A 111843-nucleotide genomic window follows, 5' to 3' on the forward strand; every position below is an offset into this window, starting at 1 on the left:
CGTGCGGCGGTGGCGTCCGGCCGCCGGGCGCGAGGTGCCCAGGCCGACGAGCGCCGAGGCGAGCAGTGCCCACGTGAGGATGTTGCCGGAGGCGATGACGTCGAAGCCCACATCTTCGAGCACAGCCATGACGAGCGGGGCGAGGTTGGCGAGCATGAGTCCGGCGAGGGCGACGAGGAAGACCGCCGCGCCGTTGCGCAGTCCGAGCGGGACGCGGGGATCGTCAGCGGGTGCGGGTGCAGTGCTCATGTGGTGGCCCCTTTGCCGGAGTCGGAGTGCGGGGAACGGCACTCATTGACTAAACGAAAAGTTTTCGGTTACCTAGAATGGTGCCTGCCGGTTCGAGAGCTTGTCAATCGCATCGCGGCAGGACATAGAAGTCCCCGAGGTGAGAAGTCGCAGAGTCGCGAGAAGGAGGAGCGTGCGTCATGGCCCGACCGACGTCCCCGCTGCTGAGCCGGGAGAAGATCGCGCTCGCCGCCATCGAGATGCTCGATGCCGGTGAGGAGCTGAGGATCCAGCCGCTCGCGAAGCGCCTCGGCGTCTCCCTCTCCTCGCTCTACCACCACGTCGACGGACGCGACGGGATCGTCCATGCGATGCGCGAGGTCCTCAACGGCGACTACGACCTCGTCACCCTCGCCGATGCGGGGTGGCAGGACTCGCTGCGAGCCGGCGTCGGATCCCTCTGGCGCCTCTACGCCGACCATCCGCGCGTGATGATCCATCTCCTCGGCGTGACGATCGACGAACCCGAGACCCTGCGACTCTATGAGGCGCTCCTTGAGATCCTCCGCCGCGCCGGCCTGCCCGAGGACGAGCTGCTCACCACGCTCGAAGTCCTCGATGCGTTCGCGTTCGGGGTCGCCCTCGACGCCCTGTCCCCGAATCAGATCTTCGCGCCCGGAGACCCGGATTCCCCGCTCGCCGCACTCGCCGCCCGCCATCCGACCGGCACGGAGCGCAACCGACTCGTCTACGATCGCGGGCTCGATCTCCTCATCGCGGGCATCGAGGCGCGGGTGAGCTGAACAGGTTCAGCGGATGCGGATGCCGGACCCGGCGACGGTCTCCCCGATCACCGGGTGACCCGGCAGCTCCCCGACGACGAGGAGGCCGCCGGAGGTCTGCGCATCCGCGAGCAGGAGGAGGTCCGCCTCGGTGACGGTGTCATCAGTGGTCAGGTGCGGCCGCACCCAGTCGAGGTTGCGCCGGGTGCCGCCGGAGACGAATCCTGCGGCGATCGACTCGTCGACCCCGCCGAGGCGGGGCACCGCAGCCGCGTCGATGACCGCACCGACCCCGGAGGCCCGGCCCATCTTGAACAGGTGGCCGAGCAGTCCGAAGCCGGTGACGTCGGTGGCCGCACGGATGCCGGCGGCCACGGCCGCCCGCGAGGCGTCCGCATTGAGCTGCGTCATCGTCGCGATCGCCTCGTCGAAGACCTCCCCGGTCTGCTTGTGACGATTGTTGAGAACCCCCACCCCGATCGGCTTGGTCAGAGTGATCGGCAGTCCCGCCTCGGCGGCGTCGTTGCGCATGATCGCATCGGGATGGGCGATGCCGGTCACGGCCATCCCGTACTTCGGTTCGGGATCGTCGATCGAATGACCGCCGGCGACGGGGCAGTTCGCCTGCCCGGCGACGTCGAGACCGCCGCGCAGCACCTCGGTGAGCAGCTCCATGGGCAGCGTCTCCCGCGGCCACCCGACGAGGTTGATCGCCGTGACCGGGGTCCCGCCCATCGCGTAGATGTCGGAGAGCGCGTTGGCCGCCGCGATCCGCCCCCAGTCGTAGGCGTCGTCGACGACGGGGGTGAAGAAGTCCGCGGTGGAGAGGACCGCGAGATCCTCGCGGATGCGCACCGCCGAGGCGTCGTCGCCGTCATCGAGACCGACGATGACCTCGGGGTGCGTCTGCCCGGTCAGTCCGCGGACCGCGTCCTCGAGCTCACCGGGCGGGATCTTGCACGCACAGCCGCCGCCGTGGGCGAACCCGGTGAGGCGGTACTGTGCGGTCTCGAGCGTCTCCGAGGTGTCCATGTGCGCGAGCCTAGCACTGGCCTCACGGCGTCGGATCGGTGCTCCGGTCACGCTGGACAGCGGGAACCGCGCCGTCATCCACCGGGGACGAAACACCGGCCGGGGACTCGACGTCCGCCTCGGCGACGATCTTGCCGGGGTTGAGATTCCGACCGGGATCGGTCGCGCGGAAGAGGGAGTCGACGATGAACGCCCCGGCGGGGGTGATGTCGTCGACGATCCACGGCCGGTGCTCGGTGCCGACCCCGTGATGGTGGGAGAGCCCGCCGCCGGAGTCGATGAACTCCTGCTGCACGGCGTCCTTGACGAACTGGTACTCCGTCAGCGCGGTGTCCTCGCGGGTGTAGGGGACGGCGAACGTGAAGTAGAGGCACGCCCCGCCGTGGTAGCTGTGGGACATGTGGCAGAACATGAAGCCCGGCCCGCCCTGCGCCCGGCGCACCTGTTCGAAGCGCTCGTGGACGCGGGCGTGCATCGTCTTGAGGTTCGCCCAGCTCACCCCGGTCTCGCAGACATCGCCGAAGACCCTGTAGTTGAGGAGGAAATCGCGCAGGTAGGGGGTGTCGAACTTCTTCTGGTCGTAGATCGCTCCCGGTCCGGTGCCGAGGCTGATCCCGCCGCGACCCGAGACGATCCGCTTGACCTCGGCCCGCTCACGCGCGACGTGCTCCTTCGACCCCTCGAAGCAGACGTAGGACAGGCACATCCCCTCCGTCGTGTCCCAGCCGCGGGCGCGCAGATACGCGAACAGGGCATCCTGACCACGGGCGCTGACCTTGGACTTCACCGAGGTCGGCTGCGAGACCATGGCGAGGCTGAAGCGCGTCTCGGGCCCGTCGGAGAGCCGGGTGAAAGTGGGGCTGACCTCGGAGCGCGCGATGTCGTGCATCGCCTCGACGCCTGACGCCCAATCCGGGTAGAGGTACGCGACGACCTCCCTGACCTCGGGCCGGCGGTGGATCTGGACCGTGCATTCGGTGATGACGCCGAGGCGGCCCTCACTGCCGAGGATCATCTCGTGGACCGACGGGCCGGAGTCCCGACCGGGGATCGGCTTGCTCACGACGACTCCGCGGGGATGGACGACGCGCATCCCCCGCACGATGTCCTCGATGTCGCCGTACCTGTCCGACTGCATCCCCGACGACCGGGTCGCCGCCCAGCCGCCGAGGGTCGAATAGCTGAACGAGTCGGGGAAGTGCCCCATCGTCCAACCGCGGAGGTTGAGCTGCTCTTCGAGGTCGGGACCGTAGGCGCCGGCCTCGACCCGGGCCAGCCCCGAGTACTCGTCGACGTCGAGGACCCGGCGCATCCGTCCGAGGTTGAGCGAGACGATGGGGCGGGTCTCCGCCGGATCCGGGGTGACCGATCCGGAGATGCACGACCCGCCGCCGTAGGGGATGAGGACGAGGTCGTGAGCGAGGACGATGTCGAGGACGGCTGTGACCTCGTCCTCGCTGCCGGGGTGGACGACGACATCGGTGAGCCGCGGCATGATCCCGTTCCGCACCCGGTAGAGGTCGGGCAGGGAGCGACCGAACGAGTGGACGATGCGCAGCCCGTCATCGGTGCTGACGTTGTCGGCTCCGACCGCCTTGGCGAGGGAGGCGAGGAGGTCAGCGGGCATCCGGGACGCGGGCGCGTCGACGTCGGCGAGGTCCGGAGTGCGCGGGCGCGGGGCGTTCCACAGGTCGAGCCCGACCTTCTCCTTCGCGATCGCCGCGAACGCCGGCTTCGTCTCCCAGCGGAACTCGACGCCGTCGGCGCCCCAGCCCCACCAGCGATGCCGCCTGACGTCCTCCGCTCTGACCGGTGTGCTCAATTCCTCATCCTCTCATCCGTGCTTTCGCCGAGGCGGCCCCGAGCCTGTGGCCGATGACGGCGGGGGCTCGGGGCGGTCGTCCAATGGTGCTGCGTGGTCTGCTTGTCCGGCTCCGGGGCATGGGTGGGAGTGCGCGGCTCCTCACCGGGGGCGAGCTTCTCATGCCGGTGCGCGAGGCGGGGCACCCCGATCGCGTCGGCTCCGGAGTCGAAGAGCTCCTCGACGAGGCTCTGGACGCGGGCGGTGAGCGCCGGCAGGGATTCCCCGGGCCGGGGGATGACGGGCTCGCCGAAGACGATGCGCACCGGCGGCCTGCCCGGCACCGGCCAGTTCGCTCCCTTGGGCATCGCCTCGAACCCGCCGACGACGGCGGCCGGAACGATCGGGACACCGGCATCGACGGCGAGCTTGACGGCACCGACCTTGAAATCGGCGATGACGCGGCCCTGCTGCCGACCGCCCTCGGGGAAGAGGAGGACGGGGACGCCGGCGCGCAGCAGCGCCCGCGGCACCTCGGAGCTGCCGCGCGAGCCCTCCCGGTAGACCGGGAAGGCGTTGAAGAGGCTGCGGACGAAGAGCCGCTTGTGCCAGGCGGTGAAGAAGTAGTCGTAGGCGACGCCGGTGGAGAGGAAGCGCGCCTGCCGGTGGGGCAGGCTCTGGGCGATGAGCGGAGCGTCGAGATGCGAGGTGTGGTTCGCGATGACGAGGAAGCCCTCGGTCAGCCCCCGGACCCGCGGCTCGATCCGCACCGTCGGAGAGATCGTCGAGACGACGAGGGCGCGGAAGAGGACGCGCTGGAGGAGAGCGCGCAGCAGCGCACGGAGTCGGGAGCGGTGCTTCGCCGTCGACACCGGCGTGCGAGGTGGTGACGTTTCGGAGGTCATCACCCGCTGTTCGGAGCCGACCGCGGTTCTGGATGCCGCCTCGGCGGGAGAATTCCTCCGGTCCCCCGACGGCGGCCCCGGCGACTGCGGTCCCGGACCCGACTGCGGCTCCTGACCCGACGGATCCCGCCGGCTCATGCCCTCATTCCTCCTCATTCCGCCGCGAGGTGAGCAGGGCGGAGAGCCGGTGGATGACGGGACGAGGAGCCGCGCGCAGCGCTGCGACGATGACCTTCCACCGCAGCTGGGGGACGCTCACGGTGCGGCCGCGGGCGACATCGCGCAGACACTCCTCGACGAGGTCGTCGGCATCGAGCCAGAGGAGATCGGGGATCGAGGTGCCGGCGATGCCGGCGCGCGCATGGAATTCGGTGCGCACCCATCCGGGCACGAGAGCGGTGACGGTCACTCCCGTCCCGGCCGTCTGCACCGACAGCGACTCGGAGTAGTTCTGCGTCCACGCCTTGATCGCGGTGTAGTTGTTCTGGGTGAGCCCGGCGCTCACCGAGCACACGTTGATGATCCAGCCGCGCCCGCGCAGCGCCATCGCCCGGGCGGCCGCACCGCCGAGGACGAGCACCGCCCGCTGCATGACCTCGAAGCCCCGATCATGCTGCCGCAGGTCGGGGTCGAGCAGGCTCGAGCGGACGGAGAACCCGGCATTGCTGACGAGGATGTCGATCGGCGGCCGCGACCCCGGGGCCTCGATGCGCGCGGCGACCTCGGCCTGCGCCTCCCGGTCGGAGAGGTCGGCGACGATGGTCTCGACGGCGACCCCGGTGCCGGCGCGCAGATCCGCGGCGAACTCCTCGAGCCGGTCGCGATTCCGGGCGACGAGCACGAGGTCGACCCCGCGAGCGGCGAATGCGCGCGCGAACGCGGCGCCGATGCCGGCGGTGCCTCCGGTGATGAGAGCAACATGCATACTTGTCACGATACAGTGACGCGGGTCATACTCGCTGGTGACTGCGCGATGACTTCGCCCGTGGTCCCATCCGATTCGGCCGCGACTCCGAATCAGACTCCGATACCGTTTCCTCACACCCCGATAGGCAGCACATGACACCGAGCCGCATTCTCCTCACCGGTGCGACCGGATTCCTCGGTCAGGCGGTCCTCCAGGCTCTCCTCGAGAGCCGACCGGAGGACACCGTCACCGTCCTCGTCCGTCCCCGCGGGACGCAGACGGGCCGGGACCGGGTGGAGAGGCTGCTGACCAAGCCCGTCTTCGCCGAGTGGAGCGCCAGGGTCGGGGACGATGTCGTCGCCGAGGCGGTGCGGACGAGAGTCGAGGTCCTCGAGGGTGACCTCACCGACCTGCCGTCGCTGCCGGAGCCGATCGACATCGTCATCCACTCCGCCTCGAGCGTGTCCTTCGACGCGCCCATCGACGAGGCGTTCCGGACGAACGTCGGCGGGGTCGAGAACCTCTACCGGGCGCTGCTCGACTCCGGTCAGGACCCGCACGTCATCCACGTCTCCACCGCGTACGTCGGCGGGATCTCGAAGGGCGTGGCCCAGGAGCGCCGACTCAGCCACGCCGTCGACCACCGCGCCGAGTCCGCGGCCGCCGAGCTCGCGCGCGAGCGCGTCGATGCCGAATCGCGGACCCCGGAGAGCCTGCGCGGATTCCTCCGGCAGGCCCGCGCACAGAGCTCGCGGATGGGACCGAAGGCCGTCGCCGCCGCCGCGGAGGCCGCGCGCGAGGCCCACGTCGCCAGCCGCCTCGTCGACTTCGGCCGCACCCGCGCCGAGTCGCTGGGGTGGACCGACGTCTACACGTTCACGAAGGCGATGGCCGAACGGGTCGCCGAGGAGGAGTGGGCCGACACCGGCCATCGCGTCTCCTTCGTCCGACCCTCGATCATCGAATCGGCGCTGCGGCACCCGCATCCCGGGTGGATCGACGGCTTCAAGGTCGCCGACCCGCTCATCATGGCCTACGCGAACGGCAGTCTCTCCGAGTTCCCCGGTCACGCGGACTCCGTGCTCGACATCATCCCCGTCGACTTCGTCGTCAACGTCATCCTCGCTCTCGTCGACCGGGATGGTGACCCCGGTGACGCGGATGCCGCTCACGGTGACGGACTCGCACGGGAACCGGAGTACTTCCACGTCGTGTCCGGGACGAGCAATCCGCTCCCGTTCCACCAGATGGTGCGCACGGTGCGCGAGTACTTCCTCGACCGTCCGCTGCCCGATCCCGACGGCGAGCCCACCCCGGTGCCGGAGTGGAGCTTCCCGAACTCCGAGCTCATCGAGCAGCGGATCCGCCTGAAGGAACTGAGCTCCCGGGCGGGTCGCAGCATCGTCGACCGCCTCCCGTCATCCCGCCGGACCCGGCAGTGGGCGGCGCGACTGAGCCGCATCGACTCCGGGCTGCGCTCGCTGCGCCAGTTCGCCGACCTCTACCGCCAGTACACGAAGACGGAGATGGTCTTCGACGACGCCGCGACCCGTGCCCTGCAGGCGGCGCTGCCGCCCGGTCACGCCAGGAGCTTCGACGTCACCGAGATCGACTGGGACCGGTACTTCAAGGACATCCACCTGCCCGCGGTCACGGAGCTCACCCGCAGCTATGCCCGCAAGCGCGGGCGCACCACCGCCCGGCAGGCGAGTCCGGCCCCGATCGCCCCGGCCTCGGACGCCCTCGCCGTCTTCGACCTCGACGGCACGGTGATCTCGACGAACATCGTCCGGCAGTACGCGGCCGTGGTCCGCGCGACCCAGCCGCCCCACCGCTGGCCGGCCGCGCTCGCCGGCATCGCGGGGATCGTTCCGGGCCTGCTGCGGGCGGAGTCCCGCGACCGCTCGGAGCTCATCCGCATGGTCAACCGCCGCTACAAGGGGTTCCGCATCGAGCAGCTGCGCGAGGTCATCGCCGGCGGTCTCGGGGAGCGCATCCGCAGCTCGATCCGTCCGCAGGCGCGCACCCTCATCGATGAGCATCGCGCGGCCGGGCACCGCACCGTGCTCGTCACCGGGGCCCTCGAGGTCCTCGTCGAACCGCTGGCCGATCTCTTCGACGAGGTCGTCGCCACCCGCATGGACGTCACCGACGCCGGGGTCCTCTCCGGCTACCTCGCGACGCCGCCGCTCGTCGACGAGGCCCGCGCGAACTGGCTGCGCAAGTACGCGAGCGGGATCGGCGCCGACCTCGGGAAGTCGACCGGCTACGGGGACTCGCTCGCCGATGCGGCGTGGCTCGAACTCGTCGGCGAACCGATCGCCGTCACCCCTGACCTGGGCCTCTACGGACTGGCCCTGAAGAAGCGATGGAAGGTGCTCGAATGGTGACCAGCGACCATCCGCCGGGCCACGTCAACGGTCGGCTGTTCTCCGACGCCGCGCATCCGACGGTCCTCGTCACCGACTTCGACGTCCCGGGCTACCTCGCGGCGGCTCGTGGTCGGATCGCGGTCGATGCCGCGCATCTCGACCTGCCCGCCGAGGCGGCCCGTGACCTCGGGTTCCTCTGGCGCCTGGAGAACTCCGCGCTGGCCGAGACGCGGGCGATGCTCGCCTCGTGGACGGCCAACGAGGCGCGGATCACCGCCTTCGTCACCGCGTGGGGCTACGAGCGGTACTGGCTGGCCCGGGCGCTGCGCGAGATCCTCGACGCCGCAGACGCTCGCCGTTCGCCGCGCACCCCGCGCTCCCTGTCGTCGACGCTGCGCGGCATCTGGGTCGAACGTGCCCTGCCGATCGTCGCGCCCGTCCTCGGCGGAGCCGTCAAGGAGCCCATCACCGCCGGTCACATGGCCCGGCTGGCCATCCAGGAGGGTGCGCTGCAGGCCGCGGAGCGGGCACTGCTGCCGCGCCTGACGGGGGAGGCCGCCCGGGTCCTCGCCGAGGTGGTCGACCGGCGGGATGAGATCGTGCGGTTCTTCCGCACCGAGGCGATCGCCCGCATCACCCGGTCCCGTGCCGAAGCGCTCACCGCGCGTCTCCACGTCGCCAGGCCGTGGGCGCCGCTGCGGATCGTCGGCGTGCCCGACCCCGACGAGGCGGTCGCCCTGTCGAGTCTGTTCACCGGCAGCTTAGCCCGGCAGGAGCTCAGCGATTCCGATGCCGTCATCGGCCGGCTGCTGCCCGGGGACCCGCAGCCGTCGGTGACCCAGGTGCGGGCGGCCCTGCGCACCGCGCGGCGAGCGGACGGTCCGAGCGCCTCGGCGCCGATATCTCGAGTGAGGAGTGAGCATGGCGTTTGACTTCGACAACTACGCCGAGACGTCCGAGGCGGTCAAGTGGTCCGACCTCGATCTCGATGTGTTCGACGAGATGCCGCTGGACCGCGACACGCTGCGGTCGGTGCGCTACATGTGCGATGTCGAGTACCACACGACGTGCTTCGTCCGGGAGCTGCTCGTCACTCCCTCCCATCGGGAGGACGCACCGGCGGCGTTCATGACGATGTGGAACCGGGAGGAGTTCTGGCACGGTGAGGCGCTCGCCGCCGTGCTCGAGAAGCACGGCATCCACGTCGACTACGACGAGATCAAGGCCAAGCGCGCAGGACTCGGCTGGAAGCTCGCGCTCGGCCCGGCGAAGCAGTCGCTGCTGGCGAACATGGTCGGCTCCGACTTCATCGCCGTCCACATGGCGTGGGGCGCGGCCAATGAGCTGTCGGCGACAGCCGGCTACCGGCGGATGGCGGCGATGCAGGACCACCCCGTGCTCTCACCGCTGCTCGAGCGCATCGCCAAGCAGGAGACGCGGCACGTCGCCTTCTACTCGACCCAGGCCCGGGAGCGCCTCGAGGACAACCCGCGGGCGCAGCGGATCGTGCAGCTTGCGCTGGGGAAGCTGTGGAAGCCGGTGGGCTCGGGCATGATGGACGACGCCGAGGTCAAGCACGTGATGTCCTATCTCTTCCGCGGCCAGAGCGAAGAGGTCGACAAGCTCGACAAGCGCGTGCAGAAGCTGCCGGGCCTCGGCGATCTCACGATCTTCCGCAACGCCTTCGCCCGCCTCGGCATCGAATAGGGGCTGCCTCGGCATCGAGTGAGGGCCACCCCGGCCTCGCAACGGGGACTCACCCGTCCGTGACTGCCGGACCCGGCGGGGACCAGGCCCCGCCTCGGCGAGGTCACAGCAGTTTCGTCGGGTCTCCCGGAGCCCCGGCCTCGGGGTGGGAGTCGGTGCGCCCGAGCCCCCGCGTCAGCCGGTCGACGAGGGGTTCGTTGACGTGGGCGGAGAAGAACGCGATGAGCGGGCCGACGAAGAACGCCGTCATGATCGTCCCCACGCCCACGGGCCCGGAGACGAGAAGGGCACCGACGAGGACGATGAGGTCCTGGGGGACGCGCACGCGCTGGTACTTCCAGCCGGTGCGGTCGACGATGATCGGCGCTATCGCATCGTAGGGTGCGGTGCCGACCCCTGCGGAGATGTACCCGCTGGCCCCGAACGCGAAGACGATGATCCCGATCGCGAAGAACAGGGCGGCCATCGCGTGATCGTCGGGGGCGACGGCGAGCGGGTCGAGCAGGCTCGCGAACACCTGGATGAAGAACCCGGTGAGCGTCATGTTGATGAGCGTGCCGACGCCGATGTACCTGCGCGCGAAGATGAGGACGGGGATGAAGAGGATCGCGTTGCTCAGCAGCTGGTACGCCCCGAGGCTCCACCCGATCCTCTCGCTGATCCCGATGTTGAGGGCGGTGTAGGGGTCGACGCCGACCCCGCCGGTCTGCAGGATCGCGGCCCCGAGACCGATGAGGACGACGCCGATGAGCGCGTAGAGCGCCCGGATGACTCGACAGCGCAGCGACCAGTTCTTCGTCGCATCCGACGACGCCGAGGTGTTCATGGGTTGATCTCCCAAGGTGCGGGTGAGGGGATGGCTGCTGGTGCGCCGGTGGTAAGGCGGTGCGCCGGTGGGGTGGGGCGCGTTCGGTTCAGCTCTGCAGGTCGATGACGACCTTGATGTCCCCGGGTTCGTGGTCGAAGGCGTCGAGGGCGCGGGTCAGCGGCACGGTCCGGGTGATGAGCGCGGACAGCCACTGCGGATCGGCCGCCGCCAGCGCCTCGGCGGCCTGCCGCCAGTGCTCGACGTTGGCGTTGACGGACCCGACGATCGCGACATTGTCGAGGACGATCTGCTTGCCGATCGTCGCGAGGTCGAGCTCGGTCGCGCCCTGCGGATCGTGCATCCCGAGCAGGCAGATGACCTGGTAGGGGGTGACGGCATCGAGGATGTCGGCGAGCGTCCGGGAGTCGCCCGTGGTGTCGAGGACGATGTCGGGCTGCACCTCGGCGAGGATCTGCGGCAAGTCGCCGACGTGGAAGTGCCCGCCGAGCTCCCGCACGAGCTTCTCCTTGTTCGGCTTCTGCGAGGAGTTGACGACATGGACCTCGAGCCCGCGCTGACGCCCGAGGAGGGCGGTCAGGAGACCGATCGTGCCCCCGCCGATGATGACCGCGGTCTGCGGATCGAAGAACGCGCGCCCGCCGACCTCGTAGACCTCGTCCCAGGCCTTCGCGACGACCGAGGTCGGCTCCATGAGGACACCGGTCTGTCCGAGCGCGGGGTCGAGGCGGATCGCGAAGTCCTCTTTGACGACCCACTGCTCGGACCCGAAGCCGTTGAGCTCCTTGATGCCGCGTTCGGTGTACTCGCCGTTGCGGCACATGTCGAACTCGCCGTGCGCGCACGCCGGGCACGGCACCGGATCGGGACGGCGGACGACCCCGGCGATGAGGTCGCCGACGGCGAAGTCGGAGCCGTCGGGCACGGCCTCGACCCGGCCGAGGGACTCATGGCCGATGATGAGCCGCTCCTGACCGGGCGGCGCCCACCCGTACTGCCCGCCGTTGAGCTCCCGGTCGGTGCCGCAGACCCCGATCGCCAGGCCGGTGACGAGGAGTTCGTCGGCCGCAGGCTCCGGAAGAGCCGCCTCGGTGACGGCGAGGGAATCGGCCGTGCCCGGTTCGACGCTCAGTGCTCTCATCATGGTCCTCTCAGGTGGGTGTCCGTGCTGGTCAGTTCGGTGGGATGGGGGCGCCGAGGTGGTGGGGTGCTGTTCCCGTCCGTGGGCTCGCGCCGGGGGCGGTGGGCTCAGCCGTCGAAGGGTGCCACCGGCACTCCCGTGGCCCCGGGGGTCGCGGCGAAGACGGCTCCGGCCTCGGGCTGGGCGCCCGGGGTCAGCCCCTCCTGGCTCGTCGTGATGAAGAGGGTGCGCAGGTCGGGACCGCCGAAGGTGCACGCCGTGACGTTGGTGACGGGCAGCTCGATGACCTCGAGGAGTGTGCCGGTCGCGTCGCGGCATTCGACGCGGGAACCGCCGTAGATCGCCGTCCACACATTGTCCTCGGCGTCGAGGCAGAGTCCGTCGGGACCGCCCGCCGGGTCGTCGGAGTCGAGGGTGAAGAGGCGGCGGGGGTTCGTCAGCCCCGACTCCTCATCCCAGTCGAGGACCCACGTGCTGCGGGTGGGGGTGTCGTTGTAGTAGGCGCGGTCACCGGATGAGGCCCAGGCGATGCCGTTGGAGATCGTCACGTCGTCGAAGACGGTGGACACGGCGCCGTCGCCGCTGATCTGGAAGAGGGTCGCCCCGCCGTCTCCTTGGTCGTAGCGCATCGTGCCGGCGAGGAACCGTCCCGTCGGGTCGCAGCCGCCTTCGTTGAGGCGGACCTCGGGGTCGGAGACGAGTTCGGCGACCGTCGTCCAGTCGCCGCCGGTCGGGTCGTCGGAGACGCTGAGTCCGTGCTCGGTGAGCACCGCGATGCCGCCGGACATTCGGGGGCGCAGGCATGCGGCGACGGGTCCGGGCACATCGAGGACGGTCACCTCGTCACTCGTCGTCCCGCCGTTCGGGGCGCCGGCGGACGCGCTGCTGCCCGCGGTACCGCTCGGGCTGCCGCTGCCGGTCTGGCTGCGGGTGCCGGGTGCGCCGTGCGCGGTGAGGACCCGCCCGGCGAGCATATCGACGTAGCGCAGGGAATTCGCCGCCTGGGACCCGTCGTCGGGCCACCACACGGGTCCCTCGGCATGAAAGGCGATGGGCGGGACGAACAGTTCGGCGCGCATGGGACCTGCCTTCAGCAGCGGTTGTCGGTTCCGGGACACCGCCGCGTCAGCGGCGTCATCCGTGGTGACCACGCTATGCGGGGTCGTCCCGTGCGTCAACGGCAAGGCACGTGGTAGTCCGACCGCCGTGCGGGGTGCCTCCGAGGTCACCGCCGCAGGGGTGCGAGGGCGCGGTCAGCGGTGTCCGGAGCACAGGGTAGAGTTCGATCCGGAGGCGTCTGGCGTCCTGGTGGGCCCCCCGGTCTTCAAAACCGGTGAGACCGAGCATCTCGGTCTGGCGGGTTCGATTCCCGTCCGCCTCCGCCACACGCCCGCACCGGCCCGAGCACGGTCGTGCACGCACCGAGGAGGAGGCAGCCATGGTCGAGCCCGACCCCCGCCGGAGCATTCCGCGCACCGACCGTCTCCTCGCCCTTCCCGAGGTCGAGGCCGCCCGCGACCGCCTCGGCGAATCGGTCATCCGCGCGGTCATCGCCGATGCCCAGTCCCGCGCGCGCAGCGGGGAGCTCCCCGTCGCCGAGGTGACCCCCACCGTCATCGCGGCCGTGACCGACCAGGGTGCCTCCTCGCTCACCCCGGTGCTCAACGCCACGGGCATCATCGTCCACACGAACCTCGGCCGCGCACCGCTCTCACCAGGAGCGCAACAGGCGATCGCCGATGCCGCAGGCTATGTCGACGTCGAACTCGACCTCGAGTCCGGCAAGCGGAGCAAACGCGGCGTCGGCGCGAAGCAGGCCCTGCTGCGGGCCTGCCCGGCCGCCGAGGACGCCCTCGTCGTCAACAACGGCGCCGCCGCCCTCCTCCTCGCCGTCACGGCCCTGCGGGGAAGCGACTCGGCCGAACCGGGAAGCCATTCGACTGAACGGCGGAGCGGCACGGCCGCGGCCGCCCGACCCGTCACGCCTGATGAGATCGTCGTCAGCCGCGGCGAGCTCGTCGAGATCGGTGCCGGCTTCCGCCTCCCCGACCTCATGGTCACCACCGGCATGCGGCTGCGCGAGGTCGGCACGACGAACCGCACCCACCTCGCCGACTACGCTGCCGCGCTCACCCCGGCGACGGCGAGCCTGCTCAAGGTCCATACGAGCAACTTCCGTCTCACCGGATTCACCGCCGAGGCGACCCTGCCGCAGCTGCGCACGCTCGCCGACGAGCACGACCTCCCGCTCATCGCTGACCTCGGCAGCGGGCTGCTCACCCCCGATCCGGCACTGCCCGACGAACCCGACATCGACACGGCCCTGCGCGCCGGCGCCGACGTCGTCATCGTCTCCGGCGACAAGCTCCTCGGCGGGCCGCAGGCCGGGATCCTCCTCGGGTCCACCGCGGCCATCGAGCGCATCGCCACCCACCCGCTGGCCCGCGCGATGCGCACCGACAAGCTCACGCTCGCCGCGCTCGAGGCGACGATCGCCGGGCGCGGCAACCCCGTCCACGATGCCCTCCACATCGACCTCGACCGGCTGCGGGAGCGCACGGAGACCCTCGCCGAGGCGGTCGGCGGATCCGTCGTCGCCCACGACGGTCGCGTCGGCGGCGGGGGAGCCCCCGGGGTGCCCCTGCCCGGATGGGCGCTCGAGATGCCCGAGGCACTCGCCGCCCCCCTGCGCGCAGGCGATCCCGCCGTCGTCGCCCGGGTCCACCAGGGCGTGTGCCTCATCGACCTGCGGTGCGTGCCGGAAGCCGCCGACGACGCAGTCGCCGCGGCGATCAGGACTGCGTCGGACCGCCTCGGCGAGGGTTCCTGATGTTCGTCGTCGCCACCGCCGGGCACGTCGATCACGGAAAGTCGACCCTGGTCAAAGCGCTGACCGGGATGGAACCGGACCGGTGGGAAGAAGAGCGCAGGCGCGGGCTGACGATCGATCTCGGGTTCGCGTGGACGACGCTGCCCTCGGGCCGGGAGGTCGCGTTCGTCGACGTTCCCGGGCATGAGCGGTTCCTGTCCAACATGCTCGCCGGGGTCGGGCCCGCGCCGATCGTCTGCTTCGTCATCGCCGCGGACAAGGGGTGGCAGGCCCAGTCGAGCGATCACCGGGATGCGATCACGGCGCTCGGGATCGACCGCGGCCTCGTCGTCATCACCCGCGCGGACCTCGCGCCTGACACCATAGCTGCGACGGAAGCCCAGGTGAGGACCCAGCTGCAGGGCACACCGCTCGCCGAGGCGCCGATCGTCACGGTCTCGGCGACGACGGGGGAGGGGATGGACGACCTCGTCGCCCGCCTCGACGAGGTGACCGCAGCGGCCCCGGCCCCCGACCCCGCTGCGCGCGTGCGGCTGTGGCTCGACCGCGCGTTCTCGATCACCGGGGCGGGCACCGTCGTCACCGGCACGCTGACCGCGGGAACCCTGCGGGTGGGGCAGCGCATGGAGCTCGTCGGGGCGTCGACGTCGGCCCGCACGGGGATCCGCGGGATGCAGAGCCGGGAGTCCTCCGCCGAGGTCGTCACCCCGGCCGCCCGCGTCGCCGTCAACCTCCGAGACGTCTCCGCCGACGACATCCACCGCGGTGACGCCCTCATCACGCCCGATGCGTGGCCGATCGTCACGGTCGTCGACGTCCGCCGCACGATGGGTGAGCCCCTCGACGACGGCGTCCATGAGCTCATGCTCCACATCGGCACCGCGGCCGTGCCCGTGCGCCTGCGGCCCTTCGACGCCGACCACGCCCGGCTCACCCTCGACCGGCCCCTGCCGCTCGAGCTCGGCGACCGGGTCGTGCTGCGCAATCCCGGCAGCCGCAACGTCTTCGCCGGCGTCGTCGTCCTCGACGTCGATCCGCCTGAGCTGGGACGACGCGGCGACGGGGTGCGTCGGGCCGCTGAGCTCGCCGACCGGCCGGTGACCGGGGATGTCCTCGCCGAGGTGGCCCGCCGGGGAGCCGTCGAGCGCGCGGTGCTCGCACGGTTCGGGGTGGTGGGTGCGGGGTCGGCCTCGTCCATCGATGCGAGCGGTGTGGCCGGTGCGGCCGACGCGGGCGGTGGCGCCGGTGCGACCCTGCCGGCCGGTGTCGAGGCCCTGGACGGGTGGCTCGTCCACACTCCAACACTCGAGGCGTGGGTGACGGCGGCACGCGAGACTGTGTCGAGACAGCTGGCCGCGCAGCCGATGGCGGCGGGCGTGCCGGTCAAGGTCGTCATCGAGGCGCTGCGACGCACGGATCCGCCGCTGCCGGACGGCGGTGGAGCGCTCGTGGCGACGACCATCGGGCGGGCCGGTCTCGAGACCGCTGACGGTATGGTGCGCCCACCGGGTCACACAGCCGATCTCGGTCCCGCCGAGGCCGGGGTCGCCGCACTCGAACGTCGCCTCGCGGCCGATCCGTTCGATGCGCCGGAGGCGGACGATCTGCGGGCGCTGCGCCTGGGAGCGCGGGAGCTCGCGGTCGCAGAGAAGGCGGGGAGGGTGCTCCGCCTCGGCGATGGTGTCGTCGTCTCACCGCGCACCCCGGCGCAGGCGATGCGTCTGCTCGCCGGTCTCGCTCAGCCGTTCACGACGAGTCAGGCTAGGCAGGCGCTCGGCACGACGCGGCGGGTCGTCATCCCGCTCCTCGAGCACCTCGATGGCCGCGGCTGGACGAGGCGCCTCGACGGCTCGCATCGTGAGGTCGTGCGGTAGGGAAGGCCCCTGCGGCCGCTCACACTCCTGCGCCCCCGTCTCGGTAGCGCGCGCCGGCGGCGGTGAGCCCGTCGAGGATGGTGAGGTCCCCCGGTGGGAGATCGAGCGCGAACGCTCCGAGGTTCTCATCGAGTCGATGCGGCTTGCTCGTTCCCGGGATCGGCACGACGTCGTCGCCGCGGCGCAGGAGCCAGGCGAGTGCGACCTGGGCCGGGGTCGCGCGGTTGCGGGCGGCGATTCCCCGGATCGTGTCGACGAGCTGCGCGTTGTGCTCGCGGTTCCTTCGCGACCACCGCGGCAGGAAGCGGCGGAAGTCGAGCAGCCCCGGTTTGAGCGCGGCCGCGTCGCCGGAGAGCATGCCCCGGCTGATCGGCGAGTACGCGACGATCCCGATGCCGAGCTCCCTCGCCACCGGCACGACATCGTCCTCGAGTTCGCGGGAGACGATCGACCACTCCATCTCGATCGCGGCGATCGGATGCGTGGCATGCGCTGTGCGCAGATCGGCCGCCCCGACCTCCGAGAGCCCGATCTCGCGCACGAGACCGCGGTCGACGAGCTCGGCCATCGCCCCCACCGACTCCGCGATGGGGACGGTCGGATCGATGCGGTGGAGATAGTAGAGGTCGATGACGTCGGTGCCGAGACGACGCAGAGACGCCTCGGCGCTGGTGCGGATGTAGGCCGGGTCGCCCTTGACCCCGCGAGGCAGGCCGACGACCGGCAGCGTCGTGATCCCGCACTTCGTCGCGATGATCGCCTCATCGCGACGCCCGGCGATCGCGCGGGCCACGAGCTCTTCGTTCGCGCCGTTCGCGTACATGTCGGCGGTGTCGAGCAGGGTGACGCCCCGGTCGAGGGCATGCCGGATCGTCGCGACCCCGCCGGCGGGATCGCCGCGGCCGTAGACCATCGTCATGCCCATGCAGCCGAGCCCCATCCGAGGGACGTCGAGCGCGCCGAGGCGGGTGTGCGGAAGGCCGGTCTGCGGGCGGTCGGTCATGGCCTCAGGCTAATCGGTCGAGTGAACCGGAAGCTGAGGGGAAGATGAACGCTCGGCGAGGCGACACGCGCCGTCGTGTCTGCCGAAAGTCGACATGCGCTCAACTAGTCGAGGACATATCGACTTTTTGCAGACGAATGCACGGCCCCTTACCCCGCGAGCGCCCCCGACGCCAACCGCCGGACCACCTCGGTGAGGTGATGGAGGCCGGAGAGAAGGTCCTCGTCCTTCGTGAATTCCTCGAGGCTGTGGGAGACCCCGCCGACGCTGGGGACGAAGAGCATGACGGTGGGCACGGTGTCTTTCATATTCGTCGAGTCGTGGCCGGCCACCGTCATCACCGGCGCCGAGGTGAGCCCGAGGTCATCGGCGACCGCGCGGGCGAGCTCGACGCCCTCGGCCGGGTACGGGTTCTGATCCCAGCTGTGCTCCGCGGTGATCTCGATGTCGACGCCGACCTCCTCGGCGACCGTCGCGACAGTGGACATGAGCGAGGCATGGGCGGCGGCGATCACCTCGGCGCTGGGGGAGCGCAGGTCGATGAGCAGCTCGACGTCGCTCGCGACGACGACCGGGGAGTTCGGGTAGACGGTGAGCTCGCCGCACGCGGTGTGCAGCGCACCGGGCTCGAACTCGTCGACGAGGTCGCGGGCGGCGACGACGAGCCGGGCCGCACCGAGCAGGGCATCCCGGCGATCGGCCATGAGCGTCGAGCCGCTGTGCGCCTGCGCGCCGTGGACCCGGAATTCGAACTTGTGGGCGGCCCACGTCGCGCCCACGAGCCCGATCGTCACGCCGTCCTCCTCCATGCTGCGGCCCTGTTGGACGTGGATCTCGGCATAGGACGCGATCGGCGGGGCCGTGAAGCCGCCGCGTTCGCCGAGGGCATCGAGCGCCTCGGCGACGGTGATGCCCTGCGGGTCGGTCGTCGTCAGCGCCGCCTCGAGGTCGGCCTTGCCGGTGAAGACGTTGCTGCCCATCATCGACGGTTTGAAGCGGGAGCCCTCCTCGTTGAACCAGTTGACGACGGCGAGGTTGAACCGCGCCCGGCTCGGGTCGGCGCGCAGCTCCTCGGCGACGGCGAAGGCGGCGTGCGCGCTCGCCATCACCCCGTACGCCCCGTCGAAGCGCCCGGCTGTCGGCTGCGAATCGAGGTGGGAGCCGGTGAGGACGTAGGGGGCGCCGGGCACGAGTTCGAGCAGCCCGAACTGATTGCCGATCGCGTCCCGCTCGACGACGAACCCGTGTTCCTGAAGCAGCCGCGCGAACCATGCGCGCTGCTCGCCGTCGGCGGGGCTCGCCGCCTGCCGGTCGACACCGTTCGTGCCTGGCACGGCTCCGAAGCGGGAGTGGACGGCCCAGTCGGCGAGGAAGTCGGCGTCGCGGTCGGCCCGGTCAGGCAGGTTCTCCGGCGCCGAGGTGGTCGTGTCGTTCATCGAGGGGTCCTTCTGTGCGCGTGGGGTGTGGTCAGTGCTTGAAGCCGGGGAGGGCGACGCTCAGCCGCGGCGCGATGGCTCCGGCGAACGCGGTGAAGAGGGAGAGGAAGACGAGCATCGCCGCCGCCGGCCACCAGTGGTCGCCGGCCGAGGCGACGAAGCCGGTGGCGAGCAGCGGGATGAAGCCCGAGAGCATGCCCGCCGCATTCTGCGCCATGCCCACTCCCGTGTAGCGGGTGGTCGCGGGGAAGAGGCCGGTGAGCACGGTGCCCGAGGCGGCGTAAGGGAACGAGAGCGCGCCGACGGCGACGGTCATCGCGATGACGATGAGCACCGGCTGGCCGGAGGAGAACATGAGGAACGCGGGCACCGCGACGACCGCGGAGAGGATGCCGCCCCAGAGGATGACGCGGCTGGCGCCGAACTTCGCCCCGAGCATTCCGCCCCAGATGAGGATGAAGATCTCGACGAACGCGGCGACCATGCTGCCGAGCAGGAGAAGCGAATCGTCGTAGCCGAGGATGGTGACGCCGTAGTACACGCAGAACGCGGTGACGAGGTAGAACCCGCCGACGCCGAGGAGCGCGGCGGCCATGCCGACGATGATCTGCTTCCAGCTGTTCTTCAGCGTCGTGCTGATCGGGCTCTTCTCGACCTCACCGGTCTCCTCGAGCTGGCGGAAGACCGGGGACTCCTCGAGGCGGCTGCGGATGTAGACGGCGACGAGGAGGAGCGGGATCGCGACGAGGAACGGGATGCGCCAGCCCCACGAGTTGAAGTTCTCCTGCGAGAGCAGCAGCGTCATGACGAAGAACCCGCCGGAGGAGAGGATCGTGCCGATCGGCGAACCGATCTGCGGGATCGCGGCGTAGCGGGCGCGCAGGTGGAGCGGGGCGTTCTCGACGACGAGCGTCATCGCCCCCGACCATTCACCGCCGACGAAGAGACCCTGGGCGATGCGCAGGAGGACGAGGAGGACCGGGGCGGCGAACCCGATCGCCGCGTAGGTCGGCAGCATGCCGATGAGTCCGGTGACGATGCCGATGCCGACGATCGTGATCATCAGCACCCGCCGCCGCCCGATCCTGTCGCCCATCCGACCGAAGATGATTCCGCCGATCGGACGCGCGGCAAGGCCCACACCGAAGGTGGCGAACGACGCGAGCGCGGCGGCCGTGGCGTTCTCGGAGGTGAAGTACTGGACGTTGAAGATCAGCGCGGCGGCGGCGCTGAAGAGGAAGAAGTCATACCATTCGAGCGCCGTGCCGATGAGCGCGCCGACGGCGACCTTGTTGGCGTCCTTGACGCTGAGTTCCTGGGTCGCGTCGTATTCGATCGCCGAGGTGGTGGGCTTGCTGCTCATGCGTGATCTCCGTCGGGTGCGCCGGTCGGGTGCGACCGGTGGGTCGCGGCTATCGCGGGTGGCGCCGCGATGACGTTCCTGTGACTCACGACACTACCGAGGGAGAACGCTGAGTTTCCACGAGGAAATGCCGCCGTTTCACCGCCGCGGATTGTGCATCTGCACAGTCTCGCGTGTCTAAACTGGGGCGATGAGTGCGACGCACACCCTTCACGATCGCCCGCTGCCCGGGGATGAGGCCCGGTGGGGCGAACTTCTCGACGCCCTCGACCTCGACGAGCTCACCGAATCCTTCGTCGCCAGGGTCGCCGCCGTGCCGGGCTACGATCCGGCTCCGCTGCCGCTGTCCGAGCTGCGGCGGACCGGGCGGAATTCGTTCGCCACGCTCATCGACGGACTGCGCGCCGGCGGATTCACCGGTGCCGTGGCCGTCTCGACCGATGTCGGCGTCTCCCGCGCCCGGGCCGGGATCCCGCTCGAAGCGCTGATGACCGCGATCCGACTCGACTTCACCGTGCTCTGGGAGGCTCTCACCAGGGTCGCCGCACCGAGTGACGCCGAACTCGTCATCCGCCACACCGGGGACGTCCTCAGCACCGTCGATGACTACATCGTCCAAGTCCAGCAGGCGTACACGGCGGAGCAGGCGCGGATGCGCGCCGAGGAGTCCTCGGTCCGCCAGGGCGTCATCGCGGGACTCTTCCAGGACGCCGACCCGACCGCCGAACGGCTCGCAACGATCGCCTCGGCGCTGGGCCTCGAGGTCGACGACGCGCTCATCGTCGCTGCCGCCGGTGCCGAGGACACCCCCGCCCTGCGCGTCATCGTCTCCGCGCACGAACGCGCCGGGGGGACGATGTTCACCCACCACCTCGGCGATGTGCTCATCGCGTTCACCCGGGCCCAGGGAGTGCGACCCGGCGGGGCGGCCGGGCGGGGCGAGAGCCGGGTGGAGAGCGGTCGGGCTGAGAGCGGTCGGACCGGTGGCGGCGATGAGTCGCGGACGGGTGGGAGCGGCCTGCGGGCGGACGAGATCGAGGACCGCCTCGCCGAGGCGCGCGTCGGGGTGGTCGCGGCAGCGGGACTCGGGTCGCTGCGCCGGTCGGCGCTGACCGCGCGTGACCTCGCCCAGGTCTTCGAGCCGGGCGAGACCGGGGCGATGACCTGGAGCAGAGGCTGGGCCCGGCTGGCCGGCCGGGCCCTCAACGCCACCGGCAAGTCGGTCGTCGCCGACGTCGACGACGCGCTCGCCGGGTGCGGCATCGCCGAACGCGAACGTCTCGTCGAGGCCGTGCGCGCCTACCTGGACTCCGGAAGCATCGGTCGGACCGCAGACGTCCTCTACTGTCACCGCAACACCGTGGCCAACCGTCTGCGCCGCTTCGCCGAGGTGACCGGCGTCGACCCGACGATCCCGGTGCAGGCGGCGCGCCTCGTCGTCGCGTGGGCGTGAGGGGTCGAGGGTGCCGGGTTCGGTGTGCCGGGTCGGCGGTGCCGGGTTCGGTGCGCCGGGTCGCGCGCATCGAGTGACTGTGTCAGTGGTCGAGCGCATACTGGAGGCATCGCGCAGGGCAGTGTCGCCCACGCGGTGGCACGGCAGGTTCGATCACTCATCATGCGAGGTGGATAGCAATGCCAGTCATTCCCCATGTCTTCATCAGCGGCGGTCAGTGCGCTGCCGCGTTCGAGCGGTACCGCGACATCTTCGGCGGTGAGCTGACGCTCACACGGTCGAAGGATGCGCCGCCGGAGGCGCGCATGCCCGGCGCGAGCGAGGATTCGGTCATGCACGCCGAACTGTCCTTCGGCGACTCGCGCATCATGGGCGCCGACGATCCGACCGGTGACGGCGGCGCGATGACCGGAGTCGCGCTCAATTTCGTCGCGCCCGATGTCGACGCGGCGACGGAGGTCTTCGAGGCGCTCTCGGCGGGCGGGCAGGTGCAGATGCCGCTCGGGCCGACGTTCTGGTCCCCGGGTTTCGGCGCCTGCGTCGACCAGTTCGGTGTCCCGTGGATGGTCGACACGAGTCAGGGAGACGGCAGCGCCTCGTAGCTCTGACCGTGAGGGCCGGTGAGGGCTGTGGCGACGCCGTCGACGGCGAGGACGAAGCGTCCGTCCGCACCGTCGACGCCGTGGTCGGCCAGCTGTGCGCCGATGTCCGGCAGCACGTGCTCGCCCTCGTTGCTCAGCCACACGACGTCGGGGTGGGCCCGCATGATCGCGACGAACTCGTCCCGGCTCTCCGGGTCGACGTAGGCGAGGACTGCGCTGTGGAACACGACGACCTGTGATTCCGCGGGTGCCTCGGCGATGAGTCCCGCGACGGTCGTCGTGAGGTCGCCGGTGACGAGTCTCGGCGGGTCCGCGGCGGCGATGGCCGCAGCGGCCTCGAGCCGGTCGCGCCGCACGGTGTGCTCGGGCCAGATGAGGGAACGCAGCCAGGCCCGCTCATCGAGGTCGGTGATGTCGAGCGGATTGAGATCGATGCCCGCGCGCCAGATGACCTCGGGAAGCCGGGTCGGCGGCAGAACCCCCGCGATGTCACAGGTCAGGTCGACGGTGCTCGGCCCGTCGACGGGATCGAGGTGGGTGACAGCGGGTTCCGCGGCCGTGGATTCCCCAGCGGCGACTGTCCGGGCCTCGCCGTCCCTGGGATCGTCCTGCGCGGCGCCAGAAGGCTCGCGCGCGTTCTGCGCGGCGTCGGAGTCGGCGCCGGAGGGTTCGCGCTCGTCCGGGCGCGGACTGGCACCCGTGCGGTAGGTGTAGCTGTAGCGGTCCGGGTAGAGGCACAGCCCGGCCGAAGCACCGACTTCGATGAGCGAGAGCGGGCCGCTGATCTGCGCGAGCGCCGGCAGCAGCACGGCACAGCGCCCGGCCTCGTTCGTCTGGGTCGAGCGGGCGAGCATGAGCGCGCGGGTCTCGTCCCAGTGGTCGAGCAGCCACCGCCGCAGCTCGGCATAGTCGCCCTCGCCGGAGCCGAGATGCCTGGCCGCGCCGAAGAGCAGATTCGCCTGACGTTTCGGCCGCGGGAGATCAAGGAGGAGGGCGAGAATCCGGTCATCGTCGGCGACCCCTGCCGCCCACGCCGTGTAGATCGGTGAGGTCCCGGCCGCCTCGATGCGGGAGAAGTTGCGGTAGTACTCGCGCAATGTCTCGGTGTCGAGGTCAGTCATCGGTCGCATGCCATCTCACCTGCTTCTTCTCCGGCGGTGGTCGTTGGGTTCATCGTAGGCGGCGGCGACTTGGAATCGGGCAGCAGGGTGGGATTCACCGTCGGGCAGTCGGGTGACGACTCACCTCCGGGTGGCGGTGTGAGGACTCACGGCCGCCTGCCCTCTGTAGCCGGCCGTGTCCCGGTAATCGGCACCACATCGGCGAAACCCTAGGCGCGAGACCGGTCCGGGCGTAATGTGATCCCACATTCCGGAGTGCGTCACGGATCGATGTCTCCAATGTGGGTGTCGCCGGCGACGATGACGTGCGCAACCGCGCGGGCGATGGGACTCTCCGGCTCGTGAACACCGCGCACCAGCCGGCAACGCCTGATCAGAGGAGATCACATGGCAACCGATGCGAACCAGCCCGGAACCGGGGACGGTGCGGCCGCGCACCCGGGCCCCACCTCGGCGAACGATCCTGGTCACCGGAGAAACCCGGGCCCCACCTCGGCGAACGCTTCCCCCACCACCGCCGAGGCCGCGCTGGAGAAGCGGACGATGCGCAAGGTCATCGTCCGACTCATCCCGTTCATCATCGCGATGTACTTCATCAACTACCTCGACCGTACGAACATCGGCATCGCCGGCCCCGGCGGCATGACCGAGGACCTCGCCCTCAGCGCCACGCAGTTCGGATTCGCCGCGGGCATCTTCTTCTTCGGCTACCTCCTGCTCGAGGTGCCCTCGAATCTCGCGCTCCACCGCTTCGGGGCCCGGCGATGGCTCGCGCGCATCCTCATCAGCTGGGGTCTCGTCGCCGCGCTCATGGCGTTCGTACCCAATGCGTTCTGGCTCTACGCGCTGCGGTTCCTCCTCGGCGTCGCCGAGGCGGGATTCTTCCCCGGCATCATCCTCTACCTCACGTACTGGTTCCCGACGACGATGCGGGCGCGGGCGACGGCACTGTTCATGCTCGCGATCCCGCTCTCCTCGGTCGTCGGCTCCCCGCTCTCGTCGTGGCTGATCTCGAGCGGCAATGCGCTGTTCGAGGACTTCGCCGGGTGGCGGTTCATGTTCATCATCGAGGGGGTGCCCGCGATCATCCTCGGCATCGTGTGCCTCTTCTACCTCACCGACCGACCGCGGGATGCGCAGTGGCTCGAACCGGAGGAGCGGGAATGGCTGCAGGCGCGGATGGACTCCGAGGAGAACAGCAAGGCCGAGACCTTCCACTACCCGGTCCGCCGCTCGCTGCTCCAGCCGCGCGTGTGGGCGCTGTCATTCGTCTACTTCGGCATGGTCTACGGTCTCTACGCGCTCAGCTTCTTCCTTCCGACGATCATCGCCGGCTTCCAGGAGACCTTCGGCACCGAGTACTCGATCGTCGAGATCGGCTTCATCACCGCCATCCCCTACGTCTTCGGGGCGCTGTCGATGTTCTTCTGGTCCCGGCACGGCGATCGCACGGGCGAGCGGGTGTGGCACGTCGCGATCCCGCTCTTCATCGGCGGCATCTCGATCCCCATCGCCCTCTACCTCAGCTCCCCGTTCACGACGATGATCGCGGTCACCGTCACGGCGATGTCGATCTGCGCGGCGCTGCCGACGTTCTGGCCGCTGCCGCAGACGTTCCTCGCGGGCGCGGGAGCGGCCGCCGGGCTCGCGCTCATCAATTCGCTCGGCAATTCGGCCGGATTCTTCGCCCCGTACATCACCGGCTGGCTCGCCGAGCTCACCGGCGCCCAGAACGCCGGAATGTGGGTCGTCGGCGCGGCGATGGTCGCCGCCGGAATCGTCACCCTCGTCCTCAGGGCAGCACCGGTGCCCGATAGGGTGAGCGGACCATAGCTCGCCGAGGCGGCTCCTCAGAACCCCGGTGACTTCCGGTGGCGACGGAGGCGACCTGTGGTGGTGGCGGGGTAGCCTCTGTGACGACGAGGTCTGCCTGCGGTGACGACGCGATGCCCTCCGGTGACGAGGTGGGTGGGACGGGGTCGCCTCTGACAATGGAATGGCTCGTGGTTATGGCGCGATGCCCTCCGGTGACGACAGAGCCGTACTTGCCGTCGGACCACCTCGGCGAGATGACGGCCGATGATGCGACGATGACGGGGAAGACGGGCGGCGCCGGCCGCCATCCGCGTGAAGGGACCGAGACGATGACCGAGCAGAATTCAGCGACGCCAGTGGCCGGAAGCACGGGTGCGGGGGAGCCCACGATGGGAACGGCAGGCGCTGCGGTCGGGGATGCCGACGGGAATGCCTCGGCGGGTGATTCCCGCAGGGTCGCTGTCCCGCCCCTGGCCGAGCTCGCGTCCCGCCTCGGCGAAGGGGTGCTCACGACGGACCCCGACATCATCGCCGCCCACGCCCGGGACGAAGCCCTGTTCTGCCCGGCCGAGGGCGCGATCGCCCTGGTCAGGGCCACCTCGGCGAGCGACGTCCAAGAGGTCATGCGGTTCGCCACCGAACATCGGATTCCGGTCGTCCCGCAGGGGGCGCGCTCGGGGATCTCGGGCGGCGCGAACGCCTCACCGGGGGCGATCCTGCTCAGCGTGGCGCGGATGAATGACGTCGTCGCCGTCAGCGAGGCGGAGCGGACGGTCACCGTGCAGCCGGGGATCATCAACCAGGACCTCAAGGACCACCTCGCGCCGTTCGGGCTGTCGTACCCGCCGGATCCGGGGTCGGTGGGGATCTCGTCGATCGGCGGGAACATCGCGACGAACGCGGGTGGCCTGTGCTGCGTGAAGTACGGCGTGACCAGGGATTATGTCCGCAGTCTCACGGTGGTCCTCGCCGATGGGACGCTGAGCGTGCTCGGTCCGCAGACCGCGAAGGGCGTCGCGGGGCTCGATATGCGGCAGCTCTTCATCGGGTCCGAGGGCACGCTCGGCGTCATCGTCGAGGCGACCCTGCGGCTCGTGCCCGCCCTGCCCGACCCGTTCACCGCGGTCGCGACGTTCCCCGATGAGCGCAGCGGCCTGCAGACGGTCGCCGACTTCATGGCCGGCGGCGGAGTGCCGAGCCTGTTCGAGTTCCTCGACGGTTCGAGCCTGACCATGCTCAATGCATACGGCGACTTCGGCCTCGACGGGGAGGCCGGGTCGATGCTCATCATGCAGGTCGATCTCGCGGCGGCTGAGTCGGAGGCGATGATGGCGAATTTCGCCGAGGTGGCCCACGCGTGCGGTGCCCTCGACGTTGCGTACTCCGATGATCCCGCCGATTCCGCCGACCTCATCGCCGCACGGCGGATGATCCAGCCGGCGTACGAGAAGTTCGCCGGTGCGCATGGCGGGGGCCAGCTGCTCGACGACGTGTGTCTGCCGCGGGCGGCGATGCCGGAGTTCTGCGACCGACTCGACGCGCTGCGGGAGTCGTCGGGGCTGACGATCTCGCTCGTCGCGCATGCGGGAGACGGGAACACGCACCCGTCGGTGTTCTTCGATGCCGCCGACGAGGCGGAGACCGCGAAGGCGCTCGAGGTCTTCGGGGAGATCATGCGCATCGGCCTCGAGCTCGGTGGGACGATCACCGGCGAGCACGGCGTCGGATACCTGAAGAGGGACTGGCTGGGCGAGGAGCTCGACGCTGGGGCGCAGAGGATGCAGCTCGCGGTGAAGAACGCGCTCGATCCGCTCGGGATCCTCAATCCGGGGAAGATGCTCGGCGGTCTCTGAGCGGAGGCGGGGGACTGGTGGGTTGGGTGCCCGCGTGGAGGTCTGCGTGCCGGATGCAGAAGATGAGCCTGTGATGCACACGTACTTCGGCTTTGGGCACTGCAGGGTCGTCTACGGTATGTGCGCGAGTACTCGGGTCGTGTCAGCAGCGGCCTGTAGCGTTGACCCACCCTGGAACACATACGAACCCAACCCGACACCGATGTCGGGACACGCATCGGCACGTAGACAACACAACTTGCGCTATGAATCGAAGAACCTAGAACACTTGGAAAATAGTCGAACAAAAAACAAAGAAACATCTTGACACGCACCGCAACGGTGTATAATAGGTCACACGACATGGACAATGGCGAATGGACCCCTGGACACCATGACTCTCACCCCGAACCGCAAGCACCCCACCCCCGGCAACGACGCCGCAGGTGCGCACACGGGCGAGTCCTCGACGCCGGAATCCTCCCCATCCACTGGTGACACCCCGGATACCGAATCCCTGTTCGATCAGCTCACCAACGCCGGCATCGACCTCACCGGAAACCCCCTCGCCGACACCTTCACCGCCCTCACCCCCACCCCACCCGCCGAAGACCACAGCCCCGAGCCGGAGAGCACCTACTTCGACACCGTCGACGACGATGCCGCACACGAGTCAGCCAGCCCCCACACCACTGATGCCGCCAGTGATCCATCGACACCCTCGGGTGAGGAACACGATTCCGTCGACGACGAGATCGCTGAGATCGCTGCGGCCGCTGCCGCGTTGGACGGGGACACCGACGTGCCCGCCTGGGTGAGCAGGCACCCTCTCTTCACCGGCACCGCGTGGGCGGACCTGTCCGCGTTCGCCCCGGAAGTCACCACCGGCATCACCACGCTCATGGCTCTCGATGCCCAACTGCGGTCCTTCGACAAACCCATGGGCCCCGACGAGGCACTCCTCCTCGTCGACGGTGCCGAAGCCCTTTCTCGGGTCTCGGAAGCTCTGTCGATTCTCGCCCTGTCCGTCTATGACCGGGTGGGGACACCGGCGGAGACGGGGGCGAAGGACACGAAGTCCCTCATCCAGGACCGACTCAACCTCACCCGGACAGAAGCCCATCGGCGGGCCGAGATGGCCAAGAACCTCGGTGGGCGGGTGGATCTGGCCGGGCAGGCGCTGAAACCCTTGTGTCCCGAAGTCTCCGAAGCCCTCCACGCGGGTGCGTTGTCGGCAGGGCAGGCGAAGACCATTGATGACTGCCTGGCCGCCCTCCCCGACTGGGTGAGCCCGGAGCAGCGGGCGGATGTGGAAAAACGTCTCGTCGGCTATGCTCCGACGGTTCGAGTCACTGATATTCGTGCGATCTTTAACCGGATGCTGGGGTATATCGACCCGGATGGGAAGAAACCGGTCGAGGAGACACCGCGCAGTGACTATGCGGTGACGATGCGACCCAAACGCAATGGTGACTGGGTGCTCAATGGTCTCCTCGACCCCGTGGCGGGGGCGGCGTTGAACGGGTTGCTGACCTCACGGATCAAATCCGCGACCGAATCCACCCCAGACCAGGACACCAGCCCCACCGTCAGTGACAGTAATGCCTTCGGAGTACCCACCGGCGCCGACGCCGATGGTTCGGATGCCTGCGGGAATCCTGGTGATGGTGTCTTCGATGCGGCCGCCGATGGCGGTGGAGTTCACGCTGGGAATGACACCGTGATTGACGGTCAGGAGTCTCTGTTCGACGTTGTCGATTCCGTGTTGCGTGGTGACCGGTTCGACGCACCGCTACCGACGGTTGGCCAGGTAGCCGCCGGGCACGGTTCGGGCCCCAACGGCACTGCCGACCCCAACGGTTCGCGCGTCAACGGAATGACGAACCCTGACGGCTCATCTGATGCCAACGGCGCTGGCGGTCCGCAGAACACTAACTTCGACGGCAGCACCACCACTTCTACCGGCGCAGCCGGCACTAGCAACACTAGTCCCGGTGAGATTCCGGGTACGCCGGAGGACAGTGAGTTCCTTGTGGGTGTCGGGGTGCGTGCTGACGGGTCCCGGGTCGATCTGACTGCTGAGCAGCCCACGGCGAGGGCGTGGATCTATGAACGGTTCGCGACTCTGGTCTCGCGGATCAGCATGGACCAGGCCGGGGCCGGGACCCCCTACGCGCTCGTCGTAACTGCGACGGCTGAGGACCTGGCCCACGGCACCGGGGAGGGCACCACCGGTGTTGAGACGCCGATCCCGATCAGTGAACTGCAGACCCGCGGGTTGAACGGGCAGGTGTTCTTCCATCTGGTGTCACAGAAGGCGAAGACGGTGCAGGTACTCACGGAGAAGAGGTTTGCCAACAAGCAGCAGATCGCAGTGGTCACGGCCCGTGACAAGGGGTGTACGTTCCCGGGCTGTGATGCCCCTCCGGGGTGGTGTGATGCCAATCATGTGATCCCGCATGCCCGGGGAGGGCGCACGGAGATCAATAATCTGGCACTGGCGTGCAGTGCTCATCATCATCTGATGGACCGGTCGGAGTGGGAGATGCGGATGATGACCAATGGGCGCCCGGCGTGGGTGCCACCGGCATCGGTCGATCCTGCCCGGGAACCGATCTTCCATCCCCGGTTCCTTGCCGAGGACATCATGAGCACTCTCTTCGACGACCTCGCCGACACGGGCGGCCTTGATGATGCCGGTGGGGGCGGGTCGGGTGCGAACGGGTCGAGTCGACCACCGTGCTGACCGGGCCAGGGGACCACTCTGCCTTCACACAGTCGATTGCGGTGGAATCGCAACTCGAGGGGCCGAGCGACTCAGATCAGTCCGGGTACCGGCGTTTCGGATGATTGAACCGGCCTCGATCAGACCATTCATCTGTGAACATTCATTCATCTGTGACTATTCATCTGCGGCTTTCCGGCACCAGTTCTGCGTCGTCGCTGGCCAGATCGCGCAGAGCCGCGATGGCATCGGCGAGAAGGGCCTGCTGAGGATGCCCGGGATCGCTGATGGCATGGATATAACGAGTCGGAACGGGATCGGCCAAGGGAACGACCGCCACCCCGGCGGGCAGCGGATCAATTCCGAGGCGGGGAAGAACCGTCACACCCAGTCCGCGGCTGACCATATGCAGAGCCGTGGGGAAACTGTGGGCCTCGTGCTTGAAGTGGACCGGGACCCCTGCTCGCGCGCATGCGTCGAAGAGGATCGTCCGGCATGGGCCGCCCCCGGTGTCGTTGTCGATCCATGGCAGCTGGGCGAGGTCGCTGAGGGAAATCGAGTCTGCTGCGGCCATTGGGTGGTCTTCGGGTACTGCTGCAACGTACGGATCTTCGATGAGGAAGCTGCTGTCGACCCCGGAGGGAAGGCTGAGCTCCGGGGATTCGGCGATCATGACCTGGATGTCGGATTCGAGTTCGGTCCATGGTCCTTCGGCGAGGTTGAGCTGAACGGCAGTATGGGGATAACGGTGCTCGAGGTAGGCGACAAGCTCGGGAAGCCAACGAGTGCCTGCCGAAGCGAAGTATGCGATCGAGAGCCGATCGACGCGGCTCTCCTGCAGCTCAGAGATTCGCTGCTGCAAACGGCTCGTCGATTCGAGCACGGCGTCAATGTCAGCGAGGATGGCCGAACCGGTATCCGTCAAGCCCAGTCTGCGCCCACGTCTCGTGAAGAGAGTGAGGCCGGTCTGCTTCTCGAGAAGCTTGAGATGATGGCTGACGGCAGACGGCGACAGGCCGAGGTGCTGAGCGGCCGACCGCACTGAACCCGTGACCGCGACGGACTTGAATGACTGGAGATGCGACACCGAGTGCATTCTCGGATCGTATTGAGAGCGCGCACAGTTGTGCAATAGTGTGCGCTTTTCATGGACAGTCGCAGACGGAATGATCGAGGTTATGAGACACAATCCTGACGCCGACCGTCCAACAGAGCGAATGAATCGAATTGAACGGCGACCGTCCCTGAGTGACAGGATTCCTGCGTTGCCGTGGATCGCCGCATTGCTCACCATGGTGTTCTGGGCGTCGTCATTCGTCGTCATCCGCGATGCCGCTGCTCATTTCAGCCCGGGCGCGATGGCGCTGCTGCGCTGCATCGCGGCAGCCGTGGTCCTCTCACTCTGGATGGTCTTCCGCAGGCCCCGCATCCCCTCGTCGCCGAGAGTATGGTTCATCGTCGCACTCTGGGGAGTGGCGTGGTTCGCCGCCTACGTCGTCGTCCTCAATGCCGCTGAGCATTCGATCGATGCTGGGACCGCCTCGATGATCGTCAACATCGCCCCGCTCATCATCGAGGTTTTCGCCGGCATCGTCCTCGGTGAGGGGCTGCCGTGGCGTCTGCTCGTCGGCATCTTCGTCTCCCTGGCGGGAATCGTGCTCATCACGGTCGCGAGCTTCACCGGAGTCTTCACCATCGGCGGTCTTGTGCTGAGCCTTTCAGCGGCGCTCCTCTACGCCGCGTGCGTGCTCCTGCAGAAGCACTTCCTCTCCGGCGAGGATTCGGTGACCGTGACGTGGTTGGGCATTCTCGCCGGCACCCTCGCCTGCCTGATCTTCACCCCGAGCCTCCTCACCGAGGTCGCCGCAGCCCCCATCGACATCACTCTCCAAGTGATCTACCTGGGCATTGTGCCCACGGCCATCGCGTTCAACCTGTGGGGTTATGCGATCCGCGTGCTCCCTGCCGGCCTGCTGAGTTCGTCGAGTCTGCTCGTGCCGGCGATCGTCGTCGTCCTTGCCTGGATTGTTCTCGCCGAGGTTCCGCCGCCCCTGGCAGCAGTCGGCGGCGTCCTCTGCCTGGTCGGCGCCGGCTGCGCTATCGGTCCGCAGATTCTCAGATCGGTGCAGTCGGTCCGGTCGCCGGGTGCTCAGCCCTCGGCCTTGCCCTGTCGCCAGTAGCCCATGAACGCGACCTGTTTGCGGTCGACGCCGACCTCCTGCACAAGGTAGCGGCGCAGTCGTTTGACCGGTCCGGCCTCGCCGGCGATCCACGCATAGAACGGGCGGGAGCCGCGCTCGGTGTCACTCGAACTGCTCTGCGCAGCCTGTGTGAGCCGGGTAGGCGTGTCCCAGAGGATCTCCTCGTCGATGTCGACATCCTCGAGTTCGACTCCGCCTCCTGCGGACACCGACGCCCCCACCTCGGCGAGGGCCTTGTTCTCTGCACGCACGGCCTCCCGCACTGCCGGCTCGAGAAGCGCGCCGAAGTCCGCGTCGCCGCGCGGCAGCCATTCGACCTCGAAGCCCTCGGGCGCCGTGAGATCGAGAATGTCGTCAGCGCTCGGAACCTCGATGACAGCCCTGCCGCTGACGGTCGCGTCCTTGAGGGAATCGAGGATCGAGGCGATGGCCGGGACAGCGGTCTCGTCACCGGCGAGCAGGATCTGATCGGCGTCGCCGCAGTCGAACTCGATGCCGCCGTACGCGCCCTGGTGGTGACGGGACGGCCCGATGATGTGCAGTCGGTGGCCGATCTCAGCGTTCTTGGCCCAGGTCGCCGCCGGACCCGAATGGCCGTCGTCATCGATGTGGAGCACCATGTCGACGACGAGTTCTCGGGCATCGCTGCGCCACTCGCGGACGGTGTACGTGCGCATCGCTCCGCGGACATCCTCATCGACCTGCAGCCACGCCTGGTACCACGGGTTCCCGGCCTCGACCTGCTCGGCGAAGAAACCGAGGAGGTCGAACTCCGGAGCGCTCAGTCCGCCCGGCGGGATGATGAGCTTGAACCGCAGATCACGCGGGTGCCCGTCGGTGCCGAAATCCGCCAAGTCGTCGCCGCCGAAGGTGATGCGGCGGAATGAGGGGCTCAGGTCCTCGATGCCGATGACGGTGGCCTCGAAAGCGCCGATGGATGCTCGTGACACGTGTTCTCCTCTGCCTCCTGCACAGGCAGGAGCGATCCGGCTGGTACTCGACGAGCATAACATCTTTGTTAGGTTAGCCTCTCCACAATGATGCTACGGTGATCTCGTTCCCGTTCCCTCTCGAAAGGTCGTCATGCGCCGACGTCAGCTCCTGGCTCTCACCGCTCTCGCTCCGCTCGCCCTCGTCGCCTGCTCCACCGAGGCATCCGAGTCCGGGACCGCTCAATCGTCCGCCAAGAACTTCTCGTACTCGCCCGCCGGCTACGACGGCGTCACCGTCTCACTCGACAGACCAGCTGAGCGCATCGCGATGGACTTCTACTCCGCGGCCGCGCTCGCGCCGTACGGCATCACACCCGTCGCGGTCTTCGGATTCGGGCAGAACGAGTCCCCGGGGAAGTCGTTCGACACCACAGGCGTCGAGATCGTCGGCACCGACATGGAGCTCGACACCGAGGCGCTGGCCGCGACAAGGCCCGACATCGTCGTCGCCTACGGCAACGAGACCGGCGACGGCTGGACCTGGTGGGATGACAAGCTCAGGGAGCAGGTCACCTCGCTCGTCCCATTCGTCCCGATCAAGCTCCAGGACCAGACGCCCGACGACATGTTCGGCCAGTACGCCGCCGTCGCCCAGGCGATCGGTGCAGACACCGACTCCGCGGAGATCACCGCACAGCGCCGCGACTTCGATGCGGCACGGCAGCGCATCCGCGACGTCACCGCCGACAAGGACTGGCTCACGGTGCTCCTCGCGAACTTCAATGCCGACATCATCTACACCGCGAAGGACCTCGGCATCGCCCGGATGCTCGCCGACGACGGCGTGACCCTCGTGGGACCCGACCCCGGCGCCGACAGCTCGTGGGCCGAGGTCTCGTGGGAGAAGATCAGCGATTACTCCGCCGATGTCCTCCTCGTCCACGACGCCTCGGCCGACTTCGAGACGAATCCGATCTACCTCAGCCTGCCGACGGTCAAGGCCGGGCAGACCGGCACCTGGGATGACAAGCGCGCCTTCACCTACGACGGGTATGCGGCATGGCTCAACGATCTCGCCGAGGTGCTCGACCGAGCCGAGGACATCGACAAGAACTGATCCGGCTGAGCTCAGGACCGGAGCTGGCCGGGGCCGAGAACGATGAGAATCGGATGTGATCCCGACCGGAAGCGATCCCGACCGGTGTCATCGATGCGCTCCCTCCCGCAGCGACCGACCATGATGAGTGTCGAGCATTCCGGCAGCAACGAGTCGTCCTAGAAGTCGTAGCCGTCGCTGATGGTGATGACGACCTTTCCGTCGACGATCTCAGCGACGCCGTCGACGGAGAAGATCACCGTGTCATCGAATGCCCCGCCGTCGTCGAAGAACGAGTCGTAGCTGCCCGTCACCAGCGCCTCACCCTCGGAGACCGTCGTGATCGCCCACGACGGGCCGCCGTTGGGTCCGGCCCCCATTCCGCCGTCGTAGTAGTACGGATCGGACGACGGGTCGGACACCGTGACGGTCGGATACGACGAGATCGACCACTTGAGATCCGTGGCATCGAAGCTCTCGGCGCTGTACGAGCCGAACGGGCAGCCGTCGGGCTGAGCCACGGTCTTCTTCGCGCAGCTGTCGACGAGCGTCTTGACCTGCTTGTCGACCTCGCTGCGGAACGCGTCCGTCGGCTCCGGTGCGAGCAGCGCGGGATCGCCCCCATCGAGGTCCTGGTCCTCGACGCTGCCGCCGAAGAAGGTGCGGGCCTCGATCGGATCCGCAGAGACGAGATCGCTCTTCTCCGCCAACCCGACGGTGTAGAGGGCGGGGAACGCCGGCAGGGAGAGCGCCGAGTCGGTCGTGTCGACGTCGATCCCGTTGACCTTGACCGTGCTCAGCCCCGGCGTGTCCACCGTCAGGGGCGCGAGCTCCGGCGACTGCAGCGTCCACTCGTCGAAGAAGACCGCGGTCTTGCCCGACTTCACCAGCGAGAACTCGGTCGTGCTCTTGCTCCCGCCGAGGTCGAACGTCGCCGACACGAGCGCCTGATCATCGGCGACATCGGCATCGGCGACCGAGATGTCGGTCGGCAGTGCCTTGGCGCCGCCGAGGATGTCGTTCGTCAGCAGCTGCCGCTGCTCGGCGGGCACGTCGACATCGGCGATCTCGAGAGCACCTTCAGCGTCACCGTCGGCGAGGCGCTGCAGATACTTCTCGACGGTGGCCTCCGGGCCGAACATTCCGCCGTTGACCTGCGTGACGACGATCAGACCCGCCACGAGGACGAGGACCGCCGCGCCGCTGATCACTCCGACGAGCGTCGCCTTCCTGCGGTTGAAGGGCTTGGCCGGCGGGGCCGCGGGATATCCGGCCGGAGGAACGGACGGCGGGGCCGCACTGCTGTTCCACTGCTGGGCGGTCGGCTGCTGACTCGATGCCGACGCAGCGTTCCCTGTCGTATAGGGGCCCGCCGCTGCCGTGTAGGGCGCAGACGAGTAGGGCGCAGACGCGTCCTGTCCCACGGTGGGACGGCCGGGGGAGGACCCTGCGATGGGGTGGGCAGGGGACTCCCCTGCCGGTTGTGATCCCGACGCCGAGGTGGTCGGCGCGGCGGACTGCGCATCTCCGGGATTGCTGCCACCGGACCCCGGGCCGCCCGCGGATCCGACGTATCCAGCCGATGCGACCGGGCCAGCAGATCCGGCGGAATCGGACGGGGCGACAGAACCGGAATGACCGGCTGGGCTGGACGTGCCGGCAGTTCCCGGGGAAGCCGCGCCCGACTGTCCGGGCGCACCCGCGTCACCGCCCGGCGCCGCGTACCCGGGTGCCACCGGTGGCGGCGGGGGCGGAGTCGATCCGCCGGCGACGGCATCGGGGTGGATGAGCGGATAGCGCGGTTCGCTCATCCCGAGGGCGTGTCCCCAGTGCGGATGAATCGCGCGCCCGGCGAGGAACTTCGCGACTCCGGGCATCGTCAGCGCCAGCCTCGGCCCGAGGGTGCGCGAGACCACCTCGATGAGACCGCCCCAGAGAGCGAAGATGAGGAACGACCAGGCCAGCACGCCGATGCCGGCCTCAGCCGCGCCCATGCCGCCGAACACCTCCGTCGCCTGTGCCGAGCCCTGCACAGCCGCGCGCAGAGGCAGCGCGAGAACCGAGAGCAGCCCCCACACCACGGCGAATGCGAGGGGGATCCGCCATGCGGTGCTCCACTGCCGGGGATCGGGGCCCTGCGCGGTCCAGTACGGACGCCGCGTGACCGTGGCGACGAGGGAGGCCGCGAGCACCGCGAGGACGACCGCGATCAGCCCCAGCCACAGCTGCCCCGGCACATCGTCGCTGAAGATCGTCAGCGTCTCCGAGAAGCCTCCGGACTCCATGCCGAACACGCCGGTCATCGAGGCGGTGAGGCCGCCGAGGTGGACGAGCAGTGTGAGGACGAGGCCCATGTTGACGAAGGTCAGGGGGACGAGCTGCCCGGGAAGGTCGAGCCCGAGAGGCAGGACGAAGAGGGCGACGACGGACATGATCGCGACCATGACGATGAGGTGGATCCAGGCGACGAGCGCGGCGGGGACGACCCAGCGGAGGAATCGCGCTCCGACCGCCTCGGTGCCCTTGAAATGACCGGCGATGCGACCCCACATGCTCACGGCGATGACGACGAGGAGTGGAAGGAAGAACGATCGCGGGGTGACCGCGGAGAACTCGAGGGTGGCGCCCTGACTGCCTTCCATGAGCGAGTAGCGGGCGGCGAAGATGAGCTGGAGGACGAAGAGCACGGCGGTGAAGGCGAGGGCCGAGATGCCGATGCGGATCCAGGTCGACCCCCGATTGGGGGAGGGGGAACGCAGCTCGCTCCACCGGGTGAACCACCACAGCGTGCCGAGGACGACTGCGGTGATGATGAGCGGGGCGCCGGAGAGGATGATGTCTCCACTGGCCGCGGCGAATCCGTCGGATTGGAACTCGAACCGCACGGCCGCCGAGCCGAACAGTGCCAGGGCGAGGAGGACGAAGGGGAGCGCGTAGCCGATCTTGTCGGTGCTCATGCCCGTGTACTCGGTGAATGAGTCGAGGTCGGACATCGAACCGGCGATCGCGGCAAGGATGATCGCAACGACGATGCCCGCGGCGAGGGCGATTCCCGGCGGGAGGAGGATCGCCCGCCACGTCGCACCCTGGGAGAGCGGAGCGGTGTAGCGCGATGACGGTCTCGGAGCACCGAGGTGGCTCTGACCGGGATAGGGCGAGCCCTGCTGGGCGTACGGCAGGCCCGGCTGCGGAGAGGGCTGGCCCGGGTAGGGCGAGCCCTGGTTTGGGTACGGCGAGCCCTGCTGGGCAGCGGGCTGGTTCTGCTGGGCGTACGGCTGGCCCGGTTGCGGAGAGGGCTGGCCCGGGTAGGGCGATCCAGCCGGTGAGCTTGCTGAGTCCGCCGCAGTTGAGGCGCCGTCGGCTGCACCCGACACCGGAGGCTGTGTTCCGGGTCGCTGAGGCTGTGTGCCCGGTGTGGGAGCTTGCACTCCTGGCGTCGTCGACGGCGTGTCCGGTGACGCATAGGGATCGGCGGCCTGCTTCGTTGCAGCGCCGGAATCGGCTCCGGCTGCGGAGGCCGCCGCTGCGGCCTCCGGAGAGAAGCGCGGATACTGCGCCGTCGCCTCGGTGGAGTCAGGAGCGGAATTGGTCGGTGGAGCTCCCGGCTTCACAGGGACGTCCGCCTCGCCGCCGAGGTCATCGGTTCCGGAGGCCGTGTCAGTGTCCGCGGCATTCGGCGAGTCAGCGGCAGGCCTGGCAGTTGCATCAGGCGTGGCAGAGGCGCTCGCCCTGCCGCCCTCTGGTGACTGGGCGGCCGGGGCTTCGTTGGTCGACTTCGCTGTGCCCGTGCCATTGACCTGGCTGGCCGCCGTCGTGTCAGCAGTGCCCTTGACCCCGTCGGTCGGCTTCGCTGCCCTGTCGGCACTGACCTTGTCGGCCCATTTTGCCGCGCCGGTTCCCTTGGCACCTTTGGTCGACTTCGCCGGTTCTGTGTCCTTGGTGCCGTCGGCAGTCTTCTTCTCCCCGGTGCCCTTGACCTCGCCGGTTCCCTTGGCCCTCCCGGTGCCCTTGGCGGCAGAGGCGGAGCCGGGCTTGCTGTTCGAGTCCTCGGGGGTCGGGCGACGGTCGGACTCGTCGTCGTGCCCGGATGGGGGAGATGTGGGCGTTCTGCTCATGGGGAGTCCTCCGACTGCTCTCGCACACCGGTCGCTGCAGTGCGCTTGACGTGGCCGCTGGTCTGACTGCGGTTTCCCTGCAGATCGATGTTTCCACCGATCCATTCAGTTGTAGTGATGCCCTTATATTAGGCTGAGAATGGCGATTGAAGTTTCCGAGAAGAGAACTTTTCGACCGACAAGTGATCTGGAGCTGCCGATGAGCACGAAACCGCCCCAGGGCAACGGCGACGAATGGCCGCGCGATGATTCGGCGGGCAGCGCTCGAGCGGAGAATCCTCGTGCCGACAATGCGTGGAACCAGAACGGCGACTCGGGATGGGGTCGGCAGTCCGACACCGGCTGGGGTCACGGCGCCAACACCGGAAGCGCTGACGCCGGACGCACCGACATCGGTTGGGGCCAGAGCGCCGATACGGGCTGGGGCCGCGGCGGCGGGGAACCGAACACGCCCTACATCGCCGAGCAGAACCCCGCGCGGCCCCCGCGCTCGCAGTCCGCGGCGACCGGAACACCAGGAGCCCCGCCCGCGAACGCGGCAACGCCGCCGTCCAACGCTGCGGCCTGGCCCGGAACTCCACCCGGCGCAACATTCCCGCAGCCACCGCCGAGTCCACCGGGCCCGAACCAGCCGCCGCCCGGAAACATCCCCGCCGGCGCCGCACCCGCCGGTCAGCCGCCTCGGCGCAGCAAGGGACTCATCGCCGCCGTCGTCGTGCTCGCGGTCATCGCCGCGGCCGCGATCGGATTCGGCGCCATGATGTTCCTCAACCGGGACGGTGACGAGGACTCCACTGTCGCAGCGACGACGGCACCGGCCGGCGAGGACGCCTCGACGGCTCCGAGCGCCGGGCCGAGCGAGGACGCTGCACCGAGCGACGATCCGGAGTCGTCCCCCACGCTTCCCGCCGACCCGAAGCAGGCGCTCGACCAGATCGTCACCACGGATCGGAAGACCGTCATCGCCGACCTCGACGGCAAATGGGTGCCCCAGCTGAGCTCGAAGAAAGTCGGACTCGAAGCGGAGGGGAAGACGTGGGAGCCGAAGGACATTCTCGCCGAACACGAGCAGATGCGAAAGGAATATCCGCGCGTACAACTGGTGTGGTCGGGGGATTTCGCGAGTTTCAAAGAAGATGATTTCTGGGTGACGATCGTCGGCATCGGCTATGACGATCCCGAGGACGCGCTGTCGTGGTGTTCGTCCAACGGTCTCGGTCCCGACAACTGCTACGCGAAGCAGCTGAATACCTCAGGAGGGTATGAGGGCACGACGCGTCTGCAGGACTGAGGAACCACCTCGGCCGAGGCCCCGCCGGTCCGACGCGGAACCCGGACTAAGATCGGACCATGACTTTCTGGTGGCAAGAGCTGAGAACCAACCTTGCCCGATCCTTCGATGACCGCTCTGACCAGCGGTGGAACCATGCGATCGCGACGATGCCGGTGTCCGATCGGGCCGCTGAGATGTTCCGCGAGGTCGAGGACGAATTCCTCATCACCGGAGCCGACACGCCGAGGTGGGACGACCCTCACCGCAATCCCGACTTCGAATGGGGCAGGGTCAACGGCCCCGACGATCAGGCCGACGTCACCGACCACGCGAAGTTCGACATCGTCCACGCCCGGGCCCGCGCATGGATCAACGTCCTGCGCCGGCGGGGAGGCAGCGCACGGGAGACCGCCGACGTCGACTGGGCGACCGATGATCCGTTCCTCGCATCCGCCGATCACGCCGAGGTGCTCACCAGCGGAGTCCCCGACAACCCCGAACTCGTCATCGGCTTCAACGACTACGTCCCCGATGACCACGGCGTCGACCTCGTCGCGAACGTCGTCATCGCCCTCGGCGATCCCGCGGTGTCCCTGGCCCGCGTGCCCGACTGCGGCTGCGACTTCTGCGACTACGGCTCCGACGTCCTCCTCCAGCAGCTCGACAGCCTCATCTTCTCGATCGTCGACGGCTCCGTCGAGGCGCAGTCCGGCGGACAGTACTCCGGCTACCGCACCTCGTTCGACGCGGCCGGAGAGCTCTCCGGCGACGCCGCGCACAAACCCGCGAAGCACCGGGCGCGCCCGTGGTTCGACGACTGGTCACCGCGTCCCATGCAGGACTGGGCCTGAGTTCGGGCTCACCCCGCCGAGGCGGTTCACCCCGCCGAGGCGGTTCACCCCGCCGAGGCGGCTGATGCCTCCTCGGTGAGCCTCGCGGCCACCGCGAGATCCTCCCACGACATCCCCGACCCCTTGAAGATCAGCGTCCGATCGTCGTCGACGACGACCTCGCCGGTGCTCAGCTGCTTCATCGTGATGAGAGTCTCCGCGTCGAGTGCGCCGTCGGTGATCGCGAGCACGACGTCCCCGCATTCGCGCAGCGCGGTGCCGACATCCTCGACGACGACCGCCGAGCGGGAGAACAGCGACGCCGGCAGCTCCCTGGCGTGCGGGTCGTGCGAACCGCACGCCATGACGATCGCACCCTCACGGACGAGGTCACCGTCGAAGAGCGGGCTGCTCGCCGTCGTCGCCGTGACGACGATGTCGGCCTCCCGCAGGGCGGCGTTCGCCTCGGCGGTGGTCGCTGCGATGACACGCCCGCGCTCACGGACCCCGGCGGTGACACGGTCGGGATGCCGGACGACGAACGCGACATCGGCGAGATCGACGTCGAGGACCTCGCGCAGGGTGTCGACGTGTCCGACGCCCTGCGGGCCCGCCCCGAAGACGACGACGCGCACGGGACCGGTGAACCGGGACAGCGCCGGTTCGACCGCCGCCACCGACACCGCCGGCGTGCGCAGGGTCGTCAGCGCCGCACCGTCGATGACCGTGCGCAGCTGCAGCGTTTCGGCCGCATACATGAGGTACTGCCCCTGGATGCGCGGCAGGCCGTGGTCGGGATTGTCGACCGAGACGCCGACGAGCTTGACCCCGACCCATGCGCCGAGCTCGGAGGGCATGAAGATCATGTTGCCGGCGCTGATGTCGGCGATCGTGCGCGGAATGTCATCGGCCGGATCGAAATCCCCGGCCAGTGCCTCGCGGAGGGCGGCGACCGCCTCGGCGGGGGTGAGGGCCGCGACCACCGCGTCGGCGTCGAGGTAGGTCACATCGTTCATCGTCACGTCCTTCCTCACTGCGGACCCCTCGCGCTGCGACGGTGCTGCGGGCCATCGGGTGTGCGGACATCCGACGGAGCGGAGCACCGGGTGGCAGGGGCGGTCACCACCAGGCTAGGTGATGCCGACCACAGGGCGAAGCACTGTCCGTGAGTCGGGCCGCACTGTCGTGCCGGCCGCCATCGCAGAGTCGCACCCCGGGTGCCACGCGTGAGCATTGAGCGATGGATCCTCACGTCGTGCGTCGGGCGACGGCGTCAGCCGCCTCGGTGAGGACAGTGAGCGCTGCGGCGATGAGCGGCTGCCCCGCCGACCCGCTGCGGATCCCGGTGAGGATCTTCCGGGCCGGGACGGGATCCCCGCGCAGCGGCACGCGCACGGCGTCATAGCCCTCGGGCAGGTGAGCGAGGCGGGGGACGAGCGCGACGCCGAGCGAGGCCGAGACGAGCGCGGCGCCCGTCTCCCATTCATGGGACTCATGGGCGACCTCGGGGACGAAGCCCGCGGCGGCGCAGGCGGTGCGCACGAGGCGGTGGTAGGGCGTGCCGGGCCGATCGAGGATCCACTTCTCCTCGGCCGCCTCGCCGAGAGCCACCGACTCGCGTCCGGCGAGGCGATGATGGCCGGGGACGAGGAGATCGAGACGGTCGGTGAAGAGCGCGGACTGCTCGAACCGGGCATCGCTGCGCGGCGGCAGCGGATCGGTCGCGACGACGACGGCGATGTCGGCCTGGTCGGCGAGGAGCAGGTCGAAGCACTCCTGCGGATCGGCTTCGATGATCCGCGCCCCGGCACCGGGATGCGACGCCATGATGCGCTCGGCGGTGAGCGGCAGCAGGCTCGCCGCGGCCGTCGAGAAGCCGCACAGCCGCAGGACCCGCTGGCTGACGGCGTGCCCTGCCTCAGAGAGCTCCCCGCGGATCTCCTCCCACCGGGTGAACAGCTCCTGCGTGCGCTCGAGGAGCAGGTGACCGGCCGGCGTGAGCACGAGGGTGCGGCCGTGCTGTTCGAGCACGGTGACTCCGAGGTCCTTCGACAGGGTTCTCAGCTGGTGCGAGATCGCCGAGGGAGTGAAGCCGAGGCGCTCGGCGGCAGCCGTGACGGTGCCGACCTCGGCGAGGACGCGGAGGACGTGGAGGCGACGATCGATCATGCAATATTCTTTCACGACCATCCGCGAAATGATTCGCTTTTCTTCGTCTTCTGCCGCCTCGACACTGGAGTCACAGCGAGATGTCGGATGCTCGGCAGACGCCTCACCGCCAGCCGCAGGGGGCCGCCGGCCGCATCCCCGGCGGTACAGGGGACGCCGACCGCTGAGGCGGCCGATCCCCGGTGTGGTGGAGCGTCGGCGGAGGCGATCACCCGACTGGCCGAGGCGAGCACGATGCGGCAGAAGGTGAAAGGCAGGTGCAGAGATGACGATGGCTCCGCGGACCCGGTCCGCAACGGCTGCCCCGACCGACCACGTCGCCGCGCCCGCCCACCCCGGTGGGCCAGGCCCCCACCCCGGAGGGCCGGCTGCCCAATTCAGCAGTTCGGTCTCCGACCTCAGCGCACCGCCCGCCGACCTCAGCGCACCGGGCGCGCTCGACCGGCTCATCGACGAGCGTCGCCCCGGCTGGTCCCTCGAGGCCCCGTTCTACACCAGCCCCGAGTTCTTCGCCCGCGACGTCGAAGCGATCTTCGCCTCGACGTGGATCTTCGTCGGCACCGTCGCCGAGGTGCCCGAACCCGGCGACTACGTGACGATCGACGTGGGCACGTACTCGGTCATCATCATCCGCGACGACGATGACGCGATCCGGGCCCACCACAATGTCTGCCGCCACCGCGGCACCCGGCTGCTCAACGACCTGTCCGGGTCGGTGGGCAACATCGTCTGCAGCTACCACCAGTGGACCTACACCCCCGGCGGCGAGCTCATCTCCGCCGGTGTGCAGGCACCGGGCTTCGACCCCGCGTGCTTCTCCCTGCGTCCGGTCAATGTCCGAATCATCGCGGGACTGATCTTCATCTGCCTCGGACCGCCCCCGGACGACATCGCCGAGGTCGCCGACGTCATCGCCCCCTACATCGCACCCCACGACATCGCCGGGGCGAAGGTCGCAGCCCAGGTCGACCTCATCGAGGACTCGAACTGGAAGCTCGTCATGGAGAACAACCGCGAGTGCTACCACTGCGAAGCCGGCCACCCGGAGCTCACCTGCACCTTCTTCCCCACCTACGGATACGCCGCCGACGAGATCCCGGCCCGGCTGCAACCCGCCTACCAGCGCTTCCTCGATGCCGAGCGCCGACTCCACGACAACTGCGACCGCAACGGCGTGCCTTACGCCCTCGTCGAAGACCTCAGCGGACGCCCCACCGGATTCCGCATCGAACGGGCAGCCCTCGACGGGAAGGGTGAGTCGTACACGATGGACGGATCGGCCGCCTCGGCGAAGCTGCTCGGCGACCTCGACACCTTCACCCTCGGACGCGCCTCCCTCCACATCCAGCCGAACATGTGGTTCCACGCGATGGGCGATCACATCGTCACCTTCAGCCTCGTCCCCCTCGCCGCGGATCGGACGCTCGTGCGCACGACGTGGCTCGTCGACGCCGAGGCGGTCGAGGGCGTCGACTACGACCTGGAGAACCTCACGACGGTGTGGATGAAGACGAACGAACAGGACGCGACGTTCTGCGAGCGCGGGCAGCTCGGGGTGTCGTCCCCGGCGTACCTGCCGGGACCCTACGCCCCCACCGAGGCGCACCTCGACGAGTTCTGCACGTGGTACATCGAGAGGCTCACGGCACACCGGGAGAGGATGGACGGGCGATGAGATACATCCGGTCACCGTTTCCCATCGAGGCAGGCCCGCGGCCAGGGGCGGCGGCGAGCAAGGCGACGTTCCGCGTGCCGGCGCGGGGTGCGGGTGCGGCGGTCCCCGCATCCTCGGCCGCCACGGCAGCCACAGCTGCCGTCGCAGTGAGCGGCGTGCTGACGGCAACGGTGCCGTCCGCGACGATGGCCGGTGAGGCCGAGGGGATCACCGGTCTCGCCGAATGCGTCGGGATCACCCGGGTCACCCACGACATCATCACGATCGAACTCCGCGCACCGTGGCTGGCCTCCGCAGACTTCGAACCCGGGCAGTACCTCACGGTGCGCGTGCCCGAGCTCGGTCTCGAGCGCTGCTACTCGATCTCCTCGGCGCCGTTCGGCACGAACACGTTCACCCTCACCGTCAAGCGCGTGCCCGGCGGTGCGGTCTCGACGCATCTCCACGACGTTCTCCGCATCGGCGACACCCTCCACGTCGACGGCCCCTACGGCCTCTTCAGCACCAGCTTCCACCCTGCTGACAAGCACCTCTTCGTCTGTGCGGGCTCGGGGACCACCCCGATCATGTCGATGATCCGCGCACTCCTGGCCAACCAGTTGCCGGATCCCGTCGACATCGTCCTCATCCACAGCGCCTCGACGCCTGAGGACATCGTCTTCCGGACCGAGCTCGACCAGCTCGCCACCGTCCCCGGAGTCCGCGTCGTCGCGCACTGCTCCCGGGACGCGGCCGAGGAGAGATGGACGGGCCCGCGCGGGCGGATCGGCCGGGAGATCCTCGCCGAGGCGGCCCCCGATGCCTGCGATCGCGAGACCTTCGTGTGCGGCCCGGCTCCGTACATGGACACCGTTCGCCCGCTTCTCGCCGCGGTGGGTGCCCGGAGAGTGCACGAGGAGTCGTTCGTCTTCGGCACCGCGCCCGCAGACCGGGTGGCCAGGCACCGGGCCGAGCAGTCGGTCGTCCCGGTGCCTGGCGCGACGTTCGCGATCGACTTCGCGTCGAACGGCACGCGGGTCGCCTGCGATGCCGCCACCACCGTCCTCGAGGCCGCTGCCGCCGCCGGCCTGCCCGTCCCTTCGTCGTGCGGAGCGGGAATGTGCGGGACGTGCAAGTCGACACTCGTCAGCGGCGAGGTCGACATGCGCCACTCCGGGGGGATCCGTCCGAAGGAGATCGCCGCCGGCAGGTTCCTGCCGTGCTGCTCGACGCCGCTCAGCGACCTCGTCATCGAGCGGTGATCAGCGCAGCACGAATCCCGGTACGAGATCGTCCCGCGGGTCGACCTCGAAGGTGCACGTCGCGACCCGGTGTGCGGTGCCCGTGACGAGCGGGACGACACTGTCGGCAGAGGCCCAGCCGTTTCCACTGTCCCCGAGACCGTCAGCGCCCCCAGTGCCCACTCTGTCCCCGTGGTCGTCACTGCCCTCGAGTTCGGCGAGGACCCTGGCCCGGAACCGCGTGCCGACGATCGATTCGTGGAGCAGCGTCTGCCCCGAGTCGAGTTCGCCCGTCGCGCTCAGCGCCGCGATGCGCGCGGCCGTGCCCGACCCGCAGGGCGAGCGGTCGACCTGACCGTCGGCGAAGACCGTGACATTGCGCTGCCAGACCTCACCATCGACGCTGGTGCCGAGCCGGTTGACGATGATCGTCCCGTAGACACCGCTGAGGCGGTCATCGCTCGGGTGCGCGGTGGCCGGATGCCCGGCGAGAGCGGCCTTGACCTCCCTCCCGAGGGCGATGAGCTCGCCGAGGCGGTCCGGCTCGACCGCGATCCCCAACGCGTCCCCGTCGACGAGTGCGTAGAGCGCCCCGCCCCATGCGAGATCGACGGCGGCCTCTCCCCGTGCTGTCGTCACCGGGAGGCCGGTGGCGACGAGGCGGCTCGGCACATTGACGAAGTCGACCGAGGTGACCCCGCCCGTCTCGTCCGTGTGCACCGCCGCCCGGACCCTGCCCGAGGGGACGTCGATGACGACCTCGGTGATCCCGGAATCGTCGGCCTGAATGAGTCCCGACTCGACCGCCCAGACGCCCAGAGCCATCGTGCCGTGCCCGCACGCGGTGGAGAATCCGTCCTTGTGCCAGAAGAGCACGCCGAAGTCGGCGCCGTCGTCTTCGGGTGGGACGAGGAAGCCGCCGTACATATCGGCGTGCCCGCGCGGTTCGAAGCAGAGGAGCTGCCGCAGCCCGTCGACCTCGGCCGAGCGGGTCGCGAATGCCCGCCGGTCGGCGACGGTGGTCCCGGGGATGTCGACCGGGGGCTCCGGGACGATCCGGAACGGCTCACCGGCCGTGTGATAGTCGACCGTCGTCACGGTGCCCATGTCGCGCGGCCCTCCCCGGTGGTCGTCCGTCCTGCTCATCGACCCACCCCCATCCCGACCCGCAGGCCCTCGAGCACGGCGGCATGGACGTTGCGGGAGGCGACCGCGTCACCGATCCGGTAGAGCGCGAACGAGCCGGTCGCCTCGGCGGATGGATCCGGCTGCGGCTGCCCGCGCACCCACGCATCGAGGTCGATCTCCCCGCGATTGGACGCCCGGTCGCGCAGCTCGAGGTAGATCTCATCGTTGGGCAGCGTCCCGTGATCGACGACGACGGCATCCGTCTCGATCTCCGTTTCGAGGTCCGAGTATTCGCTGGTGAGGACCGCTCGCACCCCGGTGCCGTGCGGCTGCGTCGTCGTCAGGCGCTCGCCGAGGCGGACCTCGACCCCGCATTCGGAGAACGTCCGCAGGTAGGCCGGGGAGTTCATCGACCCGACGTCGATGCCGATCGTCCGCTCCGGGCTGACATAGGTGACGTGCTGGCCGGCGCGGGCGAGCCGTTCGACGGCGTCGAGGGCCGGGTACGCCCCGTGGTCGTCGAAGACGATGACGCGCTGTCGACCGCGGAGGTGATCGTCCATGACGTCCCACACGTCGAACGCGGCGAGGTCACCGGAGTCGGGGATGCCGCCGGTCGCGACGATGACGACGTCGGGGGCGAGCGCCAGTACCGCCTCGGCGTCGGCATAGGTGTTGAGGCGCAGATCGACGCCGTGCTTGCGGCACTGCTCGACCCGCCAGTCGACGATCCCGATGAGGTCGCGACGACGCTCGGACCGGGCGGCGATGCGGACCTGACCGCCGGGCGCGGAATCGGCTTCGAGCAGGGTGACCCGATGCCCGCGGACCGCGGCGACGCGGGCGGCCTCGAGGCCGGCGGGACCGGCGCCGACGATGACGACGTGCTTCGCCTCGGCGACGGAATCCGCGGGCACCTCCTGCGGCAGATCCGCCTCGCGGCCGGTCGCGGGATTGTGGATGCACGTCGCCGATCCGGACGTGTAGATGCTGTCGAGGCACATGTTCGCGCCCACGCACGGGCGGATGTCGTCCTCGCGGTGCTCGGTGATCTTGGCGACGAGGTAGGGGTCGGCCAGCTGTGCCCGGGTCATCCCGACGAGGTCGAGGCAGCCGTCCTCGATCGCGTAGCGCGCGGTCGGGACGTCGGCAATGCGGGCGGCGTGGAGGACGGGGATGTCGATGGCCTTGCGGATCCGGCGGCACGTCTCGAGCCACGGTGCCGAGGGCGTGCCCATCCCGGGGATCGCCTCGGCGAGGACCCGATCGGAGGAGATCGTGCCGACGTTGAGATTGAGGAATCCGAGGCCGTGGGCGGCGTAGGTCTCGAGCACATCGGTCGCCCGGTCCTCGCGCATGCCGTCGTCGCGGAGTTCGTCGACGGCCATCCGGATGCCCACGAGGAAGCCCGCGGGCACGGCGGCGGTGACGGCGTCGATGACGCGCAGCGGGAAGCGCATGAGCGCGTCGAGGTCGCCGCCCCACTCGTCGCTGCGCTCGTTGAGCCAGGACGCGAGGAAGGAGTCGAGGAGGTGACCGGCGTGCATGATCTCGAGGCCGTCGAACCCGGCAGCGGCGACCCGGGCGGCCGCGGCCGCGAAGTCGGCGACGATGCGGTCCATGTCGAAGTCCTCGAGGGCCTTCGTGAACGACCGGTGCGCGGCCTCCCTGGTCCGTGACGGCGAGACGAGCGGCAGCCAGTCCCCGGCGAAGTTCGACGAGCGCATCCCCAGATGCGTCGCCTGGATCATCACCGCGGCACCCTCGGCGTGGCAGTCCTCGGCGATCGCGCGCAGCCAGGGGATCACCTCGTCGGTCGTCAGGTCGATGTTGCCGAACGCGGCCGGCGAGTCCTTCGACACGATCGCGGACCCGCCGATCATCGTCAGCCCGACACCGCCGCGCGCCTTCTCCCGGTGGTAGAGGCGGTAGCGGTCCGTCGGCATGCCGTTCTCGGTGTAGGCGGGCTCGTGCGAGGTCGAGACGATGCGGTTGCGCAGGGTGAGTCCGCCGAGGTCGTACGGCTGGAGCAGCGGGTCGTCCATTCCTCCTCCATCGCAGGAACGGGTTCCGGAGCCGGAGCGGGGTTACCGGGCTGGAACGGATTGTCGGGCTGGTATGGGTTGTCGGGGTCGTGGTTCGCGGTGCTGGAGCGGATTGCGGTGCGGGACTGGTTGCGGTGCCGGTACGGCTTGTCGGGCCGGTACTGATTGTCAGGTAATCGATTACCGACTACCTGTCTTCCATCGTGGATTCTCCGGGCTATGCTGTCAATAGTTCTGGCAGGGGAGGTCGAGAGTTCCGGCAGGGGGAGATGGCATGGACCGAGCGAAGCAGCCCTCGCTGCGCGAGCATGCGCTCTCGATCATCCGCGACGCGATCGCCACGGGTGAGCTCGCCGAGGATCGGATCTATTCGGCCGCCGGGCTCGCGAAGCAGCTCGGCATCTCGCTCAGTCCGGTGCGTGAGGCGATGATGGCGCTCGTCACCGAAGGCACCGTCGAGGCGGTGCCCAACCGCGGCTTCCGCCTCGTCCCGATCACCGAGGCCGACCTCGAGGAGATCATCCGCATCCGCGTCCTCCTCGCCGTGCCGGCGGTGCGGCAGCTGTGCGATCGGCTCGCCGAGGCGGGGCCCGGGTCTGCTGTGGGCGCTGGCGAATTGGATGACGACGTCCCCACGGGGACGGGCGGTGCGGGGTCGGCTGCCGGTGCTGGCGGTTCTGCGGCCGTCGACCTCGAGGGCGCCGACAGGAGAAGCGGTGGCGGTGCGGGTGACACCGTTCCCACGGGGATGAGAGACGGAGTCCCCACGGGGACGGGCGATGCGATCCGCGACGAGCTGCGCCGACTGCGCACCCATGCCGAGGCGACGGTGGCCGCGGCCGTTGCCGGCGACCTCGTCGCGTTCTATACCCATGACCGCCGGTTCCACGAGTCGCTCCTCGCGTTCGGCCTCGGACGCCGTGCCGCGGAGATCAGCCTGCGGCTGCGCGACCAGTCCCGGATCGGCCATCTCTCGACCGTCGACGCAGGACCCAGTGATGCGGAAACCGGCAGCGCGGAATCCAGCGGTGCGGGTGGCGGAGCCGAAGCCCAAGCGACTTCGGGAGCGGGATCCACCGGTGCAGGGGCTAAAGCCGACGCCGCGGCGGACAGTACGAGCGCCTCGGTGACCGGATCCGGCAGCTCACGGTCTGTCGGGAACGTCGCGGTCACCTCGGCGAAGGAGCTCATCGACATCGTCGACCTCATCGAAGCGAACCGGCCCGACGCGGTCGCCGACCTCGTCACCCGCAACCTCTACTTCTTCAGACGCACCGAGGCCTCCGTCTCGGATGCCTCGGAGTGAACGGCACCGCTGGACCTCTCAGCAGACGACATCGCCCCTCCCGCGCTCACTGCGCGGAAGGGGCGATGCTCGATGCCGGTTCGTCGTGACTGGTCAGGGCGGCGAAGTCGGTTCAGACGCAGCCGCGTCGCCTCAGGTCAGATCACTTGCTCGGACTGTGTCACTTCCCGGCGCCGATCGGCATGGTCTCGGGGTCGATGTCGGGATTCTCGTCCTGACCCTTGGCGAGCTCGACGGCCTCTTCATGCGAGGACACCGTCGGGAACGACCCGAGCAGCGGCCGGTGCGCGGATTCGCGCATGAAGAACACGGCGACGAGCGCGATGACCGAGAAGAACATGATGTAGAAGGCCGGCATGTACGAGTTCCCGGTGAGGTCGATGAGTGCCTGGCTGAACAGCGGCGTCGTGCCGCCGAACAGCGAGACGCCGAGGTTGAACGTCAGGCCCATCGCGCCGTAGCGCGACGCCGTCGGGAACAGCGCCGGCAGGGTCGAGGCGAGGCACGCGATGTAGAACGCCGCGGGCAGCGCGACCATGAACAGTGCGATCGTCACCGCCCACATCTCGCCGATCTGCATGACGGCGAAGGCGGGAACGATGAGGACGATCGTCATGCCTGCGGCCAGCCCGAAGACGAACCGGCGGCCGAGCTTGTCGGAGAGCCGACCGATGAGCGGCAGGCAGATCGACATGATGACGAGCACCGGGATGGTGACGACGGCGGCCTGGATGTTCGAGACCTTGACCGTCTCCTCGAGGTAGGTCGGCATGAAGCTCGTCAGCGCGTAGCCCACCGTCTGCGAACCCGCGACGATGGCGATGCCGATGAGGATCTCCTTCCAGAAGTGGCGGATGACGCCGATGAGGCCGTGGCGGGCGAACGGGTCGTCCGCGCTCTTCGTCACCAGGCCCTCCTCCTGGGCGGCCTCGAAGCCGGGAGTCTCCGGGATCTTCAAGCGGAACCAGATGGCGACGACGCCGAGCGGGATGGCGACGAGGAACGGGATCCTCCAACCGCCGTCGACCATCGCGGTCTCGCCCCAGATGCTCGTGGTCACCACGCTCGTGATGGCCACCGTGCCGGCACCGGCGGCGAAGCCGAGGTAGGAGCCGACGTCGAGCCAGGCGGCCCAGTAGCCGCGGGACTTGTCGGGGGCGAACTCGGAGACGTAGGTGGTGGCACCGGCGTACTCGCCGCCGGTGGAGAAGCCCTGGATCATCTTGAGGATGTAGAGGGGGATGATCACCCACAGGCCGACCTGTGCGGCTGTGGGCAGCACGCCGATGAGTGCGGTGGCCGTCGCCATCGTCGCCATGGTGAAGAAGAGGACCTTCTGGCGCCCGATCTTGTCACCGAGCGGTCCGAGCACCATGCCGCCGAGCGGGCGGACGAGGAAGGACACGGCGAATCCGAGCAGCGTGACGAGCAGTCCCATCTGCGGATCCATGCCCTCGGTGAAGACGGCGGTCATCGTCACGGCGAGGTAGCCGTAGACGCCGAAGTCGAACCATTCCATGAAGTTGCCGACGGTCGTGCCGCCGATCGCGGTGCGGATGGACTTCGGCTCGACGACGATGCAGTCGTCGGCTTCCAAGCGCTTCTTCTTCGTCGACCGCCGCTTGATGCGGAAGGGCTTTCTGCTCTCCGCGCTCGGTTCGGTGTGGCCGGATGTCATTGCTGATTCCTCACGTTGACTGAGATGAAAACGCCGCGGCAGCGGCCGGCGGCGTCAAGGCAATGGAGTTCATCTTTGCGCTGGGCGCAAGCACTGTCAACAGCAATTGTGAACCAGATCACGCACAGCACCGGCCGCCCGATGCGGATTTCGCACCCGCGCTTCGGTGCTCTCATGCGGCAAGCGGCGCTGTGGCGCCGCGGAGATCGCCGTGATCCTATTCACGTGCGAATCGTGACGGGGGTCACATCGCGAAACGGATGATTCCGTCAGGGAATCCTGCCGCGGTTCCGGCTCCCGAAGAGTGGGAAGGCTCTTCCGCCGAGGTGGTCGCGCGGTCGACGACGACGGCGCGCACTCAGGGACTCCCGCCCCGGCGTGCGCGCCGTCAATGTGGTGGATGCTGTCGGCGTCAGACCTCGTGAATCTGTGGTTGCCGTCAGTTCTCGTGAGTGTGCGAGGGAACGACGACCCGGAAGTTCGCGAGCTCGGGGTCGACGCTGCCGCGCACGTGTCCCGAAGGGCTGGCTGCGACCGCCTGCAGGAAGTCGATCGTCTCCTGGGTGATCTCCTCGCCGGGCAGGACGTTGGGAATGCCGGGAGGATACGCGGCCAGCGAGCTCACGCTGATCCGGCCGGCCGCCTCGGCGGCGGAGACGACCTCGGACTCAGCGAAGAACGCGTCGCGCGGAAGCATGACGAGGTCGCCTGCCGTCGGCAGCGGCGGGATCTCGACCGGAGCGTCGTCGGCGGACGCGGGTGCCGCACCCTGCTCGATCGTCCCGACGACCTCAGCGTCCGCCTCGGCGAGGACGTCTGCCTCGGCGTTCTCCAGGCGCAGCTGCTCGAGGGCGTCGAGGAGACGGCTGATGTCCGGGGACTTGCCGAGTCCGATGAGCGCGACGAGGGTCGTGGCCGTGGCCATCTCGGCGAAGATCCCGAAGTCCTCGGCCAGGCGCTTGCGGACGGTGTGCCCGTCGAAGCCGGTCGCGGTGATGTCGATGGGCAGGCGGAACGGGTCGATGTCGACGACGTCCGGGGAGCTGAGGAAGTCGGCCGAGAGCAGCCGGTAGTGCCCCGACCCCTCGATCTGGGCGCGGGCGTGCCGGATGTTCGTGAGCGACTCCGCGATCGCGTCCTGGGAGTTGACGAGATCGCGGCGGGCGATGTCGATCGAGGCCATGAGGTGCGCGTTCTCGCTCGTCGAGGCCGTCATCATGAACGCGCGGGCGAGTGCCGGTTCGAGGCGGTCGGCGAACTCGGTGTCGCCGAGGTGGAGGAGCGCGGACTGCGTGAACGAGCCGGCGAGCTTGTGGGTGCTCATGATGACGACGTCGGCGCCGAGCGTGACCGGGGAGGCAGGAAGGTCGGGGTGGAAGCCGAAGTGCGCACCCCAGGCCGCGTCGACGATGAGGATCGCGCCGGCCTCGTGGGCCACCTCGGCGAGGGCTGCGACGTCCGCGACCGCACCGAAGTAGCTCGGGGTGACGAGGTAGACGGCCGTGACCGTCTCCGGGTGGCTGCGGATCGCGTGGCGCAGCGAATCGGGGGTGACGCCGTGGGCGATGCCGTTGACCTCATCGACGTTGGGCGAGACGAAGCGCGGATTGATTCCGGCGAGGACGATGCCGTCGATGAAGCTCGAATGGGCGCTGCGCTGCGTGACGACGCCCGAGCCGAGGGTGCCGATGGCCAGCGCCGCCATCCGGTTGCCCTGTGAGGAGCCGTTGGTGAGGAACCACGTGCGGCGGGCTCCCCATGCCTCGGCGGCGAGCTCGAGGGCCTCGTCCTTCGGGGTGTCGACGCCGAGGTCGATGCCATCGAAGAGCGGCGGGATGTCGAGGGCGAGCACGTTCTCGCCGAAGAAGTCGGCCTGACCTGCGGAGATGCCGTCACCGTTGCCGCCGTGACCGGGAGTCTGGAGAAGCAGGGGATTGCGGGCGGCGGCCTTCGCGAGAGCGTCGGCGTACGGGGCGTGAGTGCGCGCGCGACCATCCTCGTGGGGGGTCGCGGGCACGGCGGAGTCCTGGTGCACGGTCATGCCTTCAGGGTAGGGAATGAGGGCCTTGGGGAGAATAGCAAGTTTCCTCGCCTACTCTATAGACAGTATTGAACTCATCGAGGGAGAGCTATGGAAGTTCTGGACACTCGCGGGCTCGTCGCGCTCCGCGCCGTCGCCGATGCCGGATCGGTCGCGGCAGCGGCGACGCGGCTCGACTGGAGCCAGCCGACCGTCAACCATCACCTCGCGAATCTCGAACGCACGCTCGGGGCGACCCTCATCGAGCGCACCCCCCGCGGTTCGCATCCGACGACCGTCGGCAGCCTCGTCGTCACTCGGGCGGTGGAGATCCTCGGTCTCGCCGACCGCCTCGTCGACGAGGTGGCGCTGTGGCGGGATTCGCAGGCGGTGCCGGTGAAGATCGGGGCCGTGCCCACGGTCGGCGCGCGTGTCATCCCGCTGCTTCACCACGAGCTGCAGAAGCGGCCGCGGTGGCTGGTCGCCGATGATGCGTCGGCCACGGTGCTCGGGGCTGCGCTCGACGTCACGATGGACGAGCATGCGAAGCTCGTCTCCCGGCTCGAGGCCGGCGACCTCGACCTCGCGCTCCTCGTCTCCACCGACGTCGACAAGGTGTGGATCCCGCCGAGCCTCACGGCGAAGAAGCTCTACTCCGAGCAGCTCTTCCTCTGCGTGCCCAAGGCCGTGGGACCGGTGCCGATCGATCCGCACGGGCTGCCCGACTTCGCGGCGCTCGTCACGCAGTCGTGGGCGTTCAGCATCGACCCCGGTGACGCCATCGACGAGGTGATCCGAGCGTTCTGCCTGGCCGCGGGCTTCGAACCCCGGGTGGGGATGCGGATGGACGACTACGCGGCGATCAACAGGATGATCGCCGCGGGCCTGGCGATCGCGATGATCCCCGAGTCGTCACTGCCCACCGACCCCGAGATCGAGGTCGTGCCGATGCCCCTGTCGGCCGCCCGCCGGGACGTCCTCCTCGTCTCCCGGGCACCGCAGCTCGGCCCGCGGCAGAAGTCCGCGCGGCACGATCCGATCGTCGCCGCCCATTCGGCTGCCGTCGCCGAGGTGGTCGCCGACGTCCGCACCGTCACCGCGGTCTGGCGGTAGGCAGGCAGGCTGTGTGGAGTGCAGCCTGCGGTCTCCAGCGCTGCCCGGTCGGACCGCCTCGGCGAGGTGGATCTCAGTGCGGCTGCCAGGCGTCTTCGATCGCGACTCTGTCCGTGATCTCCGGGGGCAGGGTCTTGACCGCGAGGTCGGCCATCGTCACCTTCTCGAGGACATCGCGCAGGGCGAAGCGGGCGGCGACCCACACCTGTTGGAGGCATTCGGCGGCGTCGTCGTATTCGACGGCCTCGGGCCGCTGGCCGTAGATGGAGACGAGAGGGCCGTCGACGGCGCGGATGACATCGGCGGCGGTCACCTCGGCGGCTGGGCGGGAGAACCGCCACCCTCCGGACTTCCCGCGGACGGAGACGAGGATCCCCGCGCGACGCAGGTCGGCGAGGATCGACTGGAGGAAGCCTTTGGGTATGTCCTGCCGGCGTCCGAGCTCGTCGGCGCTGATGGGATCGCCGTCAACAGCGCCCGCGATCTCGATGAGCGCGCGCAGGGCGTAGTCGGATTTCGTCGTGACCCGCATCCCGATATGCTACCGCGCACCGCGGTTCGGTAGCACCCCGTCGTGCCGTCTGAGGGTGTGGAGAATGACGGGCGCAGTGCGCTGGTGTCGGGCTGTTTCAGGTTGGCGCGGACACTGCAGCCTCGCGGGTCGTGCTGACCCGCGAGGCTGTCCGTGACCCGTGGCTGGCTGGCCCGTGCCTGGCTGGCCCGTGCCTGGCTAGTCCGAGGCTGGTTGGCCCGTGCCTGGCTAGTCCGAGGCTGGTTGGCCCGTGCCTGGCTGAACTGAGCCTGGCTGAACTGAGCCTGACTGATCCGCGCCCGGCTGATCCGCGCCCGGCCGACCTCGGGGTGGGGTCGGCGGGTGTGGTCTCAGGCCTCGGCGCCGACGGGTTCGGCAGCGGCCTCTGCGCGTCGGGTCCTGCGCTCGAGCCGGACGACGTGGATGAGCAGGGAGATCCACCCGAGTGCGAGCGCAGCGAGGATCGTCGAGACCACGGGGGTCGACGCACCGAGGGCCAGGGAGATCGTCCGAGCATTCGTGAGGATGATGATGCCGCCTGCGGCGATCGCGAGGACCTTGGCCGGGAGGATCTTCACGAGCCACGCCGCGAAGGGTGCGGCGATGATGCCGCCGACGAGCAGAGCGCCCGCGATCGACCACTCGATGCCCTGGGAGCCGAGGGCGAAGAGGAAGCCGAGCGACCCGCCGACGGCGACGACGAATTCGCTCGTGTCGATCGAGCCGACGACCTTGCGGGGCTCGAGGCGTCCCGAGGACAGGAGAGTCGTCGTGCCGACCGGGCCCCAGCCTCCGCCGCCGATCGCGTCGAGTGCGCCGCCGACGAGCCCGATGGGAACGAGCAGACCCTTGCCGGGGCGGCCCTTGAACGTCGGGCGGGCGCCGCCGAGGGCGAGGAAGCGCCAGATGACGTAGACGCCGAGAGCGAGCAGCAGACCGGAGATCCACGGGGTGGCGGCGTCGCCGTTGAGTCCGGCGAGGAACGTCGCGCCGGCGAAGGCGCCGACGAAGCCGGGGACGGCGAGGATGAGGACGGTGCGCCAGTCGACGTTGCCGAACTTGTGGTGGGAGATGCCGGAGACGAGCGAGGTGCCGATCTCGGAGAAGTGCACGGCCGCCGAGGCGGTCGCCGGGGCGATGCCGGTGGCCAGCAGCAGGGTCGTCGACGTCACGCCGTACGCCATGCCGAGGGATCCGTCGATGAGCTGGGCGATGAGCCCGACGATGCCTAAGACGATGAGCTGCCTCATGGTGGCCGCCTTTCCGTTGTGCGAAGCTGAGTGAGATTGTTGAGCAGTTTCACGTGCCTCCCACACAATACTCATTAAGTTGAGTGAATTACTACACTATGAACTTCTGTGACGGGGTGAGGCGGCAGACGAAGCGGGTGAGTGAGTCGCAGATGCGTGTGACGGGGCGAACTGCGGTGCGCACCGCGGGGCGAGCTGCAGTGCGCACCGCGAGGCTAACAGCGCTGCGCACCGCGCGTGCTCGCGGCGCGGTGTGGGGCGGGTGACGGCAAGGCGCCGGTTCTGCGCCGCATCCATGGCGATCCCCGTGTTCTGCGCCAGGTCCATGGTGAAATTCGCGTCCAGATCACCATGAATCCGGCGCGCAGTCGCCATGAACGCGGCGCACATTGCTCAACTATCGACGCGCCCCGCGACTCGGCGATGCGACGCAGACGACTCTCCGCGCCGCGTGCGACCTGAAGTCGGTGCCAGTCCCGGTGCCACCCAAGGCGCAGAGACTTCCGGACGCAGAGTGTCGATTTCGGACTCGATCATCGACACTCTGCGTCCGGAGAACGACGACGCGGGCACTGGAGGCGTCGGGTCGGGGCGTAACTGTCGGTTCACCGTGTATGTGCCGTGCCACTGCGTCGGTGGTTGGGGTGGTTGGGGGTGCAGCGCCGTGCTGCGACAGGATTCTCCCCGCTCAGCACGCTGTCCCACCCGCGCAACTGGAGGATCAAGCCCCTCAGCCGGAGAATCGACCCGCGCAGCCGGAGGATCGAGCCCCTCAGCCGGAGAATCGACCCGCGCAGCGGAGGCCCGCGCGGATCCCTCAGCCCGAGGCCCGCGCGGATCCCTCAGCCCGAGGCCTGCGAGGCCTGCGAGGACTGCGGGGCGTGGGCCTGCTCGGTCACTCGGAGGACGTCGAGGTCGACCTGCCCGTCGATGCCCGCGACGTTCGCGAAGTAGTGGACCTGCCACATCGTCCACTCGCCGCCGGGCCGGACGAAGAAGTTCGTCACCCACTGCGGGCGGTCGGCCAGCGTCCCGATCGAGTAGTCGGAGGTGAAGGAGCCGCGCGCATAGACGAGGAGCTCCCGGCCCCACGCGTCCTCGACGATCCGCCGAAAGTCCTCGAGTTCGGCGTCGACCTCGTGCTGCGGGGGCCGCTCCTCACAGGCGCCGATGAGTTCGAGGTCGATCGCCGGCGCCAGCGCCTCGGGTTCGGGTGGGGCGGCGGCGAGGAAGTTCTCGGCCTGCTCGGCACCGGGGGAGCAGAGGGTGAAGAAGTGATAGGCGCCGCGGCGCACGCCGGCGGTCGCGGAATCCGTCCAGTTCGCTGTGAATCGGGGGTCGACGTAGTCGTTGCCCTCCGTGGCCTTGATCATCGCCGCGGCGATGTCGTCGGAGGCGACTGCCCTCCAGTCGATGACGCCCTGGTGGTTGGAGACGTCGATCGCGTGGACCTCCCCGGGCTCGAGCGCGGGCCGGGTGTTCGGCACCCACGCGAACCACCAGACGGCCACCGCGAGGACAGCGACGACGACGGCGATCGCCGTGAGAGGAAGCGGTCGGCGCCAGCGCGGGGCGCGGTCTCGGCGGGGTGCGGTCACACGACCAAATCTACCCGGCGGCCCCCTCCACCTCGCGGACGATCGGCAGCTCGCACGTCGTCGGCGCGTGCTGCCGGTACCCGGAGAGGAATTCGCCGAGGCGGTCGATCGACTCGGTGAGGACGTCGACCGACGGCAGCGTGACGAGACGGAAGTGATCGGGCCGCGACCAGTTGAAAGCGGTGCCGTGCGAGACGAGGATCTTCTGCTCGCGCAGCAGGTCGAGAGCGAATTGCTCGTCGTCGGTGATCCCGAACCTCTCGGTGTCGAGCTTCGCGAAGAGATAGAGCGCCCCGTCGGCGCGTTCGGCGCTGACACCGTCGATCGAGTTGAGGCCCTCATGGGCGACGGTCATCTGCTCGCCGAGGCGGCCGGTCGGCAGGACGAGATCCTCGATCGACTGCTTGCCGCCGAGTGCCGCCTGAATCGCGTGCTGGGCGGGCACGTTCGCGCACATCCGCATGTTCGCGAGCAGGGTGATGCCCTCGATGTAGCTCTTCGCCTCGGACAGCGGTCCGGTGATCGCGAGCCACCCCGCCCGGTAGCCGGCGATCCGGTAGGCCTTCGACAGCCCCGAGTAGGTCAGGCACAGCACATCGTCGCCGGTCAGGGTCGCCATGTTGACCATCTCGACGCCGTTGTAGGTGATCTTCTCGTAGATCTCGTCGGCGAAGACGATGAGGTGGTGACGGCGGGCGATGTCGGCGATCGCGGCCAGCGTCTCCCGCGGGTAGACCGCACCGGTGGGGTTGTTCGGGTTGATGACGACGATGCCGCGGGTGCGCTCGGTGATCTTCGACTCGAGATCCTCGAGGTCGGGCAGCCAGCCGTTCTCGTCGTCGCACAGGTAGTGCTTCGGGGTGCCGCCGGACAGCGCCACCGAGGCGGTCCACAGCGGGTAGTCGGGACTGGGCACGAGGATCTCGTCGCCGGGATTGCACAGGGCCTGCAGAGAGAGCGTGATGAGCTCGCTCACCCCGTTGCCGAGGAAGACCTCCCGCGTGCCGAGGTTCGTGATCCCCTTCGACTCGTAGTGCTGGACGACGGCTCGCCGCCCGGAGAGGATGCCCCGCGACTCCGAGTACCCCTGCGCGACGGGCAGGTGGCCGACGATGTCCTGGACGATCGTCTCAGGCGCTTCGAAGCCGAACGGTGCAGGGTTGCCGATGTTGAGCTTGAGGATCGTGTGTCCCGCGGCCTCCATCGCCTCTGCCTCTTCGAGGACAGGACCCCGAATGTCATAGAGGACATTGGCCAGCTTCGACGACTGCCTGAACATGTGTGCCTTTCTCCAGCGACTTCTGCCACTTCCACGCTAGGGCCCGGACCTGAGTGCTCCCGACCAGACAGAGGCGCGTTTCGAACACCTTTGTCCGCGCCGACGGACCGAAGTGCAGACCTTTGGGCAGCCGCTCGCGCTGTCTGAGCCGACCCCGCGTCCCGGCTCCCGGCAGGCGACTAAGCTGAGTATCGTGTCCGATCCTGCACCGCGCCGCCGCGGCCGTCCGCCGAAGTCCTCGCGCGGCGACGCTCGCCAGGCGATCGCGAAGGCCGCGGCCGACGAGTTCTCCGACCGCGGGTACGATGCGACGTCGATGCGCGGCATCGCCCGCCGTGCCGGAGTCGATCCGGCGCTCGTCCACCACTACTTCGAGTCGAAGGCGGCCCTCTTCGCCGAGGCGGTGCGACTGCCCGTGCGCCTCGACCGGATCGTCCGGCGCGCGCTCGACGCCCCGCTCGACCGCCTCGGCGAATCGATCGCCAGCACGGTGCTCACCGCCTGGGAGGACCCGAGGATCAGGCCGATCGGCATCACCCTGCTCAAATCCGTCATCGGCGGGTCCGCGGCCGGCAGCCTGCTGCGGCAGTTCATGGTCCGGGAGCTCGGGTCGGCGATCACCGGCAAGCTCACCGCGGAGGGCATCGAATCCGCCGAGGCGGAGCTGCGGTCCTCGCTCGTGCTCAGTCAGATGGCCGGCGTGCTCATCATCCGCCACGTCGTCGCCCTCGAACCGCTCGCCTCGGCGCCGCTGCCGGAGGTCATCGCCCGGACCTCGCTGTCCGTGCAGCGGCACATCGACGGGAACACGCAGGTCAGCGACCCGGACCCGGGCGACGACCGTCCCCGCGACTGACCCTCCCCCGGCCGTCCGGCAAGCAGGGCGCCGTCGCGGAAGGCATCTCGCGCTCGCCCGATCCCGTCGATTCCGGAGAGATTCCCCTTGACGCCTCCGTCGAAGAGGCGTCTAATTCATCGTATGATGAATAATGTCATCGAGACCCGCGGCCTCACGGTCCGGCGCGGACGCACCACGGTCCTCGACCGGCTCGATCTCGACGTGCCGAGCGGCGCGATCGTCGGACTGCTCGGGCCCAGCGGCAGCGGCAAGACGACGCTCATGCGCGCGATCGTCGGCATGCAGATCACCCGCGGCGGCACCGTCACCGTGCTCGGTCGGCCCGCCGGGACGCGGGCGCTGCGCCACCGGGTGGGCTACATGACCCAGCAGGCGAGCATCTACGACGACCTCACCGTCGAGCAGAACCTCCGCTACTTCGCGCGGATCGTCGGCGCTCCGGCCGCGGATGCCGCCCGCGTCATCGAGCGCACGGGCCTGACCGGGCAGACGCGTCAGCTGGCGCGCACGCTCTCGGGCGGGCAGGCCAACCGCGTCTCCCTCGCCGCGGCGATGCTCGGCACCCCCGACCTCCTCATCCTCGACGAACCGACCGTCGGCCTCGACCCCGTCCTCCGCGCCGACCTCTGGGACATCTTCCGCCGGCTCGTCGACGACGGGGCGACGATCCTCGTCTCGAGCCACGTCATGGACGAGGCGACCCGGTGCGATCGGCTCCTCCTCATGCGCGACGGCCGCATCATCGCCGACACCACCCCACCCGAGCTCCTCGACGCGACGGGAGCGGAGACCGCCGAGGACGCCTTCCTCACGATCATCGAACGCGATCGCACGGGAGGCCACCGCCTCCTCGGCGCAGGTCCGGACGGAGGCACGCGATGACTGCCCGGCGCACGCTCGCCACCGCCGGTCGCGTCCTCCTCCAGATCGGCCACGACCCGCGCACGATCGCGCTCCTCCTCGTCGTGCCGAGCCTCCTCATCGGCCTCGTCGCGTGGATCTTCGACGAGACCGAGGTCTTCGCCGACATCGGCCCGGCGATGCTCGCGCTCTTCCCGTTCATCGTCATGTTCCTCGTCACGAGCATCTCCACCCTGCGCGAGCGTCGCAGCGGGACGCTGGAACGGCTGCTGTCGATGCCGCTCGGCAAAGGCGACTTCATCCTCGGCTACACACTCGCGTTCGGACTGCTCGCGATCGTGCAGACGGCGATCGCCGGAACCTACGCGATCTGGGTGTGCGGACTCGAGATCGAGGGGTCGATGGTCCTGCTCTTCGTCGTCGCGATCGCCGATGCCCTCCTCGGCACCGCGCTCGGCCTGCTGGCCAGTGCCTTCGCGCGCACCGAGTTCCAGGTCGTCCAGTTCATGCCCGTGCTCGTCTTCCCGCAGATCCTCCTCGGCGGGATCTTCCTCGCCCGGGATCGGCTGCCCGAGGTGCTCGAGACGATCGGCGACTGGCTGCCGCTGTCGCACGCGATCGACGCGCTCACCGCCGTCGCCACGGGTTCCGAGGACGCCGACTGGGTGTGGCTGCGGATCCTCTTCATCGGCTGCTGGATCGTCGGTGCGATCATCGTCGGCTCGCTCACGCTGCGCCGCCGGACCCCGTAAGCGCACAACTCCGCAGCGGTGTGCTCAGCAGGCGCTGACTCCGCAGCTGCGCGCTCAGGCCCGTTTGCGGTCGGAGGCGAGCATCCCGAAGACGAGAGTGTCCGTCCATTCGCCCTTCGACCACCAGTCGCTGCGCAGGTGGGCTTCGCGTGTCATGCCGATGCGCTCGGCCAGCTTCGCCGAGGCGGTGTTCCGGGCATCCATCTGCGCAACGACCCGGCGCAGCTGCGCGTCGTCGAAGGCATGGTTGAGCACGGCGAGCGCCGCCTCGGAGGCGAAGCCGTGGCCGCCGGCGGCAGGGTTGAGCACCCAGCCGATCTCCGCCTTCGTCTCGTCCGCGGAGTCGAGCCAGATCGCGATGTCGCCGATGACGGTCGAGCCCGCGAAATCCTCATGATCGTCGTCGGTCTCGATGACGAGGGCGAGTGCCTTCGCCTCCCCGCCCAGCCCCGTGCGGGGGATCCGCTTGCCGATCTCGGTCCGCGCCACCTCGGCGGTCCAGGGGTCGCAGAGAAGGAACCGCGAGACGTCCTCGCGCGCGTAGATCGGCAGCAGCGCCTCGGCGTCGGAGGGCCGGTAGGTGCGCAGGCGCAGCCGTGCGGTGCGGACGGTGAGCGCAGGGTCGGTCATGTCGTCTACCGAACCACGCCGCCACCCCCGGGTCAAGGTGCGCACTGGGGGCGCCGCGGGGCGGGAACGCGAACGGCACGGTCGTCGACCCTCAGCACGGTGGGGAACCCGTGCCGCTGGCCGATGACCGTGCCGCCTGCAGAGGCGTGAGCCGAATCAGCTCAGGCCGGACTCGGCGCCAGTGCTGCTCGCGTCAGCGCGGCCCGCTGCTCAGATGTTGATGAGCTTGCGGCGCTGGGCGTAGCGGACGAGGGCGGTGCCGCCGATGATCGCCGCGACGCCGAAGAAGATCGCCGCACCGATCTCGACACCGGTGCGCGGGAGGGTGCCTCCGCCCTTGCCGGCGAGTCCGGGGCCCTGGTCGCCGCCGGAGGAGCCGTTGCCCTCACCGCCGCCCGAGCCGCTGTTGCCACCACCGGCGCCACCGGCGCCGTTCTCATCGGAGTTCCCGTTCGACTCATCGCCACCGGCGTCCGCACCGCCGGCATCGGCCGAGCCGTTCGACTCGTCCCCACCGGCGTCCGCGGATCCCTCGGAGGTGCCGCTCGAGTCATCGGAACCGGCGGGGTCGTCACCCGGGTCGCCGGGCACCTCGGCGTCGGGGTCGAGGCCGAGCCCGTCGAGGATCGTGAAGTGCGTGTCCGTCTGGTCGGTGAGTCCGACGACGTTCGCGGCACCGGGGCCGAAGGCGGCGATGCGCACCTGCGAGCCGGTGTGGCTCTGCGAGTTGCCCTCTTCGGCGGTGCCGTACGCGACGGTCATCGGGCTGCCGTCCTTCGTCTCCAGCGTGCGGCTCAGGCCCGGCGTCGTCGATCCCGTCTCGACGATCTGGCTCGTGTGAGCGTGGTCGGCGGTCGTGATGACGAGCGTCTCACCGTCCTGCTTCGCGAAGTCGAGGGCCGCGGTGACGGCCTCGTTGAGGTCGACGGTCTCACCGATCTGACCGCACGGGTTCGCCGCGTGGTTCTGCTTGTCGATGCTCGCGCCCTCGACCTGGAGGAAGAAGCCCTTGTCGTTGTCGAGGAGGTCGACGGCCTTCGTCGTCAGCGCCTCGAGGCTGGGCACGGCGGAGGTGCGCTCGGGGTTGTCGGTGCACTGCGCGGCCGGTTCGCTGCCGCCGGTGCGGGTGGCCAGCGGGCCTTCCCAGCGGACGGGGAAGTTGCCCTCGGAGAAGAGGCCGAGGACGGGGGCGTCCTGGTTCGCCTCGGTCACCGAATCGAGTGAGGATGCGTCGTCGACGAGCTGGTAGCCTCGCTCCTCGGCCTGCTGACGCAGGGTCTTGCCCTCCCAGTCGCCGGCCTTCGCGGTCTGCTCGAAGGAGGCCGAGCCGCCGCCGAGGGTGACATCGGCGCGCGTGTCGAGGATCTGCTCGCTGATCGACCCGAGCCCGCCGTTCTCGAGGGCGGCCTCGGAGCAGTCCTGGCTCGTCTCCTCGGGGCCGTAGCAGCCGCGGGCGGAGATGTGGGAGGCCTGCGCGGCCGGAGTCGCATCCTGGATCTCAGAGGTCGAGACGTTTCCGGTCTTCAGGCCGTTCGCCCGGGCGATCTCGACGAGGGTCTTCTCCGGGGTGCCGTTGCGGTCGATGCCGAGCGCGCCGTTGTACGTCTTCACGCCCGAGGCCCAGCCGGTGGCGCTCGCCGCGGAGTCGGTGACGTAGTTGGGCTTGCCGGTCTCCTGGTCGACCGCGTACGTCGTGTAGCTGCCGGTCAGCGGCAGTTCGTCGATGCCGGAGAAGCGGCCGTTCGCGCCCTCGGCATAGTTGCGGGCGACGGTGATCTCCGAATCGCCCATGCCGTCTCCGATGAGGAGGATCACGTTCTTCGCCCCGGCGTCCTCGATCGATTTCCGGATCGAGTCGGTCATGTCGCCGTCGAGCTGGCGGGCACCGCCGGGTTCGTCGATGCCGGCCGCCGAGGCGGGGGCGGCGACGCCGAAGAGTGCGAGGCTGAGCGCGCCGGTTGCTGCTGCGAGACGCAGAGTTCTCCTGGCCATGGTGTCCTTTCGGATCGTGGTGCGCGATTGCGCGGATCTGCCATTCCAACCTACTCAGGGAACTCGCAGACTGGATTGATCCGGGATGAAGGGCGCGTGAATTGCCCTGTCACATGACCACCATGCGGACGACCGGTCGCACGGTCATGACCGGCCGGACCCATGTGGGGTCCAGTCCGTCACTCGGCCCGATCCGCTCACGCCCGGCCGAGCGCCTGCTTCCACGACACCTTCGGTCCCGACTTCAGGATCGACTGCTCGAAGATCCGGGTGGCCAGCAGCAGGGCGAGCACCGTCGTCAGGGAGAGAATCGCCAGGGACACGAGCGGCTCCCACCAGGCGGTCGTGCCCATGAACACCCGCATCGGGACCGCGACGGCCGCGGAGAACGGAATGTAGCTGAGCACCGCCATGATCGCCTCGTTGTCGGAGAAGAGGACGACGCCCATGTAGGGCAGGAGGATGAGCATCATGATCGGCGTGCTCGTCGACCCGAGGTCCTCCGACCGCGAGACCATCGACGCGGCGGCCGCGTAGAGCGCGGCGATCATGACGAAGCCGACGACGAAGAGGGGGATGAACCACGCGATCGGGTCGGCGAGACGACCGAGGACGAGGTCGTTGCCGCTGATCGCGGCGCCGACGAGCACCGCGACCGCGGTGAGCGCGACCTGCGCGAACGCGAGCACCGAGCACGCGATGACCTTGCCGAACATGATCGCCCGCGCCGAGGTGGAGGCGAGCAGGATCTCGACGATCCGCGACTGCTTCTCCTCGACGACCGATGAGGCGATCGTCATCCCGAACGTCATCGCCGAGGAGAGGAAGATCAGCCCGAGGCCGAGCCCGATGAAGCGCGTGAGCGCCGGATCCGGGGCATTCGGGTCGAGGATGTCGACGGTCGGGGTGAGGCTGAGCGCACCGCTCAGCGACTCGGGCGCCGCCCGCAGGGCGATGATCGTCGTCCCGGTCGGCGAGTCGGCGGAGTCGACGACGGCCGCGGAGACCTCTTCGCTGCGCACGAGCTCCTCGGCCTCCTCGGTGCTGCCGACGACGACCGGTTCGATGCCGTCGATGCCGGCCACGGAATCCGCCGAGGTGACCGCCACCTTGTCCGTCGAGGCGAACAGCGAGGGCAGCGACCCGGAGACGGCGACGACCGTGCCGAAGAGGATGACGCCGAGCAGAGTGGAGACGACGAAGGCCTTCGACCTCAGCCGGACCATGATCTCGCGTTCGATGACGAGGCCGATCGCCGTGGCGAAGCTCGCCCGGGTCGTCGTCACCGGTGTCGAGAGATGAGTTCCGGGAATGGGCTGGTGTGCGCTCATGCCTGCGTGACCTCCTGGAAGAGACGGTTGAGGGGAACGGAATGGGGGGCGAACGCGCGCACGGACGACAGGGCCATCGCCTGCCGGAGGACCGCCTCGGCGGCATCCCCGTCAGGGGCGGAGAACCGCACCCACGTGCCGTCGAACTCGGCGACGGCGATGTCGGGAAGGTCCCGGACCCATGCGAGATCCGCATCGGCCTCGAGGATCCACTCCGGACGGCTGCGCTGACGGCGCAGCTCGTCGGCGGTGCCGGTCGCGACGAGGCGGCCCTGGTTGATGATGACGAGATCGTCGACGAGGCGTTCGACGAGGTCGAGCTGATGACTCGAGAAGAGGACGGGGGCGCCGGTGTCGGCGAAGTCGGTGAGCACGTCGAGGGTGCGTTCGACGGCGATCGGATCGAGACCGGAGAACGGCTCGTCGAGGACGAGCGCGCGGGGGCGGTGGATGAGGGCTGCGGCGATCTGCACCTTCTGCTGGTTGCCGAGGCTGACGGATTCGAGCGTGTCCGTCGGCTTGCCGCCCAGGTCGAGCCGCTCGAGGAGTTCGAGGCCGCGGCGCTTCGCCGAATGCCGGCTGAGGCCGTGGAAGCGGGCGAGGTAGACGAGCTGATCGATGATCGGCATCTTCGGGTAGAGCCCGCGCTCCTCGGGCATGTACCCGATGGTGCTGCGGTCGGCGGCGGTGATCGGCCGGCCGTCGACGGTGATGCGACCGGCATCGGCGGCGAGGACGCCGAGGAGGATCCGCATCGTCGTCGTCTTGCCCGAGCCGTTCGCACCGACGAAACCGGTCATCCGACCGTCGCCGATGGTGAACGAGAGGTCGTGGAGGACCTGCTTGTCGCCGAAGCTGCGTGCGATGTTCTCTAGCGTGATCATGTCTCCACGCTATGCGGGGACACGGTGCCCGCGGCTCAGCCGAACGGGCGAGATCCGCCTCCTGCTGCCGGGGGAACAGTCGCCCTGCGGTGCGGCGAACCGGTCAGTCCCGCGGCTCAGGCGGTTCGGGTTGGGCCTGCTCGATGAGGAGGCAGGCGAGGTTGACGGAGCGGTCGATGTCGACGTCGTCCAACGGCGGGGAGTGGGGGATGAGCGAGCGCATGAGGAACGCGCCGACGAAGGTCTCCATGAGGGCATCGAGGTCGACGGCATCGACGACGATCGCGTCGCGCACGGCCGCGCGGTCGAGGATCTCGGTGAGCACCGCCATCCGCTGCGGGAGGAAGCCCTTGACGAAGGCATCGGCCGCCTCGGCGGGGCCGTCGTGCATGTGAGCGAGCCACGCGGGCATCGCCGCGCGGACGAACGGATCGTTGAAGATCGCCGCCTGCTGGGATTGGAAGGCGCGGAGGTCGCCGGCGAGAGTGCCGGTGGGCTCCGGGGTGTCGAGCGGGTGCCGCCGATCGACGAGGGCGGGGATGAGGTCCGCGACACTGGCGAAGCGGCGATAGAACGCGGGTTTGCTCGTCCCGGCGGCGGCGACGATCGCTGCGATGGTCGCGGAGCCGTAGCCCTGTTCGATGATGATCTGCGCCGCGGCATCGAGGATGCTGAGGTCGATCGAATCGTCGCGTGGCCGACCGGAGAATCGATTGGTGCTGATGTCGATCATCCTTCACATCGGTCGTGCGGTCGCAGAATTCGCTCTGACTGTAGCAGAGGAGAGGGGTGGGGTTGCCGGTTCTTTATCATTCCGTTACGCTACGTAACGAGCGGTGGCATACCATCCGCTCACCCCTCATGAGCAGTGCTCGTGATCCATCCCCAATGGACGTGGAGGCAGCGGCGCTGTGGACAGCAGCGCCCTGCTCCGTCCGTGGGGTGAGGTGCCCTGTCGGAGGAGGCGCCCGTGGGAGAAGCGCCGAGGTGGTCGGGTCGTCGGGGCGGATATCAGTGCGGTCGGATCCTCGGCGCGGTTGCCGGGGCGGTCGGATCCTCAGTGCGGTCGACTGGGCGGGGTCACGTCGTCGGCGCGGACTCCCCGACGCGGACGACACCATTCTCATACGCCCAGATGACAGCGTGCGTGCGGTCGCGGATGCCGAGTTTGGCGAGCAGGTTCGACACGTGCGTCTTCACCGTGGCCTCGCCGAGGTGGAGCTGACCGGCGATCTCGGCATTGCTCAGGCCCGTGGCGAGGAGGCGGAGGACCTCCCGTTCGCGTTCGGTGAGGAGATCGAGCGCGGGCGAGGGCTGCGCGGATGCGGCCGGGGAACTCACCGAGCGTTCGATGACACGGCGCGTGACCTCCGGGGAGAGCAGGCCGTCCCCGCTGGCCAGGGCCTTGACGGCGTCGATGAGCTGTTCGGCCTCGGCGGTCTTGAGGAGGAAGCCGCCGGCTCCTGCGGCGAGCGCTTCGAAGAGGAAGTCGTCGCGATCGAAGGTCGTGAGCATGAGGACGGCGCTGCCGGTGTCGCGCCGGACGATCTCCGCGGTGGCGGCGAGGCCGTCCATCACCGGCATCTGGACGTCCATGCAGATGACGTCGGGTGTGAGCTCGATGGCGCGGTCGATCGCGATCTGCCCGTTCTGGGCTTCGCCGACGACGGCGATCCCGTCCTCGGATTCGAGGATCGTGCGGAAGCCGGTGCGGACCATCGACTGGTCGTCGACGAGGAGGACTCTGATCATGCGTGCCGTGCCTTTGCGCTCGGAGGTGCGGGTGTCCCTGACGGTGCGGTGGATTCCGGGGATGCGTGCGCCGAGGCGGCGCTGCCCGTGGTCTCGGCCGCAGGCATTTGGTCTGCCATCGGTGTCGAAGAATTCACTGGCGTCGCCGTCGATGACGCGGGCTCGGGTGCCGTTGCCGCCGTCGTGGGTGTCGGCTCCGTCTCCGGGCGCGTGTACGGGATGCGGGCGCGGACGAGCCAGCCGCCGCGTGACTTCGGGCCCGCGTCGAGGGTGCCGCCGAGGGCGCTCATCCGCTCGCGCATCCCGACGATGCCGAGCCCCGTGCCGGATGACTGCCCGGCGCGCTCGCCGGTCGGGGAGGAGTCGCTGATCTCGACCTCGAGGTCGCTCGGGCCGTAGCGGAGGCGCACCACCACCTCGGCGCCGGGACCCGCGTAGCGCTTGGAGTTCGTCAGGGATTCCTGGATCACCCGGTAGACCGAGAGCTCGGTGATGGCGGTGAGCGGATGCGGTGTCCCGTACGTCGCGACGTCGAGGTGCTGCCCGCTGCGGCGGGCGTCGGCATAGAGGTCAGTCAGGTCGGCGAGTCCGGGGGTGCCGCTCGTCCGGTTCGCCGCAGCGCTCGCGGAGCTCGTGTCGCGCAGGGTGTAGACGAGGGTGCGGAGTTCGTCGACGGTCTCCCGGGTCGAGGCCTCGATGGTCTGCAGCGACTCCCGGGCGCGGTCGGGGTTCCTCTCCAGACTGCGCCGGGCGGCCGCGGCGTGGATGCCGACTCCCGCGATGTGATGGGCGACGCCGTCGTGGAGCTCGCGGGCGATGCGGACGCGCTCGAGGTCGAGCGCCTGGTCGGCGAGCTGCTGCTCCTGCCGTCGCACCTCGTCGTTGGCGGCGCGGAGTTCGCCGACGAGGTGCCGCTGGGTCCAGGCGCGGTCGCCGAACACCCATGCCCCGCCGAAGAAGAGGAGGTTGATGAGGAACGTGATGCCGGAGTTCGCCGCGTACTGCAGGACGGTGAGCTCACCGAGGCCGGAGAGCTGAACGACGGCAGCGCCGATGATCGAGGCGAAGATCGCGATGCAGAGCAGGAGCCGCGACATGAACGCGGCCTGGCGATTGCTCTGCCAGGCCCCGATCGAATAGACGGCGAGGAAGAGGGTGATCTGCGAGACGCCCGGCTCCATCATTCCCAGGAACTGGGCGGCGATGTAGAGGGCGGAGACCACCCACGCGACGAGGCTCGGATGCGTGCGCCGGAAGACCAGGGGCAGGGGCACGATGAGGGAGGCCAGGCAGGACGCCCACAGGGGAACCTTGAACGGCCAGAAACCGCCGGCGTTGTAGAGGGCGGCGAAGACGGCCGAGCCGATGCCGAGCGCGGCCACGAGGTACCAGTCGCGGGCTCGCGGTCGCCTCTCCGCGGCGGTGATCGGCTCTGCCATTCCTCCAGCTTAGTCAGAGGGAGGTCGCCGGGGACATCCCTCGGAGAGCTGATTCGCCTCCGCCGCACGGGGGAGGAGCAGTGCTCACTCCCGTGAGTCGCGGCGAGAGACGACGAGCCATAGGGCCCCGGCGAGCGGTGGGAGGAAGAACGCGATGCGCACTGCCGGCGGGATCTCGATCTGGGTGACGTTGTAGGCGGCGACTGCGAGCCCGAGGGTCGTCAGCACAGCGGCCGACCACCAGCCGAAGCGCGACCGCTCGAGAGGGCGCACGGCGAGGAAGGCGAGTGCGACGAGCAGTCCGGTGCCGGCGATCGCGAAGAGGTAGGTCAGTGTCAGTGACGACGCCTCCTCGAGGCTGACCCCGGATGAGGTGGGGTATCGGTAGGAGCTGAGAAGTGCGGGGCGGATCTGTCCGGCCGAGACGATCGTCGCAGCGATCGCCGCTGCGCTGGCGATTCCGCCGATGAGCGCGACGGTGCGGGTCCGAGTCATGATGACCTCCGAGGTCGGGAGACATGATTGAGACATTATGTATCAATCGCGTGATGCTAGATTAAAGAGACACTATGTCTCATGTCAAGGAGGATCGCATGCCGCGCGCTCACCGATCGGTCGAGGAGACTCGCACACTGGTCGCCGAGGCGATCGTCGACTACGTCGCCCATCACGGCATCGCGGTGTGGCCCGAGATTCCGATGGAGCGCATCCTCGAATCCGCCGGCGTCTCGCGCGCCTCCGCCTATCGCATCTGGCCGGGCAGATCGGCCTTCGGAACGTTTGCGCTCGAGCAGTGCCTCGCGGGTCATGCGATGGCGACGCTCGATGAGCAGCGGGCGCTCGCCCTTGCTCGCGAGGTGCTCGGTGAGGCACCCACGGGGTCCGCGTCACGGGTCGACAGCGCCGCGCGCTTCATCGCGCGCGCCGCGGAGGAAGAGCTCGATCTGCTGCTGAGCTCGGATCGGTGGCGAGCCTTCGTCCGGTTCCAGGCGGTGGCGCTCGACGCGCCGACGCCCGAGATCCAGGAGCTGCTCGACCGCATCGACACCGAGGATGCGGCCCGGCTCCAAGCGGTCTATGCGTCGGTGGCCGAGGTGTGGGGTCTCGCGCCGGTCATCGCCGGTGGGACCTCAGCGATCGCCGAGGCGGCTCTGCTGCTCGCGCGCAGTGCCGTGGCGAGGATCGTCGCCGGTCGCAGCGAGGAACGGCTGCGGTCGACGTATGCGACCGCTCTGGCGGCGCTGGTCCGCGGCTCCTTCCGCGAAGTCCCGCAGGGCGCGGTCGACCTCGAACGCCTGACGGCGCGCTGAACCACGACAGCGACCGCGGCCTCAGCCCTCAGAGCTCGACGGCGACGACGGGATCGGTCGTCGGCTGCGGGGAGCCGCCTTCGGGTTCGACGGTGATGCCGAAGAGATTGCCTGCGGCGAAGTCGCTGCCGTCGATGTTCTCGGCGTCGCCGACCATGAGGCCCACGCTCTTCGGCCCGTCGTCGCCGATCACCCACATCTGCAGGGATGTGCCTTCGGCCGGGGTGACATCGCGCGACGTCACATGGATGAGCTGTTCGGTCTCGGAGGAGACGACGGTGACCGAACCGCCCGCGGCGAGATCGGCCGTCGTCGTCCTCAGGTCCGGGGCGTCCATGAGCCGCGCCGTCTCATCGAGTCGCTGCTGCGTCTCTGCCAGGGTCGCCTCGAGTTCGTTCTGCCGTTGCTGCATCTGCCAGGCGCTGATGCCGAATCCGCAGACGACGATGAGAGCGGCGGCTGCGGCCGCCCAGGGCAGCCAGCTCCGCTTCCGCCGTCGTGCGGCGAGGTCGATGGGCTCCTCGGCTCGAGACGCCGCGCCGCCGGGCTGAGAGCTGGGGGAGGAATCGGAGTCAGCGGCCGCGGTACGGTCTCCCGCCTCGGCGAACCCGGTGTCCGGTGCCGCATTCTCCTGGGCAAGGTGGTCGGGCAGGGAGAGGATCGCGTTCTTCGTCTCCTCGCTCACGGCTGCCGGAGCGTCGGAGGCGGCCATGAAGGCGGCGGTCTCACCGTAGGCGGCGACTTCGGCCTGGAACTCGGGGTCGGTGTCGGCCAGCGCCTGCGCCTCGACGAGCTCATCGTCGCTCAGTCCGCCCAGCGCCAAGCCGGCGGCCAGGTAGTCACGATCGGCGCTCATCGGCTCGCCTCCAATTCTTCGCGCATCTTCCTCATGCCGTCTCGGATTCTCGATTTGATCGTGCCCAACGGGACCTGGAGAGTCTCGGAGATCTGCGCATGGGTCATTCCCTGATAGAAGGCCATGACGATCGGTCTCGCCTGATCGTCGGGCAGGAGCTTGAGGGCGGCGACGGTGCGGTCGGACTCCGCCCTGTCGATGACGGTCTGCTCGACCTGCTCACCGACCTCGGCCGCGGACCGCAGTCCGTCGGCGACGTCCCGGTCGCGGGAGGACTGGACGCTGCGGACGCAGTCGATGCCGCGTCGCCGTGCCATCGTCACGAGCCATGCCCGCCCGCTGCCGCGCTGCGGATCGAAGCTGCCGGCCCTCGCCCACACTTCGGCGAAGCACTCCTGGAGCACCTCCTCGGCGAGCGATCGGCTCATCACGATCCGCACGATCACCGCCATGAGGATGGTCGACTGCGTGGCGAAGAGCTCTTCGAAGGCGCGACGGTCACCGGCGGCCACCTGGATGAGCAGCTGCCCACAGGGGTCCGTCTGCGCGTGCGCCTCACCGTCTGCCCGCATCGTCCGACCGGGCGGCGATGCCCCGGGATCATGGGAAGTCATGATTACATCATGTCATCCTCGCCGAGGTGGTGCTCACCTCAGGTCGGGTTGTGCGGGGACGACGGTGACCGAGCCAGCGGAACGGGGGGTCGAGGGGAGTGCCGGGATCGCGTGCTGCCGAGAAAGCATGCTGCCAGGGACCGGCCCGAGACCACTCGAGCCAGGCCCCTGGCAGCACGCCGCCTCAGCGGTTCCCGATCACTGCGGGGGCATGAGCACGCTGTCGACCATGTAGACGGTCGCGTTCGCGGTCTTCACGCCGCCGCACACGAGCTTCGCGTCGCCGAACGTGAGGTCGTCGCCGCTGCCGGCGATCGTCACGGTCGAGCCCTCGACGGTCTCCTGGTCACCGGCAACCTCGTCCGGTGAGAGCTGGCCGGGGATGACGTGGTAGGTGAGCACCTTCGTCAGCTCATCGGCGTTGCCCGCCACCGCGTCGAGGTCCTCCTTCGGGATCTTCTCGAAGGCCTCGTTCGTCGGTGCGATCACCGTGAACTCGTCACCGTTGAGAGTGTCGACGAGGTTGACATCGGGGTTGAGCTCGCCCGAGACGGCCGAGGTCAGGGTCGAGAGCATCGGGTTGTTCGAGGCGGCCGTGGCCACCGGGTCCTGGGCCATGCCCTCGACCGAGCCGGCACCGTCGGGGTTCTGCTCGGCGTAGGCCGCGCAGCCGGGTCCGACGAGCTCTTCACCGGCCATGGCCGACGAATCCGAAGCCGGAGCGGAGCTCTCGGAGGATTCGCTCGACTGGGTCTCCGAGCCGCCCGACTCCGTGTCGCCGCCGGAGCTTCCGCAGCCCGACAGTGCGAGGATGCCGATTGCACCGGCCGAGAGGAGGGTGGCAGTGCGAGTGCGCAGTGTTTTCATCGTTCTACTCCTTGTTTCTCCGTTTTCACGGTCGTGCTCTGGTCGACACAGCCTGGTGTGTCCTGCTGTGTTACTGGGGGTTCGCAGCGACTGCGAATCCGGATGGGTGATCGGACGGGTTTTTCTCGTCTTTTTCCAGTTCCTCTTCGCCGGATCCCGTATTCGGAGGCAGAGAACACCGAGGTGACGGGGGAGGAATGCGGGTGCGCAGCGGGACTGCGCGTTCGGGCGAATCCCCGGCACGGCCGGCTCACTCGACGGTGAACTGGATGCGGTGGTGACCGGTCGCGGAGTTCGGGATGGCTTCGCGGCGCTCAGCGGTCTGGACGGTGCCGTCCTTGTCGACGGCGCGCACCGTGACGCTGTGGAGGCCGGACCGGACGTCGTCGAACTCGGCCCGCCACTGCCGCCATGTGTCGACGGTCGCCTCGGCGCCGAGTTCGGCCTCCGTCCAGTCGCCGTTGTCGAGGCGCACCTCGACGCGGTCGATGCCGCGGGTCTGCGCCCAGGCGCTGCCGCCGACGGTGATGGTGCCGGCGGGGAGCTTCGCCAGGGGCCGGGGCACATCGATGCGGGACGCGACGAGGATCGGTGCCTTCGCGTCCCATCCGCGCTGCGTCCAGTACGCCTCCTTCTCGTCGAATCGGGTGACCTCGAGTTCGGTCACCCACTTCGTCGCCGACACGAAGCCGTAGAGACCGGCGACGACGAGTCGGGCGGGGAAGCCGTGCACGGGGGTGAGCGGCTCGCCGTTCATGCCGACGGCGAGCAGCGCGTCCCGGTCATCGAGCATCGCCTCGAGCGGCGTCGACGCGGTGAAACCGTCATGGGAGTGGGAGAGCACCATGTCGGCGTCCGGGCTCGGCCCCGCACGGCGCAGCAGCTCCCGGACGGGGTAGCCCAACCACGTGGCATTGCCGACGAGGTCCCCGCCGACGGGGTTCGAGACGCACGTCAGCGTCGTGTGCTGCTCCTGCAGGGGCAGCGCGAGGAGCTCGTCCATCGTGATCGTCACCTCCTGGTCGACCATCCCGCGGATCGTCAGCGACCAGTCCTGCGGGTCGATCGTCGGTGGGGCGAGGACGGTGTCGATGCGGTAGAAGTCCTTCTGCGCGGTGACGAACGGGCGGATGCCCTCGACGTCGAGGCTCGCCCCCGCGGGGATCGGTCCCGCCGTCCGGGCGGCGCGGGGGAGGACGAGGTTCGCCGCCGAGGCGGCCGCCTCCCTGGTCAGGGCGACAATCGATTGACCCGTCGCCACCCCGACGGCGCCGACGGCCGCCGCGATCCCGGTGAGCGCGAGGAAGCGCCGCCGTGAACCGGCCCGCTGTGCGCGGTCGGCGGGGGAGTCCCGGGTGAGCAGCGGGGTGCGGGCGGCAGGGGTCGATGCCTGTGCCTGTGCTCCCGTGGCTTGTGCCGCCGTGGCTTGTGCGGCCCAGCGCAGGCCGACCCACAGCACTGCGACCCCGGCGACCAGCCCGACGAGGGTGGGGACGACGTCGATGAGCGTCGACCCCGTCCGGGTGAGGACGGCTCCGGCGGGCACGAGGCCGGCGACGATGAACGCGGCCAGCGCCACCCGTGGTCGCGTCCCGCCGAGCCAGCCGATGAGGGCGCCGAGGATGAGGGCGCCGAGCGCGACGGTGGCGACGAGGACGATCTTGTCATTGGCGCCGAAGAGCGCGATGACGGGTTTGATGACGCTCGTCGGGGTGAGCGGGATGATCGCCTGCCCGAGGACGAGCAGCGGCGCCGAGGTCGGCCCGATGAGCCGGGCGACGAGGTCGGCGAGGCCGAAGAGGAAAAGCGTCGCGGCGACGCCGACGAGGATGGAGCGCAGACGGAGTCTCATGTGGGGGATTCGGAGCCGAGGGACCGGCAGATGGTCCGGCCGCGCGTCCGCAATTCGCGAAACGTTCAGCCGGGCGTCTCCCTGCTGTCGTAGCATGGATTGATGACTGAGAATCCCGGATACGCCGAGCCGCAGGCGCGCCCCGCCGACTCGGACGACGAACCCAAAGGCCCCAACGCACCGATCTACACCGCTCGGGTGGAGAACCTCGGCGGCACGTCGGGAGAAGTGCGCGTCGAAGACGGTCCGACTCTCGCCACCGCCCCGACCTCGCACACGGAGCTCGGCAGCAACCCGGAGCAGTTCCTCGCGATGGCGTGGAGCACCTGCCTCGGCGAGACCCTCAAGGTCGTCCTCGCCGTCAACGAGGTCGACGCCCTGTCACGGGTGCGCTGTGAGGTCGACCTCCACAAGGAGAAGTCCGGCGGCTTCTACTTCGTGCCCCGCGCCTTCATCTCCGTCGAGGGAGTCTCCGACGCGGATGCGGAGAAGTACGCCGCCCGCGCCCACGCCCGCTGCCCCATCTCGAAGCTCCTCAAGGGGATGGGCACCCCGGTCGTCGAGATCGAGGACTACAAGAACCCCGACAACTTCCAGCTCAGCTGAGGCACCGCAGCCGGGACAGACGAGCGCATCGCCGCGATGAGCGGGGGCGCACGGTCGCGTGCTACCGGGCGCGCACCTCGGCGACGATGCCGGCGATGGCCTCGGCCGCCTCGGCGGGACGGATGAGCCACCGCAGGTGCGAGGAGTTCAGCGTGATCACCCGGTAGGGATTGTCCGGGGTGAGGGCATCGCCTTCCCGGATGAGGCGGTCCTGCATCGGCAGGGGAATCGACCGATCCTCGCCGAGGCGGATGAACGTCCGCGGAATCGTCCCCCAGGTGCCCGCCTGGGCGCGGTCGTCCGGGCCGCCGGCGTCGAGGTTCTCGTCGGGCTGGAACGTGCCGACGAACGTGAGGAACTCATCGGCCGTGGCGTCGGCGCAGAAGAGGGCCTTGAGCGAGGCGAGCTGTTCGCCGGTGGCGCCGCGGAAGTTGCAGCGCAGCGCACCGAGCTGCCCCGGATCGCCGACGAGGAGGAACGCGAGGACACCGGCATCGACGTCGGACATCTCCGGTTCGGCGTTGTAGGCGGCGGCCTCGAGGTCGACCGGGGCCCACGCCGAGGTGTAGACGAGGTGGTCGACCAGCTCGGGGTGCGCGTTGCCCAGGGCGGTCAGGGCGATTCCGCCTCGGCTGTGGGCGAGGGCGATGACGGGTCCGGTCTCGCGGAGGCGGCCGATCGCCTCGGCGAGGTGGGCGACGTTGTCGGCCAGGCTCACCCCGGCCATCGCACTCGGGGCAGTCGCCAGCGCCCCGAGATCCTGCGGGGGCTGATACCCGTCGGGGATGACGGCGGAGAAGCCGTGGCCCGGCAGGTCGAGCGCGGCCGAGCGGACCCCGCGGGCGGCGAGTTCGGCCTGGAGCGGGGCGAACGTCAGCGAGTTCGCGAACGCGCCGTGGATGAGGACGACAGTGGGTTCGGACATGGTCTCACCCTAGCGGCACACGGTAGTGCACAGGCGGGACGTGGTCTGACGCCAGCGCGGCGGGGGCTCACGCAGGCCGAGTGCGTCGGGGGCGGAATGCGGAGCGTTCGGCCCGCATTACAGTGGGGGCGACAGTGATTGGGAGAGCAGAGGAGAGGTCATGTCATTCACGGAGACCGTGCTGCTGGTGCTCGACCTCCTCGGCACATTCGTCTTCGCGATCTCCGGTGTGCTGCTCGCGGCGCGCCGCGGCTACGACATCACCGGCGGCCTCGTCCTCGGTCTGCTCGCGGGAATCGGCGGCGGCATGATCCGCGACATCCTCCTCGACCGCGTGCCCAATGCGCTCGCCCACCCGATCTACCTCGCCCCGCCGCTGCTCGCGACCCTGCTCATCTACCTCATCGGGCAGCGCACGCTGCGCGCGCGGATCTGGATCATCGTCTTCGACGCCCTCGGCATGGGGCTCTTCAGCCTCACGGGCACGGCGATCGCGCTCGAGGCCGGCGCCCAGGCGCCCGTCGCGCTCCTCATGGGCGCGCTGACCGCGTGCGGTGGCGGACTCCTGCGCGATGTCGTCGCGAACGAGGATCCCGCGATCTTCCGCGGCACCGACCTCTACCTCATTCCCGCCCTCTTCGGTTCGGGGCTGACGATCCTCGCCGATCGGATCGGTCTCCTCGGCGGGGTCACCTCGGTGCTCATCGCGGCCTTCGCCTTCGGGTTCAGGATGCTCGCGTGGAGACTGCAGTGGCGGGTGCCGCAGCCGATGCGGCAGTGGTCGCTGCGCGCCAGGGACGGGCAGTCGCGGCGCAAGCGCCTGCCCGCGGTCTTCCGCCGCCCCGACTGAGCCCGCGGTGGCGGAGGACATGCTGCGGACGGAGGGGCGGTGCCGTTGACCTGCGCGGTCGCTGGGCCGGTCGTCCCGGACTCGGCCGCTGATGCGGTCAGAGGATCGGCGCCGAGGAGGCCGACGACGTCATGGCGAGCACGGCCCTGGCGATCTCCTCGATGATCTCCTGGGATTCCGGTGCCGCGTCGGCGGCGCTGACCTGTCCGCGTTCGATCTCCTTGAGTCGGGTGGCCACCTCGGCGTTCCAGGGCATCCGCGGCTGGAGCTGGACGTAGACCTGTGCCGCGGAGATGAGCGCGATGATCGCAGCGGTGCGCGCATCCGGAAGCCGGCCGTCGTCGAGGACGGCGGTGACACGGTCGCGGAGGTCCGCCTCGGCGCGCACATCGAGCGTCGGCCACCGGGTCGTCGGGAGCACGCCGAGGACCTTCTTCGTCTCGCGGAGGATGATGCCCTTCGCCGCCAAGCGGTCGAGCACGGGCTGGCGGACGTCGAGCTCGAGGCCCGAGATGAGGCCGTACGCGGAGTGCTCGCGCGTGCCCATCGCCCGCAGCGCCTCGGCGAGGATCGGATCGATCTGCGGGTCGGGGGTCGTGCGCTTCGCATGGATGAGGGTGCCGCCGACCCGGCGATGGGAATGGACCTCGAGGCGGCCGGTGAGCGCGAGCTCGGCGAGGACGGCGCCGGGCAGGACGCAGTGGAGGACCTTCGAACCGGCGATCGCGCTGCCGTCGTCGGCCAGGAGCAGGAGCATGAGCTCTTCGACGATGAGCAGTTCGTCTTCCATGGGGCGCCCCTCCCGCTGCGGTGATTCCAGGGTAGGCGATGGGATGCGGTCTCGCCCAGGGTTCGTCGGGTCGCCGGGGACGGGGATTGTGGACGGCCGGTTGCCCACCTGCGAAGATGAACGCATGAGCAGCCATTGGACCGAAGATCCCCAGCCCCTTCTGCGCGTGCACGAGGGCTTCCGCCTCGCCGATGTCGATCCGGAGGCGACCCCCGGCTACGAGGGCGATAAGAAGGCCGGTCAGAAGGAGCTCGCGGCGACCGCAGCGCAGCTCGATGACCTGCAGGAACGCCTGTTCGCCGCCCATCACGACGCGGAGACGGGCCCGGCCGTGCTCCTCGTGCTCCAGGCGATGGACACGGCGGGCAAGGGCGGGATCGTCCGTCACGTCGTCGGCTCCGTCGACCCGCAGGGCGTCGAACTCGCGGCGTTCAAGAAGCCCACCGACGAGGAGCTCGAGCACGACTTCCTCTGGCGCATCCGTCCGCATGTGCCGGGGCCGGGGATGATCGGCGTCTTCGACCGCTCGCACTATGAGGACGTGCTCATCGGCAAGGTCCGCGAGCTCGCCGACGCCGAGGAGATCGAACGCCGCTACCAGGCGATCAACGACTTCGAGGCCGAACTCGCCGCGGCGGGCGTCATCGTCATCAAGGTCATGCTCCACATCTCGCCCGACGAGCAGCGCGACCGCCTCCTCGAGCGCCTCGACCGGCCCGACAAGTACTGGAAGTACAACACCGGCGACGTCGACGAACGCCTCCTCTGGCCCGAGTACATGCAGGCCTACCAGGATGTCTTCGACCGCACCTCGACCGAGGTCGCGCCCTGGCACGTCGTTCCCGCGAACCGCAAGTGGTACGCCCGCCTGGCCGTGCAGCGCCTCATCCTCGATGCCCTCGAGCGCATCGACCCGCAGTGGCCGCCGGCCGACTTCGACATCGAGGTCGAGAAGAAGCGCCTCCTCGCGAGCTGAGGCGGGCACGCGCCGGCGCAGGTCAGTCGCGGCGGACGCTGTAGCTCACGGGAGTCGCGTGCTCGACGGTGCGCGAGACCGTGCAGTACTTGTCGTGGGAGAGCCCGACGAGCTTCTCGATCTGCGCATCCGCACGGCGGCCCGCCTCGTCGTCGGGGAACGCGAGGTCGAAGTCGAGGTGGACGTTCTCGAGCCGGTTGGCACCGTCCTCGACGATCTTGTCGGCGCTCGCCCGGACGTCGAACCGCTCAGCGTCGGTGTGACGGCTCGTCACGGTGTCGACGTCGATCGACGAGCATCCGGCCACCGCCGCCAGCAGCAGTTCGACGGGGGTCATGAGCCCTTCACCGCGACCGAATTCGATGCTTGCGCCGTTGGGGGCAGTGGCGCGGTAGTGGTTGGGGGCGATGCGGGTCAGTTCGATGCTGCGCTTGTCTTCGCTCATGGTCCCATCATGGCAGAGGCAGAGGCAGAGGCAGAGGCAGAGGCAGAGGCAGTCGACGATCCATTCCCTCGCCGGCCGCCGGTCAGGCGGGGTCGCGCCGTGTCACCGGGTGCCGAAGTCGATGTCGGCGGATTCCTTCACCGAGGCGGTGCGACCGGGTCCCGATTCGAATCCCCAGTAGAGGTTCGTGTGGGAGACGACCATCTCCGGCTCTGGCGCGCCCCACGCGGTGAGGTCCTCGGTGGTGTGCGCGTCGGAGACGAGGGTGACGTCGTAGCCGCGCGAGAACCCGCCGTGGATCGTCGAGCGCACGCACGCATCCGACTGTGCGCCGGTGACGACGAGGTGGCCGATGTCGCGGCTGGCCAGCACGTCCTCGAAGTCGGTGTCCTCGAAGGTGTTGCCGTGGGTCTTCTCGACGATCGCCTCACCGTCGGCGGGAGCGAGCGCGTCGACGATCTGCCACTGCGGGGAGTCGACCGGCATTTCGTCCGAGCTGTGCCGGACCCACACCACCTCGGTGCCGGCATCGCGCGCCCGGTCCACGAGACCCGAGATCGTGTCGATCACCTCGGGGGCCTTCCACGATTCGGCCATCACGCCGTTCTGCACGTCGATGACGATCAGAGCGGAGTCCGGCCGGTCCGCGGGACGGGCGGGAGCGGGGGTGGATGCTGAGTCAGCAGTCATGTGATCCTCCTCGATCCCTTCGATGATCTGCCAGTTCGGCTCGCCGGTCAAGGGCGGTTCCCGAACTCAGCCGAGGTTGGCGGAGGGACTGCGGCGGGCCGCGATGAACGAGCGGATGCCGAGGATGATGTAGATGATGAGGAGGACGAACGTGATCGTGCTGACGATGACGGCGGCCGGGCGCTCGGCGGTGCCGGCGAAGAGGGCGCCGAGCTGCAGGACGTTCATGAACGTGCCGATGACGCCGAGGAGGGCGACGACGAGCGCGATGTGGATCCCGATCTTCGGGCGGCGGATGCCGATGACACCGCAGATCGCGATGACGAGACCGAGGAACGCGGGGATGAGCGCGGTCACGCTGGCCATGGCGGTGGCGAACCACGCGATGACTCCGAGGACGATGAGGACGATTCCGAGGCCGATCGTGATCTTCGGCATGAGCAGACTCCTTGGTCAGGTGCGCTGTGTGCGCAGATGTGCGTCCGTGCACCAGCCTAGTGGCGGTGGCTGCGCGACGTGAACGATCCCCTAGTGTGGGACGCGGGCGCTCGCGAGATGGAATGCTGGGTTGTCCCCACGGTCGGCCCGTCCGGCTGGTGGAGTCGGCCCCGTCCGGCCGGCGCGATAGGGCAGAGAGGAGAGCGCCGAGGTGATCGAGACCCGCGCTGTCGCGTTCACTCCGATCAAGGGAACTCGGCACAGCGTCCAACCGGACGCCGAGTTCGATGCGCACGGTCCGCTCGGCGATCGTCGCTTCTGTCTCATCGATGCCGTCCGCGGGCGGGTTCTGCGGACCGTGCAGCATCCGTCGCTGCTCTCCGTCGTCGCGCGCCTGCAGGGTTCTCAGCTTTCGGTGACGCTGCCCGACGGCACCACGGTCGCCGAAGCGCCTGAACTCTCCGGTGAGACGCTGACCTGCGATTACTGGGGACGTTCCGTCGAACTCGCTCTGACCACTGGCGCCCACAGCGAGCTGCTCTCCGATCACCTCGGACAGGCGGTGCGCTTGGCTCGGGCCCCGCGCGGAGCGATCGTCTTCGGACAGCCGCTGACGATCGTCGCCACCGCCTCGATCGCCGCGGTGGCGGACAGTGCGGAGGAGAACGGCACCGGGGCAGCCGGGCATGCTGCGGTGGCCGATCTCTTCCACCGCTTCCGGGCGACGCTTCTCGTCGCGACCGACGAGCCGTTCGTCGAGGAGACGTGGCTGGGGCGGGTGATGACCGTTCGAGGGGCGGTCGACGGGCTGCGGGTGCGGATCGGGGGACCGGTGCCGCGCTGCGCAGTCATCGATCTCGACCCGATCACCGGGGAGCGCACCGGCCGTCTGCTGCGGACGCTTTCCGCGACGAGGGCGACGAACTCCGCCGGCGAGCCGTTCTTCGGCGTCTACGCCGAAGTGGTCCAGTACTCCCGACGCTGAGGAGCCCAGCGCAGAGTGGCCGAGCGCTCTATTGCCGAGCACTGAGTTGCCGAGCGCCCGGAAGGCTGGTGAGATCCGAGGCTCATCGCCTCAGGTGACCGCGCCGCGAACCTGGTATTCGGGGGTGTCCCACAGGCGGTTGTCGAGGATGTCGCGCAGCGCTTCGACGGTGTCCCACACGTCGGTGAAGCCGAGGTAGAGCGGGGTGAGGCCGAAGCGGAGGATCGACGGCTCGCGGTAGTCGCCGATGATGCCGCGGTCGATGAGCGCGCTCATGATCGCGAATCCCTCCTCATGGGCGATCGAGACCTGTGAACCGCGGTGCGCATGGTCGCGCGGGGTGACGATCTCGACCGGATGAGCGGCCAAGCGCTGCTCGACGAGGTCGATGAAGAGGTCGCTGAGCGCAAGCGACTTCGCCCGCACCGCGCTCATGTCCGCGCGCGCGGCCACGTCGAGCCCCACCTCGGCGACGGACATCGACACGATGCCCTGCGTGCCGGTGAGGAAGCGGCGGATCCCATCGGCGGGGGCGTAGTCCGGGCTCATCTCGAACGGCTTCGCGTGACTCCACCACCCCGACAGCGGCTGGGCGAACCGGTTATGCAGGTCCTCGGACACCCAGATGAAGGCCGGGGACCCGGGGCCGCCGTTGAGGAACTTGTACGTGCATCCGACGGCCATGTCGGCGCCGTCGCCGGCGAGGTCGATGGGCAGGGCGCCGGCCGAATGGCACAGATCCCAGATCGCCAGGGCGCCGCCGGCATGGATCGCCTCGGTCGTCGACCGCATGTCGAAGAGCCGTCCGGTGCGGTAGTTGACGTGGGTGAGGACGACGAGGGCCACCTCGTCGCTCATCGACTGCGGGAAGCCTGCGGTCACCTCGGCATCGTCGACGAGGCGCACCTCGTACCCGTCGTCGAGCTGCTCGGCGAGGCCCTGGAGCATGTAGATGTCGGAGGGGAAGTTCTCCCTCTGGGTGAGGATGATCCGGCGGTCGGGGGCATCCTCGCGCTGGATGCGCAGCGCCGCCGAGGCGGCCTTGAAGAGATTGATCGACGTCGTATCCGTGACGACCGTGCTTCCGGCACCGCCGCCGACGAGGCCGGAGACCTTCTCGCCGAGTGCGGCCGGCATCTCGAACCACCCCGCGGTGTTCCACGAGCGGATGAGGCCGGTGCCCCATTCCTCGGCGATGACCTCCTGCGCCCGCTCGGCAGCTCCGCGCGGACGTGCGCCCAGCGAATTGCCGTCGAGGTAGATCGTGCCCTCGTCGATGATGAAGTCGTCGCGGAAGCCGCGCAGTGGGTCAGCGGCGTCGTGGCGTTCGCAGGCGGCGCGGTCGATCTCGGTCATCGAGGGTCCTTCCTTCGCAGGTCCGTCACAGTCGGGCGACGACGGTGATTCGTGGGGTCGCCTTCCCATCGTGCCAAAGATGCGAGAAGATCGATGCGGAAGTGAACGATCGACGGAAAACCTCAAGGAGAACGGTGAATCATTCGAGTCTCATCGCCGATCACCGTGCCGAACCGGGTGCTCCCCTGGCCGCGACCGACCTCGCGATCCTCCGCGAGCTCAGCGCCGATGCCCGGATCTCGAACAAGGATCTTGCCGAGCGGGTGGGACTCGCGCCCTCGACGTGCTCGGGTCGGGTGAGCGCTCTGCGCCGGCGCGGGGTCATCAAGGGCTTCCACGCCGACATCGACTGGGAGGCGCTCGGTCTCACGGTATTCGGAATGGTCTCCGTGCGGATGACACCGGTCGGACGCGCCGCGATCGCCTCCGTCATCGCTCGCCTGCTCGACGTGCCCGAGACCCTCGAGGTCTTTCAGGTCTCCGGTGAGCGCGACCTCCTCGTCCATATCGCCGCGAGCAACCCCCGCGGTCTCCACACGTTCATCGAGGAGCATCTCTCGGACACGACGATCGCGCACACGCAGACGAGCCTCGTCTTCGGCCATCACCGCGGGTGAGCCCGGCGGGTCCGGTGAGCCCACCGAGGCGGAGCCGGGCAGCCGTCCGACGTACACGCTGCTGGCGCGGTCGTCCGAGCCGCTGCCCGCCGAGCCAGAACCACGCAGCCGTGACCGTTGACTCGGCGTCGGTGACCGGTGAGGATGAGGTGCGGCACCGCACCCACGCGATCACCTCACTGCGAAGGAGCAGTCATGTCCCAGATCTTCGTCAATCTCCCCACCCTCGACCTCGAACGCGCGAAGGCCTTCTACTCGGCGCTCGGCACGCAGATCGTCCCCGAGTTCTCCGACGACAACGCCGCGTGCGTGAAGTGGGACGACGCGATCTTCTTCATGATCCTCACCAAAGAATTCCTGCAGTCCTTCACCGACAAGCCGATCGCCGATCCGCACTCCGTGGCGCAGGTGATGACCGCGCTCTCCCGGGAGTCCCGGGCCGATGTCGATGCAATGCGCACTGCGATCCTCGAGGCCGGCGGCGGAGAGAACCGCCCACCGACGGATCACGGGTTCATGTATGGCATCAGCATGACCGATCCGGACGGGAACATCCTCGAGTTCATGTGGATGGACCCGGCTGCCGCCGAGGCGGGACCGGAGGCGTTCGCGCAGACGGAGGCGACGGCCGATCAGCCTCTGTGAGCCGCGAGGACCTCGAGCACAGCGTCGCCGTACCGTTCGAGCTTCTTCAGTCCGACACCGCTGACCTGGCCGAGGCTCTCAAGCGATGTCGGTTTGGCCTCGACGATGCCGTAGATCGTCGCGTCGGGGAAGATGACGTAGGCGGGCACGCTCTGTTCCTTCGCCTGTCCCGCGCGCCAGGACCGCAGGGCCTCGAACAGGGCGGAGTCGGCGGGGTCGAGCGAGACCTCGGGACCGCCTCGGCGCTTCGATCCTGAGCGCGAGCCACCGGACTTCTTCACCGGATCGACGCGCATCGACACCTCGGTCTGCCCTCGCAGCACCGCGTCGGCGGCGGGCCCGAGGACGAGCACGCCGTAGTCGCCGTGGGATTCGAGGAGTCCGCGGGCCAGGCTCTGTCGGATCACGGCCTTCCATTCGCCCTCGGACAGGTCGGCGCCGACGCCCCACACGCTGAGGCTCTCATGGTCAGACGCCCGCGAGCGGTCGTTGGCGTTGCCGCGGAGGACGTCGATGACCTGGCCGGAGCCGAAGCGCTGGCCGCGTTCGCGGTCGAGGCGGATGACCGTCGAGAGCAGCTTCTGCACGGCCACGGTCGCGTCCCATGTCGCCGGGGGCGTCAGGCACGTGTCGCAGTTGCCGCACGGAGCGGACTCCTCGTCGAAGTAGCGCAGCAGTTGGACGCGGCGGCAGTCGACGGTCTCGCACAGCGCGAGCATTGAGTCGAGGTGGGCCATCACCCGGCGTTTGTGGGCCTGGTCGCCCTCCCCGGATTCGATGAGGCGGCGTTGGGAGACGACGTCGCCGAGGCCGTAGACCATCCACGCATCCGCGGGCAGGCCGTCGCGTCCGGCCCGTCCGGTCTCCTGGTAGTAGCCTTCGACGCTGCGGGGCAGGTCGAGGTGGGCGACGAAGCGGACGTCGGGTTTGTCGATGCCCATGCCGAAGGCGATCGTCGCGACCATGACGAGGCCGTCCTCGCGGAGGAAGCGGGCCTGGTGCTCGGCGCGCACCTCGGCGGGCAGACCTGCGTGGTACGGGAGGGCGGGGATTCCGCGGGCCACGAGCGCCTCGGCGAGCTGTTCGACCCCGCGCCGGGACAGGCAGTAGACGATCCCGGAGTCGCCGGGGTGTTCGGTGGTGATGAAGCTGATGAGCTGGGAGCGGGCCGAGGCCTTCGGCTCGATGCGGTACGTGATGTTGGGGCGGTCGAAGCTCGCGACGAAGTGCTCGGCGTTGCGCAGTTGCAGCCGTTCGGTGAGCTCGGCGTGCGTGGCCGGGGTCGCCGTCGCGGTCAGTGCGATGCGGGGGACTGCGGGGAAGCGGTCGGCGAGCACTCCGAGGCCGAGGTAGTCGCTGCGGAAGTCGTGACCCCACTGGGAGACGCAGTGCGCTTCGTCGATCGCGAAGAGGGAGATGTCCGCCCTCTCGAGCAGCTGCATCGTCCGCGGGAGGACGAGGCGTTCGGGGGCGAGGTAGAGGAGGTCGAGCTCCCCGTCGAGGAGGCGGCGCTCGACGTCCTGCGCTTCGTCGATGTCGAGGGTGGAGTTGAGGTAGGCGGCCCGCACGCCGAGGTTGTCGAGCGCTGCGACCTGATCGGCCATGAGGGCGATGAGCGGGGAGATGACGATCCCGGTGCCCTCGCGCACGAGCGCGGGGATCTGATAGCAGAGCGATTTGCCGCCGCCGGTGGGCATGAGCACGACGGCATCACCGCCGGAGATGAGCTGGTCGACGATCGCCGCCTGCTGGCCGCGGAAGTCCTCGTAGCCGAAGACATCGTGGAGGACGTCGAGGGCGGAGGTCGTGGCTGGGGCGGTCATGCGCCCAGCCTAGTGGACGACCCTGACGCGAACGTTCAGGGCCGGAGCGGGGGCCGCGATAGGCTGGATGGGGAGACCCACCGGCGAGCTGAGGAGAGCTGCATGGAACCGAACAGGCGCACGATGATCACCTCCGCGGGAGCTGTCGGCACAGCCGCGGTCGTCGGACTCACCTCGGCGTGCAGCCCCGACGATTCGGGATCCGGTTCGGGGTCCTCGGCCTCGGCACCGCCGGATGCGACCGTGCCGGCGAGCGACGTGCCCGTTGGGTCGGGCATCGTCATCGACGAGGCCTATGTCGTCACCCAGCCCAAGGAGGGGGAGTTCCATGCCTTCTCCTCCGTGTGCACCCATCAGGGGTGCCAGGTCCGCACCGTGACCGAGACCGAGATCGTCTGCCCGTGCCACTCCTCGCGCTACTCGGCGACAAGCGGCGAAGTGCTCTCCGGTCCGGCGACCGAAGCGCTGGCGACCTACCAGGTCACCGACTCCGACGGAACCCTCAACCTCTCCGCGCAGTAGCGCGTCCGCACAACGCAGCGGCTCACCTTCTCAGCCCCGCGCGTGAACATCTCAGCCGAGCGCATGAACCTCTCGGCCCAGCAGCTGTGGCCGCGGCGCCGTCGCTGAACGGTGACGCGCCCGTCCTCAGTCGCCGGGGGAGTCGGGACGGTCGTTGGGCTTCTTCGCCGACTGGACGCTGTAAGCGCCTCCCATGCCGACGAGGAAGCCCATGACGGCGAACGGGACCGCGAAGAGCGGATCGAAGAGCAGGAATCCCACGATCCCGCCGAGGATCGCTGCGATGACGGCGGTCGTCCACGATGATGCGTTCGGACGCGGGAGCTGTCGATTGACCATGATGCATTCTCCTTGAGGTGTTCTCTTGCGTGTCGTCTCTCGAGTTCTCTGATCGGCGGATGTCGGTGCTCTGAACGGCGGTTGTCGGTGCTCATATCGGCGGTCGTCGGTTGGTGCCCAGCGTCGCGACCGATGGCACTCACCCCAGGAACAGGCCCGGGAGGACGAGTGCTCCGGCGATGGCGGCGGCGAACGCCGCTCCGATGATCAGGCGCGGCATCTCACCGCGTGCGACCTTCGGATCGGCAGCGCTCCACGGCAGGTCCGGCCACACCGAGGCGGCGCGGAACGCCGCCCAGACGCAGGCGACCATCGCGGCAAGCCATACCCAGAGGGCGGCGTCCGTCCATCCCCCGAACGCCCCGATGAGACGGATGAGCAGGACGAACGCGACGGCCGGGAGGAGGCCCGCGAGCAGCTGGCGGCGCGATTGCGCCCGTCGGGTGGCGGCCAGCGCGGTCCATGCGGCGTACGCGAGGACGAGGGTCGTGACGATCGTTGAGACGAGGGCTGCACTCATGAGCGTTCTCCTTCGGTCCGGGCGGAACGAGGTGCGGTAGCTGGGGCGGCGGGGTCGGGGAAGGGTCGTGCCGAGGCGGCCCCCACCTCGGCGGACTTCGTGAAGTGGGACCCGGCCGAGGCGGTCCCGGTGGGCGTGGGCGCGGCGGAGTCCGACTCAGTGGAGATGAGGTCGATGGCGCCGTCGACGGGGATCGCGGAGTCGGCGAGGACGACGATCCCCGTGCCTGCGTCCGCAGTGAAGCCGAGGAACGAGCTGTACCCGCCGGTGCCGCCGTTGTGCCAGGTGACGGCGGGGGTACGCCCTGTCGTCGTCATCCACGCGAAGCCGATGCGGTCGGCCGCGTCGAAATCGGCCCGCGGCAGGGCTGCGGCGGCTCCCGGCGCGGTGCCCTCCATCGTGGCGCGCAGCCAGATCGCCATGTCGCCCGCGGTCGACCGGATCGCCCCCGCCGGAGCGGATGCGCCGAGGGTCCACGGGGCGGCCGGCAGTCCCGATGCCGTGTACCCGTGCGAGAGTCCCGTCGCCGAGGTGGGCACAAAGGTCCGCGTCATCCCCAGCGGCTGCGTGATCCGCTGCTCCACGAGTTTGCGGTAGCTCAGGCCGGTCACCTTCGCGAGCGACTGCCCGAGGACCGCGAACCCGAAGTTCGAGTACTCCGGGGTCGTATCGCTGACGTCGGTGTCGCCGAGGGTGCGGATGAGGTCGTCGACGCTGCCGCGGTACGGATCCCGGTGGAGGTAGGTCGCGAAGACCGACGCGACCGCATCACCGACGCTCGGCGCCGGCTCGACCCGGGGCAGTCCGGAACGCTGCATCGCGAGTGAGGACAGCGTCACCTCGGCGACTGGTCCCTCGAGCTGGGGCCAGATCTCGCCGAGGCGGGTCTCCGCGGTCACCTCACCCCGGTCCATCGCGTCGGCGAAGAGGGCGGCGGTGAAGGTCTTCGTCAGGGAGCCGATCTCGAACTCCGTGGTCGCGTCGGCACCCGTGCCTGCCGTCGTCACGGTGTCCCCGTCGACCTTCGCGACGGCGACGTGCTGCCAGTGCCCGCTGCCGAGTGCGGCCGCGGTGGCCTCCATGAGCGCTTCGTCGCCGGTGGCGTCGCCCTGGAATCCGCGGGGGAGAGGGGTGAGGAGGACGGCGACGACCGCCGTGAGAACGGCCGCGGTGATGGCGATTGCCCGGCGCCGAGGCGACCGCCGGGTGTCCGTGTCAGTGGCGGATGTCACAGTCATGGCAACTCCTGTTATCGGGTGATTGAGGTGATGCGATGCAGAGGCGATGAGACGGGTCGAGCGAGTGCCTGGCCGGTGCAGTGGTGATCAGGTGAGTTCGGTGGTCGGTGGTGCGGGTGGTCGGTCCGGCGACTGGCCGGATTGACGATCGGTCGATGAGACGGCTGGTCGTGGTGCCGAAGGCACGTCAGGATGTGTGCGGCGCCATGATCGCCGCCGGTGGGGTCATTGGGTTCCGATGAGGATGAGGGTGAGGAGCGGGATGACCTTCTGAGCGGGCACTCGCCAGTGCCCGCGCGGGAAGTTCTCGAGCCAGCCGGCGGCGGCCAGCGCCTTGAGGTGGTGATAGATCTGGCCGGTGGTGCCGAAGCGGTCGTCGGCACTGAGTTCGGCGACGGTCGTCGTGCCCGTGTAGATCGCCTGGAGGAGCGCGAGCCGGACGGGATGACTGAACGCCGACAGTGCTGGTGCGGCCTGTGCGAAATCGATCTCGTCGAACCCTGCCGCGGTCAACCCCATCTGCCATGCGACCGGGGAATCGGTGCCCGGCGGCGTGACCTGACCGGCGTAGGTGACGCCGGCGTCCTCGCCGAGGCGGTCGACGAGTCCGTTGAGGACCCAGAACGTGTCGTCATCGGGCCCGCCCGCAGAGAAGCGGGGTGCCGCGGTGCTGCGCGTGCTCGCCTGCTCACGAGTGCTCGGGAGCTCTCCGGAACGTGCCTGCTCACGAGTGCTCGGGCGCTCCCCGGATCGCGGGCGCTCACCATCGTCCGCCTGCTCACCGTTGCTCGCCGTGGCCGGTTCCCCCGCCCGGGAGCCTTCGAACTCCCGTGTGCTTTCGAGCTCAGCCACCCGCGCTTCGAGGGCCCCGAGGCGAGCCTCGAGGGCGGTGCTCCCTGTCGCCGGGAGGTGCGCGGAATCGGATGACGAGGTGCTCATAACTCGAGAATACGCGAAGTACGTAATTACGTAAAGAGTAAAATCATCAGCCGCTGGGACTCGGTGGGGTCGGAGACCTAAACTGGACGGGTGATGAGTACTGAAGAATCCCGCACCGAACCCGTCGCCCCCGCCTCGGAGCTGCTCGCCGAGGCCCGGACGATGGGCGCGCCGATGATCGTCCGCGGCATCCTCGGTGTCCTCTTCGGCTTCGCCACCGTGTTCTGGCCGCGCGATGCGGCCAATCCGATGCAGCTGTCCCTCGGCGTCGACATCGTCGATCTGCTCAGCATCGGCTACCTCGCGTTGCTCGCGCTCGCCCTCGTCTACCAGGCGCTGCGCTCGCCGCTGTCCGTGCGCACCGCGATCTTCGGTCAGGCGATCATCACGATCCCGGCGATCGTCTTCCTCTTCATGGCCGACCAGCCCGCCGAGGTGCGCGCCGCCCTGAGCATCTGGGCCGCCCTCCACGGGCTCATCGAGCTGTGGAACTACCGCAAGCTCGTCCACCACCCGATGGCCTCGGACTTCCTCATCTCCGCCGCCGTCCACATCCTTCTCGGCATCATCCTCATGTTCGGCACCGACTTCCAGGCACTGGCCATCATCGGCTTCACAGGAGCCGCCTCGCTCATCGCAGGAGTGATCTTCATCATCGGCGGGTACTCGCGCATCAGCAAGGGCAGACAGGCAGCCCGCAGCACGGATGCCGCCGACGACGCGCACGACACCGCAGCCGAATAATCCGCACCACCGACCGACACCCGACCTCCGACCCGAAGCCTGAGGTGAGATGAGCACTGTCGAGAACGACTACGGCCATGTGTCCCCCCTGACTCCGATCTCGGCGTCCGTGTCGTCGTCGGGCCTCCTCGGCGATCTCGCCGAAGCCAGTCGCGCCCTGCCCGATGAGCTGTTCCGGCGCCTCTTCCAGGTCTCACGGTCACCGTCGCTGCTCATCGCCACCGACTACGACGGCACGATCGCGCCGATCGTCGCCAATCCCGCCGAGGCGTACCCGCTCGAGAGCTCGGTCGACTCGCTCCGCGCGCTCGCCCTGCTGCCGTCGACCTCGGCGGGCGTCATCTCCGGGCGCAGCCTCCGGGACCTCGCGGCGATGTCACGGCTGCCGCGCGAGGTCCACCTCTTCGGCTCCCACGGCGGCGAGACCGACAGCGAGGTGCACCGGGCGCTCGAACCGCGGCAGCGGACGGCACTCGCGGCCTTCCGCCGCGATCTCGTCGACACCCTGCCCGCCGAGGTGATCGAGCACAAGACGGCGGGTGCGGCAGTCCACCTGCGCGGCCTCGACGACGATGCCCGGCAGAAGGTCGAGGACGGCATCGCCGCGCTCGTGGAGAAGCACGAGATCTTCCCGACCCGGGGCAAGCAGGTCGTCGACCTCTCCGTCGTGCCCTCGTCGAAGGCCGAGGCCTTGGCGAATCTGCGCGCGGAGACGGGCGCCGAGGTCGTCGTCTTCATCGGCGATGACCGCTCCGACGAGCTCGCCCTCGAGATCCTCGGCGACTTCGACCTCGGTCTCAAGGTCGGCGACGACGGGACGGAGACCCACGCGGAGTTCCGCATCGATTCGCCCGACGTCGTCTCCGTCGTCCTCGCCGCGATCTACGAGCTGCGCAAGTCGTGGCTGTTCGGGCGCGAGGCGATCCCGATCCAGCGTCACAGCATGCTCGGCAACGGGCAGTCCACGGCCCTCGTCGACCCGGGCGGCAGCATCTGCTGGATGCCCCACCCGTTGCCGCACTCGTCGTCGATGTTCTCCGAGATCCTCGGGTCCGCGGCCGCCGGCTACTTCGCCGTGGGCGCCGAGTCCGGCGTCGACCCGCTCACCCAGCGCTACCTCACGCATTCGACGCTGCTCGAGACCCGGTGGCCGGGGCTCAGCTGCATCGACTACCTCGCGCCGGTCGACGGCGCGAGCGACGACACGATCGTCGTTCGCGTCCTCACCGGCGACGCGCCCGCACGGATCCGCTTCGCCCCGCGACTCGACTACGCCACCGTGCCGACCAGGCTCGCGCCGATCCGCGACGGGGTGCGCGTGCTCGGCACCTCGGAGCCGATCCGGCTCTTCGCCCCCGGCGTCGACTTCGAGATCGTCGAGTCGGGACAGTCCCAGACCGCCGAGGCGGTCGTGGTGCCCTCGGACTTCCCCGGCGGCCAGGTCGTCCTCGTCCTCGCGTGCGGGTCGGGCACCGGCGACGCCCGGTTCATCGCCGAGGGCGGAGAGGGCCATGTCCGGGATCGGGCGCTGAACTTCTGGCGCAACTGGGCGAGCACGCTCGCCATCCCCGGCCATCACCGCGAGGAGGTCATCCGGTCGGCGATCACCCTGCGCGCACTCTGCCACGAGCCCACCGGCGGCATCCTCGCCGCCCCGACGACCTCCCTGCCCGAGGGCATCGGCGGCGTCCGCAACTGGGACTACCGCTACACGTGGCTGCGCGACGGATCGATGACAGCGCGGGCGCTGCTGGCCCTCGGATCGACCGCCGAGGCGGAAGGGTTCCTCTCGTGGCTGACCGGGATCCTCTCCCACACGGTCGCCCCCGAACAGCTCCACCCGCTCTACGCCGTCGACGGTTCGGCACTGACCACCGAGGCGGTGCTCGCGCATCTGCCCGGATACGCCGGGTCGCGCCCGGTGCGAGTCGGCAACGCCGCTGAGCACCAGGTCCAGCTCGACGTCTTCGGGCCGGTCACCGAGCTCCTCGACGAACTCACCGAGCGCCTCGGCGAGCTGCCCGACGCCTACTGGACGCTGACGACCCAGATGGTCGAAGCGGTGAGCCGACGCTGGTTCGAAGCCGATCACGGCATCTGGGAGGCCCGGCGTGCGCCCAAGCACAACGTCTACACGCGCGTGATGTGCTGGGTGACCGTCGACCGCGCCCTGCGCATCGCCGAGCGCTTCGACAAGCAGCTGCCGGGGGCGTGGCGTCAGCTGCGCGAGGAGATCAAGAGCGACATCCTCACCCACGGCTTCAACGAGGAGGTCGGTGCCTTCACCGTCGCCTACGGGGAGCCGGATCTCGACGCGGCGGGTCTGTTCGTGGGTCTGAGCGGTCTGCTCGAGGCCGATGACCCGCGGTTCATCGCGACCGTCGACGCCATCGAACGGGAGCTGCGCGTCGGGCCCACGGTCTTCCGCTACCGCTACGATGACGGTCTGCCCGGTCTCGAGGGCGGGTTCCACATCTGCACGACGTGGCTCATCGAGGCGTTCATCAAGGTCGGTCGCATCGACGATGCGTGGGATCTCTTCCGGCAGCTCGACAATCTGCTCGGGCCCACCGGTCTGCTGCCCGAGGAGTACGATCCCGTCGCCGAGATGCACCTGGGCAACCATCCCCAGGCCTACTCTCATCTCGGCTACATCCGCGTCGCCCAGATGCTCGACGAGTACCGTCCCAGCTGAGCACCCCGCGCCTGACGCGTCGCGTCATATGGCTTGGCGTGGAGGCTCGCTCGACGCGTCGCCTCACTCGACGAGGAGGCTGACCATCTCCGCGATGCAGGCCGGCCTCTCCTGGCCCTCGATCTCGATGACGTGCCTGATGATCAGCTGCGTGCCCTTCGGGCTGCGCGTCACCTCGGTGAGGGTGGCGGTGTCGCGCAGCCGGGAGTCGACGAGGACGGGCTGCGGGAAGCGGACCTTGTTGAGCCCGTAGTTGATCTTCATCGACACTCCCTCGATCGCGAAGATCTCGGCGGAGAACTTCGGCAGGAGTGAGAGCGTGTAGAAGCCGTGGGCGATCGTCGCGCCGAACGGCCCGGCGGCCGCGCGCTCCTCATCGAGGTGGATCCACTGGTGGTCGTCTGTGGCGTCGGCGAACGCGGTGATCATGTCCTGGTCGACGGTCAGCCATTCCGACGTCCCGAGTTCCGTGCCGACGGCCGCCTCGACCTCGTCGATGCCGGTGAGTGTGCGCATGAGGGTCCCCCTTCGATCCGATGGCGTGGTCAGGCCGACGGCCGACATCAAGTTCCTTATCGGACATTCGATCGTCGACGGCCGTCCCCTCGCACTCTACTGCCGAACGCCGCTCCGCACACCCCTTCGATAGGTTGGGGAGATGACTTCGCCGAGCACCGACGACTCCGCACTGCTGACCCGACCGCACTCGCCGAGGTGGTTCGACCGTCCCGCCGACCACCGCACCTATGAGGCCGCATCGTTCGTCGGTCACGGGCGGGTCACGTTCGAGCGCTGCGCCGAGGAGCTGCTCCATTGGGAGGTCAAAACCCGCAGCGGCTTCGACATCGATCCCGCAGGCGTCCGGGTGGCCGCGGGACAGGAGCCGACGATCCGGGTGTGTCTGGGTCCGTTCCGTCTGCCGGAACCCTCGCAGGTGCTCGCCGTCATCGACGCAGACGACGTTCGCGGCTTCACCTACGGCACGAAGCCCGGCCACCCGATCACCGGCGAGGAGTCGTTCCTTCTCGTCCATCTCCCCGACGACCGGGTCTTCCTCGTCCTCCGCTCGGCCTCACGGGCCGGAATGGGGACCTGGCGCCTCGGCGAGCCCCTCGTGCGGATGGCGCAGGTCTTCTACCGACGGCGCTACGCCCGCGCCCTGCGCCGACGGTGAGTTGCGCCGGGCAGTCAGCTGCCCACGTCCGCGACGCCAGAATGCGTCGACAACGACCTGGCCTCAAACAACGAGCGCGGTGCGTGCGTTGAGCAGTGGCGGAGGAGTCTCAGCCCTTGATGCTGTCGCGGGCGGGGACGTACTCCCAGTGCCAGGGCTCGTACTTCGACGACTTGGCCCAGTCCGGGTTCTCCCAGCCGTACTTCCCGGCGTTCTTGACCAGCCAGTCCCACGGACCGGTCTTCGATTCGGTGCCGCCGCCGAGGTCGAGGGCGATGCCCCAGCCGTGCATCGACGTGCCCGGGCGGGCGGAGAGGCCGGGCTTGCGGCCGGCCACGGAGATCTGACCGGCGAGGTCGCGGTAGGAGTCGGTGATCGGGATCTCCTTGCCCGTCTCCTTCTTGTACGCGGCGTTCATCTCAGCGAATGACACCGCGGCATCGGCGCGCAGTCGGTGCCCGCCCTTGCCGAGGTCGCAGAGCCACTCTTCGGGCAGCTCGCCGTTGCTCGCTCCCGCGCTGTACTTCTGATCGGCCGAGCAGCCGGGCAGTGCGCTCTTCTCGATCGCGCGGCTCGCGGCCTGTGCGCCGTCCTGCTTCGCGCTCGGCGCGCCGATCTCGACGCTCGTCGTGTCGTCGGAGGCCGGAATCGCGGCGTCGACGGATTCGGCGCTCACCTGCTTGGGGCCGGCCTCGGCGGTCGCCTCGACCTTGACCTCGCTGCCGCCGCCCGCGGTGGCGAACATCACGGCGGCAACCGCGGCACCGGTCACGGACAGACCCGACAGGGCCGTGACCGTCGTCGCGCGCTTCCGGCGCACCGACCGCAGCAGCGCACCGTCGGAACCGCGGTGCCCGGAGTACCCGGCACCGACCGTTCCGTGGCCGGCCTCCTTGGCCATCGCCTCGCGCCGAGGCGACCCTGACGCAGTGCGCGCCTCCGCGGCCATCGCGGCGCGGCGGGGTGAGAGAGTCGAGTGTTGGGTGAGGTGAGAGGGGGTGGAGTGAGTGGAGGGGAGGGGTGCTGTGGGCGGGGTCTGGGGGGTCGACTGCCGGTTGCGGAGGTCTCTCCGCCGGACCGTTCCCGCTGCCGTCAGCTCACCCGTCATCATGCTCCAAGTCACCTGTGTCGTACCCATAGTTCAGCCGTCGAGAGGTCCCGACGGCTGGAAAACTCACTGTTACAGGAGTGTAACGGTTACATAACACCGTGTCATATCCGCGAACGAAACCGTGACCGATCCGGTCCGGGCATCCCACTGCCATCAGCGGCCGCCTCGGTGGGGGATCCCTACTCCACTCCGAGCTGCTGACGCAGGGCGATCGCCTGCGCTACGGCATCGGGGAAGATCACCTCGGTGCGGGCACCCCCGGTGTCGGGGTCGTTGCTGAAGACCAGCCGGATCCCGAGCAGCCGCGCCTGCCCCTGCGCGATGACGAGTCCGAGGCCCATGCCGCCGCCGCCGGCGGAGACGAACCGGGTCGGGCCCGTCTCGACGATGTCGGCCGGGTAGCCGGAGCCGGAGTCGGTGACGACGATGTGCTCGGGGCTCGTGGTCAGACGGATCGGGTCGGCTCCGTGTTTGATCGCGTTGACGAGCAGGTTGGAGATGATGCGCTCGAACCGGCGGACGTCGGTGACGAGGAGGGCGCCTCGGGCGTCGTACTGCGCGTCGATCTCATGCCCGGCGAGTGCTCCCGAGGCCGACATCGTGCCGAGCAGCGAGCGGATCGCCTGGTCGATGTCTATGCGGGTGAACTGCGGGTTCGCGCGTCCCGCGTCGAGCCGGGAGACCTCGAGGAGGTCCTCGACGAGGACCTGCATCCGCTGCACCCGATCCTTGACGAGCTCGGCCGGGCGCGAATCCTCGGTGAGCAGGCTCGCGGCGTTGACGAGCCCGGTGAGCGGGGTGCGCATCTCGTGTGCGAGGTCAGCGGTGAAGCGCTGTTCGGAGTCGATGCGCTCGCTCAGCCGCGTCACCGCGGTGTCGACCGCCGAGGCGAACGCCCACACCTCCTGATCCGATTCGTCGACGACGTCGGCGATCCGGATCGACGTGTCCCCGGCGGCGATCTTCCGTGCCGCCTGCGCGCCGAGGGTGAGCCGGCGGGAGATGCGGCCGGCGACGAGCGAACCGACACCGCCGACGACGAGGGCGGAGCCGATCATGCCGACGAGCAGTGCCTGGTCGATGCGGCCGATGAGCTCCTGGCTGTCGGCTGTCGACGCGCGCACGGAGATCACCTCGGTGTACGTGCCGACCTCGATCGGGGCCGCCGCCCACACGATCTCCTCCCCGTCGACCTCCGAGCGGATCGTCACCGACTGGCCCCTGAGCGCCTGCGCGCGGGCATCGGCGGGCAGCTGCGGATCGTCGATGCGGGCGTTGAGCGTGAGCACCCCGGTCTCGGAGAAGATGTTGACCGCGTTCGTCAGCTGGTCGGTCACGGTCGAGCGCATCCGGTCGTCCTCGGCCCGGGCCGCGGACTGGCGCAGGATGATGCTGCACGAGAGCACCGCGATGATCACGGACGCGACGATGAGGAGGGAGATCTTCCAGCGCAGCGACATGGCTCAGCCCGCGAAACGGTACCCGAAGCCGCGGACCGTCTCGATCATGTTCGCCCCGATCTTCTTGCGCAGGCGCTGGATGTGGACGTCGACGACCCGGGAGTCGCCGGCCCACTCGTAGCCCCACACCGTGAACGCGATCTTCTCCCGCGAGTACACGTGCTCGGGCTGCTCGGTGAGCAGCAGGAGGACGCGCAGCTCGGTCGGGGTGAGGTGGACCTCCTCACCGTCGACTTCGACGGTGAGCCGTCCGGTGTCGAGGACGAGGGATCCCAGCCGGGTGCGGAACGGTCCGAGCTCACCGGACTCCGGGGCCGCCTCGGCGGTCGTCTGCGGTGAGGACGCGGGACGCGGGGGGATCGCCACGTCGTGCGTGTCGGGGCCCGGTGACGACGTGAACTTCCCTCCGGCGCCGAGGTAGGTGTCATCGGCCGCGAGACGGGACTTGATCCGCTCCCGGGTGTCCATGCCGGGGCTCGGCCCGAGGACTTCGGGGATCCCGTCGCCGGTGATGACGCCGCCGGGGCCGATGACGGTTTCGTGTTCGTCGATCGCCTCGGTGGTGGGGGAGTGGCCGAGGCGGTCGGTGCCGGCGGTGATGAAACGGCGGACGACGGCGCGGATGCGGGCGTTGAGCACCTGCATGTCGAAGGGCTTGGTGAGGTAGTCGTCGGCGCCGGCCTCGAGGGCCTGGACGATGTCGATCGCATCCGAGCGGGCGGAGATGATGATGATCGGGATGGAGGAGCGCTCGCGGATCGCCCGGCAGATCGACGCGCCGTTCATCGTCGGGAGCATGAGGTCGAGGAGGAGGACGTCGGCACCGTGGGCGGCGACGAACTCATAGCCCTCACGGCCGTCGGCGAACGCCGACACCGTGTAATCGAACTGCTCGAGTCCGATCTGGGTTGTCTCGCGGATGACCTCGTCATCCTCGACCAGCACAATATGCATTACGACTCTCCATTTAGACGCGTGAAGCGTTGTCCCGGTTCAAACCTACCGTCATGCAGGCGGAATACCTGCACCGACCAGCCCGACGGGCAGCAGTCCTCATCACCGTCGGCGTACATCGCCTCCTGGACCACGAGGGTGCCGTTCCTGCCGGGACTGAGCGTGAGCTGATTGCCCGTGGCGATGAGCTCGAGGCGCGGTTCGCCCTCGAACTCGCTGACGACGACCCCGGCGATGACCTCGCTCATCTGCTGCGGGTTGAGCACCGTGACGACCTGGAACTTCCGGTCGCCGCTGAGGAACGGGGTGCCGAACTTCATGCACTCCTGGCAGTCGGCGACGACCTTCGCGGTCTCCGACGCCCGACCGGTCACCGCGACCCCCGAGCTGTCCTCGACGAGGGTGCGGATGTCGGCAAGCGAATACGGCTTGTCCGCGGGCCCGGAGTCCTCGTTCGACTCGTCGAAGAGCGTCGGCGAGGTGCTTCCCGCGGGCTCGACGCGCAGCCCCCTGTCCGGCCCGCAGGCCGCGAGCGCGACGAGCAGCGCAAGAGCGCAGGCACACGCGACCAGCGTCCTGAGACCGCCTCTGGTCAGGACGCCTGCCGTGACGGCAGCGCGCGACGCGTGCGCAGACCTGCGCACTGGTGTGGGGATGGGCACGCTGTCATTTTCGCGTGTTCCCCCGCACTCGTCCACTTGGTCCGGGTTCCGGGGTCTGTGCGGGTGTCGGTTTCTGGAGATAGTCGGGAGCCGGATTCGGGGGCGGGAGGCTGGTGGGTGCGGTGGTTGCCGGGTATCGGGTTCATAGTCACTCGGCTGTCGCGTTCAGGGCCGTTCGGCAGTCGGGTCGAGGGTCGCTCGGCTGTCGCCTCTCAGCCCGAGTCGGTACCCTGGTGGTATGGCAACGTCGAACTCCGCGAAGAAGTCCTCCAGCACCGTGTCCTACAAGGATGCGCTCAAAGTGGGGCTGGTCTGCGGCGTCGCCGTTCTCATCCTCTCGATCATCGTCACCCGTGCGTGGCAGGACTCCGATGCGTTCGGTTATGCCTTCATCTACGCCGGGATCGCATTCGTCCTCGTCAGCGCTCTGTCCGCGGTGCTCAACTGGGTGATGCGCAACGACACGCAGAACGACGACCAGTCCTACCCCGTCCTCAAGTAGGGACTTCCGGGAAGTAGAGCTTCCGGGCGGGCACGAGGATCGTCGAACCGCCTCGTGTTCCCACCCGACCGCCGCCCTCACCTCAGCTCACACGCTCGACTCGGGAGCCGCCTCGGCGCAGGATGACGGCAAGGGCACCGACACCGGCGAGGACGGCCAGGCCGCTGAGGGCCGCGAACATCGGGCCATCAGTCTGGGCGACGGACTGTCCGCGCAGCGCCTGCACGGTGGCCAGGGCGACGACGCCGAGGTAGAACAGCGCGACGATCCGCACGAGGCCGACCCGCACCGATGCCGGCCGCAGCCGCGGCCACCGACGCCCGAGGAGGACGAGTCCGAGGGCGGCGAACGGGATGATCTGGAGCGCGTGGATCCCGAGGAAATGGGGGACGCGGATGTCGCCCGCCTCGGTGTTCCAGCCGGTGATCGGCATCATCGGTCCGCCGTCGACGGCCCCGACGCTGTGGGCGCCGGCCAGACCCTGCGCCTCGGCGGCGTCCATGTCGACGACGTTGAGCTCGCCGACGGTCATCAGGAACGCGATCGCCATGCCGATGAGGCCGATCGCGGTGCCCCAGCGGATGCCGGCGGCGATGCCCCGGTCGGGCAGTCGGCGGAACGCGAGCACGAAGCCGAGGACGAGATTCGCCAGCCACACCACGGTGATGAGCCCGCCCATGCCGTAGTACAGGCCCGCGTCGAGGGGTGTGCGCACGTTGAAATGGCTCATCTGCCCGCGGATGATCTGCACGACGATGAAGGCGAGCTCGACCGAGATCCCGATCGCGATGATCGTTCCGAGCACCCGGCCGATGCGGCTGCGGCGGGGCAGGAACTGGAGCATCCAGGCGATCGTCACGGTGTAGATCGCGATCGAGATGCCGAACTTCGCGGCCTTGTGCCAGATCGGCGCGCCGACGAGGGTGCGGTCGTCGGTGAAGTACCCGACGATGGCGATGACGGCGATGAGGGCGGCGAAGACCGCGGCAGCGATGAGGGGGCGATGGAGTCGGGAGAGTCCGGAGACGATCGTCGCCGGACGCAGGGTGGTCTCGCCGAGGCGGCCCGTCGACGCGGGGGTCGCGCCGTTCTCCCGGGGTCGTCCGACGTCATTGTCAGATAGTCCGCTATCCATAAACAGATAGTAGACTATCCGTAGTGGGCGTGCAAGAGTGTTCGCCGACGGAACTGATGGGGAGGGCGATGCGGATTTCTCAGCTCAGCGAGCAGACCGGGGTGCCGATCCCGCGGATCAAGTACTACATCCGCGAGGGCCTCGTGCCGCGGGCGACCGTCACTGCCGAGGATCCCGGGGGGTACGGCAGCGACCATGTCCACCGGGTGCGGCTCGTGCGCGCGATGGTGACGATCGGCGGCATGTCGATCGCGTCGGCGCGGGCGGTGCTCGCCGAGCTCGATTCACCCCAGCCGCAGGTGCCCGTCGCGCTCGGTCAGGCGATCATCGGGGTCAACTCCCGCCCCGGCGACCCCGATCCCGGCGGTGGGACGCCGAGTGCCCGCGAGCAGGCCGCCGCCCTCATCGATGCCCTCATCGCCGACCGCGACTGGAATCTCGCAGCCGATGAGCCGGCGCTCGGCCCGCTCATCACCGCAGTGGAGACGATGATCGACACGGGGCATGAGGATCTGCTCGGCCATCTCGATGTCTACGCCGAGGCGGCCGAGCGCATCGCCGACGCCGACGTTGCCAGCCTCGCCCCCACTGACGACCCCGCGACGATCGTCGAGAAGTCCGTTCTCGGGACGGTGCTCGGCTCGGTCTTCATCGACAGTCTGCGCAAGCTCGCGCACTCCGACCGGGCGAGACGCCTCTTCTGGCCGGCCGAGGACCTCGCGCGCGCAGCGCGGGAGGGTTCCCGGGAGGAGGGAGAGTCCGGGAGGTCCGGCGAGTCCGGGGAGGTGGGAGAGTCCGGGAGGTCCGGCGAGTCCGGGGAGCCTGGAGGGGTGCCGTCGCAGCCGGATGCCGGGCCGCAGGGGACCAGCGAGGGGCCGGAAGGGGCCTAGAAGTGCCCGGTCTGGGCCCGGCTCTCAGGTCTGCGGAAGGGTGAAGGCGATTGTGCGCCGCCCCCAGGGTGATTTCGGAGCTGAAATCACCAGGGAAGCGGCGCAGAACCTTGGGGCCCGCCCCGCCGGAGGACCCCTCTACCGGAACCGCAGGAGCCGGAGGCTGTTGAGGATGACGAACACCGAGGAGAACGCCATCGCGGCACCGGCGATCATCGGGCTGAGCAGTCCGGCCGCGGCGATCGGGATCGCCGCCGTGTTGTAGGCGAAGGCCCAGAACAGGTTGCCCTTGATGAGGCCGAGCGTCCGCCGCGACAGGCGGATCGCCTGCGGGATCTGCCGCGGATCCGACCGCACCATCGTGATGTCCGAGGCGGCCATCGCCGCGTCCGTGCCCGAGCCCATCGCGATGCCGAGGTCGGCGCCGGCCAGGGCCGCGGCATCGTTGATGCCGTCGCCGACCATCGCGACCGAGCGCCCGTCCGCCTGGAGTTCGTCGACGACGGCGATCTTGCCCTCGGGACGGACGTCGGCGAAGACCTCGGTGATCCCGAGTTTGCCGGCGACCGCCTCGGCGGCTGAGGCATTGTCCCCGGTCAGCAGCACCGTGCGCAGACCGAGGCGATGGAGTTCGGAGATCGCCGAGGCGGCCCCGTCCCTCACCTCGTCGGCGACGAACGTCAGCCCGCGGAAGTCCCCGTCGACGGCGAGTGCGACGATCGTCGCGCCCGCCGGAACGGCGTCGGGGGCGACGTCGACCGTGATCCCGCGTTCGCCGAGCAGATCGGGCCGACCGGCGATGACCTCGCGTCCGTCGATCCTCGCCTCGAGCCCTCCGCCGGGGATCGCGGCGAAGTCCTCGACCCTCGCCGAGGCGGTCGCCGCCCCGGCAGTGACACGCTCCGCCCGTGACGCCTCGACGATCGCGCGGGCCACCGGGTGCTCGCTCTGCTCTTCGAGGCGGGCGAGCACGGCGAAGTCCGCGTCGGACAGCTGCGAGCCGATGAGCGTCATCACGCCCGTCGTCAGGGTGCCGGTCTTGTCGAGCACGACGGTGTCGATCGACCGCGTCGACTCGAGCGCCTCGGGGCCCGAGACGAGGATCCCCAGCTGCGAACCGCGGCCCGAGGACACGGCGAGGGCCGTCGGGGTCGCCAGCCCGAGCGCACAGGGACACGCGATGATGAGCACCGTGAGCGCCGCATGCAGGCCCATCGCCCAGTCGCCGCTGATGAGACCCCACGCGAGGAACGTCAGCACGCTGATGACGAAGACGATCGGCACGAACACCGCCGAGATGCGATCGGCGAGGCGCTGCACGGCCGGTTTGCCCAGCTGTGCGCGGCTGACGAGATCGGCCATCGCCGCCAGCGTCGTCTCCGCGCCGACGCGTTCGGCGCGGACCTCGAGCACCCCTGAGGTGTTGATCGTCGCACCGGTGACGGTGTCGCCGACCCCGACCTCGACGGGGGTGGATTCACCGGTGAGCATCGCCTCGTCGACGGCCGAGTGACCGGCGACGATGACCCCGTCGGTGGCGATCTTCTCGCCCGGACGGACGCGGAAGACGTCACCGACGCGCAGCTCCGCGATGGGCACCTGCACTTCGACGCGCTCGCCGGAACCGGACAGGTCACCTGAATGACCGGACAGGTCACCCGAATGAGGAGACCCCGGACCGGAAACGGATGAGCCCTCGCCTGCCCCCGCCTCGGCGCCGGGAGAACCGGGATCGACCGAGCGCAGCACGGTCGCCGACTTCGCTCCGAGGTCGAGCAGCTTGCGCAGGGCGGCGGTCGCCCGGTTCTTCGCGCGATCCTCGGTGAGCTTGCCGATGAGGAGGAACACGGTGATCGCCGCGGCCGCCTCGAACCACACATGGTAGGTCCCGGGAATCGCCCAGCCGTGCCCGTCGACGACCGCCCGCAGCAGCGTCGCGTACGAGTACCCGCTGGCGACGATGATGCCGACGCTGACGAGGGTGTCCATCGTCGTCGACCCGCCCCGGGCGGCCTTGAACGCCGCGGAATGGAACGGCCACGCACCCCATGTGACGACCGGGAGGGCGAGGAGCCCGACGACCCACTGCCAGCCCGGGAAGTGCCAGCTCATCACCATCGAGACGGCGATGATCGGCACCGCGAGGATGAGGGAGCCGATGAACCGCGGCCGGAGGTGGCGGGGGTCGTAGTCGACGATCTCGGGACCCGCCGAGGCGGCCTTCCGCACGCTCGCCCCGTACCCGGCCTTCTCGACGGCGGCGGTGACGTCGCCGTCGGTGAGGTCGGAGTCGATGACGACGTGGGCGGTGTTGAGCGGCAGATTGACCTCAGCGGTCACCCCGTCGAGGCGCGAGAGCCTCTTCTCGATCCGGGCCGAGCACGATGCGCAGGTCATTCCCGTGATGTCGAGATCAACCTCGCGCGACATCACTTGACCTCGTAGCCCGCTTCGTCGACCGCGGCGCGGATGTCCGCGTCGTCCAGGTCGGTGGTCGAGGTGATCGTCACGGGGGAGTCCCCGCCGGCGTTGAGGTCGACGGCGACGTCGGTCACGCCGGTCAGCGCGCCGATCTCCTCAGTGACAGAGGCGACGCAGTGGCCGCAGGTCATTCCGCTGACGGTGATCGTGGTGGTGGTCATGTCTCCTGCTTTCTTCGCACGTCTCGCCGGCCGGTCGACCGGCGATCGACGCCGTGCCTCATCAGGTCAGCGCCGCCTCGGCGGGATGACCGTCCCGAGAGGAAGGGGGACGGAGCCCTGGAGGGGCGCTCAGCTCTTGATGAGTCGGGCGATGGCGGCTGAAGCCTCCTCGATCTTCTTGCGCGCTTCGTCCTCGCCGGCGGCGGAGGCGTCGACGACGCAGTGAGCGATATGCTCTTCGAGGAGGTTGATGGAGACCGCGTGCAGTGCGGCTGTGGCTGCCGAGACCTGGGTGAGGATGTCGATGCAGTACTTGTCCTCATCGATCATCTTCGCGATCCCGCGGACCTGTCCTTCGATCCGCTTCATCCGGCGTTCCAGAGCGTCTTTCTGCGGGGTGTATCCATGTTGCTCAGTCATGACCTGACTTTATACCCCCATAGGGTATCGCGCAACCCCCGCCGAGGCGGTCTCTGTGCGATTCGTCTCATCACCCCGCCCGCGTCGCCCCGGTGCTCCTAGAATCGAGGCATGCGTGCTGTCAGACTGTTCCGCTTCCCCGTCAAGGGGTTCCCGGCAGAGGAGATCGCCGAGGCGGTCGTCGATGCGAACCGCGGCATCCTCGGCGACCGGGTCGCCGCCTTCACGAACGGAAGCCTCGACGTCCCCGCCGACCAGTGGCAGCGATACTCCGCCTTCACGGTCCTGAAAAACGACCCTGACCTGCAGAGATGGCAGGTGGCCAGTGCACCCGCCGAGGCGGTCCCCGCACTCACCCTGACCGCGCCGGACGGGGAGGCGACGACCTTCCGCGTCGACGACCTCGAGAGCCGGGCCGCGGCGGCGGAGTTCCTCGGCGCCCGCATACCCCCACAGGGCAGTTTTCCGCGCAGTCTCGTCGTCGCCGGACAGGGCATGTTCGACTCCCGCGAGTCCGGGATCTCGCTCATCAACCCCGCCACGGTCGCAGCCATCGGCGCCACCGACGAGGGACGGGCGGCACTCGGCGCCGGCGACGACCTCGACCCGCTGCGGTTCCGCGGCAACGTCCTCCTCGACGGGCTCGCGCCGTTCGCCGAGTTCGGTCTCATCGGCCGGATCGTCCGCCTCGGCGGGGTGCGGCTGGCGATCAGCCAGGCCATCGAACGCTGCCCGGCGACGACCGTCAACCCGGTGACCACCGAGGTTGACGTCAACGTTCCGCGCCTGCTGGCCTCCGCGTGCGGCCACGTCCACTGCGGCGTCTATGGGCGCATCCTCGAGTCCGGGGTGATCACCGCCGGCGATGAGATCGTCATCGAGGGCGAGGCGCCCCGGGAGCATGTGCCCACGGCGCGGACCCCGCGCTTCATGACGGTGCTCGACTCCCGGCAGATCTGCCACGACACCGTGGAGATCTCCCTGCGCGACGAACTCGGCTGGATCCGCGAGTTCGACGAACCGGGGACCAATCTGCGCGTCCACCTCGAACTCGGGGCGCCGTTCTGGCGGACCTATACGATCACCGACGTCACCGATGACATCGTCTCGATCGCCGTGCGCACGCAGGGCAAGGGGTCCCGCGCCGTTGCGAGCCTGCCGGCCGGGGAACGGGTGCTCGCGTCAGGACCGCACGGCACGATGACGGCAGATCGCGTCTTCGGCGGCACGACGGCGCTCATCACCGCAGGCATCGGGATCACCCCGAGCCTCGGACTGCTGCGCGAGGCGACCCGTCAGCCGGTCGCCGTCGGGGCCGGTGGCGCCGGCGGCGGCAGCGCTCTGCCCGCAGCCGAGCGGCTCAGGCTCCTCCACGTCGACCGGGACCAGCGCACGGCGTGCCTGTGGAATCGGCTCCTCGACCGCGCCCACGGCACCGGTCTCCCCGTCGAGGCGCAGCATCGGGACACTGCGGTGGCCGGCCGGCCCGACCACGCCGAGCTCGTCGCGCTGCTGACCGGCTGCGACAACGTCATGGTGTGCGGACCCGCGGACTTCACGCGCGCCGTCCTCGCCGCGGCCGATGAAGCCGGGGTGCCCGGCGTCCACCAGGAGACCTTCGCGTCCCCGCGGTCCGGGATGACCGAGGCGATCGCCGAATGGCCTCCCGCCGAGGTGACGCTTGCCGATTCGGGGACGAGCTTCCTCTGGGAGCCGACCCAGGGCACCCTCCTCGAGGCGCTCGAGGCGCGCGGCATGCAGGCGGCGAGTTCGTGCCGGGGCGGATCGTGCGGCACCTGCTCGGTGCGGCTCGCCGCCGGTTCCGTCGCCTACCCGATCGAACCGGCTGCCCAGGTCGCCGCGGACGAGGTGCTCGTGTGCTCGGCCGTGCCCGCCGGTCCGATCAGCCTCGCCCTCTGACGGATCCGACCGGACCGGACAGCCCGGGCCGGACAGGCCGGGTGACGCGATCCCAGCACGGCCGGGTGACACAATGGGGCCATGACGACCCCGGCCGACGAGACGACGCGTCCGACGCTCTCGCGCGCGCTCGTGCGTCCCGTCGTGCGGCTCAGCCGCCGGGTGCGCTACGGGGTCGCCGGGCGGATCATGTTCGCGAACTCGGTCATGCTCGTCGGCATCATGGTCCTGACGACGAGCCTGCTCTACCTCCAGCTCTCGCAGATCAACACCGCCCGGCAGCAGGATCTCCTCCGCTCGGCCGCGGACAGCATCTCGCTGTCCCTCGGCATCGTCGACGCCGGAAACACCGACCTCAGCGATGACCTCCTCGCGCCGTCCTCCCGCGCCGACGTGCGCTCGATGCTCGACAACGTCGTCAACGAGTATCAGTTCGACACCGCAGCGGTCGTGCCGATCGACTACCTGCGCACCCCGCCCTCGCTCGGGTCCGCCGATCGCCGGGTCGCGATGGAGCGCAACATCGTCACCGCATCCTCGGGTGACATCCCCGATGACTCGATCGACCAGCTCGCCGCGTCGATCGGCCCCACCCGCATCCTCAGCGGGCGCTCCGTCGTCCGGTTCCTCGACGACGGCGGGGAGGGCGGCGGCACGATGTACGTCGTCACCCCGGTCTTCGCGAAGCATCTGGGCATCGACGAGGTGGGACCGAACACCGTCGTCGGCGCCGTCATCGTCGGCAACTCCGCCGACGCCGTCCGGGCCGGCTTCCTCGCCCAGAGCAAATGGCTCATCGGCATCGCGATCGCGACTCTGCTGCTCGGCATCGGCGCCTCGTGGGTGACCTCGCGCGGTCTGCGCCGAGTCACCGGCGACTACGGCGCCAACGAGCTGCGGGGCATCATCGAGTTCTACTCCTCCGTGCTCAAAGCGGTCTCCGAGGGTCTGCTGCTCATCGACCGGTCGCTCGGGATCGTCCTCATCAACGCCGAGGCGCGCCAACTCCTCGGCCTCCCGAGCGTCGGCACGAAGCGGCAGGGTGCGGGGTCGGCGGCGGATGGTACGGGGTCCGCCGAGGATGCGGGCGCGGGTCCCGGTGACGCGGCAGGCGTGGGATCCGACGAGACTCGTGGGCAGACCGGAACGACCGCGGACTCCGCAACGACCTCGGGAACAGGAACTACCGCGACCGACGGAACCCCTGCGGATTCCCGGGCGAAGCGGGACACCGAGGTGACTGCGGACACCGAGGTGACCGGGGCCTCCGCGACCGCCTCGGCGAGCGCCACACCCACCACCGCCTCGGCGAGCTCGAAGTCCACCACGACCACTCCCGACGCCGTCGAATCGACGACACCCGAGGGCGGCATCCCGCTGTCGGACCTCGAGCTGCCCGAGGCGCTCATCGACCTCCTGGCGTCGGGCCGCTGGGCCCGCAACGAGTTCCACTACACCGACGATCGGGTGCTCATCGTCAACCAGCAGCCGACCGATGAGGGCAGCGACACGTGGGTCGTGACGATGCGCGATCACACCGAGCTCGCCGAGCTCACCGGTGAGCTCGTCTCGGTGCGCTCGTTCTCCGATTCGCTGCGCGCGCAGACCCACGAGTACGCGAACCGCCTGCACATGGTCATCTCCCTCCTCGAGACCGGTCATGTCGACGAGGCGATCGACTTCGCCGCGAAGGACCTCGACGACCTCAGCCGGGTCACCGGCGACGGGCAGATGAGCTTCGACCATCCCGTCCTCTCGGCGCTCCTGCTCTCGAAGATCGCCCAGGCCGGCGAGGTCGGCATCGACATGACGGTCGACACGGTCGGACTCACCGGCAGCCTCGGCGGGGATGACCGGGACCTCGCGACGATCCTCGGCAACCTCATCGACAATGCCTTCGACGCCCTGAGCAGGCAGGACGTGCTGCCGGAGAACAAGCGCGTCCACGTCCACCTCAGCGGCGCGGGCGGTGCGAGCGGGTTCACGATCGAGGTCAGCGACGACGGACCCGGCATCGCCGAGGAGGACCTCGACGCGATCTTCGAGCGGGGCTGGTCGACGAAGCACGACGGGGTGACGACCGACAGCGGGCGCGGCCGCCAGCAGACGGGCACCAGGGGAGTCGGACTCTCGCTCGTCGTCCAGGCCGTCCGCCGCCTCGGCGGGGCCATCGACGTCCAGGGCCGCGGCGAGGACGGAGACGAGTTCAGCGGGGCCGTGCTCACCGTCTGGCTGCCCGACGACATGGCCGCCGCACAGCGGACTCGGACTACCGAACAGTAGCGCCGGAGCGGGCCACAGGGAGGCTTGCCGACCGGCGCCGTCGGGCGACGACGGCCGTCGTCGCGGATGTGCCGAGCCTGGAACACATTCCCCGCAGCGCCCGTCGGACAGCGGTCTAGACTGGCGGCATGTCAGAGAGTTCTCAGCCTGATTCGAGCATCGGTGTGCTCGTCGTCGAGGACGAGGCCGTGGCGGCCCGCGCTCACGCGAAGTACATCGAGCGCATCGACGGCTACCACGTCGCCGGGGTCGCGAAGAACGCGACGCAGGCGATGGCGGCGCTGACCGGCAAGATCCTCGGCCTCGACCCCGACGGCATCGATCTCGTCCTCCTCGACATGAACCTCCCCGACGGTCACGGCCTCCAGGTCTGCCGGGCGATCCGCGGGCAGCGCGTCGACGTCGACATCATCGCGGTCACCGCCGCCCGCGACATGCAGATCGTCCAGGAGGCGCTGTCCTACGGGGTCGCGCAGTACATCATCAAGCCCTTCACGTTCCCCGTCTTCAAGTCGAAGCTCGACGCGTACTCCTCGTATCGCTTCCGCCTCGGCGCGGACTGTCCCGACGGCGAGGTGACGCAGAACGAGGTCGACACCGCGATCGCGGCCCTGCGCACGCACACCGTGACCGCGACCCCGAAGGGGGTTCCCGACGGGGTGCAGGGGGAGGTCAGGGGAGTGCTCACGGACAAGCCGGGGCAGTCCGCCGCCGAGGTGGCCACGAGCCTCGGCGTCTCCCGGGTCACCGCGCGTCGCTACCTCGAGGCGATGGCCGATGCGGGCATGCTCGAGCGCCGTCCCCGCTACGGCTCCGCCGGGCGCCCCGTCCTCGAATACACCGTCGTCGAACAGGAGTGAACCGGGACGTCCGCGGCCCGTGCGTCTGGGCGGCGGGCTCACCCCAGGGTGCGCAGGTGCTCGATCGCGAGCCGCGCGCAGTAGCCGATCGACGCATCGAGCTCCGGTTGGGAGAACGTCGCGATCGATGACCGGGTGAACACGGCGATGCTGTAGGCGGAGCCGTCGCTGTCGACGACGACCCCGGCCTCGTGCCGGAAGTTGAGGAACGTGCCCGTCTTCCCGTAGTACTGGACGGCATCCATCGGGAAGCCGGCGGCGATGCGATGGCGGAAGATCTGCTTCTGCAGCAGGCGCCGCAGCGTCGCCGACCCCTCGGGTCCGAGCAGCCGCCCGGTGTGGATGAGTTCGAAGAGCTTCGCGGTGGCGCGCACGGTGCCGGTGTTGAATGCCGAATCGGGCAGCTGCGGAACCCGCCCGGAGCGGGCGTCGGCGGCCGCGACGGCCAGGGCCTGCGCCTCATCGCCGGCGGCCACCTCGGCGAGGACGTCGTAGAGGTGGGACATCGGTGAGGTCACTTCGAACGACCGGATCCCGCCGCGGTGGAGCACGGTCATGATCCGGTCGGGTCCGACGAGGTCGAAGAGCGTGTCCGCGGCGGCGTTGTCGCTCACCGACAGGGCCATCGCGGCGAGGTCGCGGACGCTCATCTCGACGGGGTCGAGGAGTCCCGCGATCCCCGTCCCGCCCGGGGTCGAGTGCGCCGGATCGACGAGGAGGCGCTGCGTGAGGTCGACGGCGCCGTCGGCGGCCGCGTCGAGGAGACCGGCGATGACGGCGACCTTGCCCACCGAGGCGAGCGGAATCCGCGCCGATTCCCGGATGCCCAGCGACCGGTGCGTGCCGAGGTGCTCCGCAAAGAGGAAGCCCTGCGCACCGAGGCCGGTCCACACTCCGTTGATCTCGTCGATGACGGTCGTCGCGCTCACGGTCGGAACAGCCTCTCATCGGCGTAGCGGCCGTCCCCGTCGGGGACCACCGCGTGCGTACGGTGGGGACGGGCCCCGAGGATCTCCGCGATCGCCGCTCTCAGCGCAGGGGCGGACTCCATGAGTCCGGCGAGATCGCAGCTCTCCGACCCGACGACCTCGACGCGGCGGGCGAGTTCGACATCCCGGAGACTCCGGTGGGGAAGGCTGTGGGTGCGGGCCGTCTGCGGCGTGCACAGGAGCACCGACTCATGGGCGAAGACGTGGGTGACCGCGTCGAACTCGGAGTCGGCGACCCGCAGCTGCCCGAGGTGGATGCCGCGGGCGACGAGCGGGGTGAGCAGCCCGGAGTCGTGGAGGAGCCCGGCGTCCTCGGGCAGGAGGGTCACCGACTCCCGCTCTGCATGCCGGCCGAAGCCCATGCCCGGCGGCATGCCCCGCAGGTCCGCGGCGCTGATGCTCGAGGGTTCGGAGTGCGGGGCGAACCTCGGCGAGGCGGCGACGAGGTCGACGACGAGGTCGCTGACCTGACGCCGCCGTGACGTCGTCGCCGGTGCCCCGAGTCCGCGCACGTCGAGGCCCGCGTCGATCTCCCCGGCGCCGATGAGGTCATCGAGGTCCGCGGCCTCCGCCGGCGTGAAGCGCGGGGGAGCGCCGGCAAGGCGCAGCTCGCGGGTGGCGGCGATGAGGACGGCGGGGTCGAGCTGCCCGCTCACCCCGATGACGAGCCCCCGATCGCGACGGCCGGCGGTCTCGGCGAGCCCGTCGATGCGGCGGAGGATCTCGAGGACGTCGGGCAGCACCGCGCGGCCGGCGGCGGTGAGCCGGATCCGCCGTGAACTGCGATCGAAGAGGCGGACGCCGAGGTGCTTCTCGAGCTCGGCGACACCGCGGGAGATCGGCGGCTGCGCGAGCGAGAGCTCGTCGGCGGCCCGCGTGAAGCTCTCATGTTCGGCGACGGCGCGGAACATTTCGAGGCTCTTGAGGAGGTTCATCGACCCGATTCCACCTGGACGTATATCAGAAAGTGCATAGTTCGAACTCCATGTGATATTGGACATGCGAAGATGCTCCTGCCGACGATAGCACCATGAAGACCCGTTCTCGTCGGATCATCGGCGCCGCCGTCGTGCTCGTCCTCATCGGCATCGGCCTGCTCGCGCTGCGCACCCTGCCCGTCCTCCCCTCGAGCGCGGCCGAGGAGATCGCCGCCGATCTCACCTCCGGCAGTCTCGAGTCCCCGGTCTGGTCGACCGCGGATGCGCAGCAGAGCTTCGACGCGATCGTCGCTGACCTCGCCGAGGCGGTGCCCACCCGTCGTGTCGCCGTGGACTCCGTCGACGGCGGGGTGAGCTCGGCGACGGCGACGCTGCGCTGGGAGTGGGCCGTGCCGACAGGGAGCTCCGATGGTCCCTGGTCGTACACCACCGAGGTGCCGTTGCGCCGCAGCGGTGCGACCTGGACTGCCGACTTCGCCGAGAGCGTCGTCCACCCCGACCTGCAGGCAGGCCAGGTCCTCGCAGTGACGCGGACGCCGGGGACTC

The 111843-nt window shown here is 69.3% G+C and carries 98 protein-coding genes and 1 tRNA gene (2 of these 99 only partly in view); 40 read left to right on the top strand and 59 right to left on the bottom strand.

Annotation, left to right across the window (positions count from 1 at the left end):
• Positions 1-249 carry the start of an MFS transporter gene (locus ACFQ91_RS12275; protein WP_249120972.1) on the bottom strand. It extends 1140 nt beyond the left edge of the window, so only the first 249 of its 1389 coding nucleotides appear in the window; its start codon is at positions 247-249; its stop codon lies off the left edge, out of view.
• Positions 250-428: 179 nt separating this feature from the next.
• Between ACFQ91_RS12275 and ACFQ91_RS12280 the strand changes: the two genes are divergently transcribed.
• Positions 429-1031 carry a TetR/AcrR family transcriptional regulator gene (locus tag ACFQ91_RS12280; protein ID WP_211978543.1) on the top strand — a complete coding sequence of 201 codons (603 nt, stop codon included), beginning with the start codon at positions 429-431 and terminating at the stop codon, positions 1029-1031.
• Positions 1032-1037: 6 nt separating this feature from the next.
• Here the strand turns inward: ACFQ91_RS12280 and selD are convergent, their stop codons facing one another.
• The 4 genes from selD to ACFQ91_RS12300 all read right to left on the bottom strand — a co-directional run bounded on the left by selD (position 1038) and on the right by ACFQ91_RS12300 (position 5673).
• Positions 1038-2042: a selenide, water dikinase SelD gene (selD, locus tag ACFQ91_RS12285; protein WP_211978544.1), complete on the bottom strand. Its 1005-nt coding sequence runs from the start codon at positions 2040-2042 to the stop codon at positions 1038-1040.
• A gap of 22 nt (positions 2043-2064) precedes the next feature.
• Entirely contained in the window at positions 2065-3864 is a 1800-nt protein-coding gene (locus ACFQ91_RS12290; RefSeq protein ID WP_211978545.1) for an FAD-binding oxidoreductase, read from the bottom strand.
• A complete protein-coding gene (locus tag ACFQ91_RS12295) occupies positions 3861-4748 on the bottom strand; it encodes a 1-acyl-sn-glycerol-3-phosphate acyltransferase (protein WP_249120973.1) in 888 nt (295 codons plus the stop codon). Before ACFQ91_RS12295 ends, ACFQ91_RS12290 begins: the two co-directional genes overlap by 4 nt.
• Positions 4749-4890: 142 nt before the next feature.
• Positions 4891-5673, bottom strand: a complete 783-nt coding sequence (locus tag ACFQ91_RS12300; RefSeq protein WP_211978547.1) for an SDR family oxidoreductase — start codon at positions 5671-5673, stop codon at positions 4891-4893.
• Positions 5674-5807: 134 nt separating this feature from the next.
• Between ACFQ91_RS12300 and ACFQ91_RS12305 the strand changes: the two genes are divergently transcribed.
• Genes ACFQ91_RS12305 through ACFQ91_RS12315 form a run of 3 tightly spaced genes read left to right on the top strand, consistent with a single transcriptional unit; the run spans position 5808 to position 9734 of the window.
• A complete protein-coding gene (locus ACFQ91_RS12305; RefSeq protein ID WP_211978548.1) occupies positions 5808-8045 on the top strand; it encodes an HAD-IB family hydrolase in 2238 nt (745 codons plus the stop codon).
• Positions 8039-8959, top strand: coding sequence for a hypothetical protein (locus ACFQ91_RS12310; protein WP_211978549.1), 921 nt, complete (start codon positions 8039-8041; stop codon positions 8957-8959). The genes ACFQ91_RS12305 and ACFQ91_RS12310 overlap by 7 nt, the downstream gene beginning before the upstream one ends.
• Positions 8949-9734 (top strand): ferritin-like domain-containing protein, encoded by a 786-nt coding sequence (locus ACFQ91_RS12315; protein WP_137825888.1) that lies wholly within the window; start codon positions 8949-8951, stop codon positions 9732-9734. The genes ACFQ91_RS12310 and ACFQ91_RS12315 overlap by 11 nt, the downstream gene beginning before the upstream one ends.
• A 103-nt stretch (positions 9735-9837) precedes the next feature.
• Here ACFQ91_RS12315 and ACFQ91_RS12320 read toward each other — a convergent pair whose 3' ends face one another.
• The 3 genes from ACFQ91_RS12320 to ACFQ91_RS12330 form a co-directional block, all read right to left on the bottom strand.
• On the bottom strand, positions 9838-10560 hold the full coding sequence (locus tag ACFQ91_RS12320) for a YitT family protein (protein ID WP_211978550.1): 723 nt from the start codon (positions 10558-10560) through the stop codon (positions 9838-9840).
• Between the two features lie 88 nt (positions 10561-10648).
• Positions 10649-11701, bottom strand: coding sequence for a glucose 1-dehydrogenase (locus ACFQ91_RS12325; protein ID WP_211978551.1), 1053 nt, complete (start codon positions 11699-11701; stop codon positions 10649-10651).
• Between the two features lie 107 nt (positions 11702-11808).
• A complete protein-coding gene (locus ACFQ91_RS12330) occupies positions 11809-12780 on the bottom strand; it encodes an SMP-30/gluconolactonase/LRE family protein (RefSeq protein ID WP_211978552.1) in 972 nt (323 codons plus the stop codon).
• A gap of 210 nt (positions 12781-12990) precedes the next feature.
• Between ACFQ91_RS12330 and ACFQ91_RS12335 the strand changes: the two genes are divergently transcribed.
• The 3 genes from ACFQ91_RS12335 (at position 12991) to selB (ending at position 16405) form a co-directional block, all read left to right on the top strand.
• A tRNA-Sec gene (locus ACFQ91_RS12335) sits at positions 12991-13086 on the top strand.
• Between the two features lie 53 nt (positions 13087-13139).
• Entirely contained in the window at positions 13140-14531 is a 1392-nt protein-coding gene (gene selA, locus ACFQ91_RS12340; RefSeq protein WP_211978553.1) for an L-seryl-tRNA(Sec) selenium transferase, read from the top strand.
• Positions 14531-16405, top strand: a complete 1875-nt coding sequence (gene selB, locus ACFQ91_RS12345; RefSeq protein WP_211978554.1) for a selenocysteine-specific translation elongation factor — start codon at positions 14531-14533, stop codon at positions 16403-16405. Before selA ends, selB begins: the two co-directional genes overlap by 1 nt.
• 19 nt (positions 16406-16424) lie before the next feature.
• Here selB and ACFQ91_RS12350 read toward each other — a convergent pair whose 3' ends face one another.
• From ACFQ91_RS12350 to ACFQ91_RS12360, 3 genes are all read right to left on the bottom strand, one after another.
• On the bottom strand, positions 16425-17408 hold the full coding sequence (locus ACFQ91_RS12350; protein WP_198500030.1) for an aldo/keto reductase: 984 nt from the start codon (positions 17406-17408) through the stop codon (positions 16425-16427).
• A 149-nt stretch (positions 17409-17557) separates the two neighbouring features.
• Positions 17558-18844, bottom strand: a complete 1287-nt coding sequence (locus ACFQ91_RS12355) for a M20 family metallo-hydrolase (RefSeq protein WP_198500029.1) — start codon at positions 18842-18844, stop codon at positions 17558-17560.
• A 31-nt stretch (positions 18845-18875) separates the two neighbouring features.
• Complete coding sequence (locus ACFQ91_RS12360) at positions 18876-20207, bottom strand: MFS transporter (RefSeq protein WP_211978555.1); 1332 nt, start codon at positions 20205-20207, stop codon at positions 18876-18878.
• Between the two features lie 190 nt (positions 20208-20397).
• Here ACFQ91_RS12360 and ACFQ91_RS12365 point away from each other — a divergent pair, with 190 nt between their 5' ends.
• Positions 20398-21660 (top strand): helix-turn-helix domain-containing protein, encoded by a 1263-nt coding sequence (locus ACFQ91_RS12365; protein WP_198500027.1) that lies wholly within the window; start codon positions 20398-20400, stop codon positions 21658-21660.
• Positions 21661-21839: 179 nt separating this feature from the next.
• Positions 21840-22262 (top strand): VOC family protein, encoded by a 423-nt coding sequence (locus ACFQ91_RS12370; RefSeq protein ID WP_198500026.1) that lies wholly within the window; start codon positions 21840-21842, stop codon positions 22260-22262.
• Here the strand turns inward: ACFQ91_RS12370 and ACFQ91_RS12375 are convergent.
• Positions 22238-23383, bottom strand: coding sequence for a DUF2332 domain-containing protein (locus ACFQ91_RS12375; protein ID WP_232623773.1), 1146 nt, complete (start codon positions 23381-23383; stop codon positions 22238-22240). The genes ACFQ91_RS12370 and ACFQ91_RS12375 overlap by 25 nt on opposite strands.
• 387 nt (positions 23384-23770) lie before the next feature.
• Here ACFQ91_RS12375 and ACFQ91_RS12380 point away from each other — a divergent pair, with 387 nt between their 5' ends.
• From ACFQ91_RS12380 to ACFQ91_RS12390, 3 genes are all read left to right on the top strand, one after another.
• Positions 23771-25216 carry an MFS transporter gene (locus ACFQ91_RS12380; RefSeq protein ID WP_232623772.1) on the top strand — a complete coding sequence of 482 codons (1446 nt, stop codon included), beginning with the start codon at positions 23771-23773 and terminating at the stop codon, positions 25214-25216.
• A 311-nt stretch (positions 25217-25527) separates the two neighbouring features.
• A complete protein-coding gene (locus ACFQ91_RS12385) occupies positions 25528-27051 on the top strand; it encodes an FAD-binding oxidoreductase (RefSeq protein WP_232623771.1) in 1524 nt (507 codons plus the stop codon).
• A gap of 373 nt (positions 27052-27424) precedes the next feature.
• A complete protein-coding gene (locus tag ACFQ91_RS12390; protein WP_198500024.1) occupies positions 27425-29776 on the top strand; it encodes an HNH endonuclease signature motif containing protein in 2352 nt (783 codons plus the stop codon).
• Between the two features lie 160 nt (positions 29777-29936).
• Here ACFQ91_RS12390 and ACFQ91_RS12395 read toward each other — a convergent pair whose 3' ends face one another.
• Positions 29937-30851 (bottom strand): LysR family transcriptional regulator, encoded by a 915-nt coding sequence (locus ACFQ91_RS12395; RefSeq protein ID WP_198500023.1) that lies wholly within the window; start codon positions 30849-30851, stop codon positions 29937-29939.
• A 187-nt stretch (positions 30852-31038) separates the two neighbouring features.
• On the opposite strand from ACFQ91_RS12395, the gene ACFQ91_RS12400 reads away from it, so the two are divergent.
• Entirely contained in the window at positions 31039-31935 is an 897-nt protein-coding gene (locus ACFQ91_RS12400) for a DMT family transporter (protein ID WP_344259005.1), read from the top strand.
• Here the strand turns inward: ACFQ91_RS12400 and ACFQ91_RS12405 are convergent.
• Entirely contained in the window at positions 31905-32906 is a 1002-nt protein-coding gene (locus tag ACFQ91_RS12405; protein WP_232623769.1) for a siderophore-interacting protein, read from the bottom strand. The genes ACFQ91_RS12400 and ACFQ91_RS12405 overlap by 31 nt on opposite strands.
• A gap of 133 nt (positions 32907-33039) precedes the next feature.
• Here ACFQ91_RS12405 and ACFQ91_RS12410 point away from each other — a divergent pair, with 133 nt between their 5' ends.
• Positions 33040-34005: an ABC transporter substrate-binding protein gene (locus ACFQ91_RS12410; RefSeq protein ID WP_198500020.1), complete on the top strand. Its 966-nt coding sequence runs from the start codon at positions 33040-33042 to the stop codon at positions 34003-34005.
• A 158-nt stretch (positions 34006-34163) separates the two neighbouring features.
• Here the strand turns inward: ACFQ91_RS12410 and ACFQ91_RS12415 are convergent, their stop codons facing one another.
• Entirely contained in the window at positions 34164-38099 is a 3936-nt protein-coding gene (locus ACFQ91_RS12415) for a hypothetical protein (RefSeq protein WP_232623768.1), read from the bottom strand.
• A 199-nt stretch (positions 38100-38298) separates the two neighbouring features.
• On the opposite strand from ACFQ91_RS12415, the gene ACFQ91_RS12420 reads away from it, so the two are divergent.
• Together ACFQ91_RS12420 and ACFQ91_RS12425 are read left to right on the top strand one after the other, a co-directional pair.
• Positions 38299-39390 carry a hypothetical protein gene (locus ACFQ91_RS12420; RefSeq protein WP_232623767.1) on the top strand — a complete coding sequence of 364 codons (1092 nt, stop codon included), beginning with the start codon at positions 38299-38301 and terminating at the stop codon, positions 39388-39390.
• Between the two features lie 59 nt (positions 39391-39449).
• Positions 39450-40223 carry a DUF6226 family protein gene (locus tag ACFQ91_RS12425; RefSeq protein WP_198500019.1) on the top strand — a complete coding sequence of 258 codons (774 nt, stop codon included), beginning with the start codon at positions 39450-39452 and terminating at the stop codon, positions 40221-40223.
• Positions 40224-40267: 44 nt separating this feature from the next.
• Here ACFQ91_RS12425 and ACFQ91_RS12430 read toward each other — a convergent pair whose 3' ends face one another.
• Positions 40268-41218, bottom strand: coding sequence for an ornithine cyclodeaminase family protein (locus tag ACFQ91_RS12430; RefSeq protein ID WP_198500018.1), 951 nt, complete (start codon positions 41216-41218; stop codon positions 40268-40270).
• A gap of 232 nt (positions 41219-41450) precedes the next feature.
• On the bottom strand, positions 41451-42371 hold the full coding sequence (locus tag ACFQ91_RS12435) for a LysR family transcriptional regulator (RefSeq protein ID WP_198500017.1): 921 nt from the start codon (positions 42369-42371) through the stop codon (positions 41451-41453).
• Between the two features lie 265 nt (positions 42372-42636).
• On the opposite strand from ACFQ91_RS12435, the gene ACFQ91_RS12440 reads away from it, so the two are divergent.
• Positions 42637-44046: an SRPBCC family protein gene (locus ACFQ91_RS12440; protein ID WP_232623766.1), complete on the top strand. Its 1410-nt coding sequence runs from the start codon at positions 42637-42639 to the stop codon at positions 44044-44046.
• A complete protein-coding gene (locus ACFQ91_RS12445) occupies positions 44043-45287 on the top strand; it encodes a hybrid-cluster NAD(P)-dependent oxidoreductase (protein WP_232623765.1) in 1245 nt (414 codons plus the stop codon). The genes ACFQ91_RS12440 and ACFQ91_RS12445 overlap by 4 nt, the downstream gene beginning before the upstream one ends.
• Here the strand turns inward: ACFQ91_RS12445 and ACFQ91_RS12450 are convergent, their stop codons facing one another.
• Together ACFQ91_RS12450 and ACFQ91_RS12455 are read right to left on the bottom strand one after the other, a co-directional pair.
• Entirely contained in the window at positions 45288-46412 is a 1125-nt protein-coding gene (locus tag ACFQ91_RS12450) for a proline racemase family protein (protein ID WP_232623764.1), read from the bottom strand.
• Positions 46409-48439: an FAD-dependent oxidoreductase gene (locus ACFQ91_RS12455; RefSeq protein WP_198500016.1), complete on the bottom strand. Its 2031-nt coding sequence runs from the start codon at positions 48437-48439 to the stop codon at positions 46409-46411. The genes ACFQ91_RS12450 and ACFQ91_RS12455 overlap by 4 nt, the downstream gene beginning before the upstream one ends.
• A gap of 274 nt (positions 48440-48713) precedes the next feature.
• Between ACFQ91_RS12455 and ACFQ91_RS12460 the strand changes: the two genes are divergently transcribed.
• On the top strand, positions 48714-49745 hold the full coding sequence (locus tag ACFQ91_RS12460) for a GntR family transcriptional regulator (RefSeq protein ID WP_232623763.1): 1032 nt from the start codon (positions 48714-48716) through the stop codon (positions 49743-49745).
• A gap of 160 nt (positions 49746-49905) precedes the next feature.
• Here the strand turns inward: ACFQ91_RS12460 and ACFQ91_RS12465 are convergent, their stop codons facing one another.
• Together ACFQ91_RS12465 and ACFQ91_RS12470 are read right to left on the bottom strand one after the other, a co-directional pair.
• Positions 49906-51423 (bottom strand): MFS transporter, encoded by a 1518-nt coding sequence (locus ACFQ91_RS12465; RefSeq protein ID WP_232623762.1) that lies wholly within the window; start codon positions 51421-51423, stop codon positions 49906-49908.
• Positions 51424-51862: 439 nt separating this feature from the next.
• Positions 51863-53464 (bottom strand): aminotransferase class I/II-fold pyridoxal phosphate-dependent enzyme, encoded by a 1602-nt coding sequence (locus tag ACFQ91_RS12470; RefSeq protein ID WP_198500015.1) that lies wholly within the window; start codon positions 53462-53464, stop codon positions 51863-51865.
• A gap of 90 nt (positions 53465-53554) precedes the next feature.
• On the opposite strand from ACFQ91_RS12470, the gene ACFQ91_RS12475 reads away from it, so the two are divergent.
• Positions 53555-54556, top strand: coding sequence for a LysR family transcriptional regulator (locus ACFQ91_RS12475; protein ID WP_198500014.1), 1002 nt, complete (start codon positions 53555-53557; stop codon positions 54554-54556).
• A 73-nt stretch (positions 54557-54629) separates the two neighbouring features.
• Here ACFQ91_RS12475 and ACFQ91_RS12480 read toward each other — a convergent pair whose 3' ends face one another.
• The 4 genes from ACFQ91_RS12480 to ACFQ91_RS12495 form a co-directional block, all read right to left on the bottom strand.
• Entirely contained in the window at positions 54630-55088 is a 459-nt protein-coding gene (locus ACFQ91_RS12480) for an Rrf2 family transcriptional regulator (protein WP_137826875.1), read from the bottom strand.
• Between the two features lie 350 nt (positions 55089-55438).
• On the bottom strand, positions 55439-56338 hold the full coding sequence (locus tag ACFQ91_RS12485; protein WP_198500013.1) for a sulfite exporter TauE/SafE family protein: 900 nt from the start codon (positions 56336-56338) through the stop codon (positions 55439-55441).
• 842 nt (positions 56339-57180) lie between these two features.
• A complete protein-coding gene (locus ACFQ91_RS12490; protein WP_198500012.1) occupies positions 57181-57936 on the bottom strand; it encodes a GH25 family lysozyme in 756 nt (251 codons plus the stop codon).
• A gap of 10 nt (positions 57937-57946) precedes the next feature.
• A complete protein-coding gene (locus ACFQ91_RS12495; protein ID WP_198500011.1) occupies positions 57947-59215 on the bottom strand; it encodes a pyridoxal phosphate-dependent aminotransferase in 1269 nt (422 codons plus the stop codon).
• Between the two features lie 193 nt (positions 59216-59408).
• Here ACFQ91_RS12495 and ACFQ91_RS12500 point away from each other — a divergent pair, with 193 nt between their 5' ends.
• From ACFQ91_RS12500 to ACFQ91_RS12510, 3 genes are all read left to right on the top strand, one after another.
• Positions 59409-60071: a TetR family transcriptional regulator gene (locus ACFQ91_RS12500; protein WP_198500010.1), complete on the top strand. Its 663-nt coding sequence runs from the start codon at positions 59409-59411 to the stop codon at positions 60069-60071.
• A gap of 123 nt (positions 60072-60194) precedes the next feature.
• Positions 60195-60956 carry an ABC transporter ATP-binding protein gene (locus ACFQ91_RS12505; RefSeq protein WP_198500009.1) on the top strand — a complete coding sequence of 254 codons (762 nt, stop codon included), beginning with the start codon at positions 60195-60197 and terminating at the stop codon, positions 60954-60956.
• Positions 60953-61687, top strand: coding sequence for an ABC transporter permease (locus ACFQ91_RS12510; RefSeq protein ID WP_198500008.1), 735 nt, complete (start codon positions 60953-60955; stop codon positions 61685-61687). The genes ACFQ91_RS12505 and ACFQ91_RS12510 overlap by 4 nt, the downstream gene beginning before the upstream one ends.
• Before the next feature lie 54 nt (positions 61688-61741).
• Here the strand turns inward: ACFQ91_RS12510 and ACFQ91_RS12515 are convergent, their stop codons facing one another.
• From ACFQ91_RS12515 to ACFQ91_RS12550, 8 genes are all read right to left on the bottom strand, one after another.
• Positions 61742-62317 (bottom strand): GNAT family N-acetyltransferase, encoded by a 576-nt coding sequence (locus ACFQ91_RS12515; protein WP_198500007.1) that lies wholly within the window; start codon positions 62315-62317, stop codon positions 61742-61744.
• Positions 62318-62527: 210 nt separating this feature from the next.
• Positions 62528-64309, bottom strand: coding sequence for an alkaline phosphatase (gene phoA, locus ACFQ91_RS12520; RefSeq protein ID WP_198500006.1), 1782 nt, complete (start codon positions 64307-64309; stop codon positions 62528-62530).
• 197 nt (positions 64310-64506) lie between these two features.
• Positions 64507-65640, bottom strand: coding sequence for an ABC transporter permease (locus ACFQ91_RS12525; protein WP_198500005.1), 1134 nt, complete (start codon positions 65638-65640; stop codon positions 64507-64509).
• Positions 65637-66524, bottom strand: a complete 888-nt coding sequence (locus ACFQ91_RS12530) for an ABC transporter ATP-binding protein (RefSeq protein ID WP_198500004.1) — start codon at positions 66522-66524, stop codon at positions 65637-65639. The genes ACFQ91_RS12525 and ACFQ91_RS12530 overlap by 4 nt, the downstream gene beginning before the upstream one ends.
• 103 nt (positions 66525-66627) lie before the next feature.
• Positions 66628-67257, bottom strand: a complete 630-nt coding sequence (locus tag ACFQ91_RS12535) for a TetR/AcrR family transcriptional regulator (protein ID WP_198500003.1) — start codon at positions 67255-67257, stop codon at positions 66628-66630.
• Between the two features lie 347 nt (positions 67258-67604).
• Positions 67605-68276, bottom strand: a complete 672-nt coding sequence (locus ACFQ91_RS12540) for a response regulator transcription factor (protein ID WP_198500002.1) — start codon at positions 68274-68276, stop codon at positions 67605-67607.
• Positions 68273-69715 (bottom strand): sensor histidine kinase, encoded by a 1443-nt coding sequence (locus tag ACFQ91_RS12545; protein WP_198500001.1) that lies wholly within the window; start codon positions 69713-69715, stop codon positions 68273-68275. Before ACFQ91_RS12545 ends, ACFQ91_RS12540 begins: the two co-directional genes overlap by 4 nt.
• An 84-nt stretch (positions 69716-69799) precedes the next feature.
• Positions 69800-70210: a hypothetical protein gene (locus tag ACFQ91_RS12550; RefSeq protein ID WP_198500000.1), complete on the bottom strand. Its 411-nt coding sequence runs from the start codon at positions 70208-70210 to the stop codon at positions 69800-69802.
• A gap of 98 nt (positions 70211-70308) precedes the next feature.
• Between ACFQ91_RS12550 and ACFQ91_RS12555 the strand changes: the two genes are divergently transcribed.
• Entirely contained in the window at positions 70309-71025 is a 717-nt protein-coding gene (locus tag ACFQ91_RS12555) for a hypothetical protein (protein ID WP_198499999.1), read from the top strand.
• Between the two features lie 28 nt (positions 71026-71053).
• Here the strand turns inward: ACFQ91_RS12555 and ACFQ91_RS12560 are convergent, their stop codons facing one another.
• From ACFQ91_RS12560 to ACFQ91_RS12575, 4 genes are all read right to left on the bottom strand, one after another.
• Positions 71054-71881, bottom strand: a complete 828-nt coding sequence (locus ACFQ91_RS12560; protein ID WP_198499998.1) for an anti-sigma factor — start codon at positions 71879-71881, stop codon at positions 71054-71056.
• On the bottom strand, positions 71878-72495 hold the full coding sequence (locus ACFQ91_RS12565) for a sigma-70 family RNA polymerase sigma factor (RefSeq protein WP_198499997.1): 618 nt from the start codon (positions 72493-72495) through the stop codon (positions 71878-71880). Before ACFQ91_RS12565 ends, ACFQ91_RS12560 begins: the two co-directional genes overlap by 4 nt.
• A gap of 198 nt (positions 72496-72693) precedes the next feature.
• Positions 72694-73362 (bottom strand): fasciclin domain-containing protein, encoded by a 669-nt coding sequence (locus ACFQ91_RS12570; protein WP_198499996.1) that lies wholly within the window; start codon positions 73360-73362, stop codon positions 72694-72696.
• A gap of 250 nt (positions 73363-73612) precedes the next feature.
• Positions 73613-75214 carry a molybdopterin-dependent oxidoreductase gene (locus ACFQ91_RS12575; RefSeq protein WP_198499995.1) on the bottom strand — a complete coding sequence of 534 codons (1602 nt, stop codon included), beginning with the start codon at positions 75212-75214 and terminating at the stop codon, positions 73613-73615.
• A gap of 102 nt (positions 75215-75316) precedes the next feature.
• Between ACFQ91_RS12575 and ACFQ91_RS12580 the strand changes: the two genes are divergently transcribed.
• Positions 75317-75820 carry an OsmC family protein gene (locus ACFQ91_RS12580; RefSeq protein ID WP_198499994.1) on the top strand — a complete coding sequence of 168 codons (504 nt, stop codon included), beginning with the start codon at positions 75317-75319 and terminating at the stop codon, positions 75818-75820.
• Between the two features lie 61 nt (positions 75821-75881).
• Here ACFQ91_RS12580 and ACFQ91_RS12585 read toward each other — a convergent pair whose 3' ends face one another.
• Positions 75882-76745: an alpha/beta hydrolase gene (locus tag ACFQ91_RS12585; RefSeq protein ID WP_198499993.1), complete on the bottom strand. Its 864-nt coding sequence runs from the start codon at positions 76743-76745 to the stop codon at positions 75882-75884.
• A 160-nt stretch (positions 76746-76905) separates the two neighbouring features.
• Here ACFQ91_RS12585 and ACFQ91_RS12590 point away from each other — a divergent pair, with 160 nt between their 5' ends.
• Positions 76906-77595, top strand: coding sequence for a trimeric intracellular cation channel family protein (locus tag ACFQ91_RS12590; RefSeq protein WP_198499992.1), 690 nt, complete (start codon positions 76906-76908; stop codon positions 77593-77595).
• A 97-nt stretch (positions 77596-77692) separates the two neighbouring features.
• On the opposite strand, the gene ACFQ91_RS12595 is transcribed toward ACFQ91_RS12590, so the two are convergent.
• Positions 77693-78385 (bottom strand): GPP34 family phosphoprotein, encoded by a 693-nt coding sequence (locus ACFQ91_RS12595; protein ID WP_198499991.1) that lies wholly within the window; start codon positions 78383-78385, stop codon positions 77693-77695.
• Positions 78386-78509: 124 nt separating this feature from the next.
• Between ACFQ91_RS12595 and ACFQ91_RS12600 the strand changes: the two genes are divergently transcribed.
• Entirely contained in the window at positions 78510-79361 is an 852-nt protein-coding gene (locus ACFQ91_RS12600) for a polyphosphate kinase 2 family protein (RefSeq protein WP_198499990.1), read from the top strand.
• A 22-nt stretch (positions 79362-79383) separates the two neighbouring features.
• Here the strand turns inward: ACFQ91_RS12600 and ACFQ91_RS12605 are convergent, their stop codons facing one another.
• From ACFQ91_RS12605 to ACFQ91_RS12615, 3 genes are all read right to left on the bottom strand, one after another.
• Complete coding sequence (locus ACFQ91_RS12605; RefSeq protein ID WP_198499989.1) at positions 79384-79806, bottom strand: OsmC family protein; 423 nt, start codon at positions 79804-79806, stop codon at positions 79384-79386.
• A gap of 102 nt (positions 79807-79908) precedes the next feature.
• Positions 79909-80496, bottom strand: coding sequence for a cysteine hydrolase family protein (locus ACFQ91_RS12610; RefSeq protein ID WP_198499988.1), 588 nt, complete (start codon positions 80494-80496; stop codon positions 79909-79911).
• Between the two features lie 66 nt (positions 80497-80562).
• Entirely contained in the window at positions 80563-80934 is a 372-nt protein-coding gene (locus ACFQ91_RS12615) for a hypothetical protein (RefSeq protein ID WP_137824913.1), read from the bottom strand.
• 211 nt (positions 80935-81145) lie between these two features.
• Between ACFQ91_RS12615 and ACFQ91_RS12620 the strand changes: the two genes are divergently transcribed.
• Positions 81146-81919 (top strand): MOSC N-terminal beta barrel domain-containing protein, encoded by a 774-nt coding sequence (locus tag ACFQ91_RS12620; protein ID WP_198499987.1) that lies wholly within the window; start codon positions 81146-81148, stop codon positions 81917-81919.
• 90 nt (positions 81920-82009) lie between these two features.
• On the opposite strand, the gene kynU is transcribed toward ACFQ91_RS12620, so the two are convergent.
• On the bottom strand, positions 82010-83275 hold the full coding sequence (kynU, locus tag ACFQ91_RS12625) for a kynureninase (protein WP_198499986.1): 1266 nt from the start codon (positions 83273-83275) through the stop codon (positions 82010-82012).
• A 134-nt stretch (positions 83276-83409) separates the two neighbouring features.
• Here kynU and ACFQ91_RS12630 point away from each other — a divergent pair, with 134 nt between their 5' ends.
• Both ACFQ91_RS12630 and ACFQ91_RS12635 read left to right on the top strand, forming a co-directional pair.
• The gene (locus ACFQ91_RS12630; RefSeq protein ID WP_198499985.1) at positions 83410-83892 is read left to right on the top strand and encodes an Lrp/AsnC family transcriptional regulator; all 483 of its coding nucleotides are present in this window, start codon (positions 83410-83412) and stop codon (positions 83890-83892) included.
• A gap of 195 nt (positions 83893-84087) precedes the next feature.
• Positions 84088-84537 (top strand): VOC family protein, encoded by a 450-nt coding sequence (locus ACFQ91_RS12635; RefSeq protein ID WP_198499984.1) that lies wholly within the window; start codon positions 84088-84090, stop codon positions 84535-84537.
• On the opposite strand, the gene recQ is transcribed toward ACFQ91_RS12635, so the two are convergent.
• On the bottom strand, positions 84525-86360 hold the full coding sequence (recQ, locus tag ACFQ91_RS12640) for a DNA helicase RecQ (protein WP_198499983.1): 1836 nt from the start codon (positions 86358-86360) through the stop codon (positions 84525-84527). The genes ACFQ91_RS12635 and recQ overlap by 13 nt on opposite strands.
• A gap of 102 nt (positions 86361-86462) precedes the next feature.
• On the opposite strand from recQ, the gene ACFQ91_RS12645 reads away from it, so the two are divergent.
• A complete protein-coding gene (locus ACFQ91_RS12645; protein WP_376870095.1) occupies positions 86463-86882 on the top strand; it encodes a Rieske (2Fe-2S) protein in 420 nt (139 codons plus the stop codon).
• Positions 86883-87008: 126 nt separating this feature from the next.
• Here the strand turns inward: ACFQ91_RS12645 and ACFQ91_RS12650 are convergent, their stop codons facing one another.
• The 4 genes from ACFQ91_RS12650 to ACFQ91_RS12665 form a co-directional block, all read right to left on the bottom strand.
• Positions 87009-87221 (bottom strand): hypothetical protein, encoded by a 213-nt coding sequence (locus ACFQ91_RS12650; protein WP_376870094.1) that lies wholly within the window; start codon positions 87219-87221, stop codon positions 87009-87011.
• Positions 87222-87360: 139 nt separating this feature from the next.
• Positions 87361-87741: a hypothetical protein gene (locus ACFQ91_RS12655; protein ID WP_376870093.1), complete on the bottom strand. Its 381-nt coding sequence runs from the start codon at positions 87739-87741 to the stop codon at positions 87361-87363.
• Complete coding sequence (locus ACFQ91_RS12660; protein WP_376870092.1) at positions 87738-88979, bottom strand: serine hydrolase domain-containing protein; 1242 nt, start codon at positions 88977-88979, stop codon at positions 87738-87740. Before ACFQ91_RS12660 ends, ACFQ91_RS12655 begins: the two co-directional genes overlap by 4 nt.
• 225 nt (positions 88980-89204) lie before the next feature.
• Positions 89205-89918 (bottom strand): ArsR family transcriptional regulator, encoded by a 714-nt coding sequence (locus ACFQ91_RS12665; RefSeq protein WP_376870091.1) that lies wholly within the window; start codon positions 89916-89918, stop codon positions 89205-89207.
• Positions 89919-90011: 93 nt separating this feature from the next.
• On the opposite strand from ACFQ91_RS12665, the gene ACFQ91_RS12670 reads away from it, so the two are divergent.
• Entirely contained in the window at positions 90012-90662 is a 651-nt protein-coding gene (locus ACFQ91_RS12670; RefSeq protein ID WP_198499977.1) for a hypothetical protein, read from the top strand.
• A 49-nt stretch (positions 90663-90711) separates the two neighbouring features.
• On the top strand, positions 90712-93357 hold the full coding sequence (gene otsB / locus ACFQ91_RS12675) for a trehalose-phosphatase (RefSeq protein ID WP_198499976.1): 2646 nt from the start codon (positions 90712-90714) through the stop codon (positions 93355-93357).
• A gap of 63 nt (positions 93358-93420) precedes the next feature.
• On the opposite strand, the gene ACFQ91_RS12680 is transcribed toward otsB, so the two are convergent.
• Complete coding sequence (locus ACFQ91_RS12680) at positions 93421-93873, bottom strand: MaoC family dehydratase (protein WP_137824925.1); 453 nt, start codon at positions 93871-93873, stop codon at positions 93421-93423.
• 142 nt (positions 93874-94015) lie between these two features.
• Here ACFQ91_RS12680 and ACFQ91_RS12685 point away from each other — a divergent pair, with 142 nt between their 5' ends.
• Positions 94016-94531 (top strand): DUF1990 family protein, encoded by a 516-nt coding sequence (locus ACFQ91_RS12685; RefSeq protein WP_198499975.1) that lies wholly within the window; start codon positions 94016-94018, stop codon positions 94529-94531.
• A gap of 109 nt (positions 94532-94640) precedes the next feature.
• Here ACFQ91_RS12685 and ACFQ91_RS12690 read toward each other — a convergent pair whose 3' ends face one another.
• The 4 genes from ACFQ91_RS12690 to ACFQ91_RS12705 form a co-directional block, all read right to left on the bottom strand.
• Positions 94641-95432, bottom strand: coding sequence for a D-alanyl-D-alanine carboxypeptidase family protein (locus ACFQ91_RS12690; RefSeq protein ID WP_232623761.1), 792 nt, complete (start codon positions 95430-95432; stop codon positions 94641-94643).
• Between the two features lie 389 nt (positions 95433-95821).
• Positions 95822-97102: a HAMP domain-containing sensor histidine kinase gene (locus ACFQ91_RS12695; protein WP_198499974.1), complete on the bottom strand. Its 1281-nt coding sequence runs from the start codon at positions 97100-97102 to the stop codon at positions 95822-95824.
• A 3-nt stretch (positions 97103-97105) separates the two neighbouring features.
• Positions 97106-98056 carry a response regulator transcription factor gene (locus ACFQ91_RS12700; protein WP_198499973.1) on the bottom strand — a complete coding sequence of 317 codons (951 nt, stop codon included), beginning with the start codon at positions 98054-98056 and terminating at the stop codon, positions 97106-97108.
• Positions 98056-98718: a hypothetical protein gene (locus ACFQ91_RS12705; RefSeq protein WP_232623760.1), complete on the bottom strand. Its 663-nt coding sequence runs from the start codon at positions 98716-98718 to the stop codon at positions 98056-98058. The genes ACFQ91_RS12700 and ACFQ91_RS12705 overlap by 1 nt, the downstream gene beginning before the upstream one ends.
• Before the next feature lie 238 nt (positions 98719-98956).
• Between ACFQ91_RS12705 and ACFQ91_RS12710 the strand changes: the two genes are divergently transcribed.
• The gene (locus ACFQ91_RS12710) at positions 98957-99220 is read left to right on the top strand and encodes a hypothetical protein (protein WP_137824930.1); all 264 of its coding nucleotides are present in this window, start codon (positions 98957-98959) and stop codon (positions 99218-99220) included.
• A gap of 82 nt (positions 99221-99302) precedes the next feature.
• Here ACFQ91_RS12710 and ACFQ91_RS12715 read toward each other — a convergent pair whose 3' ends face one another.
• Positions 99303-100355: a hypothetical protein gene (locus tag ACFQ91_RS12715; RefSeq protein WP_198499972.1), complete on the bottom strand. Its 1053-nt coding sequence runs from the start codon at positions 100353-100355 to the stop codon at positions 99303-99305.
• A gap of 68 nt (positions 100356-100423) precedes the next feature.
• Between ACFQ91_RS12715 and ACFQ91_RS12720 the strand changes: the two genes are divergently transcribed.
• Positions 100424-101245 (top strand): MerR family transcriptional regulator, encoded by an 822-nt coding sequence (locus ACFQ91_RS12720; RefSeq protein ID WP_198499971.1) that lies wholly within the window; start codon positions 100424-100426, stop codon positions 101243-101245.
• A 138-nt stretch (positions 101246-101383) separates the two neighbouring features.
• On the opposite strand, the gene ACFQ91_RS12725 is transcribed toward ACFQ91_RS12720, so the two are convergent.
• The 3 genes from ACFQ91_RS12725 to ACFQ91_RS12735 all read right to left on the bottom strand — a co-directional run bounded on the left by ACFQ91_RS12725 (position 101384) and on the right by ACFQ91_RS12735 (position 104307).
• Positions 101384-103675, bottom strand: coding sequence for a heavy metal translocating P-type ATPase (locus tag ACFQ91_RS12725; protein ID WP_376870089.1), 2292 nt, complete (start codon positions 103673-103675; stop codon positions 101384-101386).
• Complete coding sequence (locus tag ACFQ91_RS12730) at positions 103675-103887, bottom strand: heavy-metal-associated domain-containing protein (RefSeq protein WP_198499969.1); 213 nt, start codon at positions 103885-103887, stop codon at positions 103675-103677. The genes ACFQ91_RS12725 and ACFQ91_RS12730 overlap by 1 nt, the downstream gene beginning before the upstream one ends.
• Before the next feature lie 129 nt (positions 103888-104016).
• Positions 104017-104307, bottom strand: coding sequence for a metal-sensitive transcriptional regulator (locus ACFQ91_RS12735; protein ID WP_137824935.1), 291 nt, complete (start codon positions 104305-104307; stop codon positions 104017-104019).
• A gap of 111 nt (positions 104308-104418) precedes the next feature.
• Between ACFQ91_RS12735 and ACFQ91_RS12740 the strand changes: the two genes are divergently transcribed.
• From ACFQ91_RS12740 to ACFQ91_RS12750, 3 genes are all read left to right on the top strand, one after another.
• Positions 104419-106227, top strand: a complete 1809-nt coding sequence (locus ACFQ91_RS12740; protein WP_198499968.1) for an MOSC domain-containing protein — start codon at positions 104419-104421, stop codon at positions 106225-106227.
• 81 nt (positions 106228-106308) lie between these two features.
• Positions 106309-108510 (top strand): ATP-binding protein, encoded by a 2202-nt coding sequence (locus ACFQ91_RS12745; RefSeq protein ID WP_198499967.1) that lies wholly within the window; start codon positions 106309-106311, stop codon positions 108508-108510.
• 128 nt (positions 108511-108638) lie between these two features.
• Entirely contained in the window at positions 108639-109370 is a 732-nt protein-coding gene (locus ACFQ91_RS12750) for a response regulator (protein ID WP_198499966.1), read from the top strand.
• Between the two features lie 38 nt (positions 109371-109408).
• On the opposite strand, the gene ACFQ91_RS12755 is transcribed toward ACFQ91_RS12750, so the two are convergent.
• Both ACFQ91_RS12755 and ACFQ91_RS12760 read right to left on the bottom strand, forming a co-directional pair.
• Positions 109409-110299, bottom strand: coding sequence for a serine hydrolase (locus ACFQ91_RS12755; protein ID WP_198499965.1), 891 nt, complete (start codon positions 110297-110299; stop codon positions 109409-109411).
• On the bottom strand, positions 110296-111294 hold the full coding sequence (locus tag ACFQ91_RS12760; protein WP_198499964.1) for a LysR family transcriptional regulator: 999 nt from the start codon (positions 111292-111294) through the stop codon (positions 110296-110298). Before ACFQ91_RS12760 ends, ACFQ91_RS12755 begins: the two co-directional genes overlap by 4 nt.
• A gap of 95 nt (positions 111295-111389) precedes the next feature.
• Between ACFQ91_RS12760 and ACFQ91_RS12765 the strand changes: the two genes are divergently transcribed.
• On the top strand, positions 111390-111843 hold the start of the coding sequence (locus tag ACFQ91_RS12765) for a penicillin-binding transpeptidase domain-containing protein (protein ID WP_198499963.1). 1445 nt of this gene lie beyond the right edge of the window; 454 of the gene's 1899 nt are visible here — the first part of the coding sequence; the start codon lies at positions 111390-111392; its stop codon lies beyond the right edge, outside the window.

This window comes from Brevibacterium sp. NPDC056726, assembly GCF_042790515.1.
Lineage (GTDB): Bacteria > Actinomycetota > Actinomycetes > Actinomycetales > Brevibacteriaceae > Brevibacterium > Brevibacterium sanguinis.

Excerpts from the sequence above, each read along its gene's own strand:
- ACFQ91_RS12525 (WP_198500005.1), bottom strand. The coding sequence starts at position 65,640 with ATGAGCGCACACCAGCCCATTCCCGGAACTCATCTCTCGACACCGGTG.
- ACFQ91_RS12575 (WP_198499995.1), bottom strand. The coding sequence starts at position 75,214 with ATGAGACTCCGTCTGCGCTCCATCCTCGTCGGCGTCGCCGCGACGCTT.
- ACFQ91_RS12360 (WP_211978555.1), bottom strand. The coding sequence starts at position 20,207 with ATGAGCAGCAAGCCCACCACCTCGGCGATCGAATACGACGCGACCCAG.
- ACFQ91_RS12410 (WP_198500020.1), top strand. The coding sequence starts at position 33,040 with ATGCGCCGACGTCAGCTCCTGGCTCTCACCGCTCTCGCTCCGCTCGCC.
- selB (WP_211978554.1), top strand. The coding sequence starts at position 14,531 with ATGTTCGTCGTCGCCACCGCCGGGCACGTCGATCACGGAAAGTCGACC.
- ACFQ91_RS12540 (WP_198500002.1), bottom strand. The coding sequence starts at position 68,276 with ATGATCAGAGTCCTCCTCGTCGACGACCAGTCGATGGTCCGCACCGGC.
- ACFQ91_RS12495 (WP_198500011.1), bottom strand. The coding sequence starts at position 59,215 with ATGTTCAGGCAGTCGTCGAAGCTGGCCAATGTCCTCTATGACATTCGG.
- ACFQ91_RS12330 (WP_211978552.1), bottom strand. The coding sequence starts at position 12,780 with ATGCGCGCCGAACTGTTCGTCCCGCCCATCGCCTTTCATGCCGAGGGA.
- ACFQ91_RS12440 (WP_232623766.1), top strand. The coding sequence starts at position 42,637 with ATGACGATGGCTCCGCGGACCCGGTCCGCAACGGCTGCCCCGACCGAC.
- recQ (WP_198499983.1), bottom strand. The coding sequence starts at position 86,360 with ATGACCGCCCCAGCCACGACCTCCGCCCTCGACGTCCTCCACGATGTC.
- ACFQ91_RS12425 (WP_198500019.1), top strand. The coding sequence starts at position 39,450 with ATGACTTTCTGGTGGCAAGAGCTGAGAACCAACCTTGCCCGATCCTTC.
- ACFQ91_RS12390 (WP_198500024.1), top strand. The coding sequence starts at position 27,425 with ATGACTCTCACCCCGAACCGCAAGCACCCCACCCCCGGCAACGACGCC.
- ACFQ91_RS12465 (WP_232623762.1), bottom strand. The coding sequence starts at position 51,423 with ATGACATCCGGCCACACCGAACCGAGCGCGGAGAGCAGAAAGCCCTTC.
- ACFQ91_RS12355 (WP_198500029.1), bottom strand. The coding sequence starts at position 18,844 with ATGAACGACACGACCACCTCGGCGCCGGAGAACCTGCCTGACCGGGCC.
- ACFQ91_RS12570 (WP_198499996.1), bottom strand. The coding sequence starts at position 73,362 with ATGAAAACACTGCGCACTCGCACTGCCACCCTCCTCTCGGCCGGTGCA.
- ACFQ91_RS12430 (WP_198500018.1), bottom strand. The coding sequence starts at position 41,218 with ATGAACGATGTGACCTACCTCGACGCCGACGCGGTGGTCGCGGCCCTC.
- otsB (WP_198499976.1), top strand. The coding sequence starts at position 90,712 with ATGAGCACTGTCGAGAACGACTACGGCCATGTGTCCCCCCTGACTCCG.
- ACFQ91_RS12595 (WP_198499991.1), bottom strand. The coding sequence starts at position 78,385 with ATGGAAGACGAACTGCTCATCGTCGAAGAGCTCATGCTCCTGCTCCTG.
- ACFQ91_RS12645 (WP_376870095.1), top strand. The coding sequence starts at position 86,463 with ATGGAACCGAACAGGCGCACGATGATCACCTCCGCGGGAGCTGTCGGC.
- ACFQ91_RS12535 (WP_198500003.1), bottom strand. The coding sequence starts at position 67,257 with ATGATCGACATCAGCACCAATCGATTCTCCGGTCGGCCACGCGACGAT.
- ACFQ91_RS12695 (WP_198499974.1), bottom strand. The coding sequence starts at position 97,102 with ATGTCGCTGCGCTGGAAGATCTCCCTCCTCATCGTCGCGTCCGTGATC.
- ACFQ91_RS12325 (WP_211978551.1), bottom strand. The coding sequence starts at position 11,701 with ATGAGAGCACTGAGCGTCGAACCGGGCACGGCCGATTCCCTCGCCGTC.
- ACFQ91_RS12280 (WP_211978543.1), top strand. The coding sequence starts at position 429 with ATGGCCCGACCGACGTCCCCGCTGCTGAGCCGGGAGAAGATCGCGCTC.
- ACFQ91_RS12315 (WP_137825888.1), top strand. The coding sequence starts at position 8,949 with ATGGCGTTTGACTTCGACAACTACGCCGAGACGTCCGAGGCGGTCAAG.
- ACFQ91_RS12615 (WP_137824913.1), bottom strand. The coding sequence starts at position 80,934 with ATGCCGAAGATCACGATCGGCCTCGGAATCGTCCTCATCGTCCTCGGA.
- ACFQ91_RS12590 (WP_198499992.1), top strand. The coding sequence starts at position 76,906 with ATGTCATTCACGGAGACCGTGCTGCTGGTGCTCGACCTCCTCGGCACA.
- ACFQ91_RS12730 (WP_198499969.1), bottom strand. The coding sequence starts at position 103,887 with ATGACCACCACCACGATCACCGTCAGCGGAATGACCTGCGGCCACTGC.
- ACFQ91_RS12505 (WP_198500009.1), top strand. The coding sequence starts at position 60,195 with ATGATGAATAATGTCATCGAGACCCGCGGCCTCACGGTCCGGCGCGGA.
- ACFQ91_RS12665 (WP_376870091.1), bottom strand. The coding sequence starts at position 89,918 with ATGAGCACCTCGTCATCCGATTCCGCGCACCTCCCGGCGACAGGGAGC.
- ACFQ91_RS12660 (WP_376870092.1), bottom strand. The coding sequence starts at position 88,979 with ATGACTGTGACATCCGCCACTGACACGGACACCCGGCGGTCGCCTCGG.
- ACFQ91_RS12485 (WP_198500013.1), bottom strand. The coding sequence starts at position 56,338 with ATGAGGCAGCTCATCGTCTTAGGCATCGTCGGGCTCATCGCCCAGCTC.
- ACFQ91_RS12305 (WP_211978548.1), top strand. The coding sequence starts at position 5,808 with ATGACACCGAGCCGCATTCTCCTCACCGGTGCGACCGGATTCCTCGGT.
- ACFQ91_RS12350 (WP_198500030.1), bottom strand. The coding sequence starts at position 17,408 with ATGACCGACCGCCCGCAGACCGGCCTTCCGCACACCCGCCTCGGCGCG.
- ACFQ91_RS12420 (WP_232623767.1), top strand. The coding sequence starts at position 38,299 with ATGAGCACGAAACCGCCCCAGGGCAACGGCGACGAATGGCCGCGCGAT.
- ACFQ91_RS12530 (WP_198500004.1), bottom strand. The coding sequence starts at position 66,524 with ATGATCACGCTAGAGAACATCGCACGCAGCTTCGGCGACAAGCAGGTC.
- ACFQ91_RS12635 (WP_198499984.1), top strand. The coding sequence starts at position 84,088 with ATGTCCCAGATCTTCGTCAATCTCCCCACCCTCGACCTCGAACGCGCG.
- ACFQ91_RS12515 (WP_198500007.1), bottom strand. The coding sequence starts at position 62,317 with ATGACCGACCCTGCGCTCACCGTCCGCACCGCACGGCTGCGCCTGCGC.
- ACFQ91_RS12650 (WP_376870094.1), bottom strand. The coding sequence starts at position 87,221 with ATGGTCAATCGACAGCTCCCGCGTCCGAACGCATCATCGTGGACGACC.
- ACFQ91_RS12375 (WP_232623773.1), bottom strand. The coding sequence starts at position 23,383 with ATGACTGACCTCGACACCGAGACATTGCGCGAGTACTACCGCAACTTC.
- ACFQ91_RS12735 (WP_137824935.1), bottom strand. The coding sequence starts at position 104,307 with ATGACTGAGCAACATGGATACACCCCGCAGAAAGACGCTCTGGAACGC.
- ACFQ91_RS12450 (WP_232623764.1), bottom strand. The coding sequence starts at position 46,412 with ATGAGCAGGACGGACGACCACCGGGGAGGGCCGCGCGACATGGGCACC.
- phoA (WP_198500006.1), bottom strand. The coding sequence starts at position 64,309 with ATGGCCAGGAGAACTCTGCGTCTCGCAGCAGCAACCGGCGCGCTCAGC.
- ACFQ91_RS12580 (WP_198499994.1), top strand. The coding sequence starts at position 75,317 with ATGACTGAGAATCCCGGATACGCCGAGCCGCAGGCGCGCCCCGCCGAC.
- ACFQ91_RS12605 (WP_198499989.1), bottom strand. The coding sequence starts at position 79,806 with ATGAGCGAAGACAAGCGCAGCATCGAACTGACCCGCATCGCCCCCAAC.
- ACFQ91_RS12760 (WP_198499964.1), bottom strand. The coding sequence starts at position 111,294 with ATGAACCTCCTCAAGAGCCTCGAAATGTTCCGCGCCGTCGCCGAACAT.
- ACFQ91_RS12585 (WP_198499993.1), bottom strand. The coding sequence starts at position 76,745 with ATGTCCGAACCCACTGTCGTCCTCATCCACGGCGCGTTCGCGAACTCG.
- ACFQ91_RS12320 (WP_211978550.1), bottom strand. The coding sequence starts at position 10,560 with ATGAACACCTCGGCGTCGTCGGATGCGACGAAGAACTGGTCGCTGCGC.
- ACFQ91_RS12445 (WP_232623765.1), top strand. The coding sequence starts at position 44,043 with ATGAGATACATCCGGTCACCGTTTCCCATCGAGGCAGGCCCGCGGCCA.
- ACFQ91_RS12715 (WP_198499972.1), bottom strand. The coding sequence starts at position 100,355 with ATGGATAGCGGACTATCTGACAATGACGTCGGACGACCCCGGGAGAAC.
- ACFQ91_RS12655 (WP_376870093.1), bottom strand. The coding sequence starts at position 87,741 with ATGAGTGCAGCCCTCGTCTCAACGATCGTCACGACCCTCGTCCTCGCG.
- ACFQ91_RS12750 (WP_198499966.1), top strand. The coding sequence starts at position 108,639 with ATGTCAGAGAGTTCTCAGCCTGATTCGAGCATCGGTGTGCTCGTCGTC.
- ACFQ91_RS12455 (WP_198500016.1), bottom strand. The coding sequence starts at position 48,439 with ATGGACGACCCGCTGCTCCAGCCGTACGACCTCGGCGGACTCACCCTG.
- ACFQ91_RS12550 (WP_198500000.1), bottom strand. The coding sequence starts at position 70,210 with ATGACTCGGACCCGCACCGTCGCGCTCATCGGCGGAATCGCCAGCGCA.
- ACFQ91_RS12385 (WP_232623771.1), top strand. The coding sequence starts at position 25,528 with ATGACCGAGCAGAATTCAGCGACGCCAGTGGCCGGAAGCACGGGTGCG.
- ACFQ91_RS12745 (WP_198499967.1), top strand. The coding sequence starts at position 106,309 with ATGACGACCCCGGCCGACGAGACGACGCGTCCGACGCTCTCGCGCGCG.
- ACFQ91_RS12460 (WP_232623763.1), top strand. The coding sequence starts at position 48,714 with ATGGACCGAGCGAAGCAGCCCTCGCTGCGCGAGCATGCGCTCTCGATC.
- kynU (WP_198499986.1), bottom strand. The coding sequence starts at position 83,275 with ATGACCGAGATCGACCGCGCCGCCTGCGAACGCCACGACGCCGCTGAC.
- ACFQ91_RS12545 (WP_198500001.1), bottom strand. The coding sequence starts at position 69,715 with ATGGCAGAGCCGATCACCGCCGCGGAGAGGCGACCGCGAGCCCGCGAC.
- ACFQ91_RS12310 (WP_211978549.1), top strand. The coding sequence starts at position 8,039 with ATGGTGACCAGCGACCATCCGCCGGGCCACGTCAACGGTCGGCTGTTC.
- ACFQ91_RS12560 (WP_198499998.1), bottom strand. The coding sequence starts at position 71,881 with ATGAGCGCCGATCGTGACTACCTGGCCGCCGGCTTGGCGCTGGGCGGA.
- ACFQ91_RS12295 (WP_249120973.1), bottom strand. The coding sequence starts at position 4,748 with ATGACCTCCGAAACGTCACCACCTCGCACGCCGGTGTCGACGGCGAAG.
- ACFQ91_RS12480 (WP_137826875.1), bottom strand. The coding sequence starts at position 55,088 with ATGCGGGTCACGACGAAATCCGACTACGCCCTGCGCGCGCTCATCGAG.
- ACFQ91_RS12395 (WP_198500023.1), bottom strand. The coding sequence starts at position 30,851 with ATGCACTCGGTGTCGCATCTCCAGTCATTCAAGTCCGTCGCGGTCACG.
- selD (WP_211978544.1), bottom strand. The coding sequence starts at position 2,042 with ATGGACACCTCGGAGACGCTCGAGACCGCACAGTACCGCCTCACCGGG.
- ACFQ91_RS12610 (WP_198499988.1), bottom strand. The coding sequence starts at position 80,496 with ATGACTGCTGACTCAGCATCCACCCCCGCTCCCGCCCGTCCCGCGGAC.
- ACFQ91_RS12690 (WP_232623761.1), bottom strand. The coding sequence starts at position 95,432 with ATGGCCAAGGAGGCCGGCCACGGAACGGTCGGTGCCGGGTACTCCGGG.
- ACFQ91_RS12565 (WP_198499997.1), bottom strand. The coding sequence starts at position 72,495 with ATGACTTCCCATGATCCCGGGGCATCGCCGCCCGGTCGGACGATGCGG.
- ACFQ91_RS12370 (WP_198500026.1), top strand. The coding sequence starts at position 21,840 with ATGCCAGTCATTCCCCATGTCTTCATCAGCGGCGGTCAGTGCGCTGCC.
- ACFQ91_RS12365 (WP_198500027.1), top strand. The coding sequence starts at position 20,398 with ATGAGTGCGACGCACACCCTTCACGATCGCCCGCTGCCCGGGGATGAG.
- selA (WP_211978553.1), top strand. The coding sequence starts at position 13,140 with ATGGTCGAGCCCGACCCCCGCCGGAGCATTCCGCGCACCGACCGTCTC.
- ACFQ91_RS12740 (WP_198499968.1), top strand. The coding sequence starts at position 104,419 with ATGCGTGCTGTCAGACTGTTCCGCTTCCCCGTCAAGGGGTTCCCGGCA.
- ACFQ91_RS12470 (WP_198500015.1), bottom strand. The coding sequence starts at position 53,464 with ATGACCGTGCACCAGGACTCCGCCGTGCCCGCGACCCCCCACGAGGAT.
- ACFQ91_RS12710 (WP_137824930.1), top strand. The coding sequence starts at position 98,957 with ATGGCAACGTCGAACTCCGCGAAGAAGTCCTCCAGCACCGTGTCCTAC.
- ACFQ91_RS12435 (WP_198500017.1), bottom strand. The coding sequence starts at position 42,371 with ATGATCGATCGTCGCCTCCACGTCCTCCGCGTCCTCGCCGAGGTCGGC.
- ACFQ91_RS12380 (WP_232623772.1), top strand. The coding sequence starts at position 23,771 with ATGGCAACCGATGCGAACCAGCCCGGAACCGGGGACGGTGCGGCCGCG.
- ACFQ91_RS12670 (WP_198499977.1), top strand. The coding sequence starts at position 90,012 with ATGAGTACTGAAGAATCCCGCACCGAACCCGTCGCCCCCGCCTCGGAG.
- ACFQ91_RS12475 (WP_198500014.1), top strand. The coding sequence starts at position 53,555 with ATGGAAGTTCTGGACACTCGCGGGCTCGTCGCGCTCCGCGCCGTCGCC.
- ACFQ91_RS12555 (WP_198499999.1), top strand. The coding sequence starts at position 70,309 with ATGCCGCGCGCTCACCGATCGGTCGAGGAGACTCGCACACTGGTCGCC.
- ACFQ91_RS12685 (WP_198499975.1), top strand. The coding sequence starts at position 94,016 with ATGACTTCGCCGAGCACCGACGACTCCGCACTGCTGACCCGACCGCAC.
- ACFQ91_RS12700 (WP_198499973.1), bottom strand. The coding sequence starts at position 98,056 with ATGCATATTGTGCTGGTCGAGGATGACGAGGTCATCCGCGAGACAACC.
- ACFQ91_RS12725 (WP_376870089.1), bottom strand. The coding sequence starts at position 103,675 with ATGTCGCGCGAGGTTGATCTCGACATCACGGGAATGACCTGCGCATCG.
- ACFQ91_RS12680 (WP_137824925.1), bottom strand. The coding sequence starts at position 93,873 with ATGCGCACACTCACCGGCATCGACGAGGTCGAGGCGGCCGTCGGCACG.
- ACFQ91_RS12300 (WP_211978547.1), bottom strand. The coding sequence starts at position 5,673 with ATGCATGTTGCTCTCATCACCGGAGGCACCGCCGGCATCGGCGCCGCG.
- ACFQ91_RS12720 (WP_198499971.1), top strand. The coding sequence starts at position 100,424 with ATGCGGATTTCTCAGCTCAGCGAGCAGACCGGGGTGCCGATCCCGCGG.
- ACFQ91_RS12510 (WP_198500008.1), top strand. The coding sequence starts at position 60,953 with ATGACTGCCCGGCGCACGCTCGCCACCGCCGGTCGCGTCCTCCTCCAG.
- ACFQ91_RS12415 (WP_232623768.1), bottom strand. The coding sequence starts at position 38,099 with ATGAGCAGAACGCCCACATCTCCCCCATCCGGGCACGACGACGAGTCC.
- ACFQ91_RS12600 (WP_198499990.1), top strand. The coding sequence starts at position 78,510 with ATGAGCAGCCATTGGACCGAAGATCCCCAGCCCCTTCTGCGCGTGCAC.